Source organism: Spongiactinospora sp. TRM90649, assembly GCF_029382225.1.
Classification (GTDB): domain Bacteria; phylum Actinomycetota; class Actinomycetes; order Streptosporangiales; family Streptosporangiaceae; genus Spongiactinospora.
Genome location: NZ_JARLTC010000025.1, coordinates 55,923 through 169,363, shown reverse-complemented (window position 1 = coordinate 169,363; position 113,441 = coordinate 55,923). Strand labels below are relative to the sequence as shown.

At 69.7% G+C, this 113,441-nt stretch carries 107 protein-coding genes, 2 tRNA genes, 1 other RNA gene and 1 pseudogene; 55 read left to right on the top strand and 56 right to left on the bottom strand.

Annotation, left to right across the window (positions count from 1 at the left end):
- Window positions 1-119 precede the first annotated feature (119 nt).
- The 7 genes from gyrA to dnaA form a co-directional block, all read right to left on the bottom strand.
- Window positions 120-2,666 (bottom strand): DNA gyrase subunit A, encoded by a 2,547-nt coding sequence (gene gyrA, locus P3X83_RS26575; protein ID WP_277307942.1) that lies wholly within the window; start codon window positions 2,664-2,666, stop codon window positions 120-122.
- A gap of 50 nt (window positions 2,667-2,716) precedes the next feature.
- Window positions 2,717-4,660, bottom strand: coding sequence for a DNA topoisomerase (ATP-hydrolyzing) subunit B (gyrB, locus tag P3X83_RS26570; RefSeq protein ID WP_277307941.1), 1,944 nt, complete (start codon window positions 4,658-4,660; stop codon window positions 2,717-2,719).
- A gap of 424 nt (window positions 4,661-5,084) precedes the next feature.
- Complete coding sequence (locus P3X83_RS26565; protein ID WP_277307940.1) at window positions 5,085-5,654, bottom strand: DciA family protein; 570 nt, start codon at window positions 5,652-5,654, stop codon at window positions 5,085-5,087.
- Window positions 5,644-6,849 carry a DNA replication/repair protein RecF gene (gene recF, locus P3X83_RS26560; protein WP_277307939.1) on the bottom strand — a complete coding sequence of 402 codons (1,206 nt, stop codon included), beginning with the start codon at window positions 6,847-6,849 and terminating at the stop codon, window positions 5,644-5,646. Before recF ends, P3X83_RS26565 begins: the two co-directional genes overlap by 11 nt.
- 120 nt (window positions 6,850-6,969) lie before the next feature.
- The gene (gene gnd / locus P3X83_RS26555; RefSeq protein ID WP_277307938.1) at window positions 6,970-7,908 is read right to left on the bottom strand and encodes a phosphogluconate dehydrogenase (NAD(+)-dependent, decarboxylating); all 939 of its coding nucleotides are present in this window, start codon (window positions 7,906-7,908) and stop codon (window positions 6,970-6,972) included.
- Between the two features lie 182 nt (window positions 7,909-8,090).
- On the bottom strand, window positions 8,091-9,224 hold the full coding sequence (dnaN, locus tag P3X83_RS26550; protein ID WP_277307937.1) for a DNA polymerase III subunit beta: 1,134 nt from the start codon (window positions 9,222-9,224) through the stop codon (window positions 8,091-8,093).
- Between the two features lie 599 nt (window positions 9,225-9,823).
- Complete coding sequence (gene dnaA, locus P3X83_RS26545) at window positions 9,824-11,776, bottom strand: chromosomal replication initiator protein DnaA (RefSeq protein ID WP_277307936.1); 1,953 nt, start codon at window positions 11,774-11,776, stop codon at window positions 9,824-9,826.
- A gap of 580 nt (window positions 11,777-12,356) precedes the next feature.
- Between dnaA and rpmH the strand changes: the two genes are divergently transcribed.
- From rpmH to P3X83_RS26505, 8 genes are all read left to right on the top strand, one after another.
- Window positions 12,357-12,494 (top strand): 50S ribosomal protein L34, encoded by a 138-nt coding sequence (rpmH, locus tag P3X83_RS26540; RefSeq protein WP_277307935.1) that lies wholly within the window; start codon window positions 12,357-12,359, stop codon window positions 12,492-12,494.
- A gap of 94 nt (window positions 12,495-12,588) precedes the next feature.
- Entirely contained in the window at window positions 12,589-12,969 is a 381-nt protein-coding gene (gene rnpA / locus P3X83_RS26535; protein ID WP_277307934.1) for a ribonuclease P protein component, read from the top strand.
- Between the two features lie 14 nt (window positions 12,970-12,983).
- On the top strand, window positions 12,984-13,286 hold the full coding sequence (gene yidD / locus P3X83_RS26530) for a membrane protein insertion efficiency factor YidD (protein ID WP_277307933.1): 303 nt from the start codon (window positions 12,984-12,986) through the stop codon (window positions 13,284-13,286).
- Window positions 13,287-13,290: 4 nt separating this feature from the next.
- Window positions 13,291-14,253, top strand: coding sequence for a membrane protein insertase YidC (yidC, locus tag P3X83_RS26525; protein WP_277307932.1), 963 nt, complete (start codon window positions 13,291-13,293; stop codon window positions 14,251-14,253).
- A gap of 42 nt (window positions 14,254-14,295) precedes the next feature.
- Window positions 14,296-14,814: a R3H domain-containing nucleic acid-binding protein gene (locus P3X83_RS26520; RefSeq protein ID WP_277307931.1), complete on the top strand. Its 519-nt coding sequence runs from the start codon at window positions 14,296-14,298 to the stop codon at window positions 14,812-14,814.
- Window positions 14,815-15,416: 602 nt separating this feature from the next.
- Window positions 15,417-16,100 (top strand): 16S rRNA (guanine(527)-N(7))-methyltransferase RsmG, encoded by a 684-nt coding sequence (rsmG, locus tag P3X83_RS26515; RefSeq protein ID WP_277307930.1) that lies wholly within the window; start codon window positions 15,417-15,419, stop codon window positions 16,098-16,100.
- Window positions 16,101-16,299: 199 nt separating this feature from the next.
- Window positions 16,300-17,199: a ParA family protein gene (locus P3X83_RS26510; RefSeq protein WP_277307969.1), complete on the top strand. Its 900-nt coding sequence runs from the start codon at window positions 16,300-16,302 to the stop codon at window positions 17,197-17,199.
- 103 nt (window positions 17,200-17,302) lie between these two features.
- The gene (locus P3X83_RS26505; RefSeq protein WP_277307929.1) at window positions 17,303-18,295 is read left to right on the top strand and encodes a ParB/RepB/Spo0J family partition protein; all 993 of its coding nucleotides are present in this window, start codon (window positions 17,303-17,305) and stop codon (window positions 18,293-18,295) included.
- 117 nt (window positions 18,296-18,412) lie between these two features.
- Here the strand turns inward: P3X83_RS26505 and P3X83_RS26500 are convergent, their stop codons facing one another.
- The 4 genes from P3X83_RS26500 to P3X83_RS26485 all read right to left on the bottom strand — a co-directional run bounded on the left by P3X83_RS26500 (window position 18,413) and on the right by P3X83_RS26485 (window position 24,828).
- Window positions 18,413-19,333 carry an ADP-ribosylglycohydrolase family protein gene (locus P3X83_RS26500; protein WP_277307968.1) on the bottom strand — a complete coding sequence of 307 codons (921 nt, stop codon included), beginning with the start codon at window positions 19,331-19,333 and terminating at the stop codon, window positions 18,413-18,415.
- A gap of 1,468 nt (window positions 19,334-20,801) precedes the next feature.
- Window positions 20,802-21,848 (bottom strand): aminotransferase class V-fold PLP-dependent enzyme, encoded by a 1,047-nt coding sequence (locus tag P3X83_RS26495; RefSeq protein ID WP_277307928.1) that lies wholly within the window; start codon window positions 21,846-21,848, stop codon window positions 20,802-20,804.
- Between the two features lie 130 nt (window positions 21,849-21,978).
- Window positions 21,979-22,929, bottom strand: a complete 951-nt coding sequence (locus tag P3X83_RS26490) for a D-alanine--D-alanine ligase (RefSeq protein ID WP_277307927.1) — start codon at window positions 22,927-22,929, stop codon at window positions 21,979-21,981.
- 666 nt (window positions 22,930-23,595) lie between these two features.
- A complete protein-coding gene (locus P3X83_RS26485; RefSeq protein WP_277307967.1) occupies window positions 23,596-24,828 on the bottom strand; it encodes a PLP-dependent aminotransferase family protein in 1,233 nt (410 codons plus the stop codon).
- Between the two features lie 289 nt (window positions 24,829-25,117).
- On the opposite strand from P3X83_RS26485, the gene P3X83_RS26480 reads away from it, so the two are divergent.
- On the top strand, window positions 25,118-25,735 hold the full coding sequence (locus P3X83_RS26480) for a GNAT family N-acetyltransferase (RefSeq protein ID WP_277307926.1): 618 nt from the start codon (window positions 25,118-25,120) through the stop codon (window positions 25,733-25,735).
- 885 nt (window positions 25,736-26,620) lie between these two features.
- Here the strand turns inward: P3X83_RS26480 and trxA are convergent.
- The 8 genes from trxA to P3X83_RS26440 all read right to left on the bottom strand — a co-directional run bounded on the left by trxA (window position 26,621) and on the right by P3X83_RS26440 (window position 36,148).
- Complete coding sequence (trxA, locus tag P3X83_RS26475; protein ID WP_277307925.1) at window positions 26,621-26,944, bottom strand: thioredoxin; 324 nt, start codon at window positions 26,942-26,944, stop codon at window positions 26,621-26,623.
- A gap of 14 nt (window positions 26,945-26,958) precedes the next feature.
- Window positions 26,959-27,891, bottom strand: coding sequence for a thioredoxin-disulfide reductase (trxB, locus tag P3X83_RS26470; RefSeq protein WP_277307924.1), 933 nt, complete (start codon window positions 27,889-27,891; stop codon window positions 26,959-26,961).
- Window positions 27,892-28,110: 219 nt separating this feature from the next.
- Window positions 28,111-29,046, bottom strand: a complete 936-nt coding sequence (locus P3X83_RS26465; protein WP_277307923.1) for a zf-HC2 domain-containing protein — start codon at window positions 29,044-29,046, stop codon at window positions 28,111-28,113.
- Entirely contained in the window at window positions 29,036-29,680 is a 645-nt protein-coding gene (sigM, locus tag P3X83_RS26460; RefSeq protein WP_277307921.1) for an RNA polymerase sigma factor SigM, read from the bottom strand. The genes P3X83_RS26465 and sigM overlap by 11 nt, the downstream gene beginning before the upstream one ends.
- A 13-nt stretch (window positions 29,681-29,693) precedes the next feature.
- Entirely contained in the window at window positions 29,694-31,247 is a 1,554-nt protein-coding gene (locus tag P3X83_RS26455) for a serine/threonine protein kinase (protein ID WP_277307920.1), read from the bottom strand.
- A 270-nt stretch (window positions 31,248-31,517) separates the two neighbouring features.
- Window positions 31,518-33,119 carry a murein biosynthesis integral membrane protein MurJ gene (gene murJ, locus P3X83_RS26450; RefSeq protein ID WP_277307919.1) on the bottom strand — a complete coding sequence of 534 codons (1,602 nt, stop codon included), beginning with the start codon at window positions 33,117-33,119 and terminating at the stop codon, window positions 31,518-31,520.
- A 125-nt stretch (window positions 33,120-33,244) separates the two neighbouring features.
- Entirely contained in the window at window positions 33,245-35,518 is a 2,274-nt protein-coding gene (locus P3X83_RS26445) for a DUF6049 family protein (protein WP_277307918.1), read from the bottom strand.
- 87 nt (window positions 35,519-35,605) lie between these two features.
- Window positions 35,606-36,148, bottom strand: coding sequence for a YbaK/EbsC family protein (locus P3X83_RS26440; protein ID WP_277307917.1), 543 nt, complete (start codon window positions 36,146-36,148; stop codon window positions 35,606-35,608).
- A 143-nt stretch (window positions 36,149-36,291) separates the two neighbouring features.
- On the opposite strand from P3X83_RS26440, the gene P3X83_RS26435 reads away from it, so the two are divergent.
- Window positions 36,292-37,725 (top strand): CCA tRNA nucleotidyltransferase, encoded by a 1,434-nt coding sequence (locus tag P3X83_RS26435; RefSeq protein WP_277307916.1) that lies wholly within the window; start codon window positions 36,292-36,294, stop codon window positions 37,723-37,725.
- Window positions 37,726-37,777: 52 nt separating this feature from the next.
- Here P3X83_RS26435 and P3X83_RS26430 read toward each other — a convergent pair whose 3' ends face one another.
- Window positions 37,778-39,082 (bottom strand): MFS transporter, encoded by a 1,305-nt coding sequence (locus P3X83_RS26430; protein ID WP_277307915.1) that lies wholly within the window; start codon window positions 39,080-39,082, stop codon window positions 37,778-37,780.
- A 206-nt stretch (window positions 39,083-39,288) separates the two neighbouring features.
- On the opposite strand from P3X83_RS26430, the gene idi reads away from it, so the two are divergent.
- Window positions 39,289-39,870: an isopentenyl-diphosphate Delta-isomerase gene (gene idi, locus P3X83_RS26425; RefSeq protein WP_277307914.1), complete on the top strand. Its 582-nt coding sequence runs from the start codon at window positions 39,289-39,291 to the stop codon at window positions 39,868-39,870.
- A 97-nt stretch (window positions 39,871-39,967) separates the two neighbouring features.
- Here the strand turns inward: idi and P3X83_RS26420 are convergent, their stop codons facing one another.
- A complete protein-coding gene (locus P3X83_RS26420) occupies window positions 39,968-41,047 on the bottom strand; it encodes an inositol-3-phosphate synthase (RefSeq protein ID WP_277307913.1) in 1,080 nt (359 codons plus the stop codon).
- Between the two features lie 13 nt (window positions 41,048-41,060).
- On the bottom strand, window positions 41,061-41,759 hold the full coding sequence (locus P3X83_RS26415; RefSeq protein WP_277307912.1) for a PadR family transcriptional regulator: 699 nt from the start codon (window positions 41,757-41,759) through the stop codon (window positions 41,061-41,063).
- Window positions 41,760-41,906: 147 nt separating this feature from the next.
- Between P3X83_RS26415 and P3X83_RS26410 the strand changes: the two genes are divergently transcribed.
- Window positions 41,907-42,287, top strand: a complete 381-nt coding sequence (locus tag P3X83_RS26410; protein ID WP_277307911.1) for a DUF5318 family protein — start codon at window positions 41,907-41,909, stop codon at window positions 42,285-42,287.
- A gap of 639 nt (window positions 42,288-42,926) precedes the next feature.
- Here P3X83_RS26410 and P3X83_RS26405 read toward each other — a convergent pair.
- Window positions 42,927-43,121, bottom strand: a complete 195-nt coding sequence (locus P3X83_RS26405; protein ID WP_277307910.1) for a hypothetical protein — start codon at window positions 43,119-43,121, stop codon at window positions 42,927-42,929.
- A 57-nt stretch (window positions 43,122-43,178) separates the two neighbouring features.
- Here P3X83_RS26405 and P3X83_RS26400 point away from each other — a divergent pair, with 57 nt between their 5' ends.
- From P3X83_RS26400 to P3X83_RS26385, 4 genes are all read left to right on the top strand, one after another.
- Entirely contained in the window at window positions 43,179-45,443 is a 2,265-nt protein-coding gene (locus P3X83_RS26400; RefSeq protein WP_277307909.1) for a transglycosylase domain-containing protein, read from the top strand.
- A 15-nt stretch (window positions 45,444-45,458) separates the two neighbouring features.
- Complete coding sequence (locus P3X83_RS26395) at window positions 45,459-47,051, top strand: glycosyltransferase 87 family protein (protein WP_277307908.1); 1,593 nt, start codon at window positions 45,459-45,461, stop codon at window positions 47,049-47,051.
- Between the two features lies 1 nt (window position 47,052).
- Window positions 47,053-48,258 carry a mannosyltransferase family protein gene (locus P3X83_RS26390; RefSeq protein WP_277307907.1) on the top strand — a complete coding sequence of 402 codons (1,206 nt, stop codon included), beginning with the start codon at window positions 47,053-47,055 and terminating at the stop codon, window positions 48,256-48,258.
- A gap of 199 nt (window positions 48,259-48,457) precedes the next feature.
- Complete coding sequence (locus tag P3X83_RS26385) at window positions 48,458-49,369, top strand: S1 family peptidase (RefSeq protein WP_277307906.1); 912 nt, start codon at window positions 48,458-48,460, stop codon at window positions 49,367-49,369.
- 25 nt (window positions 49,370-49,394) lie between these two features.
- On the opposite strand, the gene P3X83_RS26380 is transcribed toward P3X83_RS26385, so the two are convergent.
- Window positions 49,395-50,153: a deoxyribonuclease IV gene (locus P3X83_RS26380; protein ID WP_277307905.1), complete on the bottom strand. Its 759-nt coding sequence runs from the start codon at window positions 50,151-50,153 to the stop codon at window positions 49,395-49,397.
- Window positions 50,154-50,277: 124 nt separating this feature from the next.
- On the opposite strand from P3X83_RS26380, the gene P3X83_RS26375 reads away from it, so the two are divergent.
- A complete protein-coding gene (locus P3X83_RS26375; protein WP_277307904.1) occupies window positions 50,278-50,460 on the top strand; it encodes a hypothetical protein in 183 nt (60 codons plus the stop codon).
- 82 nt (window positions 50,461-50,542) lie between these two features.
- Here the strand turns inward: P3X83_RS26375 and P3X83_RS26370 are convergent, their stop codons facing one another.
- A complete protein-coding gene (locus tag P3X83_RS26370; RefSeq protein ID WP_277307903.1) occupies window positions 50,543-50,854 on the bottom strand; it encodes a hypothetical protein in 312 nt (103 codons plus the stop codon).
- Between the two features lie 258 nt (window positions 50,855-51,112).
- Between P3X83_RS26370 and rpsF the strand changes: the two genes are divergently transcribed.
- The 8 genes from rpsF (at window position 51,113) to P3X83_RS26330 (ending at window position 56,403) form a co-directional block, all read left to right on the top strand.
- A complete protein-coding gene (rpsF, locus tag P3X83_RS26365) occupies window positions 51,113-51,403 on the top strand; it encodes a 30S ribosomal protein S6 (RefSeq protein WP_277307902.1) in 291 nt (96 codons plus the stop codon).
- 105 nt (window positions 51,404-51,508) lie between these two features.
- Window positions 51,509-52,075: a single-stranded DNA-binding protein gene (locus tag P3X83_RS26360; protein WP_277307901.1), complete on the top strand. Its 567-nt coding sequence runs from the start codon at window positions 51,509-51,511 to the stop codon at window positions 52,073-52,075.
- 75 nt (window positions 52,076-52,150) lie between these two features.
- On the top strand, window positions 52,151-52,387 hold the full coding sequence (gene rpsR / locus P3X83_RS26355) for a 30S ribosomal protein S18 (protein WP_061256131.1): 237 nt from the start codon (window positions 52,151-52,153) through the stop codon (window positions 52,385-52,387).
- Window positions 52,388-52,401: 14 nt separating this feature from the next.
- Entirely contained in the window at window positions 52,402-52,848 is a 447-nt protein-coding gene (gene rplI / locus P3X83_RS26350; protein WP_277307900.1) for a 50S ribosomal protein L9, read from the top strand.
- Between the two features lie 94 nt (window positions 52,849-52,942).
- The gene (locus P3X83_RS26345) at window positions 52,943-53,767 is read left to right on the top strand and encodes an SAM-dependent chlorinase/fluorinase (protein ID WP_277307899.1); all 825 of its coding nucleotides are present in this window, start codon (window positions 52,943-52,945) and stop codon (window positions 53,765-53,767) included.
- A gap of 124 nt (window positions 53,768-53,891) precedes the next feature.
- Complete coding sequence (locus P3X83_RS26340; RefSeq protein ID WP_277307898.1) at window positions 53,892-54,767, top strand: ABC transporter substrate-binding protein; 876 nt, start codon at window positions 53,892-53,894, stop codon at window positions 54,765-54,767.
- Entirely contained in the window at window positions 54,764-55,660 is an 897-nt protein-coding gene (locus P3X83_RS26335; RefSeq protein WP_277307897.1) for an amino acid ABC transporter permease, read from the top strand. The genes P3X83_RS26340 and P3X83_RS26335 overlap by 4 nt, the downstream gene beginning before the upstream one ends.
- Window positions 55,657-56,403, top strand: coding sequence for an amino acid ABC transporter ATP-binding protein (locus P3X83_RS26330; RefSeq protein ID WP_277307896.1), 747 nt, complete (start codon window positions 55,657-55,659; stop codon window positions 56,401-56,403). Before P3X83_RS26335 ends, P3X83_RS26330 begins: the two co-directional genes overlap by 4 nt.
- Window positions 56,404-56,990: 587 nt before the next feature.
- Here the strand turns inward: P3X83_RS26330 and P3X83_RS26325 are convergent.
- Window positions 56,991-57,392, bottom strand: a complete 402-nt coding sequence (locus P3X83_RS26325) for an ATP-binding protein (RefSeq protein WP_277307895.1) — start codon at window positions 57,390-57,392, stop codon at window positions 56,991-56,993.
- A 254-nt stretch (window positions 57,393-57,646) separates the two neighbouring features.
- Here P3X83_RS26325 and P3X83_RS26320 point away from each other — a divergent pair, with 254 nt between their 5' ends.
- From P3X83_RS26320 to P3X83_RS26310, 3 genes are all read left to right on the top strand, one after another.
- Entirely contained in the window at window positions 57,647-58,462 is an 816-nt protein-coding gene (locus P3X83_RS26320; RefSeq protein WP_277307894.1) for a helix-turn-helix transcriptional regulator, read from the top strand.
- 13 nt (window positions 58,463-58,475) lie between these two features.
- A complete protein-coding gene (locus P3X83_RS26315) occupies window positions 58,476-58,685 on the top strand; it encodes a DUF397 domain-containing protein (protein ID WP_277307893.1) in 210 nt (69 codons plus the stop codon).
- A 140-nt stretch (window positions 58,686-58,825) separates the two neighbouring features.
- Entirely contained in the window at window positions 58,826-59,290 is a 465-nt protein-coding gene (locus P3X83_RS26310; RefSeq protein WP_277307892.1) for a pyridoxamine 5'-phosphate oxidase family protein, read from the top strand.
- Window positions 59,291-59,895: 605 nt separating this feature from the next.
- Here P3X83_RS26310 and P3X83_RS26305 read toward each other — a convergent pair.
- The 8 genes and pseudogenes from P3X83_RS26305 to P3X83_RS26270 all read right to left on the bottom strand — a co-directional run bounded on the left by P3X83_RS26305 (window position 59,896) and on the right by P3X83_RS26270 (window position 66,640).
- A complete protein-coding gene (locus P3X83_RS26305) occupies window positions 59,896-60,885 on the bottom strand; it encodes an urease accessory protein UreD (protein ID WP_277307891.1) in 990 nt (329 codons plus the stop codon).
- Window positions 60,867-61,496, bottom strand: a complete 630-nt coding sequence (gene ureG / locus P3X83_RS26300) for an urease accessory protein UreG (RefSeq protein ID WP_277307890.1) — start codon at window positions 61,494-61,496, stop codon at window positions 60,867-60,869. The genes P3X83_RS26305 and ureG overlap by 19 nt, the downstream gene beginning before the upstream one ends.
- 11 nt (window positions 61,497-61,507) lie before the next feature.
- Window positions 61,508-62,185 (bottom strand): urease accessory UreF family protein, encoded by a 678-nt coding sequence (locus tag P3X83_RS26295; RefSeq protein WP_277307966.1) that lies wholly within the window; start codon window positions 62,183-62,185, stop codon window positions 61,508-61,510.
- A gap of 13 nt (window positions 62,186-62,198) precedes the next feature.
- A complete protein-coding gene (ureC, locus tag P3X83_RS26290; RefSeq protein ID WP_277307889.1) occupies window positions 62,199-63,923 on the bottom strand; it encodes an urease subunit alpha in 1,725 nt (574 codons plus the stop codon).
- Window positions 63,924-64,316: 393 nt separating this feature from the next.
- Window positions 64,317-64,619 (bottom strand): annotated as a pseudogene (gene ureB, locus P3X83_RS43360) (urease subunit beta); the annotation flags it as partial.
- Window positions 64,609-65,379, bottom strand: coding sequence for a hypothetical protein (locus P3X83_RS26280; protein ID WP_277307887.1), 771 nt, complete (start codon window positions 65,377-65,379; stop codon window positions 64,609-64,611). The pseudogene ureB and the gene P3X83_RS26280, both read right to left, overlap by 11 nt.
- On the bottom strand, window positions 65,360-65,665 hold the full coding sequence (locus P3X83_RS26275) for an urease subunit gamma (RefSeq protein WP_277307886.1): 306 nt from the start codon (window positions 65,663-65,665) through the stop codon (window positions 65,360-65,362). Before P3X83_RS26275 ends, P3X83_RS26280 begins: the two co-directional genes overlap by 20 nt.
- A 21-nt stretch (window positions 65,666-65,686) precedes the next feature.
- The gene (locus tag P3X83_RS26270; RefSeq protein WP_277307885.1) at window positions 65,687-66,640 is read right to left on the bottom strand and encodes an urea transporter; all 954 of its coding nucleotides are present in this window, start codon (window positions 66,638-66,640) and stop codon (window positions 65,687-65,689) included.
- Window positions 66,641-66,892: 252 nt separating this feature from the next.
- On the opposite strand from P3X83_RS26270, the gene P3X83_RS26265 reads away from it, so the two are divergent.
- Together P3X83_RS26265 and P3X83_RS26260 are read left to right on the top strand one after the other, a co-directional pair.
- Window positions 66,893-67,651 (top strand): class I SAM-dependent methyltransferase, encoded by a 759-nt coding sequence (locus P3X83_RS26265; RefSeq protein WP_277307884.1) that lies wholly within the window; start codon window positions 66,893-66,895, stop codon window positions 67,649-67,651.
- Between the two features lie 85 nt (window positions 67,652-67,736).
- A complete protein-coding gene (locus P3X83_RS26260; protein WP_277307883.1) occupies window positions 67,737-68,174 on the top strand; it encodes a response regulator in 438 nt (145 codons plus the stop codon).
- A gap of 25 nt (window positions 68,175-68,199) precedes the next feature.
- Here P3X83_RS26260 and P3X83_RS26255 read toward each other — a convergent pair whose 3' ends face one another.
- Both P3X83_RS26255 and P3X83_RS26250 read right to left on the bottom strand, forming a co-directional pair.
- Complete coding sequence (locus tag P3X83_RS26255) at window positions 68,200-68,913, bottom strand: DUF998 domain-containing protein (protein WP_277307882.1); 714 nt, start codon at window positions 68,911-68,913, stop codon at window positions 68,200-68,202.
- A 110-nt stretch (window positions 68,914-69,023) separates the two neighbouring features.
- Window positions 69,024-69,500, bottom strand: coding sequence for an ATP-binding protein (locus P3X83_RS26250; protein WP_277307881.1), 477 nt, complete (start codon window positions 69,498-69,500; stop codon window positions 69,024-69,026).
- A gap of 282 nt (window positions 69,501-69,782) precedes the next feature.
- Between P3X83_RS26250 and P3X83_RS26245 the strand changes: the two genes are divergently transcribed.
- Window positions 69,783-70,631: a helix-turn-helix transcriptional regulator gene (locus P3X83_RS26245; RefSeq protein ID WP_277307880.1), complete on the top strand. Its 849-nt coding sequence runs from the start codon at window positions 69,783-69,785 to the stop codon at window positions 70,629-70,631.
- 2 nt (window positions 70,632-70,633) lie between these two features.
- The gene (locus P3X83_RS26240; RefSeq protein ID WP_277307879.1) at window positions 70,634-70,858 is read left to right on the top strand and encodes a DUF397 domain-containing protein; all 225 of its coding nucleotides are present in this window, start codon (window positions 70,634-70,636) and stop codon (window positions 70,856-70,858) included.
- Between the two features lie 93 nt (window positions 70,859-70,951).
- On the opposite strand, the gene P3X83_RS26235 is transcribed toward P3X83_RS26240, so the two are convergent.
- Entirely contained in the window at window positions 70,952-72,469 is a 1,518-nt protein-coding gene (locus P3X83_RS26235; protein ID WP_277307878.1) for an amino acid permease, read from the bottom strand.
- A gap of 328 nt (window positions 72,470-72,797) precedes the next feature.
- Window positions 72,798-74,171 (bottom strand): MATE family efflux transporter, encoded by a 1,374-nt coding sequence (locus P3X83_RS26230; protein WP_277307877.1) that lies wholly within the window; start codon window positions 74,169-74,171, stop codon window positions 72,798-72,800.
- 316 nt (window positions 74,172-74,487) lie between these two features.
- Between P3X83_RS26230 and dnaB the strand changes: the two genes are divergently transcribed.
- The 3 genes from dnaB to trpS all read left to right on the top strand — a co-directional run bounded on the left by dnaB (window position 74,488) and on the right by trpS (window position 79,220).
- Entirely contained in the window at window positions 74,488-76,716 is a 2,229-nt protein-coding gene (dnaB, locus tag P3X83_RS26225) for a replicative DNA helicase (RefSeq protein ID WP_277307876.1), read from the top strand.
- Window positions 76,717-76,963: 247 nt separating this feature from the next.
- Window positions 76,964-77,992: an acyl-CoA desaturase gene (locus P3X83_RS26220; protein WP_346742751.1), complete on the top strand. Its 1,029-nt coding sequence runs from the start codon at window positions 76,964-76,966 to the stop codon at window positions 77,990-77,992.
- Between the two features lie 160 nt (window positions 77,993-78,152).
- Window positions 78,153-79,220 (top strand): tryptophan--tRNA ligase, encoded by a 1,068-nt coding sequence (gene trpS, locus P3X83_RS26215; protein WP_277307874.1) that lies wholly within the window; start codon window positions 78,153-78,155, stop codon window positions 79,218-79,220.
- On the opposite strand, the gene P3X83_RS26210 is transcribed toward trpS, so the two are convergent.
- The 3 genes from P3X83_RS26210 to P3X83_RS26200 form a co-directional block, all read right to left on the bottom strand.
- Entirely contained in the window at window positions 79,177-79,950 is a 774-nt protein-coding gene (locus tag P3X83_RS26210; RefSeq protein WP_277307873.1) for a metallophosphoesterase, read from the bottom strand. The two genes, trpS and P3X83_RS26210, sit on opposite strands and share 44 nt — an antisense overlap.
- A gap of 67 nt (window positions 79,951-80,017) precedes the next feature.
- Window positions 80,018-80,749 (bottom strand): ABC transporter permease, encoded by a 732-nt coding sequence (locus tag P3X83_RS26205; protein ID WP_277307872.1) that lies wholly within the window; start codon window positions 80,747-80,749, stop codon window positions 80,018-80,020.
- A 37-nt stretch (window positions 80,750-80,786) separates the two neighbouring features.
- Window positions 80,787-81,731, bottom strand: coding sequence for an ABC transporter ATP-binding protein (locus P3X83_RS26200; RefSeq protein WP_277307871.1), 945 nt, complete (start codon window positions 81,729-81,731; stop codon window positions 80,787-80,789).
- A gap of 185 nt (window positions 81,732-81,916) precedes the next feature.
- On the opposite strand from P3X83_RS26200, the gene P3X83_RS26195 reads away from it, so the two are divergent.
- From P3X83_RS26195 to P3X83_RS26185, 3 genes are read left to right on the top strand one after another with little or no spacing between them, the layout of a single operon-like run.
- The gene (locus P3X83_RS26195; protein WP_277307870.1) at window positions 81,917-83,455 is read left to right on the top strand and encodes a histidine kinase; all 1,539 of its coding nucleotides are present in this window, start codon (window positions 81,917-81,919) and stop codon (window positions 83,453-83,455) included.
- A gap of 5 nt (window positions 83,456-83,460) precedes the next feature.
- Window positions 83,461-85,038 (top strand): histidine kinase, encoded by a 1,578-nt coding sequence (locus P3X83_RS26190; protein WP_277307869.1) that lies wholly within the window; start codon window positions 83,461-83,463, stop codon window positions 85,036-85,038.
- Complete coding sequence (locus tag P3X83_RS26185; RefSeq protein WP_277307868.1) at window positions 85,035-85,688, top strand: response regulator transcription factor; 654 nt, start codon at window positions 85,035-85,037, stop codon at window positions 85,686-85,688. Before P3X83_RS26190 ends, P3X83_RS26185 begins: the two co-directional genes overlap by 4 nt.
- A gap of 7 nt (window positions 85,689-85,695) precedes the next feature.
- On the opposite strand, the gene P3X83_RS26180 is transcribed toward P3X83_RS26185, so the two are convergent.
- Window positions 85,696-86,304 carry a hypothetical protein gene (locus P3X83_RS26180; protein WP_277307867.1) on the bottom strand — a complete coding sequence of 203 codons (609 nt, stop codon included), beginning with the start codon at window positions 86,302-86,304 and terminating at the stop codon, window positions 85,696-85,698.
- 169 nt (window positions 86,305-86,473) lie between these two features.
- Between P3X83_RS26180 and dnaN (P3X83_RS26175) the strand changes: the two genes are divergently transcribed.
- The gene (dnaN, locus tag P3X83_RS26175; protein WP_277307866.1) at window positions 86,474-87,571 is read left to right on the top strand and encodes a DNA polymerase III subunit beta; all 1,098 of its coding nucleotides are present in this window, start codon (window positions 86,474-86,476) and stop codon (window positions 87,569-87,571) included.
- A 112-nt stretch (window positions 87,572-87,683) separates the two neighbouring features.
- On the opposite strand, the gene P3X83_RS26170 is transcribed toward dnaN (P3X83_RS26175), so the two are convergent.
- From P3X83_RS26170 to upp, 6 genes are all read right to left on the bottom strand, one after another.
- Window positions 87,684-88,361: a FadR/GntR family transcriptional regulator gene (locus P3X83_RS26170; RefSeq protein ID WP_277307865.1), complete on the bottom strand. Its 678-nt coding sequence runs from the start codon at window positions 88,359-88,361 to the stop codon at window positions 87,684-87,686.
- Between the two features lie 139 nt (window positions 88,362-88,500).
- Window positions 88,501-89,856, bottom strand: coding sequence for a helix-turn-helix domain-containing protein (locus P3X83_RS26165; protein ID WP_277307864.1), 1,356 nt, complete (start codon window positions 89,854-89,856; stop codon window positions 88,501-88,503).
- 134 nt (window positions 89,857-89,990) lie between these two features.
- Window positions 89,991-90,521 (bottom strand): PH domain-containing protein, encoded by a 531-nt coding sequence (locus tag P3X83_RS26160; RefSeq protein WP_277307863.1) that lies wholly within the window; start codon window positions 90,519-90,521, stop codon window positions 89,991-89,993.
- A complete protein-coding gene (locus P3X83_RS26155; protein ID WP_199536849.1) occupies window positions 90,518-90,676 on the bottom strand; it encodes a hypothetical protein in 159 nt (52 codons plus the stop codon). The genes P3X83_RS26160 and P3X83_RS26155 overlap by 4 nt, the downstream gene beginning before the upstream one ends.
- 148 nt (window positions 90,677-90,824) lie before the next feature.
- The gene (locus tag P3X83_RS26150; RefSeq protein WP_277307861.1) at window positions 90,825-91,049 is read right to left on the bottom strand and encodes a hypothetical protein; all 225 of its coding nucleotides are present in this window, start codon (window positions 91,047-91,049) and stop codon (window positions 90,825-90,827) included.
- A 209-nt stretch (window positions 91,050-91,258) separates the two neighbouring features.
- A complete protein-coding gene (gene upp, locus P3X83_RS26145) occupies window positions 91,259-91,897 on the bottom strand; it encodes a uracil phosphoribosyltransferase (protein WP_277307860.1) in 639 nt (212 codons plus the stop codon).
- A 151-nt stretch (window positions 91,898-92,048) separates the two neighbouring features.
- Here upp and P3X83_RS26140 point away from each other — a divergent pair, with 151 nt between their 5' ends.
- From P3X83_RS26140 to P3X83_RS26125, 4 genes are all read left to right on the top strand, one after another.
- Window positions 92,049-92,558, top strand: coding sequence for a tRNA adenosine deaminase-associated protein (locus P3X83_RS26140; protein ID WP_277307859.1), 510 nt, complete (start codon window positions 92,049-92,051; stop codon window positions 92,556-92,558).
- A gap of 18 nt (window positions 92,559-92,576) precedes the next feature.
- Window positions 92,577-93,068: a tRNA adenosine deaminase-associated protein gene (locus tag P3X83_RS26135; protein WP_277307858.1), complete on the top strand. Its 492-nt coding sequence runs from the start codon at window positions 92,577-92,579 to the stop codon at window positions 93,066-93,068.
- 47 nt (window positions 93,069-93,115) lie between these two features.
- A complete protein-coding gene (gene tadA, locus P3X83_RS26130; RefSeq protein WP_277307965.1) occupies window positions 93,116-93,547 on the top strand; it encodes a tRNA adenosine(34) deaminase TadA in 432 nt (143 codons plus the stop codon).
- A gap of 34 nt (window positions 93,548-93,581) precedes the next feature.
- Window positions 93,582-93,669, top strand: a tRNA-Ser gene (locus P3X83_RS26125).
- Between the two features lie 86 nt (window positions 93,670-93,755).
- Here P3X83_RS26125 and P3X83_RS26120 read toward each other — a convergent pair.
- From P3X83_RS26120 to P3X83_RS26105, 4 genes are all read right to left on the bottom strand, one after another.
- Window positions 93,756-94,049 (bottom strand): type II toxin-antitoxin system VapB family antitoxin, encoded by a 294-nt coding sequence (locus P3X83_RS26120; RefSeq protein WP_277307857.1) that lies wholly within the window; start codon window positions 94,047-94,049, stop codon window positions 93,756-93,758.
- Window positions 94,050-94,159: 110 nt separating this feature from the next.
- Window positions 94,160-95,041, bottom strand: coding sequence for a neutral zinc metallopeptidase (locus P3X83_RS26115; RefSeq protein WP_277307856.1), 882 nt, complete (start codon window positions 95,039-95,041; stop codon window positions 94,160-94,162).
- A gap of 69 nt (window positions 95,042-95,110) precedes the next feature.
- On the bottom strand, window positions 95,111-95,551 hold the full coding sequence (locus P3X83_RS26110) for a VOC family protein (protein ID WP_277307855.1): 441 nt from the start codon (window positions 95,549-95,551) through the stop codon (window positions 95,111-95,113).
- A gap of 116 nt (window positions 95,552-95,667) precedes the next feature.
- Window positions 95,668-96,096: a helix-turn-helix transcriptional regulator gene (locus P3X83_RS26105; protein WP_277307854.1), complete on the bottom strand. Its 429-nt coding sequence runs from the start codon at window positions 96,094-96,096 to the stop codon at window positions 95,668-95,670.
- A 77-nt stretch (window positions 96,097-96,173) separates the two neighbouring features.
- Here P3X83_RS26105 and P3X83_RS26100 point away from each other — a divergent pair, with 77 nt between their 5' ends.
- Together P3X83_RS26100 and P3X83_RS26095 are read left to right on the top strand one after the other, a co-directional pair.
- Window positions 96,174-96,794, top strand: a complete 621-nt coding sequence (locus P3X83_RS26100) for a GNAT family N-acetyltransferase (protein WP_277307853.1) — start codon at window positions 96,174-96,176, stop codon at window positions 96,792-96,794.
- Window positions 96,795-96,857: 63 nt separating this feature from the next.
- The gene (locus P3X83_RS26095) at window positions 96,858-97,148 is read left to right on the top strand and encodes a sigma factor (protein ID WP_346742748.1); all 291 of its coding nucleotides are present in this window, start codon (window positions 96,858-96,860) and stop codon (window positions 97,146-97,148) included.
- Window positions 97,149-97,229: 81 nt separating this feature from the next.
- On the opposite strand, the gene P3X83_RS26090 is transcribed toward P3X83_RS26095, so the two are convergent.
- Window positions 97,230-97,315, bottom strand: a tRNA-Ser gene (locus tag P3X83_RS26090).
- A gap of 82 nt (window positions 97,316-97,397) precedes the next feature.
- On the opposite strand from P3X83_RS26090, the gene ffs reads away from it, so the two are divergent.
- Both ffs and P3X83_RS26080 read left to right on the top strand, forming a co-directional pair.
- An RNA gene (gene ffs / locus P3X83_RS26085) (signal recognition particle sRNA small type) lies at window positions 97,398-97,493 on the top strand.
- A gap of 18 nt (window positions 97,494-97,511) precedes the next feature.
- A complete protein-coding gene (locus P3X83_RS26080; protein ID WP_277307851.1) occupies window positions 97,512-99,833 on the top strand; it encodes a DNA polymerase III subunit gamma and tau in 2,322 nt (773 codons plus the stop codon).
- A 408-nt stretch (window positions 99,834-100,241) separates the two neighbouring features.
- Here P3X83_RS26080 and P3X83_RS26075 read toward each other — a convergent pair whose 3' ends face one another.
- Window positions 100,242-101,873: a helix-turn-helix domain-containing protein gene (locus P3X83_RS26075; protein ID WP_277307850.1), complete on the bottom strand. Its 1,632-nt coding sequence runs from the start codon at window positions 101,871-101,873 to the stop codon at window positions 100,242-100,244.
- 418 nt (window positions 101,874-102,291) lie between these two features.
- On the opposite strand from P3X83_RS26075, the gene P3X83_RS26070 reads away from it, so the two are divergent.
- The 5 genes from P3X83_RS26070 (at window position 102,292) to P3X83_RS26050 (ending at window position 106,251) form a co-directional block, all read left to right on the top strand.
- Entirely contained in the window at window positions 102,292-102,642 is a 351-nt protein-coding gene (locus tag P3X83_RS26070) for a YbaB/EbfC family nucleoid-associated protein (RefSeq protein ID WP_277307849.1), read from the top strand.
- Between the two features lie 3 nt (window positions 102,643-102,645).
- Window positions 102,646-103,245, top strand: coding sequence for a recombination mediator RecR (gene recR / locus P3X83_RS26065; RefSeq protein WP_277307848.1), 600 nt, complete (start codon window positions 102,646-102,648; stop codon window positions 103,243-103,245).
- Entirely contained in the window at window positions 103,238-103,768 is a 531-nt protein-coding gene (locus P3X83_RS26060; RefSeq protein WP_277307847.1) for a DUF5063 domain-containing protein, read from the top strand. Before recR ends, P3X83_RS26060 begins: the two co-directional genes overlap by 8 nt.
- Window positions 103,769-103,897: 129 nt before the next feature.
- Window positions 103,898-105,196 carry an aspartate kinase gene (locus P3X83_RS26055; RefSeq protein ID WP_277307846.1) on the top strand — a complete coding sequence of 433 codons (1,299 nt, stop codon included), beginning with the start codon at window positions 103,898-103,900 and terminating at the stop codon, window positions 105,194-105,196.
- Window positions 105,193-106,251, top strand: coding sequence for an aspartate-semialdehyde dehydrogenase (locus P3X83_RS26050; protein WP_277307845.1), 1,059 nt, complete (start codon window positions 105,193-105,195; stop codon window positions 106,249-106,251). The genes P3X83_RS26055 and P3X83_RS26050 overlap by 4 nt, the downstream gene beginning before the upstream one ends.
- A gap of 36 nt (window positions 106,252-106,287) precedes the next feature.
- Here the strand turns inward: P3X83_RS26050 and P3X83_RS26045 are convergent, their stop codons facing one another.
- On the bottom strand, window positions 106,288-107,052 hold the full coding sequence (locus tag P3X83_RS26045; protein ID WP_277307844.1) for a hypothetical protein: 765 nt from the start codon (window positions 107,050-107,052) through the stop codon (window positions 106,288-106,290).
- A 342-nt stretch (window positions 107,053-107,394) separates the two neighbouring features.
- Between P3X83_RS26045 and P3X83_RS26040 the strand changes: the two genes are divergently transcribed.
- The 3 genes from P3X83_RS26040 to P3X83_RS26030 all read left to right on the top strand — a co-directional run bounded on the left by P3X83_RS26040 (window position 107,395) and on the right by P3X83_RS26030 (window position 112,357).
- Window positions 107,395-108,069, top strand: a complete 675-nt coding sequence (locus tag P3X83_RS26040; RefSeq protein ID WP_277307843.1) for a TetR family transcriptional regulator — start codon at window positions 107,395-107,397, stop codon at window positions 108,067-108,069.
- Window positions 108,070-108,160: 91 nt separating this feature from the next.
- Window positions 108,161-108,934 carry a DUF4239 domain-containing protein gene (locus P3X83_RS26035; RefSeq protein WP_277307842.1) on the top strand — a complete coding sequence of 258 codons (774 nt, stop codon included), beginning with the start codon at window positions 108,161-108,163 and terminating at the stop codon, window positions 108,932-108,934.
- A 1,005-nt stretch (window positions 108,935-109,939) separates the two neighbouring features.
- Complete coding sequence (locus P3X83_RS26030) at window positions 109,940-112,357, top strand: M4 family metallopeptidase (protein ID WP_277307841.1); 2,418 nt, start codon at window positions 109,940-109,942, stop codon at window positions 112,355-112,357.
- 29 nt (window positions 112,358-112,386) lie between these two features.
- Here P3X83_RS26030 and P3X83_RS26025 read toward each other — a convergent pair whose 3' ends face one another.
- Entirely contained in the window at window positions 112,387-113,121 is a 735-nt protein-coding gene (locus tag P3X83_RS26025; RefSeq protein WP_277307840.1) for a hypothetical protein, read from the bottom strand.
- Between the last annotated feature and the right edge of the window lie 320 nt (window positions 113,122-113,441).

Sequence of the window (113,441 nt, the reverse complement as noted above, 5' to 3'; positions counted from 1 at the left end):
GGGGGCTTGCGCTGCGAGTTCCCGCCCGAACCTGCAGAACCCGCGGCGCCCTGGCCGGGGCCACCCGGCCCCTTGCCCGGCCCCGCGCCCCCGCCGGGTTTCGCCTGGGCGTTCATGGACTAGTCTCCTCCCCCGGAAGCCTCGGAAGCTCCGGAAGCTTCAGAAACCGCTTCTTCTCCCCCGGAAACAGCATCTTCCACAGTCTCCAACGACTCCGCGTTGCGGGCGAGGGCCACGACGCTGTCGCCCTCCGCGAGGTTCATCAAACGCACTCCCATGGTCTGACGTCCCGACTGCTTGATCTCCGCGGCGCTCGTCCGGATCACCCCTCCAGCGGACGTGATGGCGAAGACCTCGTCCTCGGGGCGGACCATGACCGCACCGACCAGCTTGCCACGGGCACTGACGATCTTCGCTGTCAGGACTCCCTTACCGCCTCGTCCCTGCACCGGATACTGATCAGCGGGGGTGCGCTTGGCATACCCGCCCTCCGTGGCGATTAACACATCATCGCCGTCTCCGACCACATTCATCGACAAAAGCTCGTCTCCACCGACGAATCGCATGCCGATGACCCCGCTCGTGGCCCGGCCCATGGGACGCAGGGCCTCGTCGGAGGCGGTGAACCTGATCGACTGGGCGCCCCGGGAGACCAGCAGCAGGTCGTCGTCCTCGGAGACCAGCCGGGCGGCGATGACCTCGTCGTCGTCGCGCAGGTTGATGGCGATCAGACCGCCGGAGCGCGGCGAGTCGTACTCCGCCAGGCGGGTCTTCTTCACCAGGCCGCTGCGGGTGGCGAGGACCAGGTAGGGAGCGACGGAGTAGTCGCGGAGGTCGAGGACCTCCATGACCACCTCGTCGGGCTGCATGGCCAGCAGGTTGGCCAGGTGCTGGCCCCGGGCGTCGCGCGCGGCGTCGGGGAGCTCGTAGGCCTTGACCCGGTAGACGCGGCCCTTGTTGGTGAAGAACAGCAGCCAGTGGTGGGTCGTGGTGACGAAGAAGTGGTCGACGATGTCGTCCTGGCGGAGCTGCGCGCCGCGCACCCCCTTGCCGCCGCGCTTCTGCGCCCGGTACAGGTCGGTACGGCTGCGCTTGGCGTATCCGCCCCGCGTGATCGTGACGACCATGTCCTCCTCGGCGATGAGGTCTTCCATGGACATGTCGCCGTCGTAGGCGATGATCTCCGTCTTGCGGTCGTCGCCGTACTTGCCGGCGATCTCGGTCAGCTCGTCGCCGACGATCTGCCGCTGCCGCGCCTCGGACGCGAGGATGTCGTTGTAGTCGGCGATCTGCGCCATCAGCGTGTCGTGCTCGTCCTGGATCTGCTGGCGCTCCAGGGCGGCGAGCTTGCGCAGCTGCATGTCCAGGATCGCCTGCGCCTGGACCTCGTCGATCTCCAGCAGCCCCATCAGGCCCTGCTGGGCCACGGAGGCGGACTCGGAGGCCCGGATGAGGGCGATGACGTCGTCGAGGCGATCCAGGGCCTTCAGCAGCCCGCTCAGGATGTGCGCCCGCTCCTCCGCCTTGCGCAGCAGGTAGCGGGTGCGCCGGACGATGACCTCGATCTGGTGCACCACGTAGTGGCGGATGAACTGGTCGATCCGGAGCGTGCGCGGCACGCCGTCGACCAGGGCCAGCATGTTGGCCCCGAAGGTGTCCTGGAGCTGGGTGTGCTTGTACAGGTTGTTCAGCACGACCTTGGCCACCGCGTCGCGCTTGAGCACGATCACCAGGCGCCGACCGACCCGCGCGGAGCTTTCGTCGCGGACGTCGGCGATGCCGCTGACCTTGCCCTCGCGCACCAACTGCGCGATCTTCAGCGCCAGGTTGTCCGGGTTGACCTGGTAGGGCAGCTCGGTGACGACCAGGCACTGCCGGCCCTTGGCGTCTTCCTCGAACTCCGCGACCGCCCGCATGGTGATCGAGCCGCGGCCGGTGCGGTAGGCCTCCTCGATGCCCCGGCGTCCCACGATCAGCGCGCCGGTGGGGAAGTCGGGGCCCTTGACCAGGCCGACGGTGGCGTCGAGCAGCTCCTCGTCGGTGGCGTCGGGGTGCTCAAGACACCACTTGACGGCCTCGGCCACCTCGCGCAGGTTGTGCGGCGGGATGTTGGTGGCCATGCCGACCGCGATTCCGCCCGAGCCGTTGACCAGCAGGTTCGGAATGCGGGACGGCAGGACGGACGGCTCCTGCGAGCGCCCGTCGTAGTTGGGCTGGAAGTCGACGGTCTCCTTGTCGATGTCGCGCAGCAGCTCCATCGCGATCGGGGCCAGCTTGGCCTCGGTGTATCGCATGGCCGCCGCCGGGTCGTTGCCCGGAGACCCGAAGTTGCCCTGGCCGTCCACCAGCGGGTAGCGCAGCGACCACGGCTGCGCCAGCCGGACCAGCGCGTCGTAGATCGAGGTGTCGCCGTGCGGGTGGTAGGACCCCATCACGTCACCGACGACGCGCGAGCACTTGAAGTAGCCGCGATCGGGGCGATAACCGCCGTCGTACATGGCGTAAAGGACACGGCGATGCACCGGCTTGAGGCCGTCACGCACGTCCGGCAGCGCCCGCGAGACGATGACCGACATCGCGTAGTCCATGTAGCTGCGCTGCATCTCGGACTGGATGTCGACCGGCTCGATGCGGTCGGCCGGAGGAGTGGTGTTCACTTCCGTCACGGGATCAAGGTTCCTTTTCTCATACGAGTCCGCCCAGGTCGTCGTCGACGTCAGACATCGAGGAAGCGGACGTCACGCGCGTTGCGGATGATGAAGTCGCGCCGGGCCTCGACGTCTTCGCCCATGAGCACGCTGAACAGTTCGTCGGCCTGGGCCGCGTCGTCCAGTGTGACCTGCAGCAGCAGACGCGTGTCGGGGTTCATGGTGGTGTCCCACAACTGGGCGGCGTTCATCTCGCCCAGACCCTTGAACCGCTGCACGTTGTCGCGCGGCCGAGGGTCCTGCTTGCCCGCGGCGATGCCCGCCTCGATGACGGCGTCGCGTTCCTTGTCGGAGTACGCGTAGGAGGCGTCGTCGCCCCGGCGGTCCCACTTGATCTTGTACAGCGGAGGCTGGGACAGGTAGACGTGACCGGCCTCGATCAGCGGGCGCATGAACCGGAAGAGCAGCGTGAGCAACAGCGTGTTGATGTGCTGGCCGTCCACGTCGGCGTCGGCCATCAGGATGATCTTGTGATAGCGCAGCTTGGCGATGTCGAACTCGTCGTGCACGCCGGTGCCGAGCGCGGTGATCAGCGCCTGGACCTCGGCGTTCTGCAGGACCTTGTCGATCCGCGCCTTCTCCACGTTGAGGATCTTGCCGCGGATCGGCAGGATCGCCTGAAAACGCGAGTCGCGGCCGCCCTTGGCCGAGCCGCCCGCCGAGTCTCCCTCGACGATGAACAGCTCGCACTTGTCGGGCTCGCTCCACTGGCAGTCGGCCAGCTTGCCGGGCAGGCCGGACCCGGACTCCAGCAGCGACTTGCGCCGGGTCAGGTCGCGCGCCTGGCGCGCGGCGATCCGCGCCCTGGACGCCTGGAGCGACTTGTTGATGATCTCCTTGGCCTCGCCCGGGTTGCGCTCGAACCAGTCGCGCAGGTGGTCGTTGCACGCCTTCTGCACGAACGACTTGGCCTCGGTGTTGCCCAGCTTCGTCTTGGTCTGCCCCTCGAACTGCGGGTCCGCGAGCTTCACCGAGATGATCGCGGTGAGCCCTTCGCGGATGTCCTCGCCGCTGAGGTTGTCGTCCTTGCCCTCCTTGAGGAACCGCTGCTCACGCGCGTAGCGGTTGACGATCGACGTCAGCGCCGCGCGGAAGCCCTCCTCGTGGGTGCCGCCCTCGGCGGTGTTGATGGTGTTGGCGAAGGTGTAGACCGACTCGGTGTAGCTGCTGTTCCACTGCATGGCGATCTCGACGGAGATGCCCTCGCTGTGCGACTCGAAGTCGACCACCGAGTTGTGGACCGGCTCCTTCTTGGAGTTGATGTGCGAGACGAAGTCGGAGATGCCGCCCTCGTAGCAGTAGGTCACCACATGCGGCTCGCCGTTGATGTGGTCGGCCCGCTCGTCGCGCAGCGTGATCGTGAGGCCCTTGTTGAGGAAGGCCATCTCCTGGAAGCGGCGCGACAGCGTCTCGAAGTTCCACGTGGTGGTCTCGAAGATCGTGTCGTCGGCCCAGAAGGTGATCGACGTGCCGGTGTCGGCGGCCGGCTCGCCCTTGGCCAGCGGCGCGGTGGGCCTGGACTGGTCGTAGGACTGCCGCCAGTAGTGGCCCTCGGTGCGGATCTCGACCGCGAGCTTGGAGGACAGCGCGTTGACCACCGACACGCCGACGCCGTGCAGGCCGCCGGAGACGGCATAGGACTTGCTATCGAACTTTCCGCCCGCGTGCAGGACCGTCAGCACGACCTCGACCGCCGGCCGTCCCTCGGCCTCGACGATGCCCACCGGGATGCCTCGGCCGTTGTCGATCACCCTGACGCCGTTGTCGGCCAGCAGCGTGACCTCGATGTTGTCGCAGACGCCTGCCAGAGCCTCGTCGACGGCGTTGTCCACGACCTCGTAGACGAGGTGGTGGAGCCCGCGCTCACCAGTCGAGCCGATGTACATGCCGGGGCGCTTGCGGACCGCCTCCAGCCCTTCGAGTACGGTGATTGAGCTAGCGTCGTAGGACAAGTGCAAATCCTCCTGCCGCGGACACGCGGCGGGGAGGACCACGAAAAAACGTGCTCCCAGCCGTGCCCGTCACCGATGTGAGTGCCCCGATGCGTTCACCCAGGGGAAGCGGCCGTGCATGCCGGGGTGACGCGCAAGCGGACGTGTCCGGAATCGCTTTCATTCTACCGGCCCCAAGCGCATGATGTGGCATTGACGGCCCCTGTGATGGCCCTGTCGGGCGTCGACCCCTCTCTCAAGAGTCCCCCCACAGAGATGGGGGTCATCGCCGCAGACGGCTCGCTGGCCCATCCAGCCGTAATTTCGGGGGTTCGAGGGCCGCCGGCCGGGTGATGCTCGCCGCCGCCGGGGCCGCCACGCGCGGGACGGACATCTCTCCGCCGGGGCCCGGTGCCCGTCGTACGGCGAACCTCCCACCCTGTCGCTATCCGTACGTGTCGCGTGACCCTTTGCTGCCGGTGACCCGCAGCCCGCCCCTCGGACGCGGCCCCCGCTGCGGCCCCTGGACCTTCACCCGCCGCACGGTGCCCTCGCCGAGCTCCTCGTTCAGCCGCCTGACCAGCGTCGCGGCCAGCAGGCGCACCTGGGTCGCCCACGCCGTCGAGTCCGCCGAGACGACGACCTCACCCTCCGTGAAGGTCTCCGGCTTGGTGTGCGCGGCCAGGTCGGGGCCGACGATGTCGCGCCAGCGCCCGAACACCCCGCCCACCGCGACCTCCTGCTCCCACCCCCGGAAGGCGAGCAGGTCGCGGATCGCGCTGCCGAGCAGTTGCGGATCGGCGGCGTCACGGCCCACCCCGGCGCGCCTGCGCCGAGGCTCACGGCGGGGAAGCCGGCCGCGCCGTTCCGCGTCGGCCTTCGCCTGCGCGAGCTTCTCCCTGGCCAGCGCCGCGCCCCGGGCGGCGATCCGCTCCGCGGACTCTCTCGGAAGCTCTGACCCTCTCGGAAGCCCCGACTCCCTCGCGGGCCCGCCGGGTGTGGACTCAGCCGACACGGGTCACGCTCCCCTCCGCGACCTGGAACCGCACGCCGGTCAGCTCGGACGGCACGTCCTCCGGCACCGCCGCGGTGACCAGCACCTGCTCCGCGCCGCCGACGGTCTCCGCCAGGCGACGCCTGCGCTGCGCGTCCAGCTCGGCGAACACGTCGTCGAGGATCAGCACCGGGTCGCCGCCGTCGGCCCGCAGCAGGTCGTAGGCGGCCAGCCGGAGCGCGAGCGCGAACGACCAGGACTCCCCATGGCTGGCGTATCCGCGCGCGGGCAACTCCCCCAGGCTCAGCAGCAGGTCGTCCCGGTGCGGCCCGACCAGCGTCACGCCGCGCTCCATCTCAGCGTCGCGGACCTCGAGCAGCCGGGCCCGCAGGCGTTCCTCCAGGACGGCACGCTCCGCCGTCGTCTCCGCCTCGCCGTCCTCACCCCCGGCGTGGGTGCCCCGGTAGGACAGGCCGACCTCGGCCGACCCCGGGGCCAGCGCCGCGTACGCCATCGCGACCAGCGGGCGGAGGACCTCCAGGAGTTCCAGCCGCGCGGCGAGCAGTTCGGCGCCGTGGCGGGCCAGGTGGGCGTCCCAGACGTCGAGCGTGCTGAGGACGTCGCCCGCTCCGGCCTCGGCGAAGCCGGACTCGTCGGCGGCCCGCCGCGTCGCGCGGTGGCCGTTGCGCCTGCCGGCGTGGCGGGCCGACAGCGCGGTGCGCAGCAGCGCGCCACGCTGCTTCAGCACCCGGTCGTAGTCGGCGCGGACCCCGGCGTACCTCGGGGCCCGCGCCACGAGCAGGTCGTCCAGGAAACGCCGCCGCTCGGACGGGTCGCCCTTGACCAGCGCGAGGTCTTCGGGGGCGAACAGCACGGTGCGCAGCAGCCCGAGGGCGTCGCGAGCGCGTGAGACGGGGGAGCGGTTGATCCGGGCGCGGTTGGCCCGCCCGGGGTTGATCTCCAGCTCCACCAGGGCCCGGCGGTCCTCCTTGATGACGGACGCGCGCACGACGGCTCTGGACGCCCCGTGGCGCACCAGCGGCGCGTCGGCGGCCACGCGGTGGCTGGACTGCGTCGCGACGTATCCGATGGCCTCGACGAGGTTGGTCTTGCCCTGCCCGTTGGGCCCCACGAGCGCCGTCACGCCGGGCCCGAGGGCCAGCTCGACGGACGGGTATGACCGGAAGTCGGTCAGCGACAGGTGGGCGACATGCACTCACGAAGGCTACTGGGCCACACGGCCCACCGGGGTCACACCCGTGTCGTCCGATATGTCACAGTTATCGGCGATCAGCCGACGATCATCGTGGCGATCATCTGGTGATCGGCGCGACGATCAGCCCGCCTCGCGAGGCGGTGCGACGTCGGCGCCCGGCGAGTCGGCGCCGAGCCCCTCGGCCCCGGCGTTCGCCGTGACGGCGTGCCCGCCGAACTGGTTGCGCAGCGCCGCGATCACCTTCATCGCGGGCGAGTCTGACTGCCGCGACCTGAACCGCGCGTACAGCGCCGAGGTGATCACCGGCAGCGGTACGGCGTGCTCCACCGCGGCCTGGACCGTCCAGCGACCCTCTCCGGAGTCCTGAGCGTAACCACGGAGGTCTGAGAGGTCGGGATCCTCATCCAGTGCCCGGACCATCAGGTCGAGCAGCCAGGAGCGGATCACGGTGCCGTGCCGCCAGCTCTTGAAGGTGCCCTCGACGTCTTCCACGACGTCGGCCGCCTCCAGCAGCTCCCACCCCTCGGCGAAGGCCTGCATCATGCCGTACTCGATGCCGTTGTGGACCATCTTCGCGAAGTGCCCGGCGCCGACCTTGCCGGCGTGGACGAACCCGCCGCCCTCCGGCTTGAGGGTCTCGAAGACGGGGGAGAGCGCCTGGACATACCGGTCCTCGCCGCCGACCATCAGCGCGTAGCCGTTCTCCAGGCCCCACACGCCGCCGCTGACGCCGACGTCGACGAACCCGACGCCCTTGACGGCCAGCTCCTTGCCGTGCTCACGGTCGTCGACGTAGTGCGAGTTGCCGCCGTCGATCACGATGTCGCCCTCGGACAGCAGCTCACCGAGCTGCCCGACGGTGGAGCGCGTCGGCCCGCCCGCCGGGACCATCACCCACACCGCCCGGGGCGGGCGCAGCCGCTCGACGAGGTCCTTCAGGCTCTCGGCGTCGCTGATCGCGGGATCGCGGTCGTACCCGACGACCTCGTGGCCACCACGGCGCAGCCGCTCGGCCATGTTGCCGCCCATTCGGCCGAGCCCGACCATGCCGATCTGCATACGAGCACCCCCTCGAAGGGTTTCCGCCTACGGTCCACGCCCCGAATACCCGTGGGCGGGCCGCCGAACCGGGGCCTTCGCCCGCCACCGTGGACAAAGCCTAGCCGTGGACGGAGCCCGGCGGGCCCAGGGCCCCGGATCTCGACCGGACGGCGGGGGGCCGGCCGCTCTCGGCCAGGGGCTCAGCCGGACAGCCGGATCGGCATGATCAGGTAGCGGTAGTCGGGGGCGGCGTCGGCGTCGGGTTTGCCGCCGGTGAGGATCGCGGGCTTGGTGGACGTCGTGAACGACAGCCGCGCCACGTCGGAGTCGATCGCGCCGAGCCCCTCCAGCAGGAACTGGTGGTTGAAGGCGATGTTGATCTCGTCGCCGTCGAACTCCACCGGCAGCGCCTCGACGGCCTGCGCCTCGTCGCCGCTGCCCGCCTCCAGCACCACCTCGTCGCCGCGGAACGCCAGCCGCACCGGCGTGTTGCGCTCGGCGACCAGGGCCACGCGCTTGACCGCCTCGACGAACGCGCTGGTCGCGATGTCGGCGTGGGCGGAGAACTCGGTGGGCAGCAGCGAGCGGTACTTGGGGAACTCGGGGTCGAGCAGGCGGGTGGTCGTGCGGCGGCCCGCGCTGGAGAACCCGATCATGCCCTCGCCGGTGCCGCCGGCGGAGCTGAGCGCGATCTCGACCTCGGCGCCGGTGGTCAGCGACTTGGCCGTATCGGCGAGGGTCTTGCCGGGGATCATCGCGATCGCCGAGAACTCCGGCTGGTCGGGCTGCCACTTCAGCTCACGGACGGCGAGCCGGTAACGGTCGGTCGCGGCGAGGGTCACCGTGTCGCCCTCGATCTCCATCCGCACGCCGGTGAGCATCGGCAGCGTGTCGTCGCGCCCGGCGGCGACGGCCACCTGGCCCACCGCGGACGCGAACACGTCGCTGCCCACCCGCCCGGCCGCGGGCGGCATGGACGGCAGCGACGGGTAGTCCTCCACAGGCATCGTCAGCAGTGTGAACCGGGCGCTGCCACAGGTGACCACGGCTTTGGCGCCGTCCACCACGAAGTCCACAGGCTGTGCGGGTAGCGCGCGGGTGATCTCGGCCAGCAGGCGGCCGGAGACCAGGACCACGCCGGGCTCACCGGTTTGCAGTTCGAGGGTCACCTCGGCGGAGACCTCGTAGTCGAAGCCGGAGAGCTTCAACCGCTGGTCGTCGGTGACCTCCAGGCGCATGCCCGCCAGGACCGGCACCGACGGGCGCGCCGGAAGGCTGCGTGCCGTCCATGCGACCGCCTCCGCGAGCACGTCTCGGTCGACTCTGAACATCACGTGGATCCGCCTCCTGTGGATCGGTTCTCGATGGGGGCGCGGGGATGTGCGCGTGGGCCCATCGGGTGTGGGTCAAGTGTCGCCTGTCCCGCACCTGGGTCGGGCGGGAACCCTTCTATGGGTTTTGAGTTTCTTGGAAGGAGAGATAACAGGTCATCTTCTTAGGGGCGGTGGATACTGTGGATAGAGGCCGTTTCCGCAGCTCATCACGGCTGTTTTCATCCACCGGACCTGTGCATGACGCCTGTTGGAAACTCGTTCGGCTGGGGATGAACGACGACTGTGCACAGGCCGTCCCCAGGTGAGGGGTCCGCTGTCCACCGTCGGTCCACAAGGTTTCCACCGGTTTTCCACGGGGTAGGTGTCCGGTTTGCGATTTGGTTGACCGTGTCTTCACAGGGCTTCCCCAGGTTGTCCACCAGTGGTCCACAACCTTTCCCCAGGATGTCCCCAGAGTTATCCCCACCCCATGTTCGGGATGTGTGCGCTCCGTAAGCGCGGTGCCGGGGCCCAAAAGCACTGTCCTGTCGGCCAAGTGGGGCATTCGAGACTGATCCACAGCGTTATCCACAGGCTGTGAATCGAGCGTCGCCGGGTGGTCACGCATCGCGGGACTGCTGTTTGATCCGGCCGGTCAGCTCGTTGACCTGGTTGTAGATCGACCGCCGCTCCGCCATCAGCGAGCGGATCTTCCGGTCGGCGTGCATGACCGTGGTGTGGTCGCGCCCGCCGAACTGCTGGCCGATCTTGGGCAGCGACATGTCGGTCAGCTCCCTGCACAGGTACATCGCGATCTGCCGGGCCGTCACCAGGACCCGCGACCGCGAGCCGCCGCACAGGTCGTCGATCGAGATGCCGAAGTACGCGGCGGTCTGCGCCATGATCGTGGCGACCGTGATCTCCGGGCTGGAGTCCTCGGTGATCAGGTCCTTCAGCACCACCTCGGCGAGCTGCAGATCCACCGACTGGCGGTTCAGGCTGGCGAACGCGGTCACTCGGATCAGCGCGCCCTCCAGCTCCCGGATGTTGGTGGAGATCCGGCTGGCGATGTACTCCAGCACGTCGCCCGGCGCGGCGAGCCCTTCCTGAATGGCCTTCTTGCGCAGGATCGCGATGCGCGTCTCCAGCTCGGGTGGCTGCACGTCGGTGATCAGCCCCCATTCGAACCGGTTTCGCAGGCGGTCCTCCAGCGTGACGAGCTGCTTGGGCGCCCGGTCGCTGGAGATCACGATCTGCTTGTTGGCGTTGTGCAGGGTGTTGAAGGTGTGGAAGAACTCCTCCTGCGTCTGTTCCTTACCCTCCAGGAACTGGATGTCGTCCACCAGGAGGATGTCCACGGCGCGGTACCTGCTGCGGAAACCGTCCGCCTTGTGGTCGCGGATGGAGTTGATGAAGTCGTTGGTGAACTCCTCCGAGCTCACGTAACGCACCCGGGCACCGTCGTAGAGGCTCTGCGCGTAGTGGCCGATCGCGTGCAGCAGGTGGGTCTTCCCCAGGCCCGAGTCGCCGTAGATGAACAGCGGGTTGTACGCCTTGGCCGGGGCCTCGGCGACCGCGACGGCCGCCGCGTGCGCGAACCGGTTGCTGGAACCGATGACGAATGTCTCGAACGTGTACTTCGGGTTCAGCCTGGCCGCTTCGCCGCCGCGCGCGCCGCGACCCTCCCAGCGGTGCTGGGGTGGCGGGGCGGCCTGCGGAAGCGGCTGCGGGGGAGCGGCGGGCGGACGACTCTGCTGGTCCTGGCTCTGCTCGACGACGCCGGGGGGCTTCGGCGGCTGCTGCTCACCGGGGTACGGCCGCGCCTCGCCGCCGAAGTCGTCCTCGGGAAAGGGGATCTCGCCGAAGCCGCCGGGCACGTCGAAGCGCTGCTGGGCGCCGTCGAAGGGGGGCTCGCCGTACCGTTGCCGGCCGCCGCCGGATTGTCCCTGCGCCGGGCTTTCGCCGTAAGGCCGGCCCGGCGCCTGAGTCGGGAAACCGCCGTGACCGCGCCCGGACTCGCCCCTCGGCTGCTCCCCCTGCCCCGACGGGCGGTAGTGCTGCGCGGGCTCGTCCCTATAAGGGGCGGGTCGTTGTGGACGGCCGGGCTGATCCTGTGGTTTGTGCTGTGGAAAGTCTGTGGACAACTGTGGATGAGGGGTGGGCCCGGGATATCCGCGCTGTCCGCCGAGACCCTGCCTGTGCTGGGGATCCGTAGGTTGTCCATAGGCGCGCGGTGGATTTCCACCCTGGGGATAACCCTGCTGCCTGCCCTGCGGATAGTCGGCCTGCCGCGCGTCCTCGTCTTCGGACTCGGCCGCCGAGGGGTCCACCGTGACCGCGACCCGCATGGCCCGGCCGAACTCCTGGGAGAGCGCGTGCGCGATCAGCGGGCGCAGCTTGCTCTCCAGCACGTCCTTGCCGAACTCGTTCGGAGTGGCGAGCAGAAGGGTGTCGTTGACCAGGCCGAGCGGACGCGTCATGGCGAGCCAGGCCCGGTAGTGCACGGGCACGTCGCCGTCGAGAATGCTGCCCAGCGCCCGGCCCCACACCGCGTCGAGATCGACACCGTCCATGGTTTCGGCTCCCCTCCTTCCTGCCGCGGCCCCCCGCGTCCTCGTTGTCCACACCCATGTGTTATCCACATCGGTGCCTTGACGCCTTCGCGCGGACGGCCCGGCTGCCCTCCTGTGTCCACAGCTCGCCGGTCGCGCGTCGTCCACCGGAGATCCACAGGGAATCCACAATGTATGCACAGCCCACGAGGTCACCTTCGAGCGCATCCGGGCAGAACGGAAGGGAGATCCGGAGGGCCGACAGTAGCCGTGTGCACATCTGTGTTCAAGACGTTGTCCACAGCCTAGTGGCAGGATGCGGGAGGCTGGGTGCACATGCTGTGGATGGCGTGGCTCCCGTGGATAACCCGCCTGTGGATTAGTGGATAACGCCTGGCCAGGGCGAGCGCAGCGGGGCGGTGGCCCGGCGGCCGCGGCCGTTCGGTTTGACCTGGGCGCCGTCGTGCCCGTAACGTACGACGGTCGGCCGAACGTGTGACGGCGTTTTGGCATGCCCGCACCAGTGCCGGCGACCAAGACCATGTGTGTCAGGTGTCCCTGCTTTTCCAGCGGGGCGCGACCCGAAGCCTGGAGCCCACTCGTGAGCAAGCGTACTTACCAGCCGAACAACCGCCGCCGCGCGAAGACCCACGGCTTCCGGCTGCGCATGCGCACCCGCGCCGGCCGCGCGATCCTGGCCGCCCGCCGTCGCAAGGGACGCGCGCAGCTGGCGGTCTGACGCCGCCGCGTCGGGTGGGCTTCCCGTCGCCCGCCGGGCGAGCCCCGGTGGGCGATTAGCCGTACCTGATCGCAGCTCAGTCGGAGGTCTGCTCGTGTTGCCGTCCCGGTCACGCATGCGCCGAGGTGAGGAGTTCACCACCGCGGTGCGTCGTGGAGACCGTGCCGGACGGCCCACGCTGGTCGTGCACCTCAGCAAGGAGACCGGCGGCGAGGGCCCGCCCCTGGTGGGGTTCGTGGTGAGCCGCGCGGTAGGGGGCGCCGTCGAGCGCAACCGGGTCAAGCGCCGGTTGCGACACTTGATGCGTGACCGTCTGCATCTGCTCCCGCAGGGTAGCCTGCTGGTGGTACGCGCCAATCCATCGGCCGCGTCCGCGCGATTCGAGCGTCTAGCCGCCGAACTCGACGTCGCGCTGAATCGTTTACTCAGGCGGCGAGGGCCTGCCCCACAGGCCCGGACGGATGGGCATCGATGACGGACCGACCGAGCATGGCGCGGGCGGCGACGGGCGTGATCACGGCGGAACAGGCCGCCGAGGCGAGCCCCGTCGCCAGGATCCTGATGGGTCCGATCCGCTTCTACCGTGCGTTCATCGGGCCGCTCCTCGGGCCTCGCTGTCGTTTCTACCCTTCGTGCAGTGCGTACGGCCTTGAGGCGATCGCCGTCCACGGCGCGCTGCGCGGCTCATGGCTGACGATCCGGCGAATCGGGCGTTGCCACCCCTTCCATCCCGGAGGCGTTGACCCCGTGCCTTCTCGCCCGATCCGATCCCACGAAAAGCAAGGGAGCTAGTTCGGTGGAGCTGTCTTGGCTGAATTGGCTCTACACAGCCGTAGCGGCCGTAATCACCTGGATTCACCAGGGATATAGCACTTTCCTCGCCGAGGACAGCGGCCTCAACTGGGCGCTCACCATCATCACGCTCACCGTGCTGATGCGACTGCTGATCTTCCCGCTGTTCATGAAGCAGATGCGCTCCTCGCGGAAGATGCAGGAGCTGGCACCACGGGTGCAGGAACTGCGTAAGAAGTACAAGAACGACAAGCAGCGCATGAATCAAGAGGTCATGCGCGTCTACCAGGAGGGCGGGGCCAACCCGCTCGGTGGCTGTCTGCCGCTCGTCGCGCAGTTCCCGATCTTCATCTCCATGTTCACCGTGCTGAACGCGATGGCCCACGGCGATCCGAAGTTCGGCATGTCCCAGGAACTGGTGGACAGCGCCCGGAGCGCGCACATCTTCGGCGCGCCCATCCCGGCGACCTTCTTCACCTCCGACGCCGACATCATCAAGCTCGGCGCCGACCCGGTGATCAGCAAGATCGTCCTCGTGATCTTCGTGGCGATCAGCTCGCTGACGACCTTCCTGACGGTACGGCAGAGCGTGCAGCGCTCCATGGCGCAGATGCCGGACAATCCGATGGTCCAGCAGCAGAAGATCCTGATGTACATCTCGCCGCTGTTCGCCGTCTTCAGCCTGAACTTCCCGCTCGGTCTGATCCTCTACTGGGTCACCACCAACCTGTGGACCCTCGGTCAGCAGCACTGGTTCTACAGTCGTCACCCGATGCCCACGTTCGATGCCAAGGGCAACGTGATCGAGCCCGAGCCCAAGCCGGGGTTGATCACCAAGCTGCGCAGCCGGGGCAAGGCCGACGTCGAGGTCGAGCAGGACGCTCCGCCGTCCCCGGAGCCCAAGGTGGTGCGGCAGCAGCCGACGCGGCAGTCGCGCAGCAAGCGCACGGGTACGAAAAAGACCTAGCAGGCCGCCGGGTCCGCGCGCGCGACCCGACACACAAAGGAGATGCCGGACGTGACCGAGGCCGAACAGGAGACGGCGCGAACCCCCACCGCGACCGTTCCCGATCTCGCTGCGCTTGAGCAGGAGGGTGAGATCGCCGCGGATTACATCGAGGGACTGCTGGACATCGCCGACATCGACGGCGACATCGACATGGACGTCGAGGGTGATCGCGCCATGGTGTCGGTGGTGGGGGTCAAGGGGAGCGACCTCACGGGCCGCAACGGGGAGATCCTGGAGGCGCTCCAGGAGCTGACCCGGCTGGCCGTTCACCGGCAGACCGGCGAGCGGTCCCGCCTGATGCTCGACGTCAGCGGCTTTCGCGAGCGCCGGAGGGCGGAGCTGACCAAGCTCGGCGGCAAGGTCGCCGACGACGTCAAGCGCAGCGGCGAGGCCAAGCCGCTGCAGCCGATGACGCCGTTCGAGCGCAAGATCGTGCACGACGCGGTGGCGGCGGCCGGCCTGCGCAGCGAGTCGGAGGGCGAGGAGCCCAACCGCTTCGTCGTGGTCATGCCCGTCTGACCCGCTTACCGCTTTAACCTACGGCCCTGCCCCGTGCGAACGCACGAGCGCAGGGCCGAGTGCTTTCCATGGCCCTGTGACCTCCGATACCGGCGCATCGGCGGCTGTTTATCCCCAGCCTGTGGAAAACTTGCCGCGCCGCGGACCCAGGGCCGCCGGGCGTGGCCGGTCCATGATTCCCCCGCTGACCCGGTCGTGAACGGTTTCTGCGCCGTGCGGGCTACCCCGCTCGGCGTGGGATATGTCCCCAGCCTGTGGACAACTTTCGCGCCCTGATGAGCGGACGGCGGGCGTGCCGCACGACCCGCCGGACCTGCGCATCGGTTTCATCCGGATTAGTGATCGATCCGGACCGTTAGCCTAGAGGGGTTCCCTCGCGCCCCGGCGTGGCCGAAGGTTATCCACAGGCTGCGGCGCGCCGTCGGTGGTGCGGGCGAAAGCTGGATATGGTCGTCGGGTCGGGCAGGCGCCGGCGGTGGCCGGGTGATCAACCGGCACGATCGACCGGCGGGCGGGCATGAGCGTGTGATCCGTCCGCGGAGTGAAGGGGAGGGCAGCGGTGCGAGCCGGTTCGAGCGGCGGCGTGCGTGCGGGAGGTCCTCATGAGTGATGAAACGCCCGCTCCTCCCCCGGTGGCCCGTGAGGTCTTCAGCGGTGACGCATGGCCGCTGGCCGAGGCATACGCCCGGATGCTCGCCGGTCCCGCCGTGGTGCGCGGCCTGCTGGGGCCCCGGGAGGTCCCCCGGGTGTGGGATCGCCACCTGTTGAACTGCGCGGTGGTGGCCGAGGCCGTCCCGCGAGACGTCACCCTGGTCGACGTCGGCTCTGGCGCCGGTCTCCCCGGCATGGTGCTGGCGATCGTGCGGCCCGACATCACGGTGACCCTGCTGGAGCCGTTGCTGCGCCGGGTCGTGTTCCTGGAGGAGTGCGCCGAGGAGCTGAAACTCGGCAACGTCGAGGTGGTTCGGGGGCGCGCCGAGGAGCTCGCCGGCAAGCGCTCCTTCGACGTCGCGGTGGCTCGCGCGGTCGCGCCGCTTGAGCGGCTGCTGACCTGGTCCATGCCGTTGTTGCACGAGGGCGGCGAGCTGCTCGCGATGAAGGGGGAGCGGGCCGCGGCGGAGCTCGGCGAGGCCGAATCGCAATTACGAGCCTGTGGGGTCCAGAGGGCCGAGCTTGTCGCGGTCGGGCACGGTAAGGTCGAGCCGCCCGCAACTCTCGTCCGGGTGGTCGCCGGTCGCCCGCCCGAGCGAGGTCGGCGCGACCCTCGGCGCAGACGGAAGAGGTGACGTCTTGGCCAGTACGGCTAGCGGCCTTGGCTGGCCTGCCGCCCGCGCCGAAACCGCAGAGTCCGGAAATCGTTCTGGCCTCGGCTGGCCGGCCGCCCCGGGGGAGCGGCGCGAGACTCCGAGCCCGAACGGTGCCGCCGAGCCGGTTGAAAGGACGACGACGGTGACCGACACTCCCCTTAACCCCGGCGACTCGCCGCTGGTACGAGAGGCACTCAGCTCAGTGGTTTCACGTGAAACATCGGCTCCCCAGACGGCGACGGCGGCACCCACCGCCGTCAGCACCTCGCGAAACGGTGACTGGCCGCGCCCCCCTGAGCGCAGGATCATTACCGTCGCGAACCAGAAGGGCGGCGTGGGCAAGACCACCACGTCGGTCAACCTCGCAGCAGCCCTGTCCATGCACAACCAGCGGGTCCTGGTCATCGACCTCGACCCCCAGGGCAACGCCTCGACCGCACTCTCCATAGAGCATCGGGGCGACGTTCCCGACGTCTATCAGGTGCTGGTCGACGACCTCCCGCTCAAGGAGATCGTCAAAGAGGTGCCCGACATGCCCGGGCTCTACTGCGCGCCCGCGACCATCGACCTCGCCGGCGCCGAAATCGAGCTGGTCTCGCTGGTGGCCCGTGAGACACGGCTGCGCCGTGCCATCAACGCCTTCGACTCCATCGAGCTCGACTACATTCTGATCGACTGCCCGCCCTCCCTCGGCCTGCTGACCGTGAACGCGCTGGTCGCCACGAGAGAGCTGCTGATCCCCATCCAGTGCGAGTACTACGCGCTCGAAGGGCTGGGACAGCTCCTCCGTAACGTCGATCTGGTCCGGGCTCACCTCAACCCGGAGCTCGTCCTCTCCACCATCGTGCTGACCATGTACGACGGTCGCACCCGCCTGGCGTCGCAGGTGGCGGACGAAGTGCGGTCGCATTTCGCGGATACGGTGCTGAACACGGTGATTCCGCGGAGCGTGCGGGTATCGGAGGCGCCCAGCTACGGCCAGTCGGTCATGACATACGACCCGGGGTCGAGCGGTGCGATGGCGTACATGGACGCGGCCCGCGAGATCGCGTACCGGGGCGCTGCCGTACAGGCATAGAACACCGGCGGGGGCCTCGCGTCTGGTCGTGGCCCCGGCTGGTACGGCGGTAACCTCGCAGAAGCGGCGGCCCGTAGGCGGACGGGCGGATGAGGGAGTTGTAGTGGGTCAGCAGCGGCGCGGACTGGGCAAGGGGCTCGGGGCACTGATCCCGACCGCCCCCGTCATAGAGACCTCGGCGGGCATCGCCCCGGCCGAGGGGTCCGTCGGGACCATCACGGCGGAGGTTTCGCAAGGAAGCGGCGTAACCAGCCCGGGGCCGTTGCCCGTGCCGGGAGCGCACTTCCAGGAGATCCCGGTCAAGGCGATCGAGCCGAACCCTCGTCAGCCCCGCAAGGTCTTCGACGACATCGCACTCGAAGAGCTGGCGGAGTCCATCCGCGAGGTGGGTCTGCTCCAGCCGATCGTGGTCCGGCCCATGGTGGACGGCAAGTTCGAGCTCATCATGGGGGAGCGCCGCTGGCGCGCCTCAAAACGCGCCGGGTTGAGCGAGATCCCCGCCATCGTGCGGAAAACCCAGGACGACGAGCTGCTGCGCGACGCCCTGATCGAGAACCTCCAGCGCGAACAGCTCAATCCCCTCGAAGAGGGGGCGGCCTACCAGCAGCTCCTTGACGACTTCGGTGCCACCCACGAGCAACTCGCTCAGCGCATCGGCCGCTCGCGCCCGCATATCACCAACACGCTCCGCCTGCTCAACCTCCCGCCCGGAGTTCAGCGGCGCGTCGCCGCCGGCCTGATCAGCGCTGGCCACGCACGGGCCCTGCTCACCCTCGACGACTCCGCCGCCCAGGAGCACCTGGCCGGCCGAATCGTCGCCGAGGGCCTGTCCGTGCGCTCGGTAGAAGAGATCGTCGCCATCGGCGACGCGAAGTCCGCCCCCGGGCCGCGCCAGAAAGCACAGAAGAAGCCTCCCGCACCGGCCCTCATCGACCTCGCCGACCGTCTCTCCGACCATTTCGAGACCAAGGTGAAGGTCGACCTCGGCACTCGCAAGGGCCGCATCGTCGTCGAGTTCGCCACCATGGACGACCTTGAGCGCATCATCGACACGATGGCCCCCGAAGCCGCCCGCATCGTCCGCTCTGACGACTGACCTCGCGTCTGTCCGGCATGCCCGCAGGTCGCTTCCTGCGGGCATTCTCTTGTCGTGTTTCACGTGAAACACGACAAAGCCTGGGGTGCGGACCTGGCACTGAGCGCCGTTCCTTCCCTATCCTGCCAACGCGCGAGCGAGATCGAGCAGGTGCGGCAGACGTAGAACTCGGCCACCACCACCGGGCAGTGGGACGTGCAGCGGCTCCGTCCAGCGCACCGGAATCGCGCTCAGTCCATAGACGGCCCCCGCCAGCCCCCCGGTGACCGTCGCGACGGTGTCGGTGTCCCCACCCAGATCGACGGCGGCCCGCAGCGCGTCTTCGTAGCTGCTCGTGGTGCGCAGCGCCCACACCGCCGACCCAAGACACGGCCACACCGCACCGTTGAACTCGGTAGCCTGGGTCGGGTGCCAGTCCTTGTCCAGCACGACGGAGTAGCGCTCGCGCTGGTCGGGATGGATAGCGGCAAGCGTCTCAGGGACGGCGTCCAGCGGGGATTCACCGCTCAGCGCGACCCGCACCAGCTCATGGAAGATCGCGGTGCCTTCCCAGGCGGCCGGATCGCCATGGGTGAGCGCGGCTATTTGGCGGGCCGCATTCATGCTGACCTGCAGTCCATCGGGGGCGAAGTACACCGCTGAGGGAGTGGCCCGCATCAGCGACCCGTTGCCGGCCGCCTGGTGACCGCTGCGATAGTGGTCGGCCGCGGCCTGATCCCACGGCAGCCCACGGCTCAGGACAGCCCGGGTCTGCAGCCCGATGTCCTTGGGAGAGTCGTCCGCCCAGCGCTGAAAGCGGACGAAGATGTCAGGCAGGTCCAGGGCGTGGTGCTCCAAGAGCGAGTCGGCGACGTGGACGGCCATCTGCGTGTCATCCGTGGCCTCCCCGGGATTCCAGGGGCCACCCCCGCACATCTCGCTCCCGCTATCGGACGTTGGAAACCGGGCCGAATACGCTCCCGGCGGCCCAAACTCAAAGGGGGCACCTAACGCATCCCCCACCACCGCCCCAACGACGGCCCCTGCGACCCGCTCCATATGATCCACAACCGGCACCTTACTGAATCCCACCAGATTCAGCCTCTGCCCAGCGCCTCACCCCACCGGCCTTGAGACCGTAGAACCCTGGTCGGCCGATCCCCCAGCCGTGCCCTTGCGCGCTCCCACATCTCCACCCAACGCAGATCAAGCCCCGCTGCTGCCGACTACCTGCCCTAGCGGATCAAGCGGCGGTGCCACGCCTGTCCTGGGCCGCTTCTTCACCCGGTGCCTTTGCGTTCCTTGGTGCGCGTTGCCGCCTATCCCGCAAAGGGGATCAAGTCGCGATGCTGTCGGCCGTCCTGGCGCGGGGCTATCGTCTGGCCGCCAAAGCGGTTCAAGCCCGGTGGGCCTGCCGTCCTGGAGCGCGCTGCGCGCGCAATCGCCCTCGCTTCAGTGAGACTTGTGGGGTAGGCGGTTCGGCGGGATCTGACCCTCCTCGCTTCTGGCCCCGGGATTGGATCGGGTGTCTTTCGAGCGACTTGTCGATCGCGTCGGGTCCGTCTGCGCAGGAAGGCCTCCAGGGCTTGGCGGTGTGTGGCCTGATAGATGTCTGACCGGTGCGTATGGTGTTGTCTCGTCACTGTTCCGCCCATGCCGGCCGGCCCGGGTGCCGTGGGAAGAGGGGCGGGCGTTGGTGCGCTCGTCAGTGGTGGATCGGGAAGGGGCGGGCCACGGCGATGGGACGTCACCATTCTGATCGGCGTGGATAGGGATGACGGGGGTGTCGCTCTGGAGCGGTGTTTCGCTGTGCACATGTCGCTGCGCCAACCGGGGGATAGCGGGGTCGCCCTGCCGTGGCAGGGGATAGCGGTAGGGGAACACCTGGCGGCGATCCGCTTCCCGGAACGTATGACGCGCCGTCGGTCGGAGTTCTGTGCGATAGAGACTGCCAGGGTGCGCACGCTCCTGCGCTGCCGTCGCGTGAGTGTGAGATCGCCTGACCGGTGCCCCCTCTGTAGATGCGCCATGGCTCGCCTGCGGTGTCTCCCCCCGCTGAGGGGCGCACGGCGCGGGTGTGCGCCCAGTGGGCACACGTGGGTGGTCATGGCGGCCCTGTGGGCGACGTTGCCGAGGGCGACAGGGGTGAGCCATGCTCAGGCGATCTGCTCCCGGAGCGTAGGTCTGGAGGTCCCTGGGGTACGCGGCTGCAGATCGACTGACGGCCTCATCGGCGACGTCAGGCAGCTCGGTCGAGCGGTGTTGATGGCGCGCGGTGTGCTTTGGATGCCGACGTCAGACTCCGTCTCATGCCCCATCCCTCGACGGCTGGCGGCCCCGGATGTTTCACGTGAAACACGACGCCCTCGGCCCGTACGGCTTGCAGGACCGCGTTCTGGCAGCCGCCGTGTGAGGGAAGCAGGAACGAGTCCTTGCGGTCAAGGTCGTTCAGTCGTACGCGTCGCTCTGGGGCCGGGTGAGGGCCGGGTGGGTTTGTCGTTTCACGTGAAACATTGGGGGGGGGTGCTCAGGGAGAGAGGACCTTCCTGATGGCGGCGATGAAGTCGTCCACGTGCTCTGGCGTGGTGTCGAAGGCGGTCATCCAGCGCACCACGTTCTCCGATTCGTCCCAGACGTGGAAAGTGAACTGTTCCTGCAGGATGCTGATCGCCTCCTTAGGTAGGGCAGCGAATACGGCATTGGATTCCACTGGGTACCGGATGGTCAGGCCAGGGAGGTCGGTGACGCCGTCCGCCAGGCGGTGGGACATGGCGTTCGCGTGGGTGGCGTTCCTGCTCCAGAGGTCGTCGGTGAGGAGCGTGGAGAGCTGCACCGAGATGAAGCGAGTCTTGGAAGCGAGCTGGAGGGACTGCCGGCGGAGGAAGGGAATGGCGGCGGTGAGGGAAGGCCGGAGAACGATGACGGCTTCGGCGGCCAGGGCGCCGTTCTTGGTTCCTCCGAAGCTGAGCACGTCCACCCCGGCGTCAGTGGTGAACTCGCGGAGCGGGCACTTGAGGAACGCAGCCGCGTTTGCAAGCCTCGCCCCGTCCACGTGAAGCAGCATCCCGTTGGCGTGCGCCACGTCCGCCAAGGCGGCGATCTCGTCGGGTGTGTAGCAGGTGCCCAGTTCGGTCACCTGAGAGATCGACACCACTCGTGGCAGCGGCTCGAAGTCCACGCCCGCTACCGGGAGACGGGTTCTGATGTCGTCCGGGACGAGCTTGCCATCCTCGGTGGGAACCGTGACCAGCTTGCTGCCCAGCAGGCGCTCGGCGGCTCCAGTCTCATGGGTCGCAATGTGGGCGGTCTCCGGGCAGATGATGGAGTCAAAGCGGCCCACAGTGCCCGCGAGCCCGACCATGTTGGCTCCCGCGCCGTTCAAGACGGGAAATCCGGCCGCGGCGCCGCCGAACACATCCTTGATGTGATCCTCGAATTCTCGCGTCCAGCGGTCACCACCGTAGGCGGGAGCGTCTCCCTCATTGGCCCGGGCCATCGCCGCGAGTACGTCCGGGTGGGTTCCGGCATGGTTGTCGCTGGCGAAGCTCTTGGGATACAGGGAGTCGATCGGCATTCCGTAAGGCTACGTCCGGGGCGCCGCGGGACTCGGATGCGGGTCGGGCGTTCGGCTTCGGTCGGCTGCCGGTTTCACGTGAAACATTGGCAGCCGACGGCGCTGCGTGGGGACGACCGCTGGAGGCGGCTCAGCGGCGGGATGCCGCGACTTCGAGGAGGTTGCGGCAGAGGGAGCCCAGATCCCGCCCCGAGGCTTCGACGGACATCGGGAAGAGTGAGGTCTCCGTCATGCCCGGCGCGACATTGACTTCGAGGAAATGAGGCTGGCCCTCGTCGTCCACGATGAGATCGGTCCTGGAGAGGTCGCGGAGCTGTAGAGCCGTATGGGCGGTGATGGCCGTCTCGGCGCACGCGGTGGCGGCGGCGGGGGAGAGTCGGGCCGGGGCGAAGAACTCGGTATGCCCCGCTGTATAGCGCGCCGCGTAGTCGTACACGCCTTCGTCGGGCACGATCTCGACGGCCGGGAGCGCCTTGGGACCGTCGCCTTCGTCGATGACCGAGATGGCGATCTCCACGCCAGAGACATAGCGTTCGATCAGCGCCGTGTCTCCGTAGGCGAAGCATCCCACCATCGCGGCGGGCAGTTCGTCGGCCGTATTGACGAGAGAAGCCCCCAGAGCCGACCCGCCACGGGCGGGCTTCACGAACAGGGGAAGGCCCAGACGCTCGACGATACGCGCCAGCATCGCCGAGGCCCCCAGATCGTGGAAGGTCTCCTTGGGCAGCGTGAAGGAGTCGGGGGTGCGAAGCCCGGCAGAACGAATGATCGCCTTCGCGCTGGGCTTGTCGAACGCGATACGACACGCGTCCGGCCCTGCGCCGACATACGGCACGTCCAGCAGTTCCAGGACCGAGCGAATCGCGCCGTCCTCACCGGAGCCGCCGTGCAGCATCACGAACGCCGCGTCTGGTGGGTCGGCGAGCACGGAAGGGACGAGGGAGGAGTCGGTGTCTCGCGTCTCGACATCGAAACCGCCTGCCCGCAGGACCTCGCTCACCCGCCGTCCCGATCTCAGAGAGACCTCCCGCTCGTATGAAAGCCCACCGGCGAGAACCAGCACATGACCGAGATCGCTCATAGGATCCCTCCAGCGTGGAGCCCCGAGCATCGGCTTCGGGGAAAAGTCGCGACACGGTCGGTGCCGCACGGGCGGGTGATGCGAGCGCCGGCGGCGGCAGCGTGGCCAGCGGATGCAGGACAGGTTAGCCCAATGCCACCCGCGAGGTGGAGAGGGGATGAGCGTCCGGTATGCGGGTGTGTCCGTCCCGTCGAAGTCGTGTGGTGTCGTGCGGTGCGGTCGCCCATGTGGCGAAGGTGCACGGGGGCGCGCACTGTCGCGGGCGCCCTCGACGCGCCCGTCGTGGACGGCTCGGTGCCCGAGCTCAAGGGCGGACTCCCGGCCGCCTGTTGGGCAGGCTGATGCCCGCCGTCGAGCACACTCCGGTCGGTTGACATGGGTGACGAGTGACGGTTGGACCATGGCGATGCCTTCTCTGCTCACCTGCGATTGGGCATCGCGCCACGCGGCTGGTGGTTAGGGGAGGAGGGATCGCCGGGTGGACTCCGTAGGAGATCACGATGGTGATCAGCCGGCGTGCGTACGCCGCTGTGGTGTCCTGCCAAAGTCGAGCGGTGTGAATGGTGCCGCTCCCGGCGGGGTGAAAGCGCGGGCCGGTGCGCGGGCGCTTGCCGTTGTGGAGTACGGCCGGTCGCCCGGGTAGGGCGACCGGCTGTGGGTTGGGACTCAGGCGATGTCGGGCGCCGGAGTATGAACTCCGTTGCGGCCGATGGGGGAACTTGTGCCGAAGGTTTCGTGGACGCGGAGCTCCTGCTCGATCACACCGGCCAGGCGGCGAACGCCCTCCCTGATGCGGTCCGGCTCCGGGTAGCAGAAGGACAGGCGCAGGTGCTGCGCGCCCTGGGAGTCGGCGTAGAAGCCGGTGCCCGGGACGAAGGCGACCCGTTCCGCGACCGCGCGGGGCAGGAGGGCCTTGGAATCCAGCCCCTCCGGGAGCGTCATCCATACGAAGAACCCGCCGGCCGGGCGAGTCCAGGTGCAGCCTGCGGGCATCAGCGCCTCAAGCGAGCCGAGCATCGCGTCCCGGCGGTCGCGATACAGCTCGCGGAAGGACTTGATCTGCTCCCGCCACGGCTGGGTGGCGAGGAACTGCCCTACGGCGAGCTGTGAGAACGAGGAGTGCGACAGCACGGCCGACTCCATCGCGAGCACGAGTTTGTCGCGCACGGCATGCGGCGCGAGCGCCCACCCGACCCGGAACCCCGGTGCGAATGTCTTGGAGAACGAACCGAGGTAGACGACCCCCTCGGGATCGTCGGCACGCAGTGCGCGCAGCGGTTCGCCGTCGAAGCCCAGCAGGCCGTACGGGTTGTCCTCGACCACGAGCACACCCGCGCGGTTGCAGATATCGAGGATCTGGCGCCGCCGGGAAAGGTCGAGGGTGACGCCCGCGGGGTTCTGGAAGTTCGGGATCGTGTACAGGAACTTGATGCGCCGCCCCTGGCGGGCCATCGTCTCGATGGTCTCGGCCAGCGCGGCCGGATCGAGGCCGTCTTCGTCCATCGCGACGTGGACGACGTGGGCCTGGTAGGCGGAGAAGGTGCCGAGGGCGCCCACGTAGGAGGGGCCTTCGGCGAGCACGACGTCACCGGGATCGATGAAGATCCGGGTGATCAGATCGAGTGCTTGCTGTGAACCGACGGTGACGACGACGTCGTTCGGGTCTGCCTCGATGCCCTCAAGCCGCATGACCTCGCAGATCTGCTCACGCAGATGCGGGTCGCCCTGGCCGGAACCGTACTGCAGCGCGACCGGGCCGCGCCGTGCCACGAGGTCGGCGACCAGTTCGCCGACCACGTCGAGGGGAAGAGCCGTGACGTACGGCATGCCGCCGGCGAGTGAGACCACCTCGGGCCTCGACGCGACGGCGAAGAGAGCTCGGATCTCAGAGGCGACCATCCCGGCGGCTCGCGCCGCGTACCGATCGACATATGCGTCGATGCGTGACCCGTGGGTCGCGCTGGTCTGACCGTGATCCGCTTCCTCTGTCACGGTCCACCTCCTCGGTCGAATTGCCGGAGAAAACCAGAGTACGTCACCATTTGTAACGGTCCCTCGGAGGGAGGCATCTCGCGGACCTGCCCTTGCTGGTCCGCGTTATCGCACTCCCTCTGGGCTACGATGCCAGTCGGGGACGTCGTATTGATGCGGTTTTCACCAAGACCCGCGTCAGGATAGGGGCCACCAGTTGTCGCGTCGCCTCGCCAGCATCACGCTGGACAACCTTGACGACCTGCCACGTCGGTGCAGGCGATGCGTCTTCTGGGAACTGGACCCGGTCAGCGGTGAGCGCGCGGACGCGGTCGGAGATCCCGGCCTGGAGAAGGAAGCGTGGATCTCGGCGACGCTGCTGGAGTGGGGGAGCTGCGGCAAGATCGCGTACGTGGACGGTGTCCCAGCGGGGTTCGTGCTCTACGCGCCGCCACTGTACGTGCCTCGCTCGGTGGCCTTCCCGACCTCACCGGTGAGCGCCGACGCCGTGCTGCTGATGACCGCACACATCATCTCCGAGTTCTCGGGCGGCGGGCTGGGCCGCATGCTGGTGCAGGGCGTGGCGAAGGATCTGACCCGGCGCGGCGTCAAGGCGATCGAGGCGTTCGGCGACCTGAAGTGGGAGCAGCCGGGGTGCCTGCTGCCGGCTGAGTATCTGCTCGCGGTGGGATTCAAGACCGTTCGGCCGCATTTGCGGTTTCCGCGCCTTCGGCTAGAGCTCAAGACCGCCGTCTCCTGGCGCGAGGACGTCGAGGTGGCCCTGGAGCGCCTGCTCGGCTCCATGAGCCCGGAGCGTGCACTACGGCCCGTCTGAGGGCCATCCACGAAGTTTGCCCACCCTGCGGTGATCGGTGCCCCGCGAAAGGGGCGCATGCGGACGGTTCTACGGGCTGCGGATTGTTCAGCATGCGTCGGAGGCGTGAACGGCGGGAGCGCCTATTCGGCGGCGGCCGGCCGAGGTGGCGCCGGCGTCAGGGGAAGCCTGACCCGAGGATGCCGATCCGAGCGCAGCGATGGCCCATCTGCGGTGCGCTACGGCGGTGCTGCGGGAGCTCGGTGGATACGGCGGTGGGCGCGACGCCGGTCTAGGTATGCGTATGGCGGTGCGATGGTGACCCCGATGGTGGGGCGAGGGGCCCGGAAGGCATGCCAGTACGGGCGGTGCCATCGCCTACGTGGCTCGGTGTGACCCGGCAGTGCGGGAAGAGGGCGTGGATGGGCTGCCGGTATGGGTGGTGCCGTTGCCTGCGCGGCCAGGCGGGATGTTGTGGGGGTGCCCCCCCCGGGCGTGGGCGCGTGGATCGGCTCCTGGTGCAGCGGTGTCGACGGCCACGCGGTGTGGTGGTCGGCGGGAGGGATGCCGTCCGGGGAGCTGTGCGATGCGGTCCCCGGTGGTGCGGGAAGGGGGCGCTGCCGTCGGCTAAGCGGCCGGGCGGGATGCGGTGGTCCCAGGAGGGGGCTGGTGCGGTGGTGCTATCGCCTGCTTGCCGTGGTGATGGCCGGAGGCTCGCTCATGGGGGCCTGGCAAGCCGGAGAGCGATTTCTTGGGGGTTTCAGCGGCCCCTTCGCCGGATGGTGGTGAGCCTTGGGGGAAGGGGCCGCTGGTTGGGTGGGTGCCCGCTCGGGAGAGCGGTTGGTACGGCAGGCGCTGCAGCGTCCGACCGCAGGGGGCTCACCCAGAGCCCCGTGGGGTCGAGCTCTAGATGATGCCCTCGAGTTCGCGAAGCAGCATGGCCTTCGGCTTCGCGCCGATTATCTGCTTCACAACCTCTCCGTCCTTATAGACGTTCAGCGTCGGGATCTGGAGTACACCGTAATCACGAGGAACCACCGGATTCTCGTCGATGTTGAGCTTGACCACGGTCAGCTTGTCGGCCTGCTCGTTGGCGATCTCCTGGAGGATGGGCGCGACCTGGCGGCACGGCCCGCACCATTCGGCCCAGAAGTCGACCAGCACGGGCTTGTCACTCTTGAGGACTTCCGCGTTGAAGGTCGCGTCGGTGACGCTCTTGATGGTGCCCACGATTGGTACTCTCCTTAACTTTCCTGAAGGGCGAGCCAGCGCTCGGCGTCAAGGGACGCCTGGCAGCCGGTGCCCGCGGCGGTGATCGCTTGGCGGTAGATGTGGTCGACGACGTCGCCGCAGGCGAAGACGCCCTCCAGGGTGGTGCCGGTGCCGGGTGCCTGCACCTGGATGTAGCCCTCGTCGTCGAGCTGGAGCTGGCCCTTGATCAGTTCGTTGCGCGGGTCGTGACCGATCGCCACGAACAGGCCGGTGACCGCGAGCTCGGTGGTCTCGCCGGTCTTGAGGTTGCGCACGCGCACACCGGAGACGCGGTCGTCGCCGAGCACGTCGTCCACCGTGGAGTCCCAGATGAAGCGGATCTTCTCGTTGGCGAACGCGCGGTCCTGCATGATCTTGCTGGCCCGCAGCTCGGAGCGGCGGTGGATGATCGTCACAGACCGGGCGAAGCGGGTGAGGAAGGTCGCCTCCTCCATGGCGGAGTCGCCGCCGCCGACCACCACGATGTCCTGGTCGCGGAAGAAGAACCCGTCACAGGTGGCACACCATGACACACCGTGCCCGGAAAGCCGCTTCTCGTTGGGCAGGCCCAGTTCGCGGTAGCGCGAACCGGTGGCCACGATGACGGACTTTGCGTAGTAGGTGTCGGTCGCGGTCTTGACGACCTTCGGGCTGGCCGCGAGGTCGACCTCGACGACGTCGTCGGCGACCAGGTCGGCGCCGAACCGCTCGGCCTGCTTGCGCAGGTTGTCCATCAGGTCGGGGCCCATGATGCCGTCGGGGAACCCGGGGAAGTTCTCCACGTCGGTGGTGTTCATCAGGGCACCACCCGCCGTGACCGAACCTTCGAAGACCAGCGGACGGAGATCGGCACGAGCGGAGTAGATCGCCGCTGTGTAACCGGCCGGGCCCGAACCGATGATGATCACATTACGGACGTCGCTCACGCTCTACGCCTTTCGTTGCCGTTGCCAGTCGCGTCAACAGATCCTAGGCGTCTGGGATTCCCGCATGGCCACCAGATGCCGAAGTGCCGCCGTCAGACGCCAAAGTACGGCCGCCGACCTGTCGTCATCCCCTGGCGACACGCCGGAAACGACGAAAGGGCCCGCGGAAGCGGGCCCTTTCGCCAACGGACGAACCAACGGACGGCTAGCGCGGGCCGGTCACCACTTGGCCAGCGCGGGCTTGCGCAGGTTCTTGCACTCGGGGTCCACCACGCGGACCTGAACCTTGTTGGCCTCGCGGTTCTTCCAGAACAGCATCAGGGCGGCCTCCTGGCCTTCGTAGTAGCCCTGGTCCACCTGGAAGGGGTCCTGACCCAGCTTGTCGGACACGCCGCCGATACAGCGCAGCAGCTTGTCCTTGACCGACTCGGGACCACTGAGCACCACGGCGGGCGCGAAGTAGTCGCTGAGCGAGCCGCGCAGGTCGCGGTTGCTGTAGTTGAAGTCGCTGTTGGTGATCTTGTAAGCGAGCCGCAACTCCACCTTGGGCTGCACCGGTGACTCCGCGACGGTCACCGGAGGCGCCTCCTGCTGCCCGCCCGACGCGCTGATCAGGCTCGTCGAGAGCGCCACCGATCCGACCACCGCCGCCGCGGCGACGGCCGCCGTCGCCGGCAGGGCCCATCTGCGCCTTCTGCTCGTCCTCTCCCGCCGCCTGGCCGGCACCACGGTGCCGTCGTCCGCGACGACACCCAGGCGTACCGGCTCCGGTTCGGCGATCTCCGGGGCGCTGGTCTCAGCGGGCTCTATGCGGGCAGGGCCGGTGGCTCCGGCCCCGACGGTCTCCCACGGGGCGTCCGCCATGAGACGTTCCCAATCGGGCGCCTCGGCGACGGCCACGGCCGTCCCCGCCCGCCCGGTACGGCCGGCCTCGGCCGCCAGCGCCTGGTCTATTCGTAGCGCGACCCCCATCGGCATGGCCGGTGTCGGGGTGGCCGCGAGCACTTCTCGCACTGCCGCGAGATCGGCCAGGCTCTCCCCGCAGGGATCGCAGACCGCGAGATGCTCGCGGACCGGCCGGGCTTCGGCGTCATCAAGGAGACCCTCTGCCAACTCGGCAAGGATCTCCAGGTCGTAGTGCGTGTCACCCGTCACGAAGTTCTGCTCCCTTCGCGGATGAGACGCGAGTTAGGTCTGATCGGTTCCGCAGATGCGAAAGAATTGGGGCAAGTTTCGCGCGCCCTCTGGCGCATCGGCTCTTCACCGTGCCACTGGGCACCTGGAGCACCGCCGCGGCGTCCTCGACGGAGTAGCCCATCATGTCGACCAGCACCAGTGCGGCGCGCTGGTCGGCGGGAAGCACCCGCAGCGCGGCCGTGACCTCCATGGACACCTCGCGCTCGCCGGTCTGGTCGGGCAGCGGGGTGTCGCGCTCGGCGGCCTCGATGAGCTCGTCGTCGGCGACGGGGCGGATCGACTTCCTGCGCATGCGGTCCAGGCAGGCGTTGACCACGATCCGGTGCAGCCAGGTGGTGACGGCGGCCTCGCCGCGGAAGCTCTCGGCCTTTCGGTAGGCCGAAACGAAGGCGTCCTGTACGGCGTCGGCGGCCTCGTCGGGATCGCCGAGGGTGCGCAGGGCCACGGCCCACATCCGGTCGCGATGCCGCTTGACGATCTCGCTGAAGGCGTGCGGATCCCCGTTGATGTGGCCGGTCAGCAGCTCGGCGTCGGATCTGCCCGACCGCTCTTGCCGATCCGTTTCTGATGGGGTCTCGGGTGGGGAATTCACAAGGAGAGTCCTGCTATGCCGATCCGGGGGAGTAGACCACTACGTCGTAGATGGTGCCACGAAATTCCCCTTGGTAGGCCGGAAGACGGGTAAACCAGATCAAAACGTACTGGCCGCTTGTCACCTCTTCCGCGGTGAAGGTGGTCTTGCCCGAGGCGTCTTCCCGCTTCGCCACGGTCTTGAGAGAGCCCAGCTCAGGGGAGTCGCCGACGCGGATCTCGGCGGCGGCGCCGGACGCCTTGGCGAACGTGACGCTCACCTCGGAGACCTTCACCGACTTGCCCATGTCGACCAGCAGGCCGACGCCGTCCTTCAGGCGGCCGAACTCGGCGCTCGCGTAGCTCTGGGTGTGCCACTCGGTGCTGGGCTTGCCGTCGATGGCGTTGCGCGCGAGGTCGGTGTTCTCCTCGCGGTCGTCGCCCTTGGGGTCGAACCCCTTCGCGCCGGACGCGCGCACGGCCTCGGGCTTGGCCGTCGGCGTGGAGCTGGTCGTCGCCCTGGCCTTGGGCGTCTCGGGGCCGCCGGCGATGTTGCGGCCGAGGGTCCAGGCCCCGATGCCGACCGCGGCCATCACGACCAGCACCACGATGGTCATCACGGCCCGGTTCAGCGTGCCGCCACCGCCTCGCGCGGGCGGGTACTGCCCCCGCGCGGCCGGGTACTGCTGGTGGGCGGGCGTGGTGTGCTGGGTCGGCTGCCGCTGCATCGGCTCGGCGGCGGGCCGGGACATCTCGAACCGGACGTCCTGCTCGGCGGGCACCGGCACGGACGGCGGCAGCGTCGCGATCGGCACCGGCGCGGGGCGCGGAACCCCGGCCAGGGCGTCGGCGACCTCGGCCGGGCTGGCCAGCGGGGCCTGCCCGCGCAGTGCGGACGGCAGCGCCGCCCGCACCGTGACGGCGTCGAGATAACCGGGAATGCCCGCCGTGACCTGGCGTGGCGTGCACGCGTGGCCGTCCTGGGTGGTCGGCGCGGGCGGCAGGCCGCCGGAGTCGCCGTCGGCCGGCCAGTGCGCGGTGAGCCCGGCGTAGAGGAGGCGGCCGAGCCCGGCGGCGTCCTCACCGGCCGGGTCGTCGCTGACCAGGCCCGCCAGCGCGGCGTCGATGCCGACGCCGAGGACCTTGACCGTGCTGCCGGAGGTCCACACCAGTTTGGTGGGCCGCAGGCACAGGTGGGCGAGCCCGGCCTCGTGGGCGTGCGCCAGCGCCTCGGCGGCCTCGCCGACCAGCGCGGCGGCGCGCTCGGGGTCGAGCGGGCCGGCGGCGACCATGTCGGCCAGCGTCTCGCCGGTGACCCACTCGCTGACCACATAGGACAGGCCGTCTTCCTCGGCGGCGTCGAAGACCTGGGTGAGACGGGGGTCGGACAGGCGGCTCGCGGCGCGCGCCGCGGTCACCACCTCGCTGGTGCGGGGATAGGACTCGTCGAAGGTGTGGACCGCCACGGGACGGGCCAGCACTTCGTCGATCGCCTTCCAGAGGGTCGCGCCGTCCTGTTCGGCGACGCGGTCTTCGACGCGGAACCGCTCGGCCAGCTTTGAGCCGGGCTCGACTGCGGGGGCGCTCATGCGGCGATCACCATTCCATGATCAGAGGAGGTGGCGCGATGGCCGAACCACGCGGGCCACGCAGGCATATCGCCATCTATCCTGCGATGCCGGTTGGATGCGCCCACGCCCCTCCTGCTTCCATTCCGCCGCTTGTCGGGCACCATGCTAGTGCTGTACTGGTTTCTTGCGTGTTCCTTCTGAAAGCACAGGAGCCCCATGAGACTCCGCACTCCCTGAACATGACGTCCGAGGGGTGGCTCCAGGTTCACCCGGCACCAAACTTCCCCATCAACGGCCTACCCGCCCTGCGACAAGTCCAACGATCGAACCCACCTCGGGGATGCGCGCGCGGTGCGCGACCGCCAGGTAGAGCAGCATCCCCAGGCCGCCTCCGGCGGCGAGGATGACCAGCGAGCTGAGCGCGGTCAGCCCGGCCCAGCTCTGCCCGCCCCACAGCACCGCCAGGGCGAGGGCCGCCGCGGGCAGCGACACCACGTACATCCGGGTGAGCGCGCCGGCCACGCGCCGGCCGTCCAGGCCGCCGACGCGGCGGCTGGCCAGCACCCAGGCCACGCCCGTGCCGAGCACGTAGGCGATGGTGAAGGAGGAGGCCAGGCCCATCACGATGTACCGGTCCGGCAGCACCAGGTAGGCCACCAGGCTGAGCAGCGCGTTGACCGCGACGTTGCCCGCCGCGACGAAGGCCGGGGTGCGGGTGTCGCCGAAGCTGTAGAACACCCGCAGCAGGAGCTGGAAGATCGAGAACGGCACCAGCGCCAGGCCGAACACCTGGAGCACGTTGCCGATGTAGACGGCGTCGTCGATGGTCATGTTGCCATGACCGAAGATCAGCACGGTGACCGCGGGGCCGAGCACCATCAGCAGCAGCCCGGCCGGGATGATCACCGAGCAGACCAGGCGCACGCCGGAGGCGAACTCCTCGCGTACCTGGCCGAACTGCCCGTCGGCGACCGACCTGCTCATCCTGGGCAGCATCGCGGTGATCACCGATACCGCGATCACGCCGTAGGGGAGCTGAAAGAGCTGCCAGGCGTAGGAGTAGGCGGCGTTGCCCGCCCCGGGCACCCGGTCGCCCGCGCCCGTGGCGAGCTTGGTGGTGACCCAGAAGCCGAACTGGGTGATGCCGACGTAGGCGAAGGTCCACGCGGCCGTCCTGGCCATCTCGCCGAGCCCGACGCCGCGCAGCCCGAACCGAGGCCGGAAGCGGAACCCGGCCCGGTGCAGCGAGATCACCAGGGCCACCGACTGCACCACGATCCCGGCCGTGGTGCCCAGGCCGAGCAGGGCGAGGTCGGACGGGGTCACCGCCTCGGCGGAGGAACCGGCGTCACTGACCACCAGGTAGAGCAGGCCGACCGCGATCATGACCAGGTTGTTGAGCACCGGGGCCCACATCGGCGCGGCGAACCGGTCGCGGGTGTTGAGGATCGCCCCGGCCAGCGCGCCGACGCCGAAGAACGCGATCTGCGGCAGGATGAACCGGGCCAGCGAGATCGCCACGTCGCGCTTCGCGCCGGTCCAGTCGTCGGTGTAGAGGTCCACGATCTGCGGCGCGAGCACCACCGCGCCGACCGCGACCACGCCCAGGGCGAGGATGGCCAGCGTCATCAGCCGCTGCTCGTAGGCGACGCCGCCGTCGGGGTCGCGCATCTTCGCCCGCACGATCATCGGCACGATCACGCTGCTCAGCACCCCGCCGATGAGCAGGTCGAACAGGATCAGCGGGATCGTGTAGGCGACGTTGTAGGCGTCGCCGAGCGCGGCCGTGCCGATCGCGGCGGCGAGCACCGCCGTGCGCAGGAAGCCGGTGACACGCGACACCATCGTGCCGGCGGCCATGATCGCGCCGGCGCGCAGCACGCGGCTCATCGCACGGACTTCCCTGCCGGGCCGAATGTGCCGCGCCCCTGATCGTCAGGGGGGCTCACCGATGCGTTCTCGCCGCTGCTCATGGTTCTCCTCCAGCCCTTGCGGCAGGGCCGTCGTCCGTCGCGTCACGCGCGGTGGCCCGGATTGGGGCCGGTCGCGTGCTCCGCCTGGGGTGGGTTGTGCTCGGTGGCCGCCTCGGCGGCGGCCTCGGTGCCGGTGCCCGCAGAAGCACCCGCCGGGGCGGCGGACTCGGCCGGGCTTTCGACCCGGCCTTCCACCCGGCTCTCCACCGGGCGTTCGGCGGGAGCCTGCGGCTGCCCCTGACGGCGGGCGCCCCCGGGACGGCGGCGGCGCAGCACCCGGAGCACCACGGCCGCAAGCATGACAGAAAGAGCGCCGCCCACGATCACCATCGCGATGCCGGTGTAGCCGGTGGTGCGCACGGTCAGCTTGATCGGCGGGCCGTAGCGCTTGCCGTCCTGGGTGCGCAACTGCACGGACACCGTGGTCTCGCCGCTGATGTGGGAGGTCAGCGGCACCTGCACGGTCTGGTTCTGCTGCGCGCCGATCTTCATCGGCTGGGAGAAGTCCTTGATCTCCAGTTGCCGGGGGTTGGTGGACTTGACCTCGATGCGCAGCGAGACCTGCTTGTCCAGCGAGTTGTGCACGCTGATCGGCACCACGCCGTTGTCGCCGGCCAGGGTGCGCGGCTGCTCGGTGCCGGTGATCTCCACTTCGTCGATCCGGGCGCCGATGGCGTCGCCGATCTGCTCCACCGCCGTGCGCGCCTCGCCGGTCTTGCCGCGCCAGGCGGAGGAGGCCAGTCGCAGCAGCGGGCGCTCGAAAGGGTGGCGGTCGTCGGCGTCGGTGATGTCGGCGGTGAGCTGGGCCTGCCGTCCGGTCCTGCGGACCGTGGCCAGGTAGCCCTTGCCCAGCTCGTCGCGGCGCTGGGTGTCGGTGTAGGTCAGCGCGGAGCGCGGCACCGGGGGCTTGGCCTGCTTGATCGACGAGATCGCGGTGGGGGCCACCCAGGGGAGCTTGGCCGCGTCGGACAGGACCGTCGACACGAACGCGGGGTCGGGGTGCCACTGCCGGTACGGCGCGGCCACCACGGTGCGCGCGACCTGCGGCGACTCCGCGGTGATCATCGCGGTCTCGGCCAGGAACCGCTGCCTGGCCACCAGCGCCGCCCCGGGCGTGCTCACGTTCGCGGACAGGACCTCGCTGAGTGTCCTGTCCGCGACCAGAGCCGTGACCGGGCCGGTGACGGACGCCACCGTCGCGGCGGCGTCGGGGGTCGTGGTCACGGTGGGGTCGGCCGGCAGGTTGTCCTGGCCCAGTAGCACCGTCTTCACCCCGCCGACGGCCAGCTCGTCCAGCGCGTCGAGGTCGAGCACGCCGGAGACCGGCCAGTTCAGGTCGGTGGGGACGTCGCGGCCCAGCAGGGTCTTGGCGACCTCGGCGCCGGTGGTGAGCGCGGTGCGCGTCACGCCGTCGAGGCCCTGGTGGGTCAGGGCGGTGACGTCGGGATCGGCGTACGGCGCGGCGGTCACGGACGCCTTGGCCAGCGCCGTGCGCAGCTCGGACAGCCACGGCGCGGCGGCCTCGGCCGGTCGCCGCTTGCGGTCGCCGCCCGCGCCCACGTCGTAGGCGCGGGTCATCGCGTTCACGTCGTCGAGCAGCGCCGGATCGACGACCCAGGCGACGCCCTTGGACCTGGCGGACTCGCGCACCAGCGCGAGCAGGTCGGCCAGCCTGCCGCCCTGGGCCAGCGCGGCGCGCAGGTCGTCGTTGAGGAAGGTCTGGTCGGTGCTGCGGCGTGGACGCTGGTCGAAGAGCGGCAGCACGACGGACAGCCGGGTGCGGGCGACCTGGGTGTCCTTCGGGGTGAACGTCACGAAGGTGCGCTGGAGCGCCAGGGTGCCCACGGCGGGCTGTAGCACCTCGACGGCGAGCGGGTAGACGCCGAACTTCCACATTTCGATCACCGCGGGGGTGACGGTGAACTCCCACCGCTGCTTCGCACCGGCCGCGATCACCGGGACCGTGGTGGCGTTCGAGCTTGAGGCGCGATCGCGCCAGGCGATCTGCCCGTCGGCGTAGGTCTGCATCTCGGCCCGGCTGGTGAACGCCTGGTTGGAATAGCGCAGCCGGATGGTCGCGCCGTAGAGCGGGGCACCCGTGGTGTTGGTGTAGTAACCGGAGACCTTGATCTCCCGGTCGCGTTCGCGCGGGGCGTCGGGGGTGAGCGACTCGATCACCAGCGGGGGCTCCTGCCGCGCGGCGCTCGCGCTCGTCAGCGCCGGGGCCGTCGCGGCAGCCGTACCCTGCACCGCCACGGCTGGTACGGCCAGCAGCGCGGCGGTGACGGTGGTGAGCAGAGCGGCTTTTCTGATCACAAGCCGGCCCGGATCGGAGTACGGCGCACGCCGCAATGCTATGGCCTCCACGCGGCCGGATCGGGTCGAGGCGGGTCGGATGCCGGGTCAGTGCGGCAGCGGATGCGACCGCCGGCGCCCGTGTTGCAGGGGCAGACGCGCCTGTGGCGCGAGGTCGAGCCGTTTCCCGGACACCAGCCTGAGCAGGTCGGACGCGCGCAGCGACAGGGCGGTGCGCCGCTCGCCCGTCGGGGTGTGGACCAGCGTGTCGCCAGGAAGGTCGTTGGAGAGGCGATCGTCCACGAGCAGCGCGAGGTCGTCCGGCAGCAGCAGCGGGCAGACGAGCCCGGCCGCGTACTCCGTCGCGGCGTTGACCATGAAGGCCGACGCGGGGTGGACCTTGCGCGCGCCGAGCAGCGCGCCGACCAGACCCGGACGCGGCGGGGTGGCGACCGAACTGAGCACGGCCACAGGCTCCAGCCCTACCCTCGTGTCCACCTCGTACACCGACACCTCCAGGCAGTGCCCGGCGTCGGCGTGCATGATCTCGGGCAGCTCACCCGCGCATGTCAGCGCGCGCGGAAGGCGTACGATCTCATGGTGGACCTGGTGTGCGAGGAGCCAGCGGTGGATCGCGAGGGCGTCCTTCATCTATGCGCTCCTTGCCTCGTCGCACGACCCCCTACGGTCCCCCGAGCGACCGTGACCAGGTGATCGCTGACGGTGTATCTCCCGCGGGTTACACCGGAACTGGCCCGGGGGAACATCCTCCGTAACCGAAGGACCTACCCAGCTTGTCCGAATCGAATCTGACCGGAAGCCAGCGGCGCGGACTTGACGCGCTACTTCGCCGCCTCCCCCCCGTAGTCGATGAGCTCGGCGAACTGTTCGCCGCGCGCGGGCACGAGCTCGCCCTCGTCGGCGGGCCGGTCCGCGACGTCTTCCTCGGCCGTTCCGGCAACGACCTCGACCTGACCACCGACGCCAGGCCCGAGCGGGTGCTGGAGATCGTCCGTGACTGGGCCGACGCCGTATGGACGATCGGCATCGACTTCGGCACCGTGGGCCTTCGCAAGGACGGCCTGCAACTGGAGATCACCACCTACCGCAGCGAGGCGTACGACCCCGAGTCGCGCAAGCCCGAGGTCATGTACGGCGACAACCTCGAAGACGACCTCGCGCGGCGCGACTTCGCCGTCAACGCGATGGCGGTGCGCCTGCCCGACCACACCTTCGTCGACCCGCACGGCGGGCTCGCCGACCTCGCCGCGCGGGTGCTGCGCACCCCGGGGCCGCCCGAGCGCTCGTTCGACGACGACCCGCTGCGCATGCTCCGCGCCGCCCGGTTCGCCGCGCAGCTCGGCTTCCGGGTGCATCCCGCCACCTTCGCCGCGATGAAGGACATGGCCGGGCGGATCGAGATCGTCTCCGCCGAGCGGATCCAGGCCGAGCTGGACAAGCTGATCTGCGGTCCCCAGCCCCGTGCCGGGCTGGAGCTGCTCACCGAGTCGGGCCTGGCCGAGCACGTGCTGCCCGAGCTGCCCAAGCTGCGCCTGGAGATCGACGAGCACCACCGGCACAAGGACGTCTACGAGCACACCCTGATCGTGCTGGAGCAGGCCATCGGCCTGGAGGACGACGGCCAGTGCGACCGGGTGCTGCGCTGGGCCGCGCTGCTGCACGACATCGGCAAGCCGAAGACCCGCAGGCACGAGCCCGGCGGCCGGGTCTCCTTCCACCACCACGAGGTGGTCGGCGCGCAGCTCACCAAGAAGCGGCTGACCGCGCTGAAGTTCCCGAAAGACGTGGTGGCCGACGTCTCCCAGCTCGTCGAGCTGCACCTGCGGTTCCACGGGTACGGCACCGGCGAGTGGACCGACAGCGCGGTGCGCCGCTACGTACGCGACGCGGGCCACCTCCTCGACCGCCTGCACAAGCTGACCAGGGCCGACTGCACGACCAGGAACAAGCGCAAGGCGCAGGCGCTGTCGCGCACCTACGACCACCTGGAGGAGCGGATCTCCCGGCTGGCCGAGGAGGAGGAGCTGGCCAAGATCCGTCCGGAGCTGGACGGGAACGAGATCCAGCGGATCCTCGGCATCCCGCCCGGGCCGAAGGTGGGCGCCGCCTACCGGTTCCTGCTGGAGATGCGCCTGGACAAGGGCATGATCGGCAAGGAGGCGGCCACCGAGGCGCTGCTCGCCTGGGCGGCCGACCAAGACTCCTGAACCGGCCGAGACTCCTGAACCGCCTGAGACTTCTTGACGCGACGGCCGGTGCTCAGACCCGTTCGGGCACCTGCCGGCGCGGCTGGTCGTCGGTGGGCGTGACCAGCCGGTAGACCAGCGCGCCGAGCAGGTAACCGACGGCGATGACGGTGACCACGAGCAGTGACCTGCCGTCGGGCGGGAGCAGCATCGCGGCGAACGCGGCGGCGAGCACGTACATGCCGTTGAACAGCATGTCGTAGAGCGAGAAGACCCGGCCCAGGTAGGCGTCGGCGATGTCGCGCTGGACGGTGGTGTCGGCGCAGATCTTCACGCTTTGCCCGGCGAGGCCGAGTACGAACCCGGCGACCGGCATGCCCCACTCCTGGAAGGGGGCTACCAGCGCGAAGCCGATCACGCCCGCGGCGGCCAGCATGATCGGCACCCAGTTGGTGATGCCGAAGCGCGCGGTGGCCCACGGGGTGACCAGGGCGGCGGCGAAGTAGCCGAGCCCGGAGGTGCCGAGCACCAGGGTGACGCCCGCCAGGGCGCGGTCGGGGTCGTCGAGGGTGAAGTGGTACCGGTAGAGCATGAGCAACAGGGCGGTGCACATGCCGTACATGAACCGGTGGGTGGCCATGGCGCCGAGCGCGGCGGCGGCGGCGCGGTGGTGCGCGACGTGGCGCAGGCCGTCCACCAGGCCGCGGACGACGTTGCGCAGGGCCTCGCGGGTCTGCGGGCGCTCGGGGTCGTAGGCCGGGCCGAGCAGGTCGCGGGCCATGCTCAGGGCGATCGTCGCGGAGAAGGCGAAGACGATCCCGGAGGTCACCAGCAGCAGCGCGGTGCCGCCGTGGCCGGAGCCGAAGACCAGGCGCAGCAGGTATCCGGCGCCGGCGCCGACGAAGGTGATGACCGTGCCCGAGGTCGGCGTGACGGCGTTGGCCACCATCAGGTTGTCCTTGGTCACCACGTGGGGGAGTGACGCCCCGAGCGCGGCCAGGAAGAACCGGTTGACGCCCAGGGCGCCGAGCGCGACCACGTAGAACCAGGCGTCGGGCGCGCTGGTGGCCACGAGCCCGGCGGCCAGCAGCAGCAGCGCGCACTTGATGACCGGCCCGATGACCAGGATCTGCCGCCGGGACCAGCGGTCGATGAAGACCCCGGCGAACGGCCCGAGCACGGAGTAGGGGAGCAGCAGGACGGCCAGCCCGACGGCGATCTGCAGGGCGTTGGTCTGCGTCTCAGGGTTGAAGAAGGCGTAGCCGGTGACTCCGAACTGGAAGATCCCGTCGGAGAACTGCGACACCAGGCGGGTGGCGAAGAGTCGCCTGAAGTCCCGTTCCCGAAGGACGGCCCGCAGATCGGAGGCGAACGACACCACGCCAGCCTACGGTGCCCGGTAGCGCCCGGACATCAGGGAGATCCCGTAGTCCCGCAGGGGAAGGGCCTTGATGGGAAGGGCCCGGAGCTGGGGGACTTTACCGGCAAACCCCAAGATAGGGGAGATTTCACCCCTGGTGTCTGCTTCGAAGTGTGGGATTGGTGTCATGTTACGCATCATGATCACGTACCCTCAAACGGGTGATGACTGACGAACTCGTCGTGCTGGTGGATCGCGAGGGCAACGCAACCGGTATCGCACCAAAAGCATCGATACACGGCACCGACACGCCCCTGCACCTGGCCTTTTCGAGCTACGTCTTCGACTCCGCGGGGCGTGTACTGCTCTCCCGGAGGGCCGCGCACAAGCTCACCTGGCCCGACGCATGGACGAACAGCTGCTGTGGTCACCCGCTGCCCGGCGAGCCGCTCGACGGGGCGGTCACCCGTCGCCTCTCCTATGAACTCGGCCTCGACGTCGAGCGCGTGGACCTGATGCTCCCCGCCTTCTCCTACCGGGCGGTCATGGAGAACGGCATCGTCGAGCACGAGCTGTGCCCGGTCTACCGGGTCGTCGTGGCCGCCGACGCCGTCCCCAACCCGGACGAGGTCGGCGAGGTCGAGTGGATGCCCTGGCACGAGTTCGCCGAGGGAGTGGTGTCCGGCCGCCTGCCGATCTCGCCCTGGTGCCGGGAGCAGGTCCCGCTGCTGCTGGAACTGGGCGACGATCCGCTCGCCTGGGCACCGGCCGACCCCGCCGCCCTCCCGCCGGCGGCCCGGCCCTGACCGGTCTTCAGCGCCTTAGCGGCCCTGACCGGCCCTGACGCGTGAAAGCCCCCGCCGCCGGGCGGGGGCTTTCATCGGCGCCGTGTCGCCGAGTGCCTCAGCGCTCGACCTCGCCCCGGATGAACTTCTCCACCGCCTCGCGGGCGACGTCGTCGGAGTACTGCTCCGGCGGCGACTTCATGAAATAGGACGCGGGCGACAGCAGCGGGCCGCCGATGCCCCGGTCGAGGCCGATCTTGGCCGCCCGGATCGCGTCGATGATGATGCCCGCGGAGTTCGGGGAGTCCCAGACCTCCAGCTTGTACTCCAGGTTGAGCGGCGTGTCGCCGAACGACCTGCCCTCCAGGCGCACGTAGGCCCACTTGCGGTCGTCGAGCCACGGCACGTGGTCGGACGGGCCGATGTGGACGTCGCCCTTGCCCATCTCACGCGGGATCTGCGAGGTGACCGAGCGGGTCTTGGAGATCTTCTTGGACTGGAGGCGGCTGCGCTCCAGCATGTTCATGAAGTCCATGTTGCCGCCGAAGTTGAGCTGGTAGGTGCGCAGCAGCTCGACCCCGCGGTCTTCGAACAGCTTGGCCATCACCCGGTGGGTGATCGTCGCGCCGACCTGGGACTTGATGTCGTCACCGATGATCGGCACGCCCGCCTCGGTGAACTTGGCGGCCCACTCGGGGTCGGAGGCGATGAACACCGGCAGCGCGTTGACGAACGCCACCCGGGCGTCGATCGCGCACTGCGCGTAGAAGCGGTCGGCCTCCTCGGAACCCACCGGCAGGTAGGACACCAGCACGTCGGCCCCGGTGTCACGGAGCACCTGCGCCACGTCTACCGGCGGCTCGTCGGACTCCTCGATGATCTCGCGGTAGAACTCGCCGAGGCCGTCGTGGGTCGGGCCGCGCTGCACGGTGACGCCCATGGGCGGCACGTCGCAGATCTTCACGGTGTTGTTCTCGCTGGCGACGATCGCCTCGGAGAGATCGCGGCCGACCTTCTTCGCGTCGACGTCGAAGGCGGCGACGAATTCGACGTCGCCGACGTGGTAGTCGCCGAAGCGCACGTGCATCAGGCCCGGCACTCGCGTGGCCGGGTCGGCGTCCTTGTAGTAATGCACGCCCTGCACCAGCGACGCCGCGCAGTTGCCGACTCCGACAATCGCTACGCGCACCGAACCCATGGCACTCGCTCCCTTACTCATGATCTGTATTCGCAGCCCTGCTCGGGCCGTCCTCTGCGTCTGTCCCCGTGTTCACGTCCGGAACGTCCGTGCCTTCGTGTCTTTCCGGCCGGCCCGTTCGCCCCGTGGAATGCGGCGGCCCGGTGCCGTCAGGCCCGCCGCGCCGCTCGGTGGCGATCAGCTCGTTGAGCCAGCGCACCTCGCGCTCGACGGATTCCAGGCCGTGCCGCTGAAGCTCAAGCGTGTAGGCGTCGAGCCGCTCCCGGGTGCGGGCGAGCGCGGTGCGCACGCCCTCCAACCGCTCCTCCAGACGGCTGCGGCGGCCTTCGAGGATGCGAAGGCGTACCTCCGCCTCGATGTGCCGGAAGAACGCGAAGTGGACTCCGAAGCTCTCGTCCTCCCAAGACGACGGGCCGGACTGGGTCAGCAGCTCCTGGAGCCGCTCCTTGCCCTCCGCCGTCAGCTTGTAAACGATCTTCGATCGACGCCCCGCGAGTGGTGCGACGGCCTCGGCCTGGGCCGGTTCCTCCTCCGCGATGAGCCCGTCGTTGAGCAACGAGCGCAGGCAGGGGTAGAGCGAGCCGTAGGAGAAGGCACGGAACATGCCGAGTAGCGTGTTGAGCCGTTTGCGCAGCTCATAGCCGTGTAGCGGGGTCTCGTGCAACGACCCGAGGACGGCCAGCTCCAGCACGTTGCTTCTGCCTCCGACCACTGGAACCGACCCCCTTTCGCGTCGATGTATCGCACCGATACATCTGCAGGATACGTCGCCGTGGCATACCCCGCAACGACCAGGGCCGACTTTCACGAATGCCCCAAGAGGTTGGGAGCAATCGGTAAAAAGCCGTAGTCTGCCCACATGTGGTCACAACGAGCGGTCGTGGACTACGGCCTTGCGAAGCGGGCGACGGTGCGCTCGTTACGCACGGGCCGATCGTCCTTCGACGACGTGTGTGACGCACATCCCTATCTCCTCCGCGCCGCACGGTTCCACGGAGAGGCGACCGATCGCCTGTGCCCGGTGTGCGAGCGACTGAACGTGACGCACGTGACGTACGTATATGGAGACGAGCTAGGTCAATCCGTAGGCCGGGTAAAGACGAAGTCAGACCTTGCCGAGATGGCCCACGAATACCGCGAATTCCGGGTGTACGTGGTAGAGGTCTGCCAAGGTTGTTCTTGGAATCATCTGGCGGTCTCGTTCGTCCTCGGAAACGGAGACCCCCCGACGGAGTCCTGAAGACGATAATGCCGGGTGACGCCTCACCGCCTGCCGCTGGCCGTCGCCCACACCCACATCGCCGATGACTGAACGAGGACGCGCGTGAGTTACAGCAGCTATGGCCCGGAGCCGACCGGAGGGCCCGCCCCCCGAGGGGCGTCCTCGCCGTCGGCTCGCCAAGGACGGCGCCGGGCGGGCGGTCCCGCCCCCCAGGAATCCCCGTCCAGCGCACCCGCACCCCGTAACGTCTCCCCGCAGCCTTCGCCTCGCGACCGTGCACCTGATCGGGCACCTGATCGGGCTCCCGAAAGGCGCCGCCGTCCCGAGCCGCCGCCGTCGTCAGGCGGGCGCCGGGCGGAGGCCGAGTTCGAGGACACCCAGACGATGATGGCCGCGGCGGCGGGAGCGCCGCGCGGCCCGCAGGGCGGTCCCGGCGGCAGAGGCGGCCCGGGTGGGCCGGGCGGTCAAGGCGGTCAAGGCGGTCAAGGCGGTCAGGGGCAGCCGTCGTACCACGACGGCGGCCCGCCGTCCAGGCCCACGCGCTCGTCCTCGCGCACGGGCCGTGGTCAGGGTGGGCCAGGCGGTCCCGGGCGTCCGGGGATGCCCGGCGGGCCTGGTCGGCCTGGCGGCCGTCCGGCGGACGGCGACACGCAGCTCTCACACACGACGCGCAGCAGGTCCGTCGGCGCGGAAGGCCCGGACGGCCCGCGCGGCCCGGGCAGAGGCGGCCCCGGCGGGCCTGGTGGCCCCGGTGGCCCCGGTGGCCCCGGTGGCCGCGGACGCGGCGGCGGCGGCCGTGGCGGAGACGGAGGCGAAGGCGGCCCCGGCCGCCGACGATCGTCCGGCGGTCACGGGCAGCCGCCCGGCAAGAAGAAGTGGACGCGCTTCATCCCGAGCTGGAAGATCGTCATGGCCGGTGGCGCGGTCGTCGCCGCCGGCGTGTTCGGCATGATCGCGATCGCCTACGCCAACACCAGCCTGCCCACCGAGAAGGACTACCAGGAGTCCGCGGTCGCCCAGGGCAGCATTTTCAAGTACGCCAACGGCAAGACCTTCGCCAAGGTCGGCACCAGGCGGACCATCATCAAGCTGGCCGACGTCCCCAAGCACGTCCAGGATTCCGTGATCTCCGCGGAGAACCGCAGTTTCCGCCAGGACGTCGGCATCAGCATCCCCAGCCTGGCCCGCTCGGTGTGGATGACCGCCACGGGGCAGCAGACCCAGGGTGGTTCGACGATCACCCAGCAGATGGCCAGGAACTACTTCGAGGGCCTGAGCAAAGAGGTCGCGATCAAGCGTAAGGTCAAGGAGATCTTCGTCGCGGTCAAGATCGACCGCGAGTGGGACAAGGACAAGATCCTTGAGTACTACCTGAACACGATCTCCTTCGGCCGCAACACCTACGGCATCCAGGCCGCCGCCCAGGAGTTCTTCGGCAAGAGCGCCAAGAACCTGACCCTCGCCGAGGGCATCTACCTGGCCGGCCGGATCCAGCGCCCCGGCGACTTCGACCGGTATGAGTCGGAGGGCAAGTACGGCCCGACCATGGAGCGCTTCGACTACGTGCTCAAGGGTCTTCCCGTGGTGAACCCGGAGTACACCGCCAAGGTCCAGGGGCTGAAGTTCCCCAAGCCCAGGAAGCCCCGGGTGACCGAGGAGTACCGGGGCGCGGAGGGCTACATGCTCAACATCGTCGAGCGTGAGCTGGCCTCCAAGTACGGCATCTCCAAGGAAGACCTGGCCTCCGGCGGCTACACCATCACCACCAGCTTCGACCCGGCCGTGATGGCCGCCGCCAAGCGGGCGGTCGAGTCGCGGACCGGCGTCTACTCGAAGACCGTGCACACCAGCCTGGCGGCGGTGAACCCGAAGAACGGCCAGGTCGTCGGCTTCTACAGCGGGCGCAACTTCCTGGGCGACTTCAACAACCGCGCCTTCGACGCCACCAAGCAGGCCGCCTCCGCGTTCAAGCCGTACGTGCTGGCCGCCTGGCTGGCCGACGGGCACAGCCTGAGCAGCTACATCAGCGGCAAGTCGCCCTACCAGGCCGACAACACCAAGGAGATCCGCAACTCCGGCGGCGCCTCGTTCGGGTCCATCAACCTGGTGACGGCCACCGCCAAGTCGGTCAACACCGTGTTCGTGCAGATGGGCGAGAAGGTCGGCCTCGACGCGGTCGCCAACATCGCCAAGGGGGCGGGCGTCGGGCAGAAGGCGACGTCCATCCTCAAGGAGAACTCGGTCGACTGGGCGATCAAGAACCACAGCTACGCCGCCACCATCGGCAGCGCGACCGTCACCGCCGTCGAGCAGGCCAACGGCTACGGCATCTTCGCCAACGCGGGCAAGCACATCGACTGGCACACCGTGGTCAGGGTGGACCAGCGCGACCGCGACACCGGCAGGAACGACACCAAGTACCGCGAGCAGCGGACCGCCCGCGAGGTGATCTCCGCCGACGTCGCCGCCGACGCGACCTACGCGATGACCCAGGTCGTCAAGGCCGGTACCGGTGGCGCGGCCAACCTCGGCGCGCGTCCGGTGGCCGGGAAGACGGGCACGAACAACGAGTCCAAGGACGCCTGGTTCGTCGGGTTCACCCCGCAGCTCTCCACGGCCGTGGGCATGTACCAGGAGGTGCCGGTCGACGCCAAGACCGGCAAGGAACTGCCGTACAACCCCAAGACCGGCAAGCCGCTCAACAAGAAGAAGAAGTACGTGATGGCGGAGCGCTCGCTGCCCGGTGCCATCGGCGGTGGCGGCGTCCCGACCCAGATCTGGCACGACTTCATGGCCGAGGCACTGAAGGACGCCAAGATCGAGCAGTTCCCGCCCAGGGCCAACACCGGACAGCCGGAGAACTTGGCTCCCAGCCCGGCCCCGACTCCCACGCCCGACCCTGAGGACACCGAGGAGCCGGAAGACCCCAACGACCAGAACGGCTGGCCCCCGGTCGACGACGACCAGTTCCCGGACGAGCCGATGGACAACGGCGGCCCCGAGGACAGCGGCTGCGCCGAGAACGACCTGTTCTGCGACGCCAACGCCGACTCCCCCGAGGAGTCGGGCACCAGCCGCGACGACGGCGGGAACGGCGGCCAGGGCCGACCAACGTCCAACCACTCGATCCCGACCACGGCTCCCAGCGGCCGTGGCACCGGCGACGACCGATAGACGGCCGGCGATCCCATGACCACCGAAGACGAGCCCAAGCGGAACGAGCCCCAGCAGACCCCATCCGCCCCACCGACCCCGGTCAATCCCACCGATACCGAGACCCGTCCGCCGGAAGAAGACACCCCTGCGGAGGCGGTCACCGATTCGCCGGATGAGGCCGTCGATTCGCCGGATGAGGATGGCGACAGGCCCGCGCGCGCCGCTTCGGTGGATGGGGAAGGGTTCCGGGCGGCGGGGTTCGTCACCGGGGTGAGCGCCCGGGCGCTGCCGTACATGCCGCTGGCGGTGGTCGCCGTGCTCGGCGCGATGTTCGCCTATCTGTGGAAGTGGCCGTGCCGGTTCGGCGGCGCCTGGAACAACGGGACGCTGCAGTTCACCAACTTCTGCTACACCGACATCTACCCCCTCTACTTCGACCGCGGCCTGTCCGACGGCAAGGTCCCCTACTTCGCCGACGTCGACTTCGAGAAGCAGGTCGAGTACCCGGTGGTGCTCGGCTGGGTGATGCACGCCGTCTCGCGGTCGGCCGCGCTGCTGGCCGAGGTGGCCTCAAGGGCCGCGACCTTCTACGACCTGACCGTGCTGCTGATGGCCGCGTGCCTGGTGGCCGGGGTGCTGATGATGGCCCGCCTGGCGGGCCCGGGACGCCGGTGGGACGCGCTCTGGTACGCGATCGCCCCCGGTGTCGTCCTGGCCGCCTACATCAACTGGGACCTCGCCGCCGGGGCGCTGTCGCTCGGCGCGATGCTGGCCTGGGCGCGTCAGCGGCAGGTGCTCGCCGGGGTGCTGCTCGGCCTGGCCATCGCCACCAAGTTCTATCCGCTGATGTTCGTCGGCGCGTTGTTCCTGCTCGCGCTGCGCACCTTCCAGTGGGCGCCGTTCCTGCGGACCATGGCCGCCGCAGCGGTCACCTGGATCGTGGTCAACGTGCCCATCATGATCTTCGCCTTCGACGGCTGGCGGCGGTTCTACGTCTTCAGCCAGGAGCGCGGCGCGGACTGGGGCTCGCTGTGGTTCTTCTTCCAGCAGAAGGGCTGGCCGCTCCTCGGTGATCCCGATCGGCTGAGTTTCCTGGGCATCGCCTCGCTCGGGACGCTGTGCCTGCTGATCGCCGTGCTGGCGCTGACCGCGCCGACCCGGCCCCGGCTGATGCAGCTCTGCTTCCTGGCGCTGGCCGCGTTCATGCTGACCAACAAGGTGTGGTCGCCGCAGTTCGTGCTCTGGCTGGTGCCGTTCGCCGTGCTGGCCCGGCCGAACTGGAAGCCGCTGGCGCTGTGGCAGGTCGCCGAGGTCTGGTACTTCTTCGCGATCTGGCTGTACCTGGTCGGTCTCCAGGAGGGCAACGCGCACCTGGGCATCACCGGCGACACCTACTACACCGCCGTGTGGGGCCGCGCCCTGACGATCGTGCTGATGATGGCCCTCGTGGTGCGCGACATCCTGCGCCCGGAGCGCGACCTGGTACGCCAGGGCGGCGTCGACGACCAGGCGGGCGGAGTCTTCGACGGCGCCCCCGACCGATTGCGGTCGGCGCTCGCCGGAGTCGGCGCCAGTGCCAGTGCCGGGGCCGGGGCCGGCTCCGGTTCCGGTGCCCGGACCACCTGAGGTGGCGCTTCCCGGTTCCGCGCCACCGGCGACCGACTCTGCGGAGCAGCCATCGCCCGGCCCCCTGGAGCGGGCCTTCTACCAGGGCCTCACCCTGTGGATAAGTTCGCGCCTGGGGATACTGCTCCTCGCCGTGGTGGGGGCCGGGGTCCTGTTCGGCGAGGAGACCAAGCCGCTGCTGGAGCGCTGGCGGGCCTGGGACGCCAACCTGCTGATCGTCATCGCCGAGCACGGCTACGACGGCGAACCCGGCAAACCCGACGATCCCGGCCTGCCCGCGTTCTTCCCCGGGATGCCGCTGATGCTCCGCCTGGTGCATCTCGTGGTGTCCGACTGGACCCTCGCGGGCATCCTGATCTCGCTGGTCGCGGGCGGTGTGGCCACCGTCGCGCTGGTGCGGCTCGGCGACTTCGAGGGCCCGGTGGGCACCGGACGGCACGCGGTGCTCCTGCTGCTGCTCTGCCCCACGGCGGTCTTCCTGTTCGCCGGGTACAGCGAGGCGCTGTTCCTGGCGTTCGCCATCCCCGCCTGGTTGGCCGCGCGGCGCGGCGACTGGCTGTCGGCGGGGCTGCTCGGGGCGGGCGCTTCGTGCGTGCGGATCACCGGGCTGTTCCTGGCGATCGCGCTGATCGTGGAGTACTTCACCGGGCCGTGGCGGGCGGAGCGCGCGGCGCGCCCGCCGTACCGGCGGAACATCTCGTGGCTGCTGGCGCCGTTCGTGCCGCTCGCGCTGTACTCGGCCTACCAGTACGGCAGGACCGGCGACTGGCTGGCCTGGAACCACGCCCAGGAGGCCGGGTGGGGCCGGAGCCTGGTCATGCCGTGGGAGTCGTGGGCCACGACGTGGGCGTCGGCGACCGGTGACGGACAGTTCTCCTGGGCGTTCCGGATGGAGATCGCCGGGGCGATCGTGGGCGTGCTGTTCACCCTGTGGCTGCTGGTCCGGCGCAGGTGGAGCGAGCTGACGTACGTGGGGCTGCAGGTGGGCGCACTGGTCTGCTCGGCCTACTACCTGTCGATCCCGCGCTCGGCGCTGCTGTGGTGGCCGCTGTGGCTGGCGCTCGCACGGCTGGGCACCGCGCGTGAGAACGACGAGAGCTGGATGCAGCCGCTACGGCCGGGCGTGATCGCGGTCTACGGATTCGTGCTCGGACCGCTGATGGTGGTCAACACGCTTACCTACCTCAAGGGCGGCTGGGCGGGCTGAGCAGCGCGAAGACAGGCCCTACCCACTTTTCCGCAACGGTAATCCGCAAAAGTTATCCACAGGCTGTGGACTGTGGACGGCGATGGCGGCCCGCCGCCATGCGCAAGGGCAACCATTAGTAACTTCACAGCTACGTTCTGTCATTACCCCAGAAGGGCATCAGAGTCCCGACAGCCCCAACCGAAAGGGACTCCCCCCGATGCACCCTCGTTTCCGGGCCGGCCTCGTCGTGCTGGCCCTCTCGACGCTCGCGTGCTCTCTCCCGGCCGCGGCGTCCGCCGAACCGGCGCGCGCGGCGGCCTCACCGCGTGAACTGGCCGAGCTCAAGGAGCGGCTCGACCGGCTCGCCGAACAGGGCAGGGCCGGGCAGGCCCAGTACTGGTACATCGACCACCGGGCCGGCAAGGTGCACATCGCCGTGCTGAGAGGGTCGCTCGACCCCACGACCAGGTTGTTCACCACCGCCGGACCGCCCGCCCTGACCCGCACGGTCACGGTGAGCGAGCCCGTCACCGGGTTCGTCGGCACGGCGCGGGCGGCGGGCCAGGTGAGCCGTCCGGCGGCCACCGCCCTGGCCACCCGGGCCGCGCCCGTCTACGGAGGGCAGCGGATCACCTCGGGCGACACCTACTGCTCGACCGGCTTCAACGTCACCGACCGCGGTGGGCGGCCCCGGGTGCTCACCGCCGGGCACTGCGCGAACCTCGGCAGGTCATGGTCGTATCAGGGGCTGTGGCTGGGCGACATAACCGGGGTCAACTACCCGGGCGGCGATCTGTCGGAGATCACTCCGGCGGGTGGCTGGGACCTGCCGTCGGCCGTCCGGGAGGAGAACGGCGACATCCAGCGGATCGGGCCGCTGCGCAGGCCGTACCTCGACCAGCGGCTGTGCAAGACGGGCGCCACCAGCGGCACCACCTGCGGGCGGGTCACGGCCCTCGACGCCACGGCCAACTACGGTGACGGGCCGGTCTACGGCCTGGCCCTGACCACCGTCTACGCGGCCGAGGGCGACAGCGGCGGCTCGGTCTACGAAGGCGACACCGGGGTCGCGCTGGTCAGCGGCGGGCCCAGGGGCGGCGGCAGCGCCTTCGTCTTCTCGCCCTTCTAGGCGGGGTTCTGCGGCCGGCGTTCGCTCAGGCCAGGTTCTTGCGCAGGAAGGCGATGTCGTCGGCCTGCCCGTCGCCCGGCGTCTCGACGACGATCGGCGCGCCCGCCGTCCGGCAGACCGCGAGCAGGGCCTCGCCGTCGATCTGCCCGGACCCCAGGTTGGCGTGCCGGTCGGCGCCGGAGCCGAAGGCGTCGCGCGAGTCGTTGCAGTGGATCAGGTCGATCCGGCCGGTGATGGCCTTCACCCGCTCGACCAGGCCCACCAGCTCCTCGCCGCCCGCGTGGGCGTGGCAGGTGTCGAGGCAGAAGCCGACGTCGAAGCCGTCAAGGGCCTCCCACAGCCGGGCGATGCTGTCGAGCTTGCGGGCCATGGCGTTGTCGCCGCCCGCGGTGTTCTCGATGAGGACGGGGATCGGGCACTCCATCCGCTCGAACACCTTGCGCCAGTTGTCGAAACCGGCCTGCGGGTCGTCGTCCTTGCCCATGTGGCCGCCGTGCACGATCAGGCCCTTGGCGCCGATGTCGGCGGCCGCCCGCAGGTGCTGGGCCAGCAGCTTGCGGCTGGGGATCCGGATGCGGTTGTTGAGCGTGGCCACGTTGATCAGGTAGGGCGCGTGGACGTAGACGTCGAGCCCGGTTCCGCCGAGGTCGGCGGCCTTCTCGGGGATCTTCGGCGCCTTGTAGCCCTGCGGGTCTCCGAGGAAGAACTGCACCACCTCGGCGTCGACCGCCGCCGCGGCGGCGGCGGGGTCCTGCTGATCGACGTGAGCACCGATTCGCACCATGGCACCGAGCGTATCCGACGTCCGCGCGGGGGCGTCGCGCGTTTCGCGGGGGTCCGGCGCGCGTTTCGAGAGGGGTTCGGCGGGCAGTCGCAGGGGCGAATCCCCCCACCCCAAGGAGACAGAGGTGGCTCTCTATCGGAGAGGTATCAGCCTCATCGGGCTGATCTACATGCTGGTCGGCCTCTACGTCGCGTGGACATACGACTACATCACCCCCGGACTGCTCAGGGATCTCGCGGAGGCGCTGCTCGCCGTCTTCCTGTGGTTCCTGGTGCTGCTCGGAGTCAACCTCAACCTCGGCGGCTGATCCCGCCGGGCGCGGGACTCCGGCCGGGCGCACGACGATCTCCCGCAGGGCCGTTCCGTCCTGCGGGAGGAGTTTCAGGGCGTCACGGTACGAAACCGCCATGGAAGATGCCCTGGGTGACCCCGACGAAAGAGGCCACGATGCCGACGATGTTGACCGCCCGCTCGGCCGTCGTCGCGGAGACGTACTGCGAGTACAGTCCGCCTCCGAAGCCGAGGGCCCCCGCCCATGAGGCGATGACGTGGGCCTGTGGGATGAAACCGGTGACGAACGCGACGAGCCCGCACAGTAGGGTCGCGATGCTCAGCAGGTTCTCCACCGGGTGGGAAAGCCCATCGCTGTTCAGAGTGAGCCGGAACGGCCTGCTCTGTGATGGGCCGAGCAGATGTGGCATGTACGCCACCCCCTCTGGGCAATGCGTCGGTATGAGGGGTTCCCCTGCCCGCGCCGTCGCAATCATGCGCGAGGCAACCCCGCCGGCCTGATAGCCTGGGCCTGCTGCGTTGTGCTGGGTGTTCGCTACCCGAACGGGTGCTCCCGCACCGGCACACCCGGGGTTCGGAAGGCACGCGCCCCGTGACGACACGTCAGCTACCTCCTGTCACGGCACCGTGTCGTGACCGCAACAGTCCGAAGGAGGCTCGAAGCCCATATGCGTCGATACGAAGTGATGGTCATCCTCGACCCGTCGCTGGACGAGCGCACCGTGACCCCGTCCCTCGATCAGTTCCTCGCCGTGGTCCGCAACGACGGCGGCACCGTGGAGAAGGTCGATGTCTGGGGTCGCCGGCGCCTGGCGTACGACATCGCCAAGAAGCCCGAGGGCATCTACGCGGTGATCGACCTCACGGCGGAGCCCGCCACGGTCAAGGAGCTCGACCGTCAGATGAACCTCAACGAGGGCATTCTGCGGACGAAGGTCCTGCGTCCGGACGCCCACTAGGCTCTCCTGGTCCTCAGCGGGCGGTTCCCCGGTTTTTGTCGGGGCACCGCCGTACGCTGGGCCGTAATCCAAAGAAGCCGTGCGGCAGGAAGGCGAACGCGAGCCATGGCAGGCGACACCCAGATAACCATCGTCGGCAATCTGGTCGACGATCCGGAACTGCGCTTCACCCCCACGGGGACGGCTGTGGCCAAGTTCCGCATCGCGTCCACCCCGCGGTTCCTCGACAAGCAGTCCAACGAGTGGAAGGACGGCGACGCGCTCTTCCTGACCTGCAACGTCTGGAGGCAGGCGGCGGAGAACGTCGCCGAGAGCCTGCAGCGCGGCATGCGGGTCATCGTCCAGGGGCGGCTGCGTCAGCGCTCCTATGAGACGAAGGAAGGCGAGAAGCGCACCGTCTACGAGATCGAGGTCGACGAGGTCGGCCCGTCCCTGCGTAGCGCTACCGCCAAGGTCAACCGCACGTCGCGCCAGGGTGGCGGCGGCGGTGGCTTCGGCGGCGGTCCCGCCGACGACCCGTGGGCCACGGCCAGCCCCGCCCCCTCCGGTGGTGGCGGCGGCTACGGCGGCGGCGGTGGCGGGAACTACGGCGGCGGCGGGGGCCAGGGCGGCTTCGGCGGCGGCGGCGGCGGTCAGGGCGGCGGCGACTTCTCCGACGAGCCCCCGTTCTAGCCTTCGTTCTCCTCCACACCCATCCATCCGATGACCATTCCCGTCTGACGACGGGGCTCTGAAAGGAGCACCACGATGGCCAAGCCGGCATTGCGCAAGCCGAAGAAGAAGGTTTGCCTCTTCTGCCACGACAAGATCTCCTACGTCGACTACAAGGACACGGCGCTGCTGCGGAAGTTCATCTCCGACCGCGGTAAGATCCGTGCCCGCCGGGTGACGGGCAACTGCACCCAGCACCAGCGCGACGTGGCGACCGCGATCAAGAACGCCCGTGAGATGGCCCTGCTGCCCTACACCAGCACCGCTCGCTAAGGAGGTCCGGACCGATGAAGCTCATTCTCACCAGCGAGGTCTCCGGCCTCGGTGCCCCCGGTGACGTCGTCACGGTCAAGGACGGCTACGGGCGCAACTACCTGCTCCCCCGCGGTTACGCGATCAAGTGGACCCGTGGCGGCGAGAAGCAGATCGCGACGATCAAGAAGGCTCGCTCCACCCGCGAGATCCGCGACCTGGGCACCGCCCAGGAGGTCGCTCAGCGGCTCCAGCAGCTGAAGGTGACGCTGAAGACCCGCGCCGGCGAGTCCGGCCGGCTGTTCGGCTCCATCACCACCGGTGACGTCGCCGAGGCCGTGAAGGCCGCCGGCGGTCCCGACCTCGACCGTCGCCGGATCGAGATCACCAACACGATCAAGAGCACCGGAGCCCACCGCGTGTCGGTTCGCCTGCACCCGGAGGTCTCCGCCGCCGTCGAGATCGAGGTGGTGGCCGCCTGACGGCGTGCCTGCCAGAGTGAATCATTTCGCCAAGGCCCTTCCCCACACAGGGGGAGGGTCTTTGCGTATCCGGCCCGGCCCATATGCTCGCGGTGTGTTCGTCAGCCTGTCCACCGACTTCGGGGCGTCCTCGACGGCGATCTGCGCCGGTGTCGTCCACTCCATCGCCCCGCGCGCGACCGTGCTGGTCCTCAGCGACGAGATCGGCCAGTACCGGATCGTCGAAGGGGCGATGCTGCTGCGGCGCGCACTGCCGTACCTGCCGGTCGGGGTGCACATGGGGATCGTGGATCCCGGGGTCGGCACCTCGCGGCGGCCCGTCGCCGTCGAGACGGTCAGGGGCGACGTGCTCGTCGGCCCCGACAACGGGCTGCTCGTCCCGGCGGCGGAACTGCTCGGCGGCATCGCGACCGTGCACCGGCTGGACAACCCCGATTACCGCCTGCCCCGGGTCTCCGGCACCTTCCACGGCAGAGACGTGTTCGCCCCCGCCGCCGCCCACATCGCGCTCGGCGCCGACCTCGACACGCTGGGCGTGGAGCTGGCCGCCGACGACCTGGTCACCCTGGACATCCCCGCGCCGCAGGTCGGGGAGGGCGAGCTCGTGCTGCCCGTCCTGTACACCGACGAGTTCGGCAGCCTGGTCCTCGGCGGCGAACGGGCCGACCTGTCCGCCGCGCTCGGGCTGCGCGAGCTGGCCGGCACCCGCGTCGTCGTCGCCTGGACCGGCCCGGACGGCGAGCCCCGCACCGTCGCCGTGCCCTTCGAGCACACCTACGGCGCCGTGCCCGCCGGGCAGCCGCTCTGCTACGAAGACTCCTCGGGCTGGCTCGGCGTCGCGGTGAACCAGGGATCGGCCGCCCGCCGGCTCGGGATCGCCCCCGGAGACGTCATCACCCTGCGGGCCGACCAGGGGTAAGTCATACACTCGTGCACGTTCATATAGTTCGTCTAGCTCGTCTGGCTCGTCCGTCCCGTTCGTCGCCCGTTGGTTCGCCGCCCGTTGGTTCGCCGCCCCCCTTGATCCCCTCGCGGAGGCCGTCATGGTCCGCCCTTCCCCGCTCCTGCTCGCCCTCGGCGCGTTGGTGACGGCCGCAGTCGCGTGCGCACCCGTCAACGACACCACCAAAGACGCCGCCACGGTGGGCGGGTCGCCGTCGGCCGCCGCGTGCACCAAGGACGCCCTCACGCTGAAGACCCCCGGCAAGCTCACCGTCGGCACGGACAAGCCCGCCTACGACCCGTGGTTCAAGGACGACGACCCGTCCAACGGGCAGGGCTTCGAGAGCGCGGTGACGTACGCGGTGGCGCGTGAGCTGGGGTTCGCCAAGGAGGCCGTGGAGTGGGTCACCGTGCCCTTCGACGTCTCCTTCGCCCCCGGGGCCAAGAAGTTCGACTTCGACGTGAACCAGGTGTCGATCACGCCGGAGCGCGCCAAGGTGGTGGCGTTCAGCGACGGCTACTACACGGTCAAGCAGGCCGTCGTCACCGTCGAGGGATCGAAGATCGCGGGGGTGAGCGACATCGCCGGGCTGAAGGACGCCGTGGTCGGCGTGCAGGTCGGCACCACGTCGCTGCAGGCCGTCCAGGATGTGATCAAGCCCAGCAAGCAGCCCAAGATCTTCAGCCAGCAGGTGGACGTGGTGAACGCGCTGAAGAACAAGCAGGTCGAGGCCATCGTCGTGGACCTGCCGACCGCCTTCTACGTGACGGCCGCGCAGGTGGACAAGAGCAAGATCGTCGGACAGTTCGGCTCCGGCGGCGGCACGGCCGAGGAGTTCGGGCTCGTCTTCGAGAAGGGCAACGCCCTCGCCGCGTGCGTGGACCAGGCGATCGGGCGGCTGAAGTCGTCCGGCGAGCTTGAGAAGATCGAGAAGGAGTGGCTGGGCTCCGCGGTCGGCGCGCCGGAACTGACGTGACCCACGCCGGTATGGGCCGGGACGCGGACGCCGGCTTGGGCCTGGACAAGGACAAGGGCGGCTGGGTCAAGAGCGAACGGCAGCACGAACGCGAACGGCAGCGCCGCAGGCACGCCTTCCGGTCCGGATCGGTGGCGACCGCCTCCACGTTCGTCTTCTTCGTCCTGGTCGCCCTCGCCGTCACCAACGCCCCCGGCTGGGAACGCGTCCAGACGACCTTCTTCAGCGCCGAGGCGTTCACCAAGGCGCTGCCCGACGTGCTCGACGGCTTCTGGAACAACGTCATGATCTTCCTGATCGCCGAGCCGTTGATCCTGATCCTCGGGTTGCTCATCGCGCTGATCCGCCGCCTCACCGCCCCCGTGTTCCTTCCGCTGCGGATCCTCGCCGTCGTCTACGTGGACGTCTTCCGCGGCGTGCCGACCCTGCTGGTGATCCTGCTCATCGGGTTCGGCCTGCCCGCGCTGGAACTCCAGGGCGTGCCCAGCGACGAGATCACGCTCGCCGTCATCGCCCTCACCCTCTCCTACAGCGCCTACGTCGCCGAGGTCTTCCGCGCCGGAATCGACACCGTCCATCCCAGCCAGCAGGCCGCCGCCCGCTCCCTCGGCCTCACCCAAGGCCAGGCGATGCGCTTCGTGGTGCTGCCCCAGGCCGTGCGGCGGGTGGTCCCGCCGCTGCTCAACGACTTCGTCTCGCTGCAGAAGGACACCGCCCTGGCCTCCACCATCGGCGTCGTCGAAGCCCTGCGGCAGGCACAGATCCACGCGAACCGCGACTTCAACTACACCCCGTACCTGGTGGCAGCGCTCGTGTTCATCCTGCTGACGATCCCCATGGCCCGCCTCACCGACCACCTCGCCGCCCGCACCAGAAGGCGGCGAGGCGCATGACCCCGCCGCCGGCGCCGCTTCTTGAGATCGAGAACGTCTGGAAGCACTACGGCGACCACAGCGTGCTGCGCGGCATCGACCTCACCGTCCAGCCCCACCAGGTGATCTGCCTCATCGGCGCCTCCGGCTCGGGCAAGTCCACCCTGCTGCGCTGCGCCAACCTGCTGGAGACCGTGGACGACGGCGCCATCCACCTCGACGGCGAAGAGATCACCGCCGTCCGCGCGAACCCCGACACCGTCCGCCGTCGCATCGGCATGGTGTTCCAGGCGTACAACCTGTTCCCGCACATGACCGTGCTGGAGAACATCTGCCTGGCCCCGCGCCGCGTCCACCGCACCAACCGGGCCGAGGCGGAGGCTCGCGCCCGCGACCTCCTCCACCGCTTCGGCCTCGCCGACAAGGCCGACGCCTACCCGGACCGCCTCTCCGGCGGCCAGCAACAGCGCGTCGCCATCATCCGCGCCATCGCCCCCGAACCGAGACTCCTGCTCCTGGACGAGGTCACCTCGGCCCTCGACCCGACCCTGGTGAGCGAGGTCCTGTCGGTCATCCGCGAACTGAAGGCGGGCGGGATGACGATGATCCTGGCCACGCACGAACTGGGCTTCGCCAGGGAGATCGCGGACGTCGTCTGCTTCCTCCACGACGGCGTCCTCCTCGAACACGCTCCGCCAGACATCCTCTTCACCAACCCCAGCCACCCACAGACCCGCGCCTTCCTGGCCGGCACCCTCGCCTGACCGCTTGGGGTCCGGCTCAGGTCTCCGCCTGTACGGCAAGCAGCGCTACCCCCCGACGGCCGTGCGCAGTGACCGTCCTGTGCCCGAGCGCTTCTCAGGCGTGGTCGCTTCTCGCCGTTACGGCACCGGCTAGGAGAGGTCCCTCCTTGAAAGGCCCCTTCCCGGGGTGATCGCCCGTGCCGGTGCTGGTCTGACCGTTACCCACCCGCCGCCCCCACCGCCCCTTCGGGGCGTTGCCCCCCACCGGGGGCGGCCCAGCGCTCCGCGCGGCCACGCCACCCCCCGGGCACCCGCTCCGGCCGCACTCCGCTCCCGGCGGAGCAGTGCCGTCAAAGTGGCACGACCGCATAGGCGGTGGCCAACGTAAGACTCGGACGAACGACGCGGGCAGGGTGGTAGGTCTCACGCCTGCCCGCGCCCCACGGGCACCGGCTGCCCGTGATCTACGGCGCGGCGGCACCGCTCTCTCTCAGCACCACCGCGCCTGCTTCTGAGGAGAACGCTCACACGCCAGGCGTGCCTGGAAGGGGCACGCTCTACGGGTTTGGCGTATTCCGCCATGGTCTGGCCGGTCACTCGCCCTGGCATCACGCTGCGCGTACCGCCAGATCCGCCCACACGATTCGGCCCCACGTGCACTCATCCACGCCCCAAGCGACGGCGAGGTGTTGCACGAGATCCAGGCCGCGCCCTCCAGTGCTCTCGGCACTCACATGCCGCACATGTGGCATACCTCCGCCTCGGCCGGGATCGATCACGGCGAGGCGTACGCCATCGGTGATCTTCGTGACTATCAACCGAAGACGCTCGCCTGGCCGTGTGCTGCCGTGGACAACCGCGTTCGTCACCAGCTCACTGATGACCAGGACCACGCTGCACTCGTCGTTCGCGTAGCCGTGCACGTTGAGCAGCGCGTGCACAAAGGCCCTGGACACTGGGACCGATGACGTGGCAGTCGGAAGATGTACGGCACCTAGGAACTCAGGCATCTCGTCTCCTCATCGGGGACCCAGGCCACGTCCATGGACTGTCGACCGACGCGCATCATCCAAAGACCTCCAATCCCGGTCGCAGGCTCTTCGAGGAACTGCCATGCTCATATCGGCCAAACCGTACGCATGGCTTTGTCGTGCAGCCCTGCATCTTGCAGTGCTCCACAATAGAGCCATGTGTGAGTGATGGGAGGGGAAAGTCGTTGACTGCAGGGCATGGTGTGGTGCGGAGCCGACAACTGATTGCCAACTTGAAGCGCCTACGCGAACGAGCGGAGCTCACGCAGGAGGAGGTCGCCAAACGTCTGGACTGGCACCACACCAAGGTGTTCCGCATCGAGACGGGACGCACCGCGCCACATCCCAACGACGTCCGCGTACTCTGCGGCGTGTACGGCCTCGCGGACGCCGCGCAGGTCGAGGCTCTGGTTCAGCTCGCCAAGGAGAGCCGCAAACGTGGGTGGTGGTACAGCTACAAGGACATCCTGCCGAGTCGCTACGAGTTTCTGATCGGACTGGAGCAGGAAGCGAGCGTCATCCAGACATGGGAACTGGCGGTTGTTCCCGGTCTACTTCAGACCGAGGATTACGCTCGCACGCTCATCCGCGGTGGCCCACTGGAACTGGACCCGGACGAGGTGCAACGTCGGCTGGAAGTCCGCATGACCCGTCAGCGGGTGCTCGCCAAGCCGGATCGGCCGCGACTCTGGGTGCTCCTCGACGAGGCCGCTGTTCGTCGGGTGGTCGGCGGGCCGAGCGTCATGCGAGGCCAGTTGGAAGCGCTGATCACGGCTTCCAAGGCCGGGAAGACCACCATTCAGGTCGTGCCCTACGGCGTGGGCGCGCACCCGGGGACGGCGGGGTCTTTCATCGTCCTGGGATTCGCGGAGCCCGGTGAGATCGATGTGGTCTACATGGAGACCATCGGTGGATCTCTCTCCGTGGACAAGCCTGACGAGGTCCGGCACTTCACCGCCGCCTTTGATCACCTGCGTGCAGTGGCTCTGAGCCCCGATGACACCCGCGCTATGCTGGTCGCAGCTAGAGACATTTTGCTCAATAGGTGATAATAGGTGATGAATGACCCGCTTAGACCTGTCAGCTGCAGAATGGCGCAAGAGCACCCGTTCGCAGCAGAACGGGGCTTGCGTAGAGGTGGCACTGGCGTCCGGGTGCGTGGCGGTGCGTGACAGCAAACAACCAGGTGGCGGCCCGTTCCTTACCTTTAGCCCGGCAGAATGGCAATCCTTCATCGCGGCCGTGAAGAGTGGGCAATTCGACCTCACGTAGCCGAGGTTCTTCTGACGGGTCGGGTCGACCCAAGAAGCCGAAGCCTGGCCCGCCTGTCTCTACAGTTGGCATCATGCAGGGGTACACCCGCCGCGTGAGCGGGATTCGCTCGCTTCGGGGCTGTTGTTGGTGATGGGGTTGTGACCACGCCACGGGCGCTGCTGGAGGAGTACGTCAGCGGCGGCAAGGTGATGCAACTGGCCACGCTCACCGGCGGCATGCCCCGCGTCTGCACTGTCTGGTATCAGGCAGCCTTCCGTCCTGACCGGCTGCGCTGGATCTCCCGCCACGACCGGGAGCACAGCCGTGCCATCGCCACCGACCCGAACGTCGCGGGCGTGATCGTCACCATCCCACTCGACACGCTCGGACAGAACGTGCGAGGAGTGTCCTTCACCGGTCTCGCCAGGGAGCTGCCCGTCGTCGGTGCGGACGCCGAGGTCCACGCCTTCACCGAACGCTGGCCTGCGGCGGCAGCGGCACTCGACGCCATGCCCACCGGCCCCACGCGGCTGTACGAGGTGGTAGTGGAGGCATGGGTGGTGTTCGACGAAGAGCACTTTCCTCCGCCCGCCAACCCACGCCAACCCGTCCCCGCCGAATGAAGCGCAGGGGAGCGGGAGCTGGTGTTGGGCCCTGGCAGGCGTGAGACCTACCACCCTGCCCGCGTCGTTCGGAAAATGCCTGTTCTCCGTTCGCGACGGAGAACAGGCATTTCCCGAACAGCCCAGCCGTGGACATAGAGAGCCCGCGGGCTCTCCTTCTTCGCCTGTCCGAATCCGACGACTACCTGCTCCTCGGTGAACGCCACGCGACTGCGTTGCTATTGACGGCACCGCCCTTCGCCGGAACTGGAGTGCGGCCGGGAGCGGGCGCGGGGAGGGGCGTGGCCGCGCGGAGCGCTGGGCCGCCCCCGGTGGGGGGCAACGCCCCGAAGGGGCGGTGGGGGCGGCGGGTGGGTAACGGTCAGACCAGCACCGGCACGGGCGATCACCCCGGGAAGGAACCTCTCAAACACGGCCGTTCAAACACGGCCGTTCAAGTAGAGGACCCCTTCCAGCCGGTGCCGTGACGGTGAGAAGCGACCACGCCTGAGAAGCGCTCGGGCACCGGACCTTTGCCATGCACGGGCGTCGGGGGGTACCGCTGCTTGCCGTACAGGAACGGGCTTCAGCATGACCACGGCGCGGCGTTCATCGGCCCTGAGGTGCTAGAAGCGGCGGCGGTCCGGAGTGGGGGAGCCGGTTAGGAGGTGGCGGGTGGCGGTCCAGAGGCGGGTGATGGTTTCGGTGATCTCGGGGGATTCGGGGGCCAGGAGGCGGACCCAGGCGCCGGCGCCGTTCGGGAGGACGCTCGCGCCGGCCGTCACGTCGCCGTTCGCCGTGGCGACCTCGTGCAGGAGGTCGGCCAGGTCGGTGGCGGGGACGGCGGAGGTCATCGCGTAGAAGGTGGACATCGCGCCGTGGTCGCCGAAGGTGGCCGGTCCGTGCACGGGGTCGCGGCCAGGTTCGAGGTGGATGGAGTCGGTGAACAGCAGCCGCCCGTCCGGGGCGTGGGCCGTGAGGTCGTTGCAGTAGGCGGTGTAGGCGTGGCGCTCGCCGTGGGCCAGCCGTCCGGCGAGGACGGTCTCCGCCGTGACGGCGCTCGCCGTCGGGTCGAGGTCGAGCGTGACCCGCTGGTAGAAGCGCGAGTCGACGTAGGGGATCACCGGGTCCGGCAGGTATTCAAGGTAGGCGCCGGGGCCGGCGCGGAGGGTGACGAGCTGGGTGGCGTAGTCCTGTTCCATCCGGTAGATCTTGGTGGCGGCCTGGGTGGTCAGGTGCACGGAGGTGTCGGCCTCGCAGGTGAAGTCGAACCGGTAGCGGTCGCCCTGGACGATGCCGCCGCCCGCCGTCATGAGGATCACGTACGGTATGTCGGGCCGGGCGAGGTCGTAGTAGAGCGGCCGCATGATCTGCAGCGGCGACTTCTGGTAGTGGCCGACCAGTTCGGTGCGGTCGCCGCGCCGGGCGAAGATCAGGTCGAGGACGCCGACCTTTCCGGGGCTGCCGACGGGGAGCATGTCGAGCGGGCCGCCGTGCCGGGCGACGCTCTCGGGGATGTCGTCGATCGTGTACCGGTCGGCCGCCAGGCGGTCGGTCACCGAGCCCGTCAGGTTGGTCGCTGAGCCGGTGGGGTCGGTCACTGGGCCGGTGAGCATTCGACCGCCCTCCTGCTGTTCACGAACGCGGCGACCTCGGGCACTCCGGCCCCGGTCAGGCAGTCGGTGAGGATCACCGGGCGGCCTTCGCGGACCCGGTGGGCGTCGCTTTCCATGATCCCCAGATCGGTGCGCACGTATCGCGCGATGTCGGTCTTGTTGATGACCAGCAGGTCCGAGTCGGTGATGCCCGGCCCGCGTTTCCTCGGCATCTTCTCGCCTTCCGCCGTGTCCAGCACGAACACGTAGACGTCGGCGAGGGCGCGGCTGAAGGTGAGGGTGAGGTTGTCGCCGCCGCTCTCGTAGAGGAGTGTGTCGATGTCGGGGAAGCGGTCGAGCAGCTCGGCCCCGGCGGCGAGGTTCATGGTCGGGTCGTCGCGGACTGCGGTGTGCGGGCAGGAGCCGGTCTCGACACCCACCACCCGCTCCGGCGCGAGCACCCCGGCGAGGGTGCGCCGGACGTGCTGGGCGTCCTCCTGGGTGTAGATGTCGTTGGTGACGATCCCGACGCTGTGTCCGTGTTCGATCAGCAGCGGGGTCAGCGCCTCGATCAGGGCGGTCTTGCCGGAACCCACGGGGCCGCCGATTCCGATCTTCAGCAGGTTGTCCATGCGGATGCCTTTCAGGTGGTGAACAGGCGGGCCTCGGCACGTTCGTGACCAGCGGCGACGGTGTCGGCCATGAGGGCCGAGGCGTGCAGGTCGCGCGGGCCCCGGGCGGCGAGGGCCAGGTCGGCGGCCCGCCGGATGGCGGGTGCGGCGCCGTGCAGGACGGCCTGCGCCTGCCGGAAGTCCAGTGCCCCGAGGCGGACGGCCGCGCCGGTCAGGCTGGCCGCGAACGCGTAGAGGTCGCAGGTCACGGCGTCGGCGACCGGTACGCCCAGCGCGGCGTGGACGGTGCCCACCACCACGGCGTGGTTTCCGGGCGCGTCCCCGCGCTCGACCAGCTCGGCCAGCCGTCCGATCGCCGGGTGGCCGAAGACCAGCGCGGCGGTCTGGAGCACCTGCCGTCCGGTGCGGACGGCGGCGGCGCGCACCTCGCGGTTGAGCTTCATGGCGTGCAGGCGCTTGTCCACCTCGGCCACCGTGTCCCAGTCGTCCGCCGTGACCGCCCGGTGCGTCAGGGCCAGCGCGGCCCCGTCGCCGGGGCCCGCCGAGTGCGTCAGCAGGTCGGCGAGCAGTCCGGCGACGTCGGTGTCACCGGACCGCAGGTATCCCTCCAGCCCGTGCGAGAGCGTGTAGAGGCCGCTCGGGAACGCCGAGTCGGTGAGCTGGAGCGCGGCGAGCGGGATCCCGCTCATCTCGGGCACCGGCTCACACCATGTAGAAGAGGTGGTTCAGCGGCAGCTCGGTGGCCGGTTTGATGGCGGCGTGCTCGCCGTTCACCGTGACCTTGTAGGTCTCCGGGTCCACGGTGATCGTGGGCAGCTCCGAGTTGCGGATCATGTGCCGCTTGTCCACCGAGCGGGTGTGCCGGACGCGGCCGATCAGCCGTCGCAGGCCCAGCTTCTCCGGCACGCCCTCGCTGATCGCCGCGTCCGACATGAAGGTCACGGTGGTCTTGGACAGGGCCTCGCCCATCGCGGCGTACATGGGACGGTAGTAGACCGGCTGCGGTGTGGGCAGTGAGGCGTTCGGGTCGCCCATCTGCGCCCAGCTGATCATGCCGCCCTTGACGATCATGGCGGGCTTGGCGGCGAAGGACGTGAACGGCCAGAGCACGATGTCGGCCAGTTTGCCGTCCTCCAGCGAGCCGACCGTGTCGGCGATGCCGGTGGTGCGGGCCGGATTGATGGTCAGCTTCGCCAGGTAGCGGAGCACCCGGAAGTTGTCGTTGCGCGGGGAGTCCTCGGGCAGTTTGCCGCGCTGGTCCTTGCAGTGGTGGGCGACCTGGAACGCCCGGGTGAACGTCTCTCCCACGCGGCCCATCGCCTGGGAGTCGGACGAGACCATGCTGATCACGCCCATGTCCTGGAGCACCGTCTCGGCGGAGATGGTCTCCGCCCGCACGCGGCTGTCGGCGAACGCGACGTCCTCGGGGATGTCGTGGCTCAGGTGATGGCAGACCATCACCATGTCGAGCAGTTCGTCGATGGAGTCGGCGGTGTAGGGGAGGGTCGGGTTCGTCGAGGACGGCAGCGCGTTCGGCTCCCCGGCGATGCGGATCAGGTCGGGGGCGTGGCCGCCGCCCGCGCCCTCGGTGTGGAAGGTGTGGATGGCGCGGCCGTTGATCGCGCTGATCGTGTCCTCCAGGTAGCCGGACTCATTCAGGCTGTCGGAGTGCAGGGCGACCTGGACGTCGAAGACGTCGGCCACGCTGAGCGCGCAGTCGATGACGGCAGGGGTGGCCCCGAAGTCCTCGTGCACCTTCAGCGCGCAGGCCCCGGCTTTGATCTGCTCCTCCAGCGAGCCGGGCAGGCTGCTGTTGCCCTTACCCATCAGGCCGACGTTGATCGGCAGGGCCTCGATGGCCTGGAGCATCCGGCTGAGGTTCCACGGGCCGGGTGTGGTGGTGCAGCCCCGGGTGGCGTCGGTGGGGCCGGTGCCTCCGGCGATCAGCGTGGTGATGCCGTTGCTCAGGGCCTGCCTGGCCTGCTGGGGCGCGATCATGTGCACGTGCGGGTCAATGGCGCCGGGAGTGGCGATCATGTTCTCGCCGGAGATGAACTCGGTGCCCGCGCCGATGATCAGGCGGCGGTCGACGCCATTCTGGGTGTGCGGGTTGCCGGACTTGCCGATTCCGACGATCTTGCCGTCCTTGACCCCGATGTCGCCCTTGACGACGCCCAGGACGGGGTCGAGCACCACGGCGTTGGTGATCACCAGGTCGAGGGCGATGGTGGCGTTCCTGGCGCTGGGGTCGGCGGACATGCCGTCCCGGCAGGTCTTCCCGCCGCCGTAGACGGCCTCGTCGCCGTAGTGGCCGGCGGTGTAGTCCTTCTCGATCTCGATCGTCAGGTTGGTGTCCGCCAGGCGTACGCGGTCGCCGACTGTGGGGCCGAACATGTCCACGTACTGTTTGCGGTTCATCGTGGCCATCTGCCGTCAGCCCTTCTTACCTCTGCCGCCCTTGGCGGCCGGTTTCCGCGTGGACGCCTTCACCGACGCCTTCACCGACGTCTTCGCAGTGGACGCCTTCGCGCTCGACACCCTCGCGCTCGGCGTTCTCGCGCTCGATGTCCTCGTGCTCGACGCCTTCGCGCTCGACGTTCTTGCACTCGACGTCCTTGTGCTCGGCGTTCTCGCGGTCGACGCCTTCGTGCTCGGCGTTCTCGCACTTGGTGTCTTCGCACTCGGCGTCTTCGCGGCGGACGCCTTCGCGGCCGCGCCCTTCCCCTGGGCCGGGGTGATCTTGGCGGACGGCTCGGGCTTGTCGGTGAAGCCGTACTCCTTCATCCGGCGCAGCGCCTCGGTGCGGGCGTCCCTGGCCCGGATGCCGCCGTCCAGCAGGTTGTTGAACCCGATGATCCGCGTGCCGCCGCCGTACTCGACCAGCGTGACCCGGTGCGTGTCACCGGGCTCGATCCGGACGGCGGTGCCCGCAGGGATGTCCAGGTGCTTGCCGAACGCCTTCTCACGGTCGAAGGCGAGCGCACGGTTGGCCTCGAAGAAGTGGAAGTGGGAGCCTACCTGGATCGCCCGGTCTCCGGTGTTGCGCACGGTCAGAGTGACCGTGGGCCTGCCTGTGTTGATCTCGATGGGCTCGTTGGCGTACTGGATTCTGCTAACCGCCATGGTGATCCGCTCCCTCCGCGTGATGATGATGATCATGGTGGTGCCCGTGGCCGTGGACGGTCAGGCCGGCCGTGATCCCGTCCTCGCCGGTCAGCTCGAACAGGCGCTCGGCGGCGCTGACGCGTACCCGGATGAGCCGGGACAGGGCGGCGGGGCCGAGCAGCGGCCCGGCGTCCACGACCCCCGCCTCGGCGGGGATCGCCGGGCGCACGAACGAGGCGGGCAGCACGGCGATCGACGTCGCGCCCAGCCGGTGGCACCGTTCCAGCCCGGCCGGGAGGTCGGGGTCGCCGCCGAGCAGGGCGACCTCCACCAGGCGGGCCCCGTCGCGGACCAGCCGCGCGACGCGGAACAGCTCCGCGTCGGCCTCGACCGTCGAGGCCGGGGCGACGATCAGCGCCGCGCGCCCCTCGACGGCGTTGTCCCTGGCGGCCGAGAGCAGCAGGCTCACCAGGTGCGACACCTCGGCCAGCGGCGCACTGAGCAGCAGTTCGCCTCGGTCGCGCCCGCGCCGGGCCCAGGCCAGCGTCTGGGCGGCGTCTCTGATCAGGTCGGGGTCGCGGCCCAGGGTCATCGGGACGACGGTGACCGGGCCCGGCGCGTCGAGCAGCGCCGCCAGCTCCCTGCCGGGGGCGGCGCGCGGCTCGGTGCCGGTCAGGGCGCGTCCCCGGCCGCTCTCGTGCCCGCCCACCAGGACGACGCGGCGTGTGCCCGGCTCGGTGCACCGGGCCGCCGTCATGTCATCCGCCGATCGGGTCATGGACGGAGACCAGCTTGGTGCCGTCCTTGAACGACGCCTCGATCTGCATGAGCTTGAGCATCTCCCGCACGCCGTCCATGACCTCGGCGGGTTTCACGATCTTCTTGCCCAGTTCCATGCAGTCGGCCACGGACTTGCCGTCGCGGGCGGCCTCCAGGATCGCGACGCTGATGAGCGAGACGGCCTCGCTGTAGTTCAGCTTCAGCCCGCGGTCGCGGCGTTTGGCGGCGATGTCGCAGACGACATAGATCATCAGCTTGTCGATCTCGCGTGGCGCGAGGTTCATGAGACGCTCCCTTGCTGCGACTTATGATGTGCGGTGGATCCGTGAGAGAACCGGCACCGCGGCCAGGAAGAACCAGGTGACCAGGACGAACGGCCAGGTCAGGGTGCTTCCCTGAAACGGCTCGAAGAAGTTGTTGAGCGCTGCGGTGAGCACGGTCGCCCCGATGGCCGCGAGGACCGCGTAGAGGACGCCCCAGGGGGTGACCGCGACGAACACCCCGGTCAGCGCCAGCCCGGCGAGCACCGCGTTGTAGCCGTACAGGCCCGCGCCGATGTCGGCGGCGGGGGCGCCGAGGATCCAGGCGACGATCATGCCGATGGCGCTGGAGACGAAGGCCGCGATGCCGGCCACCCGGCTGGCGACCAGCAGGCCGATCAGGAACGTCAGCCCGACGTACCACTTGCCCTGGAAGAAGACCTGGGCGATGCCGTTCAGCAGGCCCTGCCACACGTCGGTGAACGTCAGCGCCGTGCCGGGATGGCCCGCCGACGGCGGCGGCCCCATGATGTGCCCGCGCCACACCCGCTCGAACGATGGGGCGGCCACCACGAGCGCCGTCGTGACCGCGCAGAACGGCGCGGTGAGGGTCGCCACGTTGTACGGCGAGAGCATGGAGTTGAGCGCAGAGGTGACCACGGCGCCCATCACCGACGTCATGATCGTCAGTAGCACCGTGATCCAGCGCACGTCGAAGAAGAGCACCACGGCGACGCCGATCAGCGTGCCGTTGAACCCTTCGAGACCGAGCGTGATCCGGTCCCGGTTCGCGCCGAGGAACCACGCGGTCAGCGTGCTGACGAACGTGCCGAGCAGGGCGAACACGGCGAACTGCCAGCCCGCGAGCAGTAGCGCGAGCACGAACAGCAGCGCGGTCCAGTAACTGCTCTGAAAGTCGACCTGGGCGACGCCGCGCAGTGTCGCGAGCGGCAGGCCGGGCAGGCCGTTGCCGCGCTGGTCAGTGGATGTGGCCGACACCAGTCCGGGCTCCGATCGATGGCTGCGAGACCGACGGGCTGAATCCTCCCCGTGGATGCGACATCACAGTCCGTAGCGGACAATTTCGCGCGAATGTTTTACGAGCCGCATGAAGTGCGGTACTCGGTAACTCGCGGCATCTTCTCTTCACGCGAAGTTCATCTAGGAGCAGGCATACGAGAAGAATCCAGGCGGGAAACCACGGGAGACTGGCGGGGGAGGGGCCGAGCAGTCCGATGGCGGGGAGCCGGAGTGCAACGCAGAGTTGACTACGACCGACGGCAACACGAGGTCTACCCCACGGGCCGGGCGATGTCGCCCGAGGCCGTCGAGCGGTGGATGAGCGTCTTCCGTCGGCACGCACCACGACGCACCGGGACGGTGCTCGACCTCGGGTCGGGGATCGGGCGTTTCACCCCGGCGCTGGCGGAGACGTTCGGCGCGCTGGTCTACGGCGTCGAGCCGTCCGACCGGATGCGCGAGACGGCGGAGCTGTCCGCCGCCCACCCGAAGGTGGTGTATCTGCCGGGCAAGGCCGAGCGGATCCCGCTGCCGGGCGGGTCCTGCGACCTGGTGCTGTTGTATCTGGTCCTGCACCACGTGCGCGACCGGCCGTCGGCGGCGGCCGACATCTCCCGGGTGCTGGTGCCCGGAGGGCGGGTGCTGATCCGCGGGGCCTTCGCCGGGCGGATGCCGATGCTGCCCTGGCACCGCTACTTTCCCAGGGGCCGCGAGATCGAGGAGGAGCTGTTCCCCTCGCTGCCCGAGGTGCTGGACATGTTCGCCGTCCACGGCGTGCGCCGGATCGCCCTTGAGCGGGTACGGCAGCGCGTCGCGCCGAGCCTGGCCGCCTACGCCGAACGGCTGCGGCTGCGGCCCTACTCGACGTTCGAGCACCTGGACGACGAGGACACGGCCGCCGGTTTCGCCGCGCTGGAGGCCGACGTCGCCGCCGAGCGGGAGCCCGCTCCGGTGGAGGAGGAGTGCGACCTGCTCGTCCTTGGAAGCTGAGGCCAGGCGATCGTGAGTGGCGCGTGCGACGCGTGTTACGTCGGCGCAACCTTCACCAGGGCAGGATCTGCGGTGGAGGTTGACAATGCGCGTGCTGATTGTCGATGGTCACGAGGAACTGGCCGAGACCGTCGCCATCGGGCTGCGTCTGGAAGGCATGGCCGTGGACGTGGCTCTGGATGGCGACGGGGCGATGAGGTGGACCTCGCTCAACCCCTATGACGTCGTCATCCTCGATCTCGATCGGGATTCGCCCGACGACGCCGTGGGCACCGCGCTGGCGCTGGGTGACCACTCGGCGCGGGTGCTGACGCTGGTGGTGGCGGGGACGTCCGGCCAGGAGGGCCGGGCTCCCCGCGCCGACGACTGCCTGGCCAAGCCGTTCGCGTTCGCCGAGCTGGTGGCGCGGGTCAGGTCGCTGGGCGGCCGGGCGCCACGGCCGTTCCCGGCCGCGGACGCCCAGCCGTTGCGCCCGGCCGTGCCGCCCAGATGGTCGCCCGCCGCCAGCGGGTCGTCCTGCTGAGTCCCCGGCCCGCGGCGCCGGCCCGTCAGCGGCCGGCAGCGCGGTAGAGGCGCAGGGAGGTCACCGAGAGCCAGGTCCAGGCGATCAGGATCCCGGCGGTGAACGCCAGGTTCGCCCACACCGCGCCGCCGCCCGTGGCGACGCAGGCGAAGGCGAGCGCGAACAGGACGCCGGTGGTGCGCGACCAGGCGGCGGCGGCCGGACGGCCGTCGGCGGCCAGGCGGCGCGCGTGCACGAGGGTGGCCGCGATCAGCGCGGCGAAGCCGACGGCGCCGGCGGCGCCGGCGGCCAGGTGGAGCAGGCCGTGCGTGCTCACCGCCCCCGGGCCTTGCGGGGTGCCCGCCGGGAAGCCCATCGAGGGGTCGGCGGTGAAGACGGCGCTCGCCAGCAGGCCCAGGCCGTAACCGGCGACCAGGCGGGGGGTCCAGCGCGCGCCGGGGCCGCCGGCCAGGCCGCGGCGCATGCCGAGGGCGGCGGCGATGACGGCGAGCCCGGCGACCAGCAGGTTGGTGATCTGGATCCAGCCGAGGTCGCCGTTGGCGAGCAGGCTCCACGCGTGACGGGTGAGGTCGAAGCCCTCACGGGTGAGGGCCTGGGCCAGGGACACGGTGACGTAGAGGGGACCGGCGATGATCCCGTAGCCGAGCAGGGACCGGGTGACCCGGGTCCGGCGGTCGCAGGCGGGGACGGCGGTGGCGGTGTGAGCGGCGGTGTGAGCGGTGGCGGTGTGGGGGGTCATGGTGGGTCTCCTCGCGGGTCGCGGACGCTCCGTTGACCACACCTCGAACGGGAGCGCCCGGCTTCGACGACCCGGCGGAAACTCTTTCAGGAACTTCTTCGGTGACTTCCTCAGTGGCTCTCGGCGTGCTCCCCGCACGGATCGTCCGCCGGGCGGGCCACCGGTTCGGCGGGGGGCAGTCGCATCAGCGCCCACACCGTGCGGCCCCGCCCCGCCAGGCGGGCGCCCCAGGCGGCGGCGAGGGTGGACACCAGGCGCAGGCCCCGGCCCCCCAGGCCGTCCCAGTCGGCACGGCCGACGGTGGGGATCGTGGCGGCCCCCTCGTCGGCGACCTCGACCCGCACGAGTCCGTCGGCCTCGCCGATGAGCACCACCTCCATCCGGCCGCCCGGCCGCCCGGACGCGGTGTGCCGGACCGCGTTGGCGGCGAGCTCGGTCACCACGAGCAGCGTGTCGTCCACTTCGGTCCAGCCGTCGGTCTCCAGCACCAGCGCGGCCCAGTGGCGCACCACGGTCACGGCGCGGGCCGTCCCGGGGAGCGTCACCACCGCGATCGTGCTCGGCTTGGGTTCCCGGTAAGCCGCCATTCTCGGTCACTCCTCACGCTATTGGGGGGAGAGCACAGGTATTCAGGGTGGAAGACCAAAATGGAGGATTGGATGGCGGCTGCGCAGTCGTCCGTATGCTTTGTTCCGTAACCGATATCCAGCAAAAAGGGGACACTGACCGACTCCACGTGTGGTAGCTTTCGGCCTCGTGACCACGTCTGGATCTTCTGGACTGCAATATCTAATTTAGACCATCCGCTTTGTTCGCTCTTTCGAACTGCGGAATGCTCTGAACAACAAAGACGTAGTGTGAGGTGAATCATGGCCGATACCAGTCCTACCGTGAGACGCAGACGGCTCGCCGCCGAACTTCGACGGCTGCGCAAAGAGTCCGGTCTCACGGCGGAGGCCGTCGCTCGCCGGGTGGGGCTCGCGCAGTCATGGGTGAGCCGGGTCGAATCGGCACGACAGGGGATCCGCCACAATGACCTGAGGGCGCTTCTCGACATCTACGGCGTGCCCGAAGAACGACGGGACGAGCTCTCCGCGCTCGCCCAGCAATCCCGGCAACGCGGTTGGTGGCACTCCTTCTCCGACGCCGTTCCCGAATGGTTTCAGATCATGATCGGACTTGAGGCCGAAGCGCGGCGGCTGCGTTCATTCGACATGGAGCTGATACCGGGGTTACTGCAGACGCCGGACTACTACCGAAGTTACCTGCGTGGTCATCGCGCGGGCTTCGGTGAACCGGAGATCGACCGGATGATCGAGCTGCGCACGGCCCGGCAGGAGCGCATGCTACATAATCATTCCCTGGACCTGACCTTCATTGTCAACGAGGCGAGCCTGCGTCGTCTCGCGGCCACCACTTCGGTGTGCCACGCTCAGCTTGATCGCCTTGTGCAATTATCTGATAAGTCGCATATCAGTATTAATATCCTTCCGTTCAGCGCGGGGATGCACTCCAGCATGGACAGTGGTTTCGTGCTGCTGGGGTTCACACCGCCCGATCCCGACGTGGTGTACATCGAGAGCCAGTTGAACGGACTCTACTTGGAAGAACCGGCTCAGGTGGAAAGCTATGATTCTGTCTACGACAGCCTTCATGCGAAGTCTCTCACGAAAGAACAGACGCGGAATTTTCTGGTGAAGCTCGCCAAGGAAGTGTGACGATGGACAATGCCACCGAGGGCCCCGACGCCGAGTTGTCAACCGCCGCCTGGCGAAGGTCCAGCCGCAGCAACGCGGGCGGCAACTGCGTCGAGATCGCCAGGCTGAGCGGTGGCCGGGTCGCCCTTCGCGACAGCAAAGACGCCCGCGGGCCCGCGCTCGTGGTCGACGGCGAGGCGTTCGCCGGGCTGCTGGCCACGATCAAGGCCGACCGCCTCGATCCGTAGCGGGCTCCATCTGGCACGGTGGCATGAACGGCTCGCGCCCGGGGAGCACGTGGCTCCCCGGGCGCGAGGGGTCGGTCGAAGGTCGGCGGCGGGTCATCTGCGATGGCGGCCCTGGGCGTAGGCGCGGGCCCGGGGGTCCAGCATGCTGTGCGGGCGGCCGTAGACGAGATAGATGATCAGACCGAAGGCCATCCACGCGGCGAAGTACAGCCAGGTGACCACCTGCAGGTTCATCATCAGCCAGACCGAGGCCAGGACGGCCAGCGTCGGCACCGCCGGCGACAGCGGTACCCGGAACCCGCGCGGCAGGTCCGGCATGGTGCGGCGCATCACGATCACGCCCGCCGCCACGAACGTGAAGGCGAACACCGTCCCCATGACGGTGAGCTGTTCGAGGGTGAGGACGGGCACGGTCTCGGCGAGCACGATGGCGGTCCCGCCGATGATCATGGTGAGCCGCGACGGGGAGCGGTAGCGCCGGTTGATGCTGGCCAGGCCGCGGGGCAGCAGGCCGTCCCGGGCCACGGAGAAGACCACGCGTGTGAGCCCGACGATGAGCACCAGGATGACCGACGTCAGGCCGAGGAACGCGCCGATGTTGATGATGTGCGGCATGATGTCGGCGCCGACGTGCCGGAACGCCGCGCCGAGCGGGGAGCCCGGGTCGATCTGGTCGTAGGGGACCATGCCCACCATGACGACGGCCACGCCGATGTAGAGCACGGTGGCCAGCACCAGGCTGCGGATCACCCCGGTGGGGATGGTGCGGGGCGCGTCGGAGGTCTCCTCGGCGGCGGTCGCGACGATGTCCCAGCCGATGTAGGCGAAGGCGATGGCGGGCGCGGCGGCGAAGATGCCGAACCAGCCGAACGTCTGCGCCTCGCCGAAGAACGCTCCGATGACCGTCGAGTGCAGCAGGTCCACCTGTTCGGGCGCGGGCCCGAGCGGCGCGGGGATCTTGCCGTCGATGTTCGCCTGGTCGAAGTTGAGCGCTCCGACCACGATGACGGCGCCGATGGCCAGCAGCTTGGCGCCCACGAGGATGTAGAGCGCGCGCATGCCGACCCGGGCGCCGCCCGCGACGATCAGCGTGAGCAGTCCGATGATCACCAGCGTGGGCAGGTCGAAGCCCTCCGGCTTGCCGATCATCCACGCCACGCTGTCGGGGAAGCTCACCCCCAGGTCGGTGAGCGTCTGCGCGAAGTAGATCGACCAGACGCGGGACACCACCGCGATGGCCACCTGCATTTCGAGGATCAGCGCCCAGCCGATGATCCAGGCCCATACCTCGCCGAAGATGACATAGGTGTAGCTGTAGGCGCTTCCGGATACCGGCAGGGTGGAGGACAGCTCTCCGTAGCAGAGCGCGGACAGCAGCATGGTGATGCCCGCGATCAGGAAGGAGAGGATCACCCCCGGCCCCGCGGTCGTCGCGGCCTGCCGGCCCGCGATGCTGAAGATCCCGGCGCCGATCATGGCACCCAGGCCGAGCACGATCAGGTCGTTGCTCCGGTAGACGCGTGCCAGCTCGTGACGGGCTGTGGTGCGCAACCCCGAGGCCGCGTCCGCCGGGAGGCGGCGGAAGATCGACGTGGAGCGGTCTAGGGACACTACGGAACCATCCTCGGCGGCTTTCACGGGCACGGCCGGTTCGGTCGCGGGAGCGGGCATGCCGATGAGAGACACGGTCGAAGGACCGGCCTGTCGGCGCTGACCTGCGGTGCGGCTATCGCCTGCCGGGTAGGCGGGTCAGTGGCGTGCCTGTTCGTGCGGTGGCGACTCGGCTGTACTCGACAAACTCGGTTGAGAGTTTTGGTGGAGTTCGGTTGAGTTTTGACGGCCTTGCCCCATAGGCCGGACGCTCAACCATCTCCTGAACCGTTCGTCACCGACAAGGGGGCGAGTGTCACGTGGTCGTCAATTCATGGACACTGACCGATCACGCTCCGGTGATAAGCCACGCTCCGCCGCGCGCCCGCGCACCGAGCGTGATCAGGCGCGCGACCATCCACACCCCGAGGGACGCCCACAGCGCCACCAGCCCGCCGCCGGTTGCGACCACCACCAGGACGGCGGGCAGGTACGCCAGTGTCGTCCACACCCCGGCCCACGCCAGATACCGGCGGTCGCCCGCGCCGATCAGCACGCCGTCCAGGACGAAGACCACCCCGGCGATCGGCTGGAGCAGCGCGACCGGCCACAGGACGGCCAGCAGCGCCGCGGCCACCGCCGCGTCGGCGTCGAACACGCCGGGGACCAGCGGCCGGGACAGCAGCACCAGCAGGGCGCAGGCCACCCCGCACCACACCCCCCACCAGACCATCCGCCGGGTTGCGGCCCGGGTGCCCGCCACGTCGCCCGCGCCGAGGGCCCGGCCGGTGATGGCCTGCCCGGCGATGGCGATCGCGTCCAGCGCGAAGGCCAGGAACGACCAGATCTGGACGGCGATCGCGTGCGCGGCGATCTGCGCGTCGCCCATCCGGGTGGCCGCCATCGCGGCGACGATCATCACGATCCGCAGGCAGCCGGTGCGGACGATGAGGGCGACGCCCGCCGTGCCGGCGGCGCGGATGCCGGTCAGGTCGGGGCGTAGCGAGGCCCCGTGCCTGCGCGCCCCGCGTACGAGCACGGCGATGTAGACGGCCGCGCCGAGGACCTGCGCCAGCACGGTCCCCCAGGCCGAACCGGCGATGCCCCAGCCCAGGCCGAGCACGAACCACAGGTTGAGCACGGCGTTCAGCGCGAAGGAGCCGACCGAGACGGCGAGCGGGGTCACCGTGTCGGCGAGGCCGCGCAGCACCCCGGTGCCCGCCAGCACGATGAGCATGGCGGGCGCGCCGAACAGGCTGATCCGCAGGTAGGTGATCGCCGAGGCGGCCAGTTCCGGCGACGCGCCGAACACCGCCACGATCGCGGGCGCGGCGGGCCAGGCCACCGCGATCACCGCGACCCCGATCGCCCCGGCCAGCCACAGCCCGTCCACACCCTGCCTGACGCCCCGGGCCAGGTTCCCGGCCCCGGCCTGTCGCGCGACGGCCGCGGTGGTGCCGTAGGCGAGGAACACGCACAGGTTGACGAGCGTGGTGAGGGCGGCCCCGGCCACGCCCAGCGCGCCGAGCGCGGTCGTCCCCAGGCGTCCGACGATCGCGTAGTCGGCGAGCAGGAACATCGGCTCGGCGACCAGCGCGCCGAAGGCCGGAACGGCCAGGCGGAGGATTTCCCGGTCGTGCGCCCGCCGCGAGGCCCGGGAGGGTGGGGTTCCCGGAGGCTGAGAGGAGGGGGTGGACCGGGGGGATCCCGACGTAAGGGGCATATATCGATTTTGCCTATTACGTCTGGGTGATCTACGGCGACCCCCGCGTGTCGCGCCAACTTTCTTCCCTCCACAGGAGGTGGATGAAGTTTTCGCTGCTCAGCAAGGGTTCTGATGATCTGTGTATGAGTTATCCCCAGGCTCGTCCACAGGGTGTCCCCACCTATGGGGAAGAAGTGCACATGTTAGCCACACGTTAACCACAGGGTTATCCACAGGCCGCGTTGCCGTCCACGGCGACAGCCGCGAAACTGTCTCACCGGTCGACTAAAACGGGGGGTGGACCGACAGCTTCGGTTGCGAAGGGGGTGCCGCCGTGGACGTCGAGTCGGCGCCGGGTCTGGGGGCGGGGTTCGAACGAACTCCGCCGCACAACATCGAGGCCGAGCAGTCCGTGCTGGGCGGCATGCTGCTGTCCAAGGACGCCATCGCCGACGTGATCGAGGTCATCCGCTCCGACGACTTCTACCGTCCGGCCCATCAGATCATCTTCGAGGTCATCACCGACCTCTACGGCAGGGGCGAGCCCGCCGACTCCGTGATGATGATGGACGAGCTGCAAAAGCGCGGCGAGTTCGGGCGAGTCGGCGGCGGCGCGTATATCCACACCCTCACCGCGGTCGTGCCGACCGCGGCCAACGCGGGCTACTACGCCAAGATCGTACGCGAGCAGGCGATCCTGCGCCGCCTCATCGAGGCCGGCACCCGCATCGTCTCCTTCGGTTACGGCGGCCAGAACGAAGAGGTCGACGATCTGGTCGACCGTGCCCAGGCGGAGATCTACCGGGTCACCGAGCGGCGCACCTCCGAAGACTATCTGCCGCTCTCCGACATCATGCCCGGCGCGCTCGACGAGATCGAGGCGATCAGCAGCCGGGGCGGCCAGCTCGTCGGCGTCCCCACCGGCTTCCAGGACCTCGACGCCCTGACCAACGGCCTGCACCCCGGCCAGATGATCGTCGTCGCGGCCCGTCCCGCCATCGGCAAGGCGCTCGCGCTCGGCACCCCGCTGCCCACCCCCACCGGGTGGACCACCATGGGCGAGGTGCGCGCGGGCGATCTCCTGCTCGGCGCCGACGGCACGCCGGTCCGCGTCACCGCCACGACCGAGATCATGCACGGCCGTCCCTGCTACGAGCTGGAGTTCTGCGACGGCACCGTCCTGGTGGCCGACGCCCAGCACCAGTGGCCGCTTACGCCCGCGGTGCCCGGCGCCCCGCCCGAGGTGCTGACCACGGCCGAGATCGCGGCCGGGATGGCCGGGTCGGCCGGGGGGCGCTCACTGGCCGCGGCGCAACCAGCGCGGCTGCCGGAGCGCGAGCTGCCCGTCCCGCCGTACGCCATGGGCGCGTGGCTCGCCGGCGCGGGCGAGTCCGCCCCGCCCGACCCGGAGGTCGCCCTCGCCGTCGAGCACGACATCCCCACGGTCATGCCGGAGGGCGTCAGGCCCGGCCGCATCCCCGCCGCCTACCTGCGCGCCTCGGAGCGACAGCGCCGCGCCCTGCTGGCGGGCCTGCTCGACGTGCGCGGGCGGGTCGGGCCGTCCGGTGAGGTGACCCTCTCGCTCGCCGGGCGGGAGCTCGCCGACGACGCCCGCGAACTGATCCACAGCCTGGGCCACACCACCACCCCGGTCACCCCGGTCACCCCGCGCGCGGACCGCCACGCCCTCACTTTCACACCGGTGGACAAGGTCTTCCATCTCCCCCGCAAGCTGGCCGCGCAGGCCCACGGCGGCCGGCCGGCCCCGCACCGCGTCCGGGCCGTGCGGTCCGTCGCCTCCGTGCCGGTGCGCTGCGTCGAGGTCGACGCCCCCGGCCACCTCTACCTGGCGGGCCCGTCGTGGGTGCCCACCCACAACTCCACCCTCGGCCTCGACTTCGCCCGCTCGGCCGCGATCCGGCACCAGATGACGACCGTGGTGTTCTCGCTGGAAATGTCGCGCAACGAGATCACCATGCGGCTGCTGTCGGCGGAGGCCAGGGTCGCCCTGCACAACATGCGCTCGGGCAACATGGGTGACGAAGACTGGGCCAAGCTGGCCAAACGCATGGGCGAGGTGGCCGAGGCCCCGCTGTTCATCGACGACTCGCCGAACATGTCGATGATGGAGATCCGCGCCAAGTGCCGCCGCCTCAAACAGCGCCACGACCTCCGCTTCGTGATCGTCGACTACCTCCAGCTGATGAGCTCCCCGAAGAAGGTCGAGAGCCGCCAGCAAGAGGTCTCCGAGATCTCCCGTGCGCTGAAGCTCCTGGCCAAGGAGCTGGAGGTGCCGGTGATCGCCATCTCCCAGCTCAACCGTGGCCCCGAGCAGCGCACCGACAAACGCCCCCAGGTCAGCGACCTCCGCGAATCCGGATCTATTGAACAAGATGCCGACATGGTGATCCTGCTGCACCGTGAAGACGCCTATGAGCGTGAGTCGCCCCGGGCGGGGGAGGCCGACCTGATCGTGGCGAAGCACCGTAACGGGCCGACCGCCACGGTGACGGTGGCCTTCCAGGGGCATTACAGCAGGTTCGTGGATATGGCTACGCATTAGCCCTGTTCAGGGGCACTGACTGGTGATATGCCAGGCGTCATGGCACAGGTGGTTCTATTGCGCTTCTCGCTCGTGATGGTAGGCCGGGGGTAGGGCTGGCCCTACCTCGGGCCCGGGTGTGCCCGGTATGTCGTTTTTCGCGGTGCGTCTCGATACTTGTACGAGCGCGACAGGCTGGTGTCGGGCAGAGTTTCCTTAGACGTCAGTCAAAGGAACCAAGCGAAGGAGACCCGTGACCGGCTCAACTATGATCGACCCCCCCGATCGATCGGTGAGCGGGCGAGGCAGCGACTTCGCACGGCTCTCACGCCGGATCGCGGAGGCCGGGCTGCTGGAACCCCGCCCCGGCTACTACGTGGCGCGCTTCGGCCTGGTCGGCGGCCTCTACGTGGTCGGATGGGCCGCGTTGTTCCTGATCGCCGAGTCCTGGCTGGTGGTGATCGGGCTGGCCGTCGCGCTGGCGGTGGTCTTCGCCCAGGTGGCGCTGGTCGCGCACGACCTCGCGCACAAGCAGGTGTTCCGCAAGCGGCGGCCGACCGAGGTGGCCGGCCTGGTGGTCGGCAACCTGCTGATCGGCATGAGCTACGGCTGGTGGACCGACAAGCACACCCGGCACCACGCCAACCCCAACCACGAGGACCTCGACCCCGACGTCTCGCCCGACGTGCTGATCTGGTCGAAGGAGCAGGCGGAGAAGAGCAGCGGCCTGGCCAGGTTCATCGGCCGCAGGCAGGCGTACCTGTTCTTCCCGCTGCTGACCCTCGAAGGGCTGAACCTGCACGTGTCCAGCTTCCGCGCGCTGTTCCGGCCGTCGCTGAAGCGGCGCGGGCTTGAGGCCACGATGCTGATCGGTCACGTGGTGTTCGGCGTGGGTGCGGTGTTCCTGGCGCTGCCGCCGGCCGAGGGAGTGCTCTTCCTGCTGGTCCACCAGGCCGTCTTCGGCGTCTATCTGGGGTGCACGTTCGCGCCCAACCACAAGGGCATGCCGATGCTGCGCGGCGACGACCGGCCGGACTTCCTCCGCCGTCAGGTGCTGACCTCCCGCAACGTCACCGGCGGGCGGCTCGTGGACTACGCACTGGGCGGGCTCAACTACCAGATCGAGCACCACCTTTTCCCCAGCATGCCGACCCCGAACCTGCGCAAGGCCCGGCCCATCGTGCGGGAGTATTGCGCCGAGCTGAACATCGAGTACAGCGAGTGCGGGCTGATCAAGTCCTACTCGCGGGCGCTCGCGCACATGCACGCCATCGGCGAGCCGCTGCGCCGGGGCTGATCGCCTACACTTGTGCCCATGATCCGCGCGTCGAACTGGTGGTGGCCGTCCTAGGACGGTCACCTGACGCGCGAGCGATATCGGGCCGTCCTTCGGGCGGCCCTTCGTCGTTTCCGAAGGGGCTCCTCGAAGGCGGATGACCAGCGAGGAGACACGAGAGATGACCACCACCACGGGCGCGCGGCCCAGGATGCTGACCGGCGACCGCCCGACGGGGCGGCTCCACCTGGGCCACTACGTCGGCAGCATCGCCAACCGGTGCGCGTTGCAGCGCGACTACCAGAGCCATTTCATCATCGCCGACCTGCACATGCTCACCACCAAGAACACCCGCGAGGACATCGCGAACTCCGGCGCCAACGCGCGGGACATGGTGCTGGACTCCCTCGCCGCCGGGCTCGACCCCGAGCTGTCGGTGTTCTACCTGCAGTCGGCGATCCCTGAGGTGATGGAGATCAACACGCTGTTCCAGAACCTGGTCACGGTGCCCCGGCTGGAACGGGTGCCGAGCCTGAAGGAGATGGCCAGGGACGCGGGGAAGGAGGAGATGCCGTACGGCCTGCTGGGGTATCCGGTGCTCCAGGCGGCCGACATCCTGTGCGTGCGGGCGCACGCCGTACCGGTGGGGAAGGACAACGCGGCGCACGTCGAGGTGGCCAGGGAGATCGCCCGCCGGTTCAACAACCTGTACGGCGAGACCTTCCCGGTGCCCGAGCTGATCCCGGCCGAGGTGCCGTCGCTGGTCGGCACCGACGGCCGGGCCAAGATGAGCAAGAGCCTGGGCAACGCCATCTACCTGTCGGACTCCCCGGACGAGGTGCGGCGCAAGGTGCGCGGCATGTACACCGACCCCAACCGCACCAGGGCCGACGTCCCGGGCACCGTCGAGGGCAACCCGGTGTTCCACTACCACGACGCCTTCAACCCCGACACCGCCGAGGTGGACGACCTCAAGGAGCGCTACCGGACGGGGCGGGTGGGAGACGTGGAGGTGAAGACCCGGCTGGCCACGGCGATCAACGCGTTCCTGGACCCGATGCGCGAGCGGCGGGCCCGGTTCGAGGGCGAACCGGGCCTGGTGGATCGGCTGATCGTGGAGGGCACCGAGGCCACCCGCGCGGCGGTGCGGGCGACCGTGCGCGACATGCGCCGGGCCATGGGGCTGGACGCGGTCTACGCCTCGTTCACCTCGGCTGCGCAGCGGGGAAGACGGGCCGTGAGTGCGTGATCAGGCGCCCGCCGTCGGGCTCGAACACGTGCAGGGAGTACGCCGGGGGCAGGTCGTAGGAAAGGGGCACCCGCAGGTTGGTCTCGGTGGGCAGCAGCGCGGTCGAGATCACGCCGGGCGCCACCCGCACCGGGAGCCCGGCGAAGTTGGCGGAGGCGGCGGTGTGCGCGTGGCCGACCAGCAGCGCCGCCACCGAACGGTTGCGGCGCAGCAGCAGCCGGGCCAGGCGTTCCGGCTCGCGCAGCGCGATCTCGTCTACGTAGGGGATGCCGAGCGGGACCGGAGGGTGGTGCATGCCCACGAACACGGGCGTGTCGCTGGTCTCCAGGATGTCGTCGAGCCAGGTCAGGGTGGCGTCGTCCAGGTAGCCCTCGGGGCGGCCCGGGATGCTGGAGTCGCACAGCGCGATGGTGGCGTCGGGCAGGCGGAGCACCTGGTTGACCGGCAGGCCCTCGGCGGCGGTCTCCTCGCCGAGCAGCACTTTGCGGAACTCGGGCCGCGCGTCGTGGTTGCCGGGGCACACGATCATCGGGTAGGGCAGCGGTTTCAGCAGGTCGCGGGCTATTTCGTACTCTTCGGCGGCGCCGTGGTCGGCGATGTCGCCGGTCACGACCACGGCGTCAACGGAGCCGGGCAGCGCGGCGAGGTGGCGGACCACCGCCTCGGCGCGCTGGACGCTCTCCTCGGAACCGCCGATGTGGATGTCGCTCACGTGTGCCAGAGTCAGCATGAGCACAGCGTATCGACGGTGATCGGGGCGAGCCGGTGAACGTGTCGCCCACTGTCACTCCCAACTGTCACTCCCAGCGGAACAGCCTGACCGCGAGGACACCGGCGGCCACCAGGGTCACCAGCATGACCACCAGGTGAACCGGCTGGGGCCAGGCGCCCGCCCAGGTGTCGCGAATGGCCTGGCCGAACGGCGCGACCGGCAGGAAGTCGCCGACCCGCTGGAGGAACTCCGGCATGGTCTCCCTGGGCATCCACATGCCGCCGACGAACATCAGCGGGAACATGATCACGTTGCCGATCACCGGCGCCGACTTGGGGCCCGCCATCGCCGCGATGACCAGGCCGATGGCGAACAGTGAGGCGCTGCCCAGTACGAACGCGACGACGAACCCGCCGAACTGGCGGGGGAACGGCACGTCGTGCACCAGCCCGCCCAGCACGATCATGAGCAGCGCGGCGACCACCCCGATGACCGCGTTGATCAGCAACTGCGCGCCGAGCAGGCGGCCCGGGTGGACCGGGGTGGTGGACATGCGGCGGAGCACGCCCTTCTCCCGGTAGAGCGCCAGCGTGGCCGGGACGATCGCGAACGCGAGCGTCATCACGGCGAGCATGGTCATCATGGCCGGGAAGTGGTTGTCGATGATCCGCATGCCGCCCAGGTCGGGGGACGGCTTGCGGAAGGCGGGAATGCTGCCCAGCACCAGCATCAGCCCGACGGGCAGCAGGATGGAGAAGAACAGCGCGGCGGGCTCGCGCAGCAGCAGCTTCAGCTCGGTAAAGATGATCTTATTCATGGTGGGTTCCTCAGGGTCTGGGCGGGGCTCGCCCGGGTCAGGAGTCGATCTTCTTGCCGGTCAACGCGAGGAAGGCGTCGTCGAGCGTGACCCGCTCGATCCGCAGGTCCAGCGGCACGATCCGGCGCGCCGCGAGCGTGGTGCTCACCGCGAGCACCAGCCCGCCGGAGCCGCCGTCCGCCGACGCCGTCCCGGTGACCACCACCTCGCCGTCCGCCCTGGTCACGCCGGTCACCTCGGGCAGCGACCGCAGCGCGGCGGCCATCTCCTCGTCGCCGGTTCCGCCCTCGGCCGGCCGGAACCTCAGCCGCTGTTCCTTGCCGACCCGCCTGACCAGCCCGGACGGGGTGTCGAGGGCCACCAGGCGTCCCGCGTCGATCAGCGCCAGCCGGTCGCAGAGCCGTTCGGCCTCCTCCATGAAGTGCGTGACCAGCACGATGGTCACGCCCATCGCGCGGACGTCCTCGATGAGCCCCCAGGTGTCGCGACGGGCCTGCGGGTCGAGTCCGGTGGTCAGCTCGTCGAGGATCGCCACGCGCGGGTCGCCGACCAGCGCCAGCGCGATGGACACCCGCTGCTTCTGGCCGCCGGACAGCTTCCCGAACGGCGTGTCCCGCCGGTCGGCCAGCCCCACCCGCTCCAGTAGCGCCGTCCAGTCGGCGGGCTCGCGGTAGAAGGACGCGTACAGGTCGAGGGCCTCGCCGACCTTGAGCCGGTCGGGGAGCACCGCGCTCTGCAACTGCACGCCGAGCCGCTGCCGCAGCTCCGCGCCGTCGCGGCGCGGGTCGAGCCCGAGCACGCGGAGGTCGCCGGCGTCGGGGGTGCGCAGGCCGGACAGGCACTCCACCGTGGTGGTCTTGCCCGCGCCGTTCGGGCCGAGCACGCCGAAGATCTCGCCCTCCTCGACGGAGAACGTGACGCCGTCCACCACGGCCCGGCCGTGGTACGTCTTGCGAAGATCGTGGACATCGATGACTGCCATGCCATTGACGCTAGGAACACGCAGGTCACAGCGGAATCGGGTTGGCTGCCCAGCGGGGGTGTGCCTAGCCACACTCCCCTTCGGGTTCTAGGGTCAATGTCGCAGACACCCCGATAACGGACACTTGAGTCGGTCGGGCGGTCAGGCGCCAAGGGATTCGGTCAGGCATGAAGGGAGGAGACGACGTGGTGCGGCATCATGCCCGCGCGTTCGCGCGTGCGGTACTCCTCCTGCTCACCGCCGTCGCCGAGGCCCTGATGGTGCTGGTCAGCGTGGTCGCCCTGGTGCTCGCGATCGGCCAGGGCATGGTCGTCATCTTCTCGCCGCTGGTGCGAACCCAGCGCCGCCTCACCGGGCTCGCCCGCCGCAGGGCGCTGGCCTGGGCCGGGGTGCGGATCGAGGCGCCCTACGAACCGCCTCCTCCGCCGCCCGTCCCCGACGCCGAGGGGTGGTACCGCGCGGACCGCGTGCTCTACCGGACGCCCCGGGTTCCGGCGATGAACATGCGCTACCGGTGGCTGTTCGCCGACCCCGCGACCTGGCGCGACATGATGTTCCTGGTCGCCGACACCGTGGTGGCGGGCGTGCTCGGCCTGGTGCCGGTGCTCATGGTGGGCTACGGGCTGGCGCTGCCTTCGCCGTGGCGTCCGGACTCGCCGCCCGGGGTGGACCCGCTCGCCGTACCGCTCGGGCTGGCCCTGGTGGCGGGCGGCCTGCTGCTGGCCCCGGTGGTCGTGCGCGGGTACGCGCACTGGTGCCGGTGGCTGCTCGGCAGCACCCGGCGGGCCCGGCTCACCCAGGCGATGGGACGGCTGGTCAGGAGCCGCAGCGACGCCCTGGACGCGCAGACCGCCGAGTTGCGCCGGATCGAACGCGACCTGCACGACGGGGCGCAGGCCAGGCTGGTCGCCGTCGGCATGACCCTCGGCGCGGCGCACGGCCTGGTCAGGACCGACCCGGCGGCGGCCAGGACCCTCCTGGGCAAGGCGCGGGAGGAGTCGGCGGCGGCCCTCGGCGAGATCCGGCGCGTGGTGCGCGGCATCCACCCGCCCGTGCTGGCCGAACGCGGGCTCGGCGACGCCGTCCGCGCGCTGGCCCTGGACAGCCCGCTCACCGTGGACGTCGTGGTGGACCTCGACGTGCGGCCGACCGCCCCGGTCGAGTCGGCGGCCTACTTCGCGGTCAGCGAGCTGCTCGCCGAGGCGGCCCGGCAGGGCCGGGCCGAGCGGGTGCGTATCGACGTCAGCCACCGCTGGTCAGCGCTGCGGATCACCTTCGTCGACGACGACGGCACGTCGCCGCCCGCCCCCGAGGTGCTGGACGGCATCGAACGCCGCCTCGGCGTGTTCGACGGCGTGGTCGCGGTCAGCGGCGACATGATCACCATCGAGCTGCCGCACGCCCTCGCCCACACCACCGCGCACGCCCCGCCCGGCATGCCGCCGATGAAGACCTTCCTGGTCGTGCTGGGCTGGTCGATCGGCTGGCTGCCGCTGTTCCCGCAGGGCATCGTGGCCGGGGTGATGAAGGTCGTCGCGCCCGAGCAGCGGAGTTGGTTCCTGGCCCTGCACCTGCCCGAGGTGCTGCAGTGGCCGTTCATCATTCTGATGATCATGCTGGGCGTGCTGCTGTACGGCATGGCCGCGGCGATGCCGCTGCTGCACTCCCGCGAACGCTGGATGGCCACGCCGTCGCCCGGCCGTCCCTGGTTCTGGGGATGGTGAGCGCGGTGCCGCGCGTGCGGCGGACGGCCGTCGCCCTGGCCAGAGGGCTCGGGCTCGGGGCGATCGGCGTGGTCCACGTCCTGGTGGCCGTGGTGGTCGTGGTCTGCCTGCTGCTCAGCGCCACCGCCGTGTTCGCCGTGCTGCTCCTTCCCGCGCTCCGGCTCGTGCGGAGGTGGACCGGGCTGGCCCGCCGTCTGGCGCGCGACTGGTCGGGGGTGGAGATCGCGGTGCCGTACCTGCCGGAGCCGCCGCCCGCCACGCCCCAGCCGGACGGCTGGTATCGCGACGGCCGCAGCCTCTACCGCACGCCCCGGATGCCGAACTTCAACCGCCGGATGAACTGGGTGCTCAAGGACCCGGCGACCTGGCGCGACCTGGCCTGGGTGGTCACCTACGCGTTCGGCGGGCCGTTGCTGCCGCTCGCGCCCGCGCTGATGATCGGCTACGGCGGGGTGCTGGCGTTCGGCCTGGTGTCCCTGCCATGGCTCGCCGCACCCGTCGGGGCCGTGGCGGGGGTGGCGCTGGCGGCCGCCGGGCTGTACGCCGCCCCGTGGACGCTCCGGCTGCACGGCCTGTGGCTGCGCGGGCTGCTCGGCCCCACCGAGAAGGCCCTGCTGGCCCGGCGGATGCGGAGCATCGCCGAGTCCCGCACCGAGACGGCGGACTCCCAGGCCGCGCAACTGCGCAGGATCGAGCGCGACCTGCACGACGGGGCTCAGGCCAGGCTCGTCGCGGTCGGGATGACCCTCGGCGCGGCCGAGCAGCTACTGACAACCGACCCGGCCGCCGCCGAGGCGCTGATCGCCAAGGCCCGCGAGGCGTCCGCGGCCACGCTGGCCGAGCTGCGGCGGCTGGTGCGCGGCATCCAACCCCCGGTGCTGGCCGAACGCGGGCTGGTCGCGGCGCTGGACGCGCTGGCCATCGACAGCCCGATGGAGGTGACGCTGCGGGCCGACACGTCGATCCGCTGCCAGCCGTCCGCCGAGTCGGCGATCTACTTCGCGGTCAGCGAGCTGCTGACCAACGCGGTACGGCACGGCGGCGCGGCCCACGCCACCGTCGAGTTGCGTCTCGGCGGCGAGCCGGACGGCACGCTGACCGTCGTGGTCACCGACGACGGCCGGGGCGGCGCGGACCCCGAGCGGGGGAGCGGCCTGCGCGGCATCGGACGGCGGCTCGCGTCGTTCGACGGATCGCTCACCCTCGACAGCCCGGAGGGCGGCCCCACCGTGGCGACCCTGCGGATTCCCGTCGGTCCGCCCGTCGCGCACCGCGACCCGCCCCGCCGTGCCGGTCCGCCCGCCTGGAGGCGCTGGGCCGCCGGGGTCTGCTTCGCGTCCTTCGCGCTGCCGCTCTTCCCGCTGGGCGTCGTGTCCATCGCGTTCGCCCTCGCGGGCGTGCCGGAGATCGTCTGGGTGCGGTGGCTGGGGATGACCGGAATGGAATGGCCGCTCATGATCGCCATGGTGCTGCTGGGGACGGCGCTGCTCACCATGGGTATCGTGCTCAGTGTCCAGAACGTCCGAGAGGCCAGGGGGTCGACCGCCTCGCCGTCCACCCTGAAGGCGGAGGTCGCGGAGTGAGGGTCGTCATCGCCGAGGACCTGTACCTGCTGCGGGAGGGCCTCGTCCACCTGCTGCGCGCGCACGGCGTCGACGTCGTGGCCGCCGTCGAGACCGGCCCCGAACTGCTCAAGGCCCTCACCGAGGACGCCCCCGACGTGGCCATCGTGGACGTGCGGCTGCCGCCGACCTTCACCGACGAGGGCCTGCAGGCCGCCCTGGAGGCCCGCCGCCGGGTGCCCGGCCTGCCCGTCCTGGTGTTGTCACAGCACGTCGAGCAGCTCTACGCCCGGGAACTCCTGGCCGACGGCTCCGGCGCGGTCGGCTACCTGCTCAAGGACCGCGTCTTCGACGCCGACCAGTTCGTGGACGCGCTGCGCCGCGTCGCGGGCGGCGGCACCGCCATGGACCCAGAGGTCATCGCCAAGCTGCTGGCCAGCAACGCGCGCAGCGCCCCGCTCGCCCGGCTCACCCCCCGCGAGCGCGACGTGCTCGCGCTGATGGCCGAGGGCCGCTCCAACGCGGCCATCGCCCAGCGTCTCTTCCTGAGCGAGAGCGCGGTCGGCAAGCACACCGCGGGGATCTTCGCCAAGTTCGACCTGACCCAGTCCGACGACGACAACCGGCGCGTCCTCGCCGTCCTGGCCTACCTCAACGCCGCCCGTTCCTGAGCGGCGGTCAGCCGTGTCCGCGGGGGAGCAGGTCGTAGGCGCTGCCGGGGGTGCTGAACCAGGGGGTGTCGATGAAGCGGCCGGTGATACGGCCGGTGATGGTGAGGAAGGCGGCGGTCAGGTCCTTCTCGTCGGCGTCGTCGCCGTAGTCGCGGACCAGGCCGGTCGTGTGCGGGGCGAAGACCGAGTCCGGCGGCAGGTTGCCGTCCCAGAAGGCGGGGAGTTCCTCGGCGAGGCGACCGTCGTGGTAGTAGTCCAGGTCGTACAGGCCGTCGATGTCGGTCAGCCAGCTCACCTCAACGGCACGCCGTCCCTCGGACCATAGGGCCTTGTCCGTCAGGGCGCCGCCGACCGGCAGCAGGTTGACCACGACCGACCACCCGGGGGCGTGCGGACCGATCCAGATCGCCAGCGGGCGCGACAGGCCGCTCTGCCTGCGGACGCACTCCGCGAGGGCGGCGTCGTGCCGGGTCAGCGGATCGGCCCGCAGGATGTGGGCGATCTCGTCGCGGTCGTCACGCTCCATCCAGAGCCCGCCGAAGGCGCCCGCGAAACCGTGTGCGGCCAGCAGGCCGTACTGGTCGTCGGCCGGGAGCTCGTTTCGTAAGTCGTGCATCGCCGTCTTCCTGAGTCGAGTGCGCGGTGGTCCGGTGATCACCTGAGCGTCAGCCGACCATGATCCCAACGGCGCCCCCGGCCGATCAACCGGTGTCTTCTGTCGGAGTGAGGAGCTACCTTTCAGGGAGTGCCCCAGATGAGGTCCTGGCGAGGGAAGGTGGAACCACGTGAAGTTCCGGGTGAACCGCGATGTCCTGGCCGACGCCGTGGCGTGGGCCGCCCGGGTGCTGCCCGCCCGGCCGGCGGTCCCGGTGCTGACGGGGTTGCTGCTGGAGGCCGATGAGGAGCTGATGCTCTCGGCGTTCGACTACGAGGTGTCCGCGCGCTGCTCCGTCGATGCCGAGGTGGTCGAGCCCGGCCGGGTGCTGATCCCCGGCAAGGTGCTCGCCGAGATCAGCAAGAGCCTGCCCGACGAGCCGGTCGAGATCTCGACCGCCGGGGTGGAGGCCGTGCTGACCTGCGGCAGCGCCGAGTTCGCGCTGCTGACCATGCCGGTCGAAGACTTCCCGGCGTTGCCCGCCATGCCGGAGCGCGTCGGGGCCGTCGGCGGGGGCGTGTTCGCGGTGGCCGTGGGCCAGGTGGCGCCCGCCGCCAGCCGTGACGAGACGCTGCCCATGCTGACCGGCATCCGGTTCGACTTCGCGGGCGAGCAGGTCACGATGGCCGCGACCGACCGCTACCGGATCGCGGCGCGCGAGCTGGAGTGGCGGCCGGTCAAGCCCGACGTGGGCGCGGCGGCCATGGTGCCCGCCAAGGTACTGGTCGACATCGCGCGCTCGCTGCGCGGCGGGGAGGTGGCGGTCGCGCTGGGCGACGGCATCGCGGGCTTCGAGAGCGCCGGTCGCAGCACCACCGTGCGGCTGCTCGACGAGCAGTTCATCGACTACCGTTCGCGGTTGGCGCACGAGTGGTCGATCCGGGCCGACCTGCCGGTGGGGCCGTTCGTCGAGGCGATCCGCCGGGTGGCGCTGGTCGCGGAGCGTAACACCGCGATCCGGCTGTCCTTCACGCAGGGCCGGGTGCTGATCCAGGCGGGCGGCGGCGACATCGGCCGCGGCGCGGAGGCGGTGGAGTGCCACCTGACCGGCGACGACATCGAGATCGCGTTCCAGCCGCACTTCCTGCTCGACGGCCTGGGCGGCGTCGAGGGCGAGCTGGTCCGGATCAACATGGAGTCGCCGACCCGGCCCGCACTGATCTCCGGTGTGCCCGGTGACGCCGACCCTGACTTCCGTTACCTCGTAATGTCGCTACGCCTCGGCTGATTGTCCGGCCTTGACCGGTTCGCCGAGACGCGCCGATTAGTGATCAGGTTTACATCGCGAGTATGTGAGTTAGTCATTCGTTACTGACCGGAAAAGAGATCGGTTTACCCGACTACTCGCCTTCGGTGAGCGCGATGAGAATGTGCTCCATGCACGCGTGCCCGGCGCGCTCGGCGGCGTTGGCGTCGCCCGCCGCGATAGCCCGGGCGATGGCGTCGTGCGGGATGTACGTGCTGTTCAGCGAGGTGCCGGCGGCGGTGATGCTGGCCCGCAGGGCGGCGGAGAAGTCTTCGTAGAGGTCGAGCAGCACCTGGTTGTGGGTGGCGCGCACGACGGCCATGTGAAAGGCCAGGTCGGCTTCGACGAAGGCGTCGGGGTCGCCGCTCTCCCAGGCGGTCTCCCGGTGGGCCAGCGCGGCCTCGATGAGCTTGATGTCGCCTTCGGTGCGCCGGGTCGCCGCCAGCCGGGCGGCCTCGACCTCAAGGGCGCGCCGGACTTCGAGGATCTCCAGTTGCTCGGCCTGGCGCAGCCGGCGCAGCATGGCGCCGGAGAGTTCGCTGGTCGCCCGCACGTAGGTGCCGTCGCCCTGGCGACAGTCGAGCAGGCCGGCGTGGGTGAGGGCCCGTACGGCCTCGCGCACGGTGTTACGGCCGACGCCGAGCTGTTCGGCGAGAACGGTCTCAGTGGGGATCTTGGCGTGCAACGCCCAGGAACCGGTGATGATCTGCTCTTTGAGCTGCTCGATCACCTGGTCTACCAGGGAAGCCCGCTGTGCCGTACGCAGACTCACAGTCCCGCCTCCTCCGGGGAAACCAATCATCCCATGAGTCAATGACTGGTAGACCCCGATTATTCCAGACGGAGGACGCTGCTCCGGAAGAGGGGGCGGTGGTCGGCCGGGCGCCTACGGCCCGGCCGGCACCGATGAATCAGACGGTCAGCACCGAGTCGACGGTCAGCCCGGTGAGCGCGGACCTGACCCCGACCGCTTGGAGCGCTCTATGATAAGCGCCGGCTTGATTCTCGTGGGCCCCCACCTTGCCGTACAGGTCGCCGAGCTCGCGCCAGGCGCGGGCGTGCTGCCGGTCGGTTTCGGCTTCGGGAACCCCTTCGAGCAGCTTGCGGGCGCTGGCCAGGCTGGTCGCCGGGTCGCCCTGCGCCGAGGCCATCGCGACCTCCGCGAGCACCAGGTGAGCGGTGGCCCCGGTGGCGGTGAAGGAACCGGCGAGCAGTTCGAGCGCGGAGCCGGCCAGGCGGGCCGCCTCGTCGAGGTCGTCGCTCTTCAGGTGAATATGGGCCAGTACCACAATGCTCGTGGCACGGTCCTCCAGGTGGCCGGGAAAAGCCGAGAAGATCCGCATCGCCGTGGTGGCGTGCTCGCGCGCCTCGCCGGGACGGCTTTCACCGACCGGTCCGACGGTGAGCCGCGACCACTCCATGGCGATCTTCGCCAGTCGCAGCGCCATGCGGGCGGGCCTGCCGGTGGCGATGGCGTCGTCCGCGAGGCGCACCGCGAGCGCGGAGTCGTCGCCCTGGGCGGCCGTCACGCTGGCCCTCCAGAGTGCGCGGATCTCCTGCTCACGGTCGATCGCCCGAGGGATGTCGTTGTCCGCGAGAACCTGCCGTACGTAGGCGAGCGTGCCGTTCTGCTGGCCCTGTACGGCGCCCGCCTCCACCAGGGCGGAGGCGAGGTCGACGGCGATCTCGCCGTGGGTGACGCCGAGCCTCGACACCTGGCGCAGAGCGTGTCCTGCCAGGTCACGGGCTCGGAGCGTGTCTCCTGCGCGCTGGTAGCAACGGCTCAGCGCGATGGTCAGGGGAAGGTCGGCCAGACGCTCCGGGTGCGCCGCGGCCTCTCGCCTCAACCGTTCGAACGCCTCGACCGCAGGGCCCAGCTTGCCCTGCGCCTTCAGCGCGCGGGCACGCCCGAAGCGGGCGTGTGCCGCGAGCATGGCGTTCTCCTCGCCTGCCGCCTTGATGATCTCACCGAACCGGTCGGCCGCCACCGCCGGGTCGCCGTGCTGGAGCTCCAGCTCGGCGTGACGCAATCCCAGCTCCGTGTCGATCCGCTGACGCGGCTCGATGCCGTGCAACAGGAACTCGGTGGTGCAACCGAGCCGTTCGGCCAGGAGCCGCGCTACCACGGGAGTCGGGGTGCGCTTCCCCGACTCGATGAGAGAGACATAACTGTCGGAGAGGTCGGGCCCGGCCAGTTGGGCCTGGGACATCCGCCTGCTCAGCCGCAATCCTCGGACGCGGTCACCAATGGTTCCCTGACTCGGCATCTGATCTCTCAGGGCGGGGTAATGGTCAATGTTCTCGTCATGATTGCATAAAGGCGAGGAAATGGGTAACCCCACGTGAAGGAATCCCGTGTGTGAACGATCGTTCACACACGGGGACTTGGGACGATCAGGTACTAATCATCGCCCGGATCGGCGCCCGGGAAGAGCATCTGGCAGACCTCTAGATACAGGGTCTCCGGATACGGAAGGTAGTTGACGGTCGAGAGGGCCTGATCTTGACCGGCCGACTCCAGGACGAACTCTCCGTAGCCGAGCATGCGCCCCAGCACCGATCGCTGGAAGCTCATGTCGGTGACCTTGCCCAGCGGCATCATCGCGACCTTGCGCGTGATGAGGCCGTAGGTCAGCAGCATCCGCTTGGACGTCACGACGAAGTAGTCGACTGACCATTCGGCGACTTTCCAGACAAAGCGGATCAACAGCAGCAGCCAGGCCCACCAGACGACAACGAGGGCCTGGCCGCCCACGCTCCCGCCGAGCCACCTGCTGAGCAGCCCGGCGAGAATCAGGCCGCCGAATACCTCGGCGACAGGACGGAGGAGGATGGCGGGGTGACGCCGGACCATGATGACTTGATGTTCATGGGGGAGCAGGTAGCGGTTGACCGACGACGGAGCTGAGTCCCCGTGGGTCACAAGTCTCATGACAGCTGCGTCACAAACTGCGCCAGTGAGTCCGCGGCCGTGAACACGGAGTTCATCGCGCCCCGCACCGCGGAGGCGGCGTCACCCGGCCTGGACAACAGGTAGAACGCCACGAAGGCGATGCCTGTGTACTGTAGAACCTTCTTGACCTGCACTGTCGTCTCCCGTTACCGCTCGGCCCACTGCACCCGCCGTATACATTACCCACGCTGCTGCTGGGGTAAAGCGTCCTTAACCACGACACTCCCGGGCTTTTGCCGAGACGGCATGGTCTTCTCAGGGCCACCTCAGTTGATCGGCGGATCAGCCGCTTTCGGTGGCCACGATGGCGAGTACCTGAAGGTGCTTGCGCGCGATCCGTTCGACCAGCCCCCGGTGGGCGTCACCCGTCACCTCAAGGGCGCCGTAGTGCGCCGCCTCGATGCAGCGGGTGACGGTCGCCGGCGGATGCACGCCGGCGAACTCGTCGCGGAGCCGTACCTCGACATCCGAGTACGGGGGGTTCTCGGCGTCGCCGGGCGGGCTCACTCCGCCACTCCCAGGCATACCGGGAATCGGCCGATCTGCTCGCTCATCGTTCTCCCTGATGTGTGCCTGTCGCCATGGACGGGACACGGCAGAGATGCCTTCCTCACTTGTTGTACCCATGTGACAACAGTATGTAACTGTACCGGCATCGAGGAGAACGAAAGAGGGTGTTCGCCGAGCTCAGGGGTCGGGTTTGGCGCGGCCCGGGGTCAGGCGACGCCGTACAGGCGGTCACCCGCGTCGCCGAGGCCCGGCACGATGAAGCCCTGCTCGTTGAGTCGCTTGTCCAGTGAGGCGGTGACCACGCGCACCGGGGCGCCGGTGCCCGCGAACACTGTGTCCAGGTGGGCCAGGCCCTCGGGGGCGGCCAGCAGGCAGATCGCGGTCACGTCGGTCGCGCCTCTGTCGAGCAGCAGCCGGATCGCGGCGGACAGCGTGCCGCCGGTGGCGAGCATCGGGTCGAGCACATAGCACTGGCGGCCCGAGAGGTCTTCGGGCAGGCGGGTGGCGTAGGTCTGCGCGGTGAGGGTGCCCTCGTCGCGGACCATGCCGAGAAAGCCGACCTCGGCGGTGGGGATGAGCCGGGTCATGCCGTCCAGCATGCCCAGGCCGGCACGCATGATCGGGACGACGAGCGGGGCGGGGCGGGCCAGCCGTACGCCGTGGGCCGGGGAGAGCGGCGTCTCGACTGTCACCTCGGTGACCCGGACGTCGCGGGTGGCCTCGTAGGCGAGCAGGGTGACCAGCTCGTCGGCGAGCCGCCTGAAGGTGGGCGAGTCGGTGCGCACGTCCCTCAGCGCGGTCAGCTTGTGCGCGACCAGGGGGTGATCGACGACGAGTGTCTCCATGGGCGTCCACCGTAGTCGCTGGGGCACTGGAGACGGTATGTGCCGAGTGGTGCCTGCGGTTTTTGATCACATTTTGGGCAGAGACCCGTACGGGGACCCGCTGCGTCTGGGACGATTGAACATGGCAAGTGACCACGTCGGTGGGGTGACGATGACAGACGAAGACGCGCTCGACTTCGCCATCGTGGTCTCTAGGGAAGACGACCACTGGGAAGCCGGGATGCTGCCGGTGGCGTTGACCTCTGATCTGCACGGGCTCATCCAGGCGCTTCGCCAGCAGCCGAGTATGAGCGGGACGATTGGCCTGGTCGCCGTGGGGGATGAGTTCTTCGTGGCATTACGGGTGTTTGGTGACCGGGTGAACCTTTTCCTGTCCGACATCACCGCGTCGTGGGACTGGCCGCTGGCCAGGCAGGCTTTGGACTACCTCGACGTACCGGTGCCGGACGAGGCCGAACTGGACGCGATCCTCCAGGACGAGGAGATCGCGCTTCCGGCAGGCGACCTGTCGATCTTCGCCGACCTGGGGCTCGACGAGATGGAGCTCGGCGCGCTCTCGGGCGACTTCGAGCTGCTTCCGGACGAGGTGCTCTCCAGCATCGCGACCAGGCTCGGGTTCTCCGAGCCTTTCGAACGCGCTCTCGACTCGGTGTTCGGCTGATCTTCAGGGAGCATCTCCATGCCCTCCAGACCGATTGGCAGCAGTCTGTTCGCGGCCGCCTTCGTCCAGACCGGCGATGGATGGAGCGGCGCCGAGGTGGATCTGCGTGACGCCGAGATCGTGGACGATCTCAGCGACGCGGTGCAGGAGAGCCTCGACCTGAGCGGCGACGAGATAGCCCTGCTCTGCGTCGAGGTCGAGGACGAATGGTTCGCGATCGCCCGCTACCAGGGCGACATGGAGCCACGGGCGTTCATCTCCGACGACCGGGCCGGGCTCACCGACGCCCTCGGCGAGCTGTTCACCGAGCTGGCCGGGGTGGCCCCCGACCGCGAGTCCGCCGATCTCGGCATCCGCCCGGCCGGCGACTTCGACCTGCTGAGCGACCTCGGCGTCGGCTCGGAGGAGCTGATCGAGCTCAGCATGGAGGAGGGGGTCCTGCCGGCCGACACGCTGTCGGTGATCGCGGAACGCCTCGCCTTCGCCGACGAGCTCGACCGGCTGCGGTGACCGCTTCCGCGCCGGACGGCGGGCCCCCGCCGGACTACGAGCCGCCCATGCGCCTGGCCCTGGAGCGTGCCAGGACGGCGGCCGAGGCCGGCGAGGTCCCCGTGGGCGCGGTCGTGCTCGACGCGGGCGGCGCGGTGCTCGCCGCCGCCGCCAACGCCCGCGAGTCCACCGCCGACCCCACCGCGCACGCCGAGATCCTCGCGTTGCGCCAGGCGGCGCGCGAGCGCGGCGAGTGGCGGCTGTCCGGCTGCACCCTGGTCGTCACCCTCGAACCGTGCACGATGTGCGCGGGCGCGGCCGTCCAGGCCAGGGTCGAGCGCGTCGTCTACGGCGCGGTGGACGAGAAGGCGGGCGCGGCCGGCTCCCTGTGGGACGTCCTGCGCGACCGCAGGCTCAACCACCGGCCAGAGGTGCTCATGGGCGTCCTGGCGGACGACTGCGCCGCGCTCCTCGGCGACTTCTTCACCAGGCGCAGGTAACGAGCACACCGCGTTTTCCGGTAGGCTGCTCGACGGTGGAGTCGCCTAGTGGCCGAGGGCGCACGCCTCGAAAGCGTGTGTAGGGCAACCTACCGTGGGTTCAAATCCCACCTCCACCGCCACCGAAAGGGCCGCTGACCTGAGCGCAGGTCAGCGGCCCTTTCGTATGTCGTGGGAAGGCGCCGTCCGTCGTGGGGCGGCGGCGCCGTCAGGCGAGTTCGAGGACCCGGGCGTGCAGGACCGATCGCTGGTGCAGGGCCGCGCGCAGGGCCCGGTGCAGGCCGTCTTCGAGATAGAACTCGCCCTGCCACTGGACCACGTGGGGGAAGAGGTCTCCGTAGAACGTGGAGTCCTTGGCGAGCAGGGAGTGCAGGTCGAGCACGGCTTTCGTGGTGATCAAAGAGTCGAGCCGGACCTGTCGCGGTGGTATCTGGGCCCAGTCGCGATTGGATAGACCGTGTTCGGGATAAGGGCGTCCGTCGCCGACCAGCTTGAAGATCACGCCATGCAGTTTATGAGATGAGCGGGATTACTGGCGTCGTGTGGGCGCATCCGGTGCGCGTTCGGTATGAACGGGACGGCGAGGAGGACATGGTTCTCCGGCGTGCCCGACTACTCTCCTGACTGGTCTTCCGGCGTGTCTTCTGATGTGTCCCTTGACGTGTCGCAACGTGCCGGATCGCCGGTCTGGTAGCCGATGGTGAACCATTTCCGGCGTTGGTCGAACGTGCGCTGGCCGGGCCCGACCCACTCCGAGTCGCTGCCGTTCGGGCCCATGTCGATGGTCGCCTGTCCGACCTTCTCGGCGGTGTCGAACATCTGGCGGATCTCCGGATCGCTGAACGGCCGGGGAAAGAACCTCGTGCCCACAGCGTATTTCCCCCATACCCCGCTGTAACAGTCGGCTTGTAGTTCTTCCCGTTGCGAGTCCTCGCGCCCGCCGTCGGGCAACTGGCCGAGCAGGTCCTGCGCGTGGTGGCCGAACTCGTGCGCGATCACGTACGCCTGGGCGAGCGGGCCGCCGGTCGTGGGGTGCTCGCGTTCGAGGGTGTCGAAGAAGGTCCGGTAGAGATAGATCACCTCGTTGGTCGGGCAGTAGAAGGGCCCGACGGCGGGCGTGGCGGGTCCGCAGGGCGTGCGGGTGCGCGTGTCGAAGAACACGGTCTTCGCCGGCCGGTACTTCTCGCCGCGCCGTTCGAAGTAGCCCTTCCAGTAGCTCTCGATGCTCGCCACGATCCGCGCGATCCGGCAGTCCTCCGGCCGCTTGGCGGTCTTCTCGCAGACCGGACCGGCGCTCGGCAGCGGCGTCGGCCTCTGCCACGCGCCTCTCGCCTGGCCTCTGACCTGGCCACCCGCCTTGTCGGCCGGGGGGTCGTCGCCGCCGAGGATCGGACTGGGGCAGGCGGCGACGGTGATCGCCGTCCCCACGGTGAGCGCGAGCAGTCGCCACGCCGTTCGATTCCTCCCGTGCGGCGGCGTGCGGTAGTCCGGCATGTCTCCCCCGATGCTCGCGCGGTGTGGTCATTTGACCACCAAGGGTGACATTCCCTGAAATTTCGTTATCTATGCCCAGTCAGCGCTCTCGTCGAGCTTGTCGAACGCCTGGGTGAGGCTGAACCAGTTACCCGAGTCGTCGCGGAAGATGGCCTCGATGCCGTACGGGCGCCGCTCCGGCTTCTGCAGGAACGTGACGCCGCGCTCCGACAGCCGCCGGTAATCCGCCTCGCAGTCGTCGGTGTTGAACGCCCCCGCGCCGAGCACCCCCTTGCTCACCAGCCCCCGGAGCTGCTCGGCCGACTCCGGGTCCAGCGACGGCTGCCCCGGCACCATCAGCGCGATCTGCACATTGGGCTGGTTCTTGGTGCCGACGGTGAGCCAGCGCATCCCGCCCTCACCGAGGGTCATGTCGGTCAGGACCTCCAGGCCGAGCTTGTCGACGAAGAACTCCTTCGCGGAGTCCTGGTCGAGCACCCACACGGTGGAGATCCGCAGTCCCGTGATCATCTCTATCTTTCCTTTCGATCGTCGGCTCGTCGTCCTGCCGTCCACGCTAGGCGGTGGGCCGGGGGCGGGCCTTCTCGAAAGTTGCGCAGCTAGGAGCGCATTTCAGAACTCCTGTCTCAGGTCTCCTTGGCGCGGAACCCGCCCGCCCAGAACAGCACGAAACACCCCGGGATCGACGGACTGCCGTGCTCCCGTGCCCTGCCCCTGAACTCGCCGGGCGTCATCCCCGTCACCTGCTTGAATCGGGTGCAGAAGGTGCCCAGGCTGCTGAACCCCACCAGAATGCAGATCTCGGTCACCGTCAGGTTGGCGGACCGCAGCAGTTCCTGGGCGCGCTCGATCCGGCGGCGGCTGAGGTACTGGCCGGGCGTCTCGCCGTACACGTCCTTGAAACTGCGCACGAAGTGGTAGCGCGAATAGCCCGCCCGCGCCGCGACGGCGTCAAGGTCGAGCGGCCCCGACCATTCGCGGTCCATGGTGTCCTTCGCCATCCTGAGCCGCCGCAGGCGCGCGGTGTCGATCGGTCGTCGGGAGACCGTGCTCATTCTCCGATCCTGACATACGCCCTCGGCGCTAATGTGCCCTCCATGTCGTCGCCCTCCATGACCTCGGAAGAACGTTCATGAACCCGGACGGCGCGGCCGGGCGCACCGCGGTCGAGATCGCCGCCTACCTGGCCGGCGGCCAGGAGGACTCCTCCCGCGTGACCCTGAACGCCATCACCGCCGACGACCGCGACGAGTTCGTCGAGCTGACCCGCGCCAGCAAGGACCTGCACCACCCCTGGATGACCCTCCCGAGCACCCCGGCGGAGTTCCGGACCTACCTCCACCGCTTCGACCACGTCAACGCCCAGGGCCTGCTGATCCGCGTCCGCGAGACCGGCGCCGCCGCCGGAGTCGTCAACATCAACAGCATCATCCGCGGCCGCATGCAGGGCGGCTCCCTCGGCTACGCCGCCTTCGCCCCGAACGCGGGCCACGGTTACATGACCGAGGGCCTCGGAATGGTGGTGCGCTACGCCTTTCACCAGTTGCGCCTGCACCGCCTGGAGGCCCAGATCCAGCCGGACAACCAGGCGTCACTCGCCCTCGTCCGCCGCCTCGGCTTCCACTACGAGGGCCTCTCCCCGAACCTGCTCTTCATCGACGGCGCCTGGCGTGACCACCAACGCTGGTCCATCACCACCACCATGCTCGCCCCCGGTCCCTGGCCCACCCACCCGACTCTCCCCGCCCGCTGACACCTTTCGGGCTGTCCGCCGGTCTCAATGGAACGAGCGTGCGGCGAATGCAGGGGGATGATCATGGACGACGAGCGTGCCTTCGGCGAACTCATCGAGCGCCACCGGCGGGAACTGCGGGTGCACTGCTACCGCATGCTCGGTTCGTTCGAAGAGTCGGAAGACCTGGTGCAGGAGACGTTCCTGCGGGCGTGGCGCGGACGGCTGGCGTACGTGGCGGCGGACGGCACGCCGAGAGTGTTCCCGATGCTGCTCCACTGGACCGGTGACGAGGTCGTCATGTCCACGTTCGCGGGCGCGCGGAAGATCGCACGTGGGGAGGACAGGGGCACGGCACGTGCGGACACGGATTGAGACGGGAAGTGAGACGGTGACATGCGAGAGGGGCCGGTTGGATCGACCGGCCCCTCTGGCGTTCCCTGTCTCAACCAGGAGCGGAGGATACGAGATTCGAACTCGTGAGGGGTTGCCCCCAACACGCTTTCCAAGCGTGCGCCCTAGGCCAACTAGGCGAATCCTCCGTAGAGCAGCTTACCGGAAGTCCGGCGCCACGGGGACGGTGATTCTCTGCCCCGAGTACTCGTGGGCACGGCTAGACTGTCCGTGGACCCCTCGCGCGGCGTCATCCTGTGAACCTCCCCAGGGCCGGAAGGCAGCAAGGATAAGCGGGCTCTGGCGGGTGTGCGGGGGGTCTCTTCAGCTCTGGAGGGACCCCGCATGAGCCTCGCGCTGTACCGCAAGTACCGGCCCGGGACATTCGCCGAGGTCAAGGGCCAGGAGCATGTGACCGAGCCGCTACGCCAGGCGCTGCGGACGGGCAGGATCAACCACGCGTATCTGTTCAGTGGCCCTCGCGGGTGCGGCAAGACGTCCAGCGCGCGTATTCTGGCGCGGTCGCTGAACTGCGAGAAGGGCCCGACCCCCGACCCGTGCGGCGAGTGCGAGTCGTGTGTGGCATTGGCCCCCACCGGCCCCGGCCATCTGGACGTGATCGAGATCGACGCCGCCTCCCACGGCGGTGTCGACGACGCGCGCGACCTGCGTGAACGGGCGTTCTTCGCCCCCGTGTCCGCGCGGTTCAAGATCTACATCATCGACGAGGCGCACATGGTGACCCGCGAGGGTTTCAACGCGCTGCTCAAGCTCGTCGAGGAGCCCCCGCCCCACCTGAAGTTCGTGTTCGCGACCACCGAGCCCGAGAAGGTCATCGGCACGATCAAGTCGCGCACCCACCACTATCCGTTCCGGCTGATGCCGCCCACCACCCTCCGCGCGCTGCTCGAAGAGATCCTCACGAGTGAGAGCGTGCCGTTCGAGCCCCCCGCGCTGCCGCTGGTCGTGCGCGCGGGCGCCGGTTCCGCGCGCGACTCACTGTCCATCCTCGACCAGTTGATGGCGGGCGCCGACGACGCCGGAATCACCTACGCCAGGGCCGTCTCGCTGCTCGGCTACACCGACGGCGACCTGCTCGACGAGGTGGTCGGGGCGTTCGCCGCCGGAGACGGCGCGCGGGTCTTCCAGACGGTCGGCCGCGTGATCGAGGGCGGCCACGACCCCCGGCGCTTCGCGATGGACCTGCTGGAGCGGTTCCGCGACCTGGTGATCCTGGCCAACGTGCCGGAGGCGGCGGGCAGCGGCCTGCTCGACCGCCCGGCCGACGAGCTGGAGCGGCTGCGCGAGCAGGCCGCGTCGATGGGCCCCGCCGAGCTGACGCGCGCCGCCGAGGTGTTCAACGCCGGGCTGACCGAGATGCGCGGGGCCACCTCGCCCCGGCTGCTGCTGGAGCTGATGTGCGCGCGGGTGCTGCTGCCGTCGGCCGCGCAGGGCGAGGCGGCGCTGCTGGCCCGCCTGGAGCGCCTGGAGCGCAGCGGCCCGGCACCGGCGCCCGTCCAGGCTGCCGTGCAGCAGGCTCCCATTCAGCAGGCCCCTTTGCGGCAGGCCCCGGCTCCGGCGGCTGTTCCGGCGGCTCCGCCGGTGCGGAACGATCCCGAGCCGGGCCGTACGGCTCCCGCGCCCGCCGAGACGGCCCCGCGCGGGGGCGACGACTGGCCCGCCGCTGTTCGTCCCGGGGGAGGGGGCGCGCCGCCGTCCTCCCCTGAGGCCGCCCCCTCGTCCGCCCCTGCCTCGGCACCGGCCGCCCCCGCGGCGAGCCCGGGAGGCGACCTGCAGCAGTCGTGGCCCGCCGTGCTCGGCGCGCTGAAGCGCCGCAGCATCGTCGTCTGGGCCAACGTCAACACCAATGCCCAGGTGGTGGGCGTCGAGGGCAACCTCGTCACCCTAGGGTTCGCGCAGATCGGCGCGATGAAGAACTTCGTCGGCGGCGGCAAGGACACCGTGGTGGCCGCGGCGCTCGGAGACGTGCTCGGCGGCCACTGGCGGGTCGAGGCCGTGGCCGGGTCGGGGGGCGGGCCGTCCGCACCCTTCGGCGCGGGCGTCGGCCCGCCCTCGCGGCCCGGAGGCGGTTCACGCGGGCCGCAGCCGAGCGCGCCGTCTCCCGCTCAGCCCGGCGGCCCTTCGGGCCCGCAGGGAGGATCCCAGGGCCGCAAGGACGAATCGCAGACGCAGGCTCAGGCGCAGCCGGCCCGTCCGGCTCAGGCGTCCGCCGCGCCGGAGGCCGCTCCCGACCGGGTGACCACCGACGAGTCGTGGCCCAGCGAGCCGCCCCCCGACGACCCCGGCTCCCCGCCCGCGCCGACCACGGGCAGCACCACCACCCGCCCCTCGGCCAAGCCCAGCGCCGGCATGGCCGCCGCCCGCACGGCGGCCCAGGCCGCCCAGGCGCACTCCCGCACCCGCGGGCAGGGCAACGGCGGTAGCGGAGGCAACGGCAACGGCGGTAGCGGAGGCAACGGCGGCGGCAAGTCCGCAGGCGGATGGCCCGATGCCGTCCCCGGCCGGCAGGGCACGGGCGGTGGCCAGGTCAACGACGAGGTCGACCCCGAGAACGACGCCGACGCAGACGTCGACGAACTCTCCGGGATGGCCCTCATCCAACGCGAACTGGGCGGCCAGATCATCGGCGAAATCGACCACACCTGACTCAAGGCCCTTTCGGCCGACCGCCCGGCCCACTGGAGGGTCCCGGCGATCGCAGTGCCCCGTTCATGATGCGGACGGCCTCGGCCGCAGCGCCCCCGTCGCGGAACGGGAACCGCTGCCTTCTGGGCCGGCCCGGGGTAGAGCCCAGGTGGCAGAGGGGGATCTGAGGCGGAGCACGCCTACGGGCGGGACGCCACGGGTGGTCGCCGGCTGACCCGGCGCGTTCGCGGTGCGGGAGGTGAGTCGGTGGTCTTGGTCGTAGTGCCCTGCTGGGCGGGGCGTGGGCCAAGCGGCCGATTGGCAGAGGCCGTGTGTGGTTGAGGGATGCGGAACGACGGCCGTTGGGCGGGGGGCACGTCTACGGCGGGGGACGTGGTCGGGCCTGACCGGGGAGGGGGTTTGGGTGGGTCAGGCGGAGTCGGCGGCGAGGCGGATGCGGGCGGCCACGGCTCGGTGGTCGTGGGCGGGGAGGAGGGTTGTCAGGCGTTCCAGGACCTGAGGGTCGTCGTGGCCGTGGGGGGTTTGGGCGTAGGTCCACAGCGCCTCGGCGGAGGCGTCGCGGAGGATGTGGGCGCGGACCTGGCCTTCCAGTTCGTCGCGTTCGCGGCGGATGGCGGGCGATTCCGACCGGGGGAGGAGCGGGCCCGGGTACGCGCGGGCCAGCGCCACCGGGTCGCGGTGTGACAGCAGCCGCTGGATGTCGATGAAGTCGGCTTCCACCTCGCACGCGAGCCGGTACGGCTTGGCCGCGATGGCCGCGCCGAGCTGGGATCGCAGCCGGTGGATCTCCGCCCTGATGGTCACCGGGTTACCCAGATCGCCGTAGAGCTGGAAGGAGAGCTGGTCGGCCGTCATGCCGCGGGGGTTGAGCGCGAGCACGGCGAGGATCTCGGCGTGCCGCAGTGAGAGCTGCACCGGGAAGCCGTCCAGTGACGCGGACGGATGATCGGCTCCGAGGAACGACAGCGCGAGCACGTGCGAGCGGATGCGTTCGGCCGGGTGGATCAGGTAGCCCTCGCCGATCGGTTCCAGGACGCCGACCGTGCCGTCGCGCAGCAGCACGGTGTCGCCCGACGCGGGCAGGCCGATCTTCGGCCCCCAGCGTCCGGGGAGGTCACCGGCCAGGATGCGCCCCCCAGGGGCGACCAGGGCGCCACGACCGGCGGCGTGGGAGCTTCGGGCGCGTTCGTCGTACCGGGCGCGCAGGATATCGTCGCGCGCGCCGACGCCGAGCGCGATGTGGCTCTCCGCCAGCCGGGCCGCGGCGTGGACGAGGGCGACCGTCGCCGGGTGCAGCCGCTCCGGAGCGCCGCTGACGTTGACGCACCCCACGACCTCGCCCGTGCCGGGGTCGATGATGGGCGCGCCCGAGCACGACCACGCCTGGAGGGCGCGGACCAGGTGCTCCCCGGCGTAGACGTGGACGGGACGGCCGGTGGCCAGCGCGGTGCCGATGCCGTTGGTGCCGACCGCGGCCTCGGCCCAGTCGAAGCCGTCGCAGAGGCCGAGGCTCTCGCCGTAGGCGACCGCCCGGCGGTCGCCGTCGCTCCACAGGACGCGGCCGTTCGCGTCGGCCACCGCCATGACCATGCCGGTGTCGCGGACGGTCTGCAGGAGGGTTCCCACCAGGAGCGGCAGATGTGGGTTGAGTGGATGAGACCCACGCACGTCGGTCATGTCCGCGTGTTCGTAGACGATCGGGGCGGCGCGGGTCTCGGGGTCGATCCCGGCGTTGAGCGAGCGCCGCCAGGAGGCGGCGATGACGCCGCGCGGGCCGTCGCCCCGGGGACGGTGCTCCACCTCGCCGCGCGGTTCTTCCTCCTTTGGCGGTGAGGCGTTCGGACGGCGGCGCCCGGCCCGGCCGCGCCCGGGCGTGCCGTTCCCTTCATGGGCACCTGAGTCACCTGGATCAGGGCGTCCCGCTCCGCCGTCCGTGGCGCCGTTGACGGCGGCCTCGTGCCAGGCGCGGAGCCGGGAGGCGTACTCGTCCAGATCTCGCGCCGCCACGGCCGGTACGGCAGGCGCGCGACTGTCACGCATAGACCACCCCCAGTAATCGCGTCATCGGCGAGCATCGGGTTTTCGGCCCCGCCGCGCAACCGATTCGGCCAATCGGGATGCGAAGAGTGAGGGGGTGACCGCAACGTGTGTGCAACCTCGCCCCGGTTACTTTGGGTTCGGGCACCCGCCAGGTGCGGCCGATCCGGCGGATGTGGCGGTCGGGCCCGGACGCCTCGCGGGGCGTCGGGGCCCGGTCGGCGGCACACAGGCCGGCACACAGGCCGGCACGCGGCTGGCACTCGAATCGGACCGCGGACGGCACGCGTCCGGAGCGCGGAGGGGCACACTGACGGAACACGGAGGAGGCGCCGCCGGTGCGCCGCCCCGTCCAAACACCGTAGGCTCGTGGCGACGGCACGGACCCCACTCACGCGAAGGCCACGAGGAGCGCACGACGGTGAACCCAGGCGATGTCAACCTGCAGCAGCTCATGGAGCAGGCCCAGCTCATGCAGCAGCAGATCGCGAGCGCCCAGCAGGAGCTGAACGACGCGCGGGTCGAGGGCACGGCGGGCGGCGGCCTGGTCGTGGCCACCGTCAACGGCACGGGCGAGCTGCAGGAACTCAAGATCAAGCCAGAGGTGGTCGACTCCGGCGACCCGCAGGAGACCGTCGACACGATCGCCGACCTGGTGATCGCCGCGGTCCGCGACGCCGTCCGCTCCGCCTCGGATCTGCAGCGGGAGAAGCTCGGCCCGCTCGCGCAGGGCCTCGGCGGCGGCGGCCTCGGGCAGCTTCCAGGGTTCTAGGCCATGTACGAAGGGGTCGTCCAGAACCTGATCGACGAGCTGGGCATGTTGCCCGGCGTCGGTCCCAAGAGCGCGCAGCGGATCGCGTTCCACCTGCTGGCGGCCGATCCGGCCGACGTCAAACGGCTGGCGCACGCCCTGCTCGAAGTCAAGGACAAGGTCCGGTTCTGCCGGGTATGCGGCAATGTCGCCTCCGAGGAGGACTGCCGGATCTGCCGTGACGCACGCCGCGACCTGCATGTGATCTGCGTCGTGGAGGAGCCGAAGGACGTCGTGGCGATCGAGAAGACCCGCGAGTTCCGCGGGCGCTACCACGTGCTCGGCGGCGCGATCAGCCCCATCGACGGCGTGGGCCCCGACGATCTCCGCATCCGCGAGCTCATGACGCGCCTGGCCGACGGCCAGGTCACCGAGCTGATCATCGCTACCGACCCCAACCTCGAAGGGGAGGCGACGGCGACCTACCTCGCCCGCCTGGTGAAGCCGATGGGCGTGAAAGTTACCCGACTTGCCAGTGGTCTGCCGGTGGGCGGTGACCTGGAGTACGCGGACGAGGTCACCCTGGGCCGCGCGTTCGAAGGACGGAGACTCCTTGATGTCTGACGAATGGAGCGAGCTCGCCGAGGTCATCGCCGGGCACGCCGAGAACTACCTCGACGGCCTGAGCCGGCTGGCGGGGGGCGAGGGCGGCGACGCCACGCTGGCCCTGCTGCTGATGGAGGTCGCCCAGGTGAGCCTGGCCGGGGCGCAGCTCGGCGCCAGCCAGGACGTGATCCTCTCCGGCAACTGGGAGCCTCCGATGAGCGAGGACCCCGACCTCGACGAGGTCCGCGCGGCCCTCGCCGAGCGGTTCGGCGAGGTGGACGACTACGCCGAGGTCTTCGACCCCTACAAGGACACCGGCGTGACCGCCTACCGCCTGTCCGACGACCTGACCGCGGTGGCCGCCGACCTGTTCCACGGGCTGCGTCACCACCGCGCGGGCCGTCCCCTGGAGGCGCTGTGGTGGTGGCAGTACTCGTACTTCAACACCTGGGGCAACCACGCGGGCGCGGCGATGCGGGCGCTGCAGGCGCTGGTCGCGCACACCCGTCTCGACGTGGTGGAGGAGCGCACCGGGGCGTGACATTCGGCACACGCCGAACGCCGAGGTGACGGCGGGGCCGTCCCACATGCTGGGCTGCCCAGAAGGAGCTCGCGATACGCCCCGTAAACTGTGAGCTCCACAGTCACCTACGTCCATCGGAGACATCCCGTGGCGCTCGTTGTTCAGAAATACGGTGGTTCGTCCGTCGCCGACGCGGCCAGCATCAAGCGGGTCGCGCAGCGGATCGTCGCGACGAAAAAAGCCGGCAACGAAGTCGTCGTCGTGGTCTCGGCGATGGGCGACACCACCGACGAGCTGCTCGACCTCGCCCAGCAGGTCTCGCCGCTGCCCCCGGGCCGCGAGCTGGACATGCTGCTGACCTCGGGTGAGCGCATCTCCATGGCGCTGCTGGCGATGGCCATCGCCAACCTGGGGCACGAGGCGCGGTCCTTCACCGGCTCGCAGGCGGGTGTGATCACCGACTCCAAGCACGGCAAGGCCCGGATCATCGACGTGACGCCCGGCCGGATCCGCGAGGCCGTGAACGACGGGCAGATCGCGATCGTGGCCGGGTTCCAGGGCGTGTCGCAGGACACCAAGGACATAACCACGCTCGGCCGGGGCGGCTCCGACACCACGGCGGTGGCACTGGCCGCCGCCCTCGACGCCGACGTGTGCGAGATCTACACCGACGTGGACGGCATCTTCACCGCCGACCCGCGCATCGTCCCGGCGGCGCGCCGGATCCCGCGCATCTCCTACGAGGAGATGATGGAGATGGCGGCGTGCGGGGCCAAGGTCCTCCACCTGCGCTGCGTGGAGTACGCGCGCCGGTTCGAGGTGCCGATCCACGTCCGCAGCTCGTTCAGCCAGCGAGAGGGCACCTGGGTGACCACCCGCGCGCCCGAGCACAGCACCAGCACCACCGACAGCGAGGGAAGCGAGATGGAGCAGGCCATCATCTCCGGCGTGGCACACGACCGGAGCGAGGCGAAAGTCACCGTCGTCGGCGTGCCCGACAAGGTCGGGGAGGCCGCCGCCATCTTCAAGACCCTCGCCGACACGGACATCAACATCGACATGATCGTCCAGAACGTCTCGGCGGCGGCGACCGGCCGTACGGACATCTCGTTCACGCTCCCGGCCGCCGACGGGCCGTCGGCGCTCACCACGCTGAAGCGGGTGCAGGACCAGATCGGGTTCGAGTCGCTGCTGTTCGACGACCAGATCGGCAAGGTGTCGCTGATCGGCGCGGGCATGCGTTCCCACCCCGGCGTGACCGCGACGTTCTTCGCCGCGCTCGCCGACGCGGGGGTCAACATCGAGATGATCTCCACCTCGGAGATCCGCATCTCGGTGATCGTCGGGCAGGACGAGGTCGACGCGGCGGTCGGCGCCGCGCACCGGGCCTTCGACCTTGACTCCGATCAGGTAGAGGCCGTGGTCTACGGAGGTACCGGACGATGAGCAAGCCCACTTTGGCCGTTGTCGGCGCGACCGGTGCGGTTGGCACCGTCATGCTCGACATCCTGTCCAGCCGTCCCGACGTGTGGGGCGAGATCCGGCTGCTCGCCTCGCCGCGTTCCGCCGGCAAGGTGCTGCGCGTGCGCGGCGAGGACGTCGTGGTCCGGGCGCTGTCGCCCGAGGCGTTCGACGGCGTCGACGTGGCCATGTTCGACGTTCCCGACGAGGTGTCCGCGGAGTGGGCGCCGGTGGCCGCCGCCCGCGGCGCGGTGGCCGTGGACAACTCCGGCGCGTTCCGGATGGACCCGCAGGTGCCGCTGGTCGTGCCCGAGTGCAACCCGGAGGCGGTCCGCGAGCGCCCCAAGGGCATCATCTCCAACCCGAACTGCACGACGCTGTCGATGATGACCGTGCTCGGCGCACTGCACCGCAGGTACGGCCTGCGCGAGCTGGTCGCCGCCTCCTACCAGGCGGTGTCCGGCGCGGGCGCGGCCGGGGCCGAGCGGCTCTACGACGAGGTCGCGGCCCTGGCGGGCGACCGCACGATCGGCACGGTCGCCGGTGACGTGCGCAAGGCCGTCCCCGACCTGGCCGACTCGCCGTTCCCCGCGCCGATCGCGTTCAACGTCGTGCCGTGGGCGGGTTCGCTCAAGGAGGACGGCTGGGCGTCCGAGGAGCTGAAGGTCCGCAACGAGTCCCGCAAGATCCTCGGCATCCCCGACCTGAAGGTCTCCGCCACCTGTGTGCGGGTTCCCGTCATCACCACCCACTCGGTCGCGGTCCACGCGACGTTCGCCGAGCCGCTGACGGTGGCCGACGCCAGGGCGGTGCTGGAAGAGGCGCCGACCGTGGTGGTGCTCGACGACCCGGCGGCCGGGATCTACCCGACTCCGGCCGACGTTGTGGGCACCGACCCGACCTACGTCGGACGCATCCGCCAGGCGCTCGACTTCCCCAACGCGCTCGACCTGTTCGTCTGCGGCGACAACCTGCGCAAGGGGGCGGCGCTCAACACCGCCGAGATCGCCGAGCTGCTGGCGGCGGAGCTCAGCGGCTGACGCGAGGGCGGCACGCCCGAAGCCGTGGGAGGGCGATCACCGGAACAGGATGTCCCAGTGGTCGCTCTCTCTGGCGTAGACGTCGCCGCTCGGGCCGCGGTAGAGGCGCGCTCCGTCCCCACGCACGCTGTAGAGCGGGTAGTTGTGGGTGATGAAGCGGTCCACGCAGGCGTTGAGGGTGATGTCCAGTTTGTATCCATTTCCGTGGCTGAACGGGCCGGGCGCGTGACCGGCCTCGGTGCCTCCGGTGATCTTGATCGGGCACTGGCTGCTCTTGCGCAGCGCGATCACGGAGGAGATGGTGCCCGCGCGCACGGAGGCGAGCGAGGTGCAGGAACGCACGTCGCGATCGACGCACCCGCCCGACGAATGCCACTTCACCCCGGCCCGCTTGACGCGCCGCATGGCGGTGCGGTGGGCGAGCCGTACGGCGCCGGCCTTGGCGCGGGCCGCTTTGGCGCGGGACCGTTTCGCGTTCCCGGTGGCCTCCCCGGTCGCCCGAGTGCGCATCCGGGCGGCGTAGACCGACCGGGTGGCCGCCGTGGCTCCCGTGGCTCTGGTGGCCGCTCCGGCGGAGTGGGTCGTCCGGCCGTGGTTGAGTGCCTGGACGGCCTCGGCCACCTGTGCCGCCCGCACCGGCTCGACGGTCCCGATGGGCGGGGCCGTCCCCAGTGCGGAGTCCGCGGGCAGTACCTCGGCCAGGTCGAACGTGAGCTCCGGGACGGGCTCGGCGACCGGCTGGTCGCCGTCCGGCATGTACGGCACGTGCGGCACATGCGACATGTATGGCATGTGTGGCATGTACGACATCCCGGACGTGCCCGGTCTTCCGGCCGGGTCCGTTCCCGTATCCGTCCCCGTGCCGGCGGCGACGCGGGCGTGTGCGGCGTCGGCTCCTGCCGGGGTCGGCGCGATGATGGAAGTCTGTACGGCGAGCAACAAACACGCGGCGAACCGCACGGGCCCCCGTTTGCAGGGACTGGTCCCCATGTTGATCCCTTTTCGCGGATTGCCCTTCCGCAGGAGGATCAATCCCACGTTTCCGGCGGACTGAGTCCTGGGGGGCGCGAGTCTTTGCGGTGCGCTGGTGATCACCGTTAGGGTTCATGACCGAGCAGGGGGACGGGACGTACAGTGACGAACGTGGTTGAACCGACCCAACGGAACCGAGGTTCGGAGGCAACCCGCCAGCTCATCGTCGAGACGGCGCTACGCCTCTTCCGCGCCCGGGGCTACGAGGCCACGACAATGCGCGCCATCGCCGCCGAGGCCGGTATCTCCGTGGGAAACGCCTACTACTATTTCGCCTCCAAAGAGGCGCTGATCCAGGCGTACTACGACCGCGCCCAGGAGAAGCACGAGGAGGCATGCCAGGAGGTACTGGCCGCCGAGACCTCGCTGGAGGCGCGCCTGTCCGGCGTGCTGCGGGCGTGGGTCCGGGTGTCGGAGCCGTACCACGAGTTCGCGGTCAAGTTCTTCAAACACGCGGCGGAGCCGAGCAATCCGCTCAGTCCGTTCAGCGCCGAGTCCAGTCCGTCGCGCGAGGCGTCGATCGCCATCTACCGGCAGGTCGTCGAAGGATCCGCCGACCGGATGGACAAGGAACTGCGGGCCGAACTGCCGGAACTGCTGTGGCTGATGTCCATGGGCGTGGTGCTGTTCTGGGTGCACGACACCTCGCCGGACTGCGCGCGCTCGTACCGGCTGATCGAGATGACGGTGCCGCTCGTGGTCCGTCTCGTGGGCCTGTCTCATTTGCCGGGCTTGCGGGGAGTTACCCGCGACTTCATCGCCGCAGTTCACGAGCTGCGCACCTGAATCTGGTGGACCTCGCCGAAACGCGAGAAATCGCGTACTCGTGCGATTACCCTCAGTAGTCTCACCGTTGGTGTGCGCTTGGGAGGTCCCCATGGGCTGGGTCAGTATCGCCGCGTCGGCCGCGTTCGTGATCCTGGTTCTGATGATCGTCACCTTGAGGAAGAAGGGACAGGACAACGAGGAACAGCGGTTCGGCGCGGTCGACTTCGCGGCCAACCTCGCCCTCGCGGTCTACCTGCTGGTCCTCGCCTACGCCGTCGTGCTGTGCAAGGACGCCGTCACCGCCGCGGCCAGCGACGCCGCGGCGGAGAGCGAGACCCTGACCGAGCTGTACTGGGCGGTCTCGCCCATCCCGGAGGCCGCGGCCGTCAAGACGCAGGTCCGCGAGTACACCACCCAGTCGATCACCCTCGACTGGCCGCTGATGACCGACGACGAACTGTCGCCGCTGCCCGACCGCACGCTCGACGAGATCCGCGGCACCCTGCTGCGCATGCGCCCGGCCGACGACACCCACGAGAACCTCCGCCAGGAGGCCCTCGCCCGCGCGTCCGAACTCAGCCACGCCCGCACGGTCCGCGCCGAAGACGCCGGAAACCGGCTCGAAGACGTCTTCATGATCTCCATGGCCATCTCCGGTGCCCTGGTGATCGCCATGCCCTGGACCCTCGGCATCCGCCCCAGCTTCGCCACCGCGGTGAGCGACGCGATCCGGGTGACGGTGGTCGTGGTCGGCGTCATCTTCGTCCAGCTCAGCAGCCACCCATACAGCGGCCTCAACGCGGTCGAGCCGACGGCCTTCCACACGGCCCTCCAGCAATACGACCGCATAGACCGCCAACTAGCGGTCCCACCCCAGGGCTGACCCCTTTTGGCCACGGGGGGCTTGCGGGTTCCTGCCGCCAACAGCGGCCCGTTGAGCGCGTGCCGCGCGGAGCCGGGGGAGGGCATTGCCATTGAGCGTCGCGAGTGTGCGGGTTCCGAGTGTGGTGCCCTCGCTCGCTTGCGATGAGGGTTCGCCTGCCGACCGGCTTTCGTCATCTCGCCGTACGTCACCCTCTGTGAAGATCGGCGGATGAAAGTCCACCGTGTCAGAGACGGCGCCATGCCGAATTCGACTGCTCGATAAGGAATGGTGCGACCCCTCTGGCCGAAATGGCCGACTGTGCAAATTGTGTGGCCTGCAAAGAATTGGGTTCGGGCTTGGTGGTCGTCTCCAGATATTCAATGACCGGGCGCAAGCGTCGGGCGAAGCCTGACATTAGAAGAACAGTCCGAGCGGGAGCGAGGGGCATTGGGTGCGCGGTAGCGCGGGCTTCGCCGGAGGCGGTGCAACGCCTGGAGGCGGGACGACACCCGGCGATGGTCGCCCAAGTGCGTCCCGCCGGGAGCGGCCGGTCCGCCTTGGCGGGACGTAGGGTTCCGCCGCTCCGCAGAGCGGAGCACATCTAGTACAGCAGCGGAACACCCTGGCAGGCCCGGATGGCGTCCCGTCGAGTCGTGTGACTACGGGATCGTGGTGCCGGGCGAAGATCCGGTCCTCGGACGGCAGCGGCTGTCGGTGGTCAACCGCCCATCGTGGAGTTCGGCAGGACGGCACCCACGGGGGACGCCTCAAGGTGGTGCTTTCGCTCGTCTGCGGCCCGTTCAGTGAACCGATCTGCCGCACATCAGCACCGGTAGCGGAAAGTCCCTATTTCCGTAGTCGCCATCAGGCGGTGTTATGGAAAGGCGTAGGGTGGGCAGTTTTCACGCCCGCTGTCAATTTGAGTGAAGCTCGGTCGATGAGGCTCTCCTCGGTCCTCGGTGAAGGATCTCGTGAGAGGGGTCAGCGCGAATGAAACGCATGGCGAGCAGCGGGATCTTATCCATGTTGACGGGTACCGCGATGGTGGTGGCCTTGGTGTCGCCGCCGGGCGCCGCCGCCGGCTCACAGGCCGGGGGAGCGGCACTGGCCGCGCCGGCCGTACGCGCTGCGGGGTCGGTCGCGCTCACCGCGCCTGGACCCGAATCCGCTGCCGCGTCCCCCACGGACGCGCCGCCGGATGAGAAGGCCAGAGCGCGGGCCCTGGATCTCGCTCGCCGGACCTTGTCCGGTGGTGGGCATGCGGCGGTCGAGCGGTCGCCGGATGACCGGTTCGGGGAGCCCAAGATCGTATTCGGCGCCGGCGGGCTTCAGTTTCTCTCCTTCCCACGCACCCACCATGGCCTGCCGGTCTACGGCGGCGACGTCAACTTCATGATCAGCCGTGACGGCCGGAACCTGCTCTACACCACCTCGGCCCAGCGAGCCGAGATCGATGTGCCGGTCACGCCCGCCATCGACAAGGCCCAGGCGTCGTCGATCGCACGCGCCGGGACCGGCAGCGGTGGAGGCGTCGCCGTCCGATCCGCTCGCCTGGTGGTCCACGCGACCGGGGCGACCCCGCGGACGGCCTGGGAGGTCACCGCCGAAGGGATGAGCCGGGACGGCGTGCCCACCCGGCCGCACGTGTTCGTCGACGCCGCCAACGGCAAGGTCCTGGATACCTGGGACGATGTCAGGCGCGGCGTCGGCCACTCCAACTACAACGGCGACCCGGTCGACATCGACACCACCGCCACCGACTCCGCGTACACGCTGACCGACCCGCTGCGTCCCGGCATCCGGTGCGGCCCCGTCAGCGGGACCTTCGACGGCGCGGACGACGACTGGGGCAACGGCTCGGGCACCGACCCGGAGACCGCGTGCGTGGACACGCTCTTCGGGGTCCAGCACGAGTGGGACATGCTGAGCGCATGGACCGGCCGTAACGGGATCGACGGCAAGGGCAATGGTTTTCCCGCCAGGGTGGGCTTCGACATGCCCAACGCCACCTGGTCCGGCACCGAGGTGAACCTGGGCCGTAACGTGGCCGGGACCAAGCAGACCACGTCCCTCGACGTGGTCGGCCACGAGTACGGGCACGCGGTCTTCCAGACCTCCGGTTCCGGCGGGGCCGGCGGCGGTGGCTGGACGGCCGCGCTGAACGAGTCCACCGGGGACATCCTCGGCGCCATGCTGGAGCACTACGTCGGGCATCCGGACACGCTTGACGAGCCCGACTACCTGGTCGGCGAAGAGGTCGACCTGCTGGGCACCGGGCCGGTCCGCAACATGTACGACCCGTCGCAGATCAACGGCCACGTGAGCTGCTACAACCCGAACCCGCCCGCGCCGGACCCGCATGCGGGGGCCGGGCTGCTGAACCACTGGTTCTACCTGCTAGCCGAGGGCTCCGACCCGACCAACGGCAACCCGGCCAGCCCGACCTGCAACCGGTCACGGGTGGATGGGATCGGGATCCAGAAGGCCGGGAGGATCTTCGTCAACGCCCTCCAGCTCAAGACCGCCGGGTGGGGTCCGGGCGAGGCCCGGATCGCGACGGTGCTGCTCGCGTACACGCTCTTCCCCCGCTCCTGCAAGGAGGCGGGCGCGGTCAAGGCCGCCTGGGAGGCGCTGTGGGTGTCCAGCCAGCCGGGCGAACCCATTTACGAGTGCTGGCCGTTCGAGATGAGGTTGGAGTCTTCCCAGGGCACGACGCCGGCCGGGGGGTCGGTCCAGGTCTGGATCGAGACGCTGGCCTGGCTGGACCCGCCGGCGGTGATCACCATGTCGTCCGGCCGGCTCCCGGACGGGATCAGCTTGTTCATCTTCCCGCCCCAGATCACGGCGGGCGAGCGCGCCCTCGCGCAGATCTGGACCCGGCCCGACTTTCGCCCTGGTCGCTATCCGATCGAGTTCATCGGCACGGTGGGTAGTTTCTATCAGATCGCCCGGTTCGAGCTGACTGTGACGGAGCCGCCGCCGAAGCTCGAAATTACGGTCGATCCGGCCACGCTGACCCTCGACCGCGATTTGAAGGGCACGGCGACACTCTCCACGAAATCGATGAGCGGGCCCCCGGCCACCTACCGGCTGACCGTTGAGAACGGCGCCCCCGATGGGTTGACGGCGGCCCTGGATCCGACGGAGATCACCCCGGGGCAGGGTTCCACGGTCACGGTCGCGGCGACGCGGGCCACTCCACCGGGAACGTATCCACTGACCTTCTGGGCCATCGGCCCCGCTATGTCGGCATCGGCGACATTGACGGTCAAGGTCCCGGCACCGGAACCTGCCCCGAAGGCGTGGCGGCCATGGACCCGCTACAAGGCCGGTGACCTGGTGACGTACGACGGCCACCGCTATCGCTGCCGCCAGACCCACACTTCGCAACCGGGACGGACCCCACCGAGGACACCAGCCCTCTGGTCACTCCTGCCCTGACGGGGGCCGTGCCCCGATCCGGGGCCCGGTCAGCGGCGGCGGCGCGCGGCTCCGGCGGCGCCCGCCGCGACGGTGGAGACGATCACGACGGTGAAGACGACGACGATCGTGTTCCGGTCGATGGGCGCCCGGCGGTCGGCGAACCGGTCCAGGACCGATCCGTGGGCGCGGTAGGACATCGTCGGTGTCGGTGTCGGTGTCGGTGTCGGTGTCGGTGTCGGTGTCGGTGTCGGCGTGGGCGTCGGGCTGGGTGAGGGGGACGGCGTCGGCCGTACGGCGGGACGCGCGACCGGAGGCGGCGTCGGTGTCGGCGGCTCCACGGGCGGCGGCGGTTCCGGGGACGGCTTCGGCGGGGGTGGAGGCGTCGGCGGCTCGGGCGGAGGCGTCGGCGAGGGCTTCGGCGGTGTCGGCGGGTGGCCAGGCTCGGAGATGGTGGGCGGCTTGGGCGGTTCACCGGGCTCAGAGGTCTGCGGAGGCTCCGGCGGTGGGTCGGTCGGGGTCTTGGGCGGATGATCGTCGGGGTGCGGGCACGGCTTGAGCGGCAGGTGGATGTGGATCGACACCTCCGGCGGCTCCGGGTGCCCGAGCCGGACTTGCAGTATGGGGTGCGCGGACGCTGCTCCTCCGGGGTCGTAGACGGGTGCCGGAACCCGCCCTGCGGCCACGACTCCATCGGCCCGCCGGGCGCTCTCCATGCGTGCCCCGGAGGCCCGCCGTACCGGTGTCGCGGCACCGGAACCGGCCACCGGCCGGAACGGACGCATGAGCAACGTGGTAAATGCGACGCTCCCCGGGCCGAGGGCGGCGGCTGGAGGAGAGGTGCGCGCGTGGGGGGCGGAGTGCCCTTCCCAGGGGCCCGGGCCGCTCGCCGAAGGGGTCGGGGCGCAGGCCGCCGCGAGGAACCCGGCCGCCAGTACCGCGCCCGCCAAAGCCCCACCACGCCGCCCGCCCGCCGCCCCGCCCCGGCGTCCGGCAAGACCCGCGTACGGCGCGGGTTGGGTGGGGAGGTCACGCGGCGTCGGGGCGGGGGAAGCGGGGAAGGGAGGCGGGGTGGGGGGTGCCGTCAGGGGGGACTCGGGTCGCT

Bases quoted from the DNA above. Each gene is read 5' to 3' on its own strand.
- P3X83_RS26025 (WP_277307840.1), bottom strand. From the start codon at position 113,121: ATGCGTCCGTTCCGGCCGGTGGCCGGTTCCGGTGCCGCGACACCGGTA.
- P3X83_RS26315 (WP_277307893.1), top strand. From the start codon at position 58,476: ATGACCCGCTTAGACCTGTCAGCTGCAGAATGGCGCAAGAGCACCCGT.
- P3X83_RS26250 (WP_277307881.1), bottom strand. From the start codon at position 69,500: ATGGCGGCTTACCGGGAACCCAAGCCGAGCACGATCGCGGTGGTGACG.
- P3X83_RS26080 (WP_277307851.1), top strand. From the start codon at position 97,512: ATGAGCCTCGCGCTGTACCGCAAGTACCGGCCCGGGACATTCGCCGAG.
- P3X83_RS26230 (WP_277307877.1), bottom strand. From the start codon at position 74,171: ATGCCCCTTACGTCGGGATCCCCCCGGTCCACCCCCTCCTCTCAGCCT.
- P3X83_RS26485 (WP_277307967.1), bottom strand. From the start codon at position 24,828: ATGGTCGCCTCTGAGATCCGAGCTCTCTTCGCCGTCGCGTCGAGGCCC.
- P3X83_RS26140 (WP_277307859.1), top strand. From the start codon at position 92,049: ATGACAGACGAAGACGCGCTCGACTTCGCCATCGTGGTCTCTAGGGAA.
- P3X83_RS26110 (WP_277307855.1), bottom strand. From the start codon at position 95,551: ATGATCACGGGACTGCGGATCTCCACCGTGTGGGTGCTCGACCAGGAC.
- P3X83_RS26305 (WP_277307891.1), bottom strand. From the start codon at position 60,885: ATGCTCACCGGCCCAGTGACCGACCCCACCGGCTCAGCGACCAACCTG.
- P3X83_RS26490 (WP_277307927.1), bottom strand. From the start codon at position 22,929: ATGAGCGATCTCGGTCATGTGCTGGTTCTCGCCGGTGGGCTTTCATAC.
- P3X83_RS26395 (WP_277307908.1), top strand. From the start codon at position 45,459: ATGACCACCGAAGACGAGCCCAAGCGGAACGAGCCCCAGCAGACCCCA.
- P3X83_RS26325 (WP_277307895.1), bottom strand. From the start codon at position 57,392: ATGCCTGAGTTCCTAGGTGCCGTACATCTTCCGACTGCCACGTCATCG.
- P3X83_RS26275 (WP_277307886.1), bottom strand. From the start codon at position 65,665: ATGAACCTCGCGCCACGCGAGATCGACAAGCTGATGATCTATGTCGTC.
- P3X83_RS26260 (WP_277307883.1), top strand. From the start codon at position 67,737: ATGCGCGTGCTGATTGTCGATGGTCACGAGGAACTGGCCGAGACCGTC.
- P3X83_RS26135 (WP_277307858.1), top strand. From the start codon at position 92,577: ATGCCCTCCAGACCGATTGGCAGCAGTCTGTTCGCGGCCGCCTTCGTC.
- gnd (WP_277307938.1), bottom strand. From the start codon at position 7,908: ATGCAGATCGGCATGGTCGGGCTCGGCCGAATGGGCGGCAACATGGCC.
- rplI (WP_277307900.1), top strand. From the start codon at position 52,402: ATGAAGCTCATTCTCACCAGCGAGGTCTCCGGCCTCGGTGCCCCCGGT.
- ureG (WP_277307890.1), bottom strand. From the start codon at position 61,496: ATGGACAACCTGCTGAAGATCGGAATCGGCGGCCCCGTGGGTTCCGGC.
- P3X83_RS26180 (WP_277307867.1), bottom strand. From the start codon at position 86,304: ATGCACGACTTACGAAACGAGCTCCCGGCCGACGACCAGTACGGCCTG.
- P3X83_RS26245 (WP_277307880.1), top strand. From the start codon at position 69,783: ATGGCCGATACCAGTCCTACCGTGAGACGCAGACGGCTCGCCGCCGAA.
- P3X83_RS26030 (WP_277307841.1), top strand. From the start codon at position 109,940: ATGTTGACGGGTACCGCGATGGTGGTGGCCTTGGTGTCGCCGCCGGGC.
- P3X83_RS26105 (WP_277307854.1), bottom strand. From the start codon at position 96,096: ATGAGCACGGTCTCCCGACGACCGATCGACACCGCGCGCCTGCGGCGG.
- P3X83_RS26500 (WP_277307968.1), bottom strand. From the start codon at position 19,333: ATGGAGCGGGTCGCAGGGGCCGTCGTTGGGGCGGTGGTGGGGGATGCG.
- P3X83_RS26035 (WP_277307842.1), top strand. From the start codon at position 108,161: ATGGGCTGGGTCAGTATCGCCGCGTCGGCCGCGTTCGTGATCCTGGTT.
- tadA (WP_277307965.1), top strand. From the start codon at position 93,116: ATGCGCCTGGCCCTGGAGCGTGCCAGGACGGCGGCCGAGGCCGGCGAG.
- P3X83_RS26360 (WP_277307901.1), top strand. From the start codon at position 51,509: ATGGCAGGCGACACCCAGATAACCATCGTCGGCAATCTGGTCGACGAT.
- P3X83_RS26330 (WP_277307896.1), top strand. From the start codon at position 55,657: ATGACCCCGCCGCCGGCGCCGCTTCTTGAGATCGAGAACGTCTGGAAG.
- P3X83_RS26160 (WP_277307863.1), bottom strand. From the start codon at position 90,521: ATGAGACTTGTGACCCACGGGGACTCAGCTCCGTCGTCGGTCAACCGC.
- P3X83_RS26495 (WP_277307928.1), bottom strand. From the start codon at position 21,848: ATGCCGATCGACTCCCTGTATCCCAAGAGCTTCGCCAGCGACAACCAT.
- P3X83_RS26420 (WP_277307913.1), bottom strand. From the start codon at position 41,047: ATGGGTTCGGTGCGCGTAGCGATTGTCGGAGTCGGCAACTGCGCGGCG.
- idi (WP_277307914.1), top strand. From the start codon at position 39,289: ATGACTGACGAACTCGTCGTGCTGGTGGATCGCGAGGGCAACGCAACC.
- P3X83_RS26205 (WP_277307872.1), bottom strand. From the start codon at position 80,749: ATGAATAAGATCATCTTTACCGAGCTGAAGCTGCTGCTGCGCGAGCCC.
- P3X83_RS26095 (WP_346742748.1), top strand. From the start codon at position 96,858: ATGGACGACGAGCGTGCCTTCGGCGAACTCATCGAGCGCCACCGGCGG.
- P3X83_RS26400 (WP_277307909.1), top strand. From the start codon at position 43,179: ATGGCCGGTGGCGCGGTCGTCGCCGCCGGCGTGTTCGGCATGATCGCG.
- recR (WP_277307848.1), top strand. From the start codon at position 102,646: ATGTACGAAGGGGTCGTCCAGAACCTGATCGACGAGCTGGGCATGTTG.
- murJ (WP_277307919.1), bottom strand. From the start codon at position 33,119: ATGAGCCGCGTGCTGCGCGCCGGCGCGATCATGGCCGCCGGCACGATG.
- P3X83_RS26455 (WP_277307920.1), bottom strand. From the start codon at position 31,247: ATGAGCGCCCCCGCAGTCGAGCCCGGCTCAAAGCTGGCCGAGCGGTTC.
- P3X83_RS26340 (WP_277307898.1), top strand. From the start codon at position 53,892: ATGGTCCGCCCTTCCCCGCTCCTGCTCGCCCTCGGCGCGTTGGTGACG.
- P3X83_RS26075 (WP_277307850.1), bottom strand. From the start codon at position 101,873: ATGCGTGACAGTCGCGCGCCTGCCGTACCGGCCGTGGCGGCGCGAGAT.
- P3X83_RS26165 (WP_277307864.1), bottom strand. From the start codon at position 89,856: ATGCCGAGTCAGGGAACCATTGGTGACCGCGTCCGAGGATTGCGGCTG.
- upp (WP_277307860.1), bottom strand. From the start codon at position 91,897: ATGGAGACACTCGTCGTCGATCACCCCCTGGTCGCGCACAAGCTGACC.
- P3X83_RS26115 (WP_277307856.1), bottom strand. From the start codon at position 95,041: ATGCCGGACTACCGCACGCCGCCGCACGGGAGGAATCGAACGGCGTGG.
- rsmG (WP_277307930.1), top strand. From the start codon at position 15,417: ATGAGTGATGAAACGCCCGCTCCTCCCCCGGTGGCCCGTGAGGTCTTC.
- yidD (WP_277307933.1), top strand. From the start codon at position 12,984: ATGGCGCGGGCGGCGACGGGCGTGATCACGGCGGAACAGGCCGCCGAG.
- P3X83_RS26045 (WP_277307844.1), bottom strand. From the start codon at position 107,052: ATGCCACACATGCCATACATGTCGCATGTGCCGCACGTGCCGTACATG.
- rpsF (WP_277307902.1), top strand. From the start codon at position 51,113: ATGCGTCGATACGAAGTGATGGTCATCCTCGACCCGTCGCTGGACGAG.
- P3X83_RS26255 (WP_277307882.1), bottom strand. From the start codon at position 68,913: ATGACCCCCCACACCGCCACCGCTCACACCGCCGCTCACACCGCCACC.
- dnaA (WP_277307936.1), bottom strand. From the start codon at position 11,776: ATGGACGGTGTCGATCTCGACGCGGTGTGGGGCCGGGCGCTGGGCAGC.
- trpS (WP_277307874.1), top strand. From the start codon at position 78,153: ATGACCACCACCACGGGCGCGCGGCCCAGGATGCTGACCGGCGACCGC.
- P3X83_RS26440 (WP_277307917.1), bottom strand. From the start codon at position 36,148: ATGAAGGACGCCCTCGCGATCCACCGCTGGCTCCTCGCACACCAGGTC.
- ureC (WP_277307889.1), bottom strand. From the start codon at position 63,923: ATGGCCACGATGAACCGCAAACAGTACGTGGACATGTTCGGCCCCACA.
- P3X83_RS26370 (WP_277307903.1), bottom strand. From the start codon at position 50,854: ATGCCACATCTGCTCGGCCCATCACAGAGCAGGCCGTTCCGGCTCACT.
- P3X83_RS26220 (WP_346742751.1), top strand. From the start codon at position 76,964: ATGATCGACCCCCCCGATCGATCGGTGAGCGGGCGAGGCAGCGACTTC.
- P3X83_RS26200 (WP_277307871.1), bottom strand. From the start codon at position 81,731: ATGGCAGTCATCGATGTCCACGATCTTCGCAAGACGTACCACGGCCGG.
- P3X83_RS26060 (WP_277307847.1), top strand. From the start codon at position 103,238: ATGTCTGACGAATGGAGCGAGCTCGCCGAGGTCATCGCCGGGCACGCC.
- P3X83_RS26295 (WP_277307966.1), bottom strand. From the start codon at position 62,185: ATGAGCGGGATCCCGCTCGCCGCGCTCCAGCTCACCGACTCGGCGTTC.
- P3X83_RS26100 (WP_277307853.1), top strand. From the start codon at position 96,174: ATGAACCCGGACGGCGCGGCCGGGCGCACCGCGGTCGAGATCGCCGCC.
- P3X83_RS26385 (WP_277307906.1), top strand. From the start codon at position 48,458: ATGCACCCTCGTTTCCGGGCCGGCCTCGTCGTGCTGGCCCTCTCGACG.
- P3X83_RS26280 (WP_277307887.1), bottom strand. From the start codon at position 65,379: ATGACCCGATCGGCGGATGACATGACGGCGGCCCGGTGCACCGAGCCG.
- P3X83_RS26380 (WP_277307905.1), bottom strand. From the start codon at position 50,153: ATGGTGCGAATCGGTGCTCACGTCGATCAGCAGGACCCCGCCGCCGCC.
- P3X83_RS26520 (WP_277307931.1), top strand. From the start codon at position 14,296: ATGCCGGACGTGACCGAGGCCGAACAGGAGACGGCGCGAACCCCCACC.
- rpsR (WP_061256131.1), top strand. From the start codon at position 52,151: ATGGCCAAGCCGGCATTGCGCAAGCCGAAGAAGAAGGTTTGCCTCTTC.
- P3X83_RS26050 (WP_277307845.1), top strand. From the start codon at position 105,193: ATGAGCAAGCCCACTTTGGCCGTTGTCGGCGCGACCGGTGCGGTTGGC.
- P3X83_RS26210 (WP_277307873.1), bottom strand. From the start codon at position 79,950: ATGCTGACTCTGGCACACGTGAGCGACATCCACATCGGCGGTTCCGAG.
- P3X83_RS26410 (WP_277307911.1), top strand. From the start codon at position 41,907: ATGTGGTCACAACGAGCGGTCGTGGACTACGGCCTTGCGAAGCGGGCG.
- P3X83_RS26240 (WP_277307879.1), top strand. From the start codon at position 70,634: ATGGACAATGCCACCGAGGGCCCCGACGCCGAGTTGTCAACCGCCGCC.